General features: G+C 32.4%; 92 protein-coding genes (2 of these 92 cut by a window edge). 44 read left to right on the top strand and 48 right to left on the bottom strand.

All coding sequences use genetic code 11. The features are described from left to right. Nucleotides 1-731, bottom strand: the 5' portion of a protein-coding gene (locus ACKGJY_RS05545) for a hypothetical protein (protein ID WP_413972864.1). 7 nt of this gene lie to the left of the window's left edge; only the first 731 of its 738 coding nucleotides appear in the window; the start codon lies at nucleotides 729-731; its stop codon lies off the left edge, out of view. Nucleotides 732-911: 180 nt separating this feature from the next. Here ACKGJY_RS05545 and ACKGJY_RS05540 point away from each other — a divergent pair, with 180 nt between their 5' ends. Then, on the top strand, nucleotides 912-3401 hold the full coding sequence (locus ACKGJY_RS05540; protein WP_413972863.1) for a protein-disulfide reductase DsbD family protein: 2490 nt from the start codon (nucleotides 912-914) through the stop codon (nucleotides 3399-3401). Here the strand turns inward: ACKGJY_RS05540 and ACKGJY_RS05535 are convergent. The 3 genes from ACKGJY_RS05535 to ACKGJY_RS05525 all read right to left on the bottom strand — a co-directional run bounded on the left by ACKGJY_RS05535 (nucleotide 3394) and on the right by ACKGJY_RS05525 (nucleotide 7612). Then, on the bottom strand, nucleotides 3394-4392 hold the full coding sequence (locus tag ACKGJY_RS05535; RefSeq protein WP_413972862.1) for an App1 family protein: 999 nt from the start codon (nucleotides 4390-4392) through the stop codon (nucleotides 3394-3396). The two genes, ACKGJY_RS05540 and ACKGJY_RS05535, sit on opposite strands and share 8 nt — an antisense overlap. A gap of 99 nt (nucleotides 4393-4491) precedes the next feature. Further along, on the bottom strand, nucleotides 4492-6864 hold the full coding sequence (locus ACKGJY_RS05530) for a sodium-translocating pyrophosphatase (protein ID WP_413972861.1): 2373 nt from the start codon (nucleotides 6862-6864) through the stop codon (nucleotides 4492-4494). Between the two features lie 220 nt (nucleotides 6865-7084). After that, nucleotides 7085-7612: an inorganic diphosphatase gene (locus ACKGJY_RS05525; protein WP_413972860.1), complete on the bottom strand. Its 528-nt coding sequence runs from the start codon at nucleotides 7610-7612 to the stop codon at nucleotides 7085-7087. Between the two features lie 180 nt (nucleotides 7613-7792). Between ACKGJY_RS05525 and ACKGJY_RS05520 the strand changes: the two genes are divergently transcribed. Continuing rightward, nucleotides 7793-10009 (top strand): M1 family metallopeptidase, encoded by a 2217-nt coding sequence (locus ACKGJY_RS05520; RefSeq protein ID WP_413972859.1) that lies wholly within the window; start codon nucleotides 7793-7795, stop codon nucleotides 10007-10009. Between the two features lie 300 nt (nucleotides 10010-10309). Here the strand turns inward: ACKGJY_RS05520 and ACKGJY_RS05515 are convergent, their stop codons facing one another. Further along, on the bottom strand, nucleotides 10310-11824 hold the full coding sequence (locus ACKGJY_RS05515; protein ID WP_413972858.1) for an NADP-dependent isocitrate dehydrogenase: 1515 nt from the start codon (nucleotides 11822-11824) through the stop codon (nucleotides 10310-10312). A 188-nt stretch (nucleotides 11825-12012) separates the two neighbouring features. On the opposite strand from ACKGJY_RS05515, the gene ACKGJY_RS05510 reads away from it, so the two are divergent. Then, the gene (locus ACKGJY_RS05510) at nucleotides 12013-12534 is read left to right on the top strand and encodes a DUF421 domain-containing protein (protein ID WP_413972857.1); all 522 of its coding nucleotides are present in this window, start codon (nucleotides 12013-12015) and stop codon (nucleotides 12532-12534) included. Nucleotides 12535-12586: 52 nt separating this feature from the next. On the opposite strand, the gene ACKGJY_RS05505 is transcribed toward ACKGJY_RS05510, so the two are convergent. Together ACKGJY_RS05505 and ACKGJY_RS05500 are read right to left on the bottom strand one after the other, a co-directional pair. Further along, entirely contained in the window at nucleotides 12587-15094 is a 2508-nt protein-coding gene (locus ACKGJY_RS05505; protein ID WP_413972856.1) for a DUF5686 family protein, read from the bottom strand. A gap of 147 nt (nucleotides 15095-15241) precedes the next feature. Beyond that, nucleotides 15242-16219 (bottom strand): pyruvate dehydrogenase complex E1 component subunit beta, encoded by a 978-nt coding sequence (locus ACKGJY_RS05500; RefSeq protein WP_413972855.1) that lies wholly within the window; start codon nucleotides 16217-16219, stop codon nucleotides 15242-15244. A 155-nt stretch (nucleotides 16220-16374) separates the two neighbouring features. Here ACKGJY_RS05500 and ACKGJY_RS05495 point away from each other — a divergent pair, with 155 nt between their 5' ends. The 11 genes from ACKGJY_RS05495 to ACKGJY_RS05445 all read left to right on the top strand — a co-directional run bounded on the left by ACKGJY_RS05495 (nucleotide 16375) and on the right by ACKGJY_RS05445 (nucleotide 25363). Further along, a complete protein-coding gene (locus ACKGJY_RS05495) occupies nucleotides 16375-17121 on the top strand; it encodes an electron transfer flavoprotein subunit beta/FixA family protein (RefSeq protein WP_413972854.1) in 747 nt (248 codons plus the stop codon). Nucleotides 17122-17222: 101 nt separating this feature from the next. Beyond that, a complete protein-coding gene (locus tag ACKGJY_RS05490; RefSeq protein ID WP_413972853.1) occupies nucleotides 17223-18182 on the top strand; it encodes an electron transfer flavoprotein subunit alpha/FixB family protein in 960 nt (319 codons plus the stop codon). Nucleotides 18183-18305: 123 nt separating this feature from the next. After that, nucleotides 18306-18923, top strand: a complete 618-nt coding sequence (locus ACKGJY_RS05485; RefSeq protein WP_413972852.1) for a bifunctional nuclease domain-containing protein — start codon at nucleotides 18306-18308, stop codon at nucleotides 18921-18923. Nucleotides 18924-18934: 11 nt separating this feature from the next. After that, nucleotides 18935-20458, top strand: a complete 1524-nt coding sequence (locus ACKGJY_RS05480) for a NupC/NupG family nucleoside CNT transporter (protein WP_413972851.1) — start codon at nucleotides 18935-18937, stop codon at nucleotides 20456-20458. 292 nt (nucleotides 20459-20750) lie between these two features. Continuing rightward, a complete protein-coding gene (locus ACKGJY_RS05475) occupies nucleotides 20751-21086 on the top strand; it encodes a hypothetical protein (protein WP_413972850.1) in 336 nt (111 codons plus the stop codon). Nucleotides 21087-21313: 227 nt separating this feature from the next. After that, on the top strand, nucleotides 21314-22138 hold the full coding sequence (locus ACKGJY_RS05470) for a thymidylate synthase (RefSeq protein WP_413972849.1): 825 nt from the start codon (nucleotides 21314-21316) through the stop codon (nucleotides 22136-22138). A gap of 216 nt (nucleotides 22139-22354) precedes the next feature. Then, nucleotides 22355-23119: a sulfite exporter TauE/SafE family protein gene (locus tag ACKGJY_RS05465; RefSeq protein ID WP_413972848.1), complete on the top strand. Its 765-nt coding sequence runs from the start codon at nucleotides 22355-22357 to the stop codon at nucleotides 23117-23119. Between the two features lie 99 nt (nucleotides 23120-23218). Then, nucleotides 23219-23695 carry a YtxH domain-containing protein gene (locus ACKGJY_RS05460; RefSeq protein WP_413972847.1) on the top strand — a complete coding sequence of 159 codons (477 nt, stop codon included), beginning with the start codon at nucleotides 23219-23221 and terminating at the stop codon, nucleotides 23693-23695. Between the two features lie 112 nt (nucleotides 23696-23807). After that, complete coding sequence (locus ACKGJY_RS05455) at nucleotides 23808-24131, top strand: ArsR/SmtB family transcription factor (RefSeq protein WP_413972846.1); 324 nt, start codon at nucleotides 23808-23810, stop codon at nucleotides 24129-24131. A 35-nt stretch (nucleotides 24132-24166) separates the two neighbouring features. Then, on the top strand, nucleotides 24167-24652 hold the full coding sequence (locus ACKGJY_RS05450) for a DUF6428 family protein (RefSeq protein ID WP_413972845.1): 486 nt from the start codon (nucleotides 24167-24169) through the stop codon (nucleotides 24650-24652). Between the two features lie 75 nt (nucleotides 24653-24727). After that, nucleotides 24728-25363, top strand: coding sequence for a low molecular weight phosphatase family protein (locus tag ACKGJY_RS05445; RefSeq protein WP_413972844.1), 636 nt, complete (start codon nucleotides 24728-24730; stop codon nucleotides 25361-25363). Here the strand turns inward: ACKGJY_RS05445 and ACKGJY_RS05440 are convergent. Genes ACKGJY_RS05440 through ACKGJY_RS05425 form a run of 4 tightly spaced genes read right to left on the bottom strand, consistent with a single transcriptional unit; the run spans nucleotide 25340 to nucleotide 29921 of the window. Continuing rightward, on the bottom strand, nucleotides 25340-26350 hold the full coding sequence (locus tag ACKGJY_RS05440) for a carboxypeptidase-like regulatory domain-containing protein (RefSeq protein ID WP_413972843.1): 1011 nt from the start codon (nucleotides 26348-26350) through the stop codon (nucleotides 25340-25342). The genes ACKGJY_RS05445 and ACKGJY_RS05440 overlap by 24 nt on opposite strands. Beyond that, entirely contained in the window at nucleotides 26337-28166 is a 1830-nt protein-coding gene (locus ACKGJY_RS05435) for a GNAT family N-acyltransferase (RefSeq protein WP_413972842.1), read from the bottom strand. Before ACKGJY_RS05435 ends, ACKGJY_RS05440 begins: the two co-directional genes overlap by 14 nt. A 23-nt stretch (nucleotides 28167-28189) precedes the next feature. Further along, nucleotides 28190-29440 (bottom strand): aspartate kinase, encoded by a 1251-nt coding sequence (locus tag ACKGJY_RS05430; RefSeq protein ID WP_413972841.1) that lies wholly within the window; start codon nucleotides 29438-29440, stop codon nucleotides 28190-28192. A gap of 1 nt (nucleotide 29441) precedes the next feature. Then, nucleotides 29442-29921, bottom strand: coding sequence for an N-acetyltransferase family protein (locus ACKGJY_RS05425; RefSeq protein WP_413972840.1), 480 nt, complete (start codon nucleotides 29919-29921; stop codon nucleotides 29442-29444). A 113-nt stretch (nucleotides 29922-30034) separates the two neighbouring features. On the opposite strand from ACKGJY_RS05425, the gene fbp reads away from it, so the two are divergent. Further along, nucleotides 30035-31039, top strand: coding sequence for a class 1 fructose-bisphosphatase (gene fbp / locus ACKGJY_RS05420; RefSeq protein WP_413972839.1), 1005 nt, complete (start codon nucleotides 30035-30037; stop codon nucleotides 31037-31039). Nucleotides 31040-31115: 76 nt separating this feature from the next. On the opposite strand, the gene ACKGJY_RS05415 is transcribed toward fbp, so the two are convergent. Together ACKGJY_RS05415 and gltB are read right to left on the bottom strand one after the other, a co-directional pair. Beyond that, nucleotides 31116-32582, bottom strand: coding sequence for a glutamate synthase subunit beta (locus tag ACKGJY_RS05415; RefSeq protein WP_413972838.1), 1467 nt, complete (start codon nucleotides 32580-32582; stop codon nucleotides 31116-31118). 4 nt (nucleotides 32583-32586) lie between these two features. Then, a complete protein-coding gene (gene gltB, locus ACKGJY_RS05410; protein ID WP_413972837.1) occupies nucleotides 32587-37098 on the bottom strand; it encodes a glutamate synthase large subunit in 4512 nt (1503 codons plus the stop codon). Nucleotides 37099-37560: 462 nt separating this feature from the next. On the opposite strand from gltB, the gene ACKGJY_RS05405 reads away from it, so the two are divergent. The 4 genes from ACKGJY_RS05405 (at nucleotide 37561) to ACKGJY_RS05390 (ending at nucleotide 41798) form a co-directional block, all read left to right on the top strand. Continuing rightward, entirely contained in the window at nucleotides 37561-38577 is a 1017-nt protein-coding gene (locus ACKGJY_RS05405) for an outer membrane beta-barrel protein (protein WP_413972836.1), read from the top strand. Nucleotides 38578-38680: 103 nt separating this feature from the next. Further along, nucleotides 38681-39964 carry an ammonium transporter gene (locus tag ACKGJY_RS05400; RefSeq protein ID WP_413972835.1) on the top strand — a complete coding sequence of 428 codons (1284 nt, stop codon included), beginning with the start codon at nucleotides 38681-38683 and terminating at the stop codon, nucleotides 39962-39964. Between the two features lie 226 nt (nucleotides 39965-40190). Further along, nucleotides 40191-40541: a P-II family nitrogen regulator gene (locus ACKGJY_RS05395; protein ID WP_413972834.1), complete on the top strand. Its 351-nt coding sequence runs from the start codon at nucleotides 40191-40193 to the stop codon at nucleotides 40539-40541. Nucleotides 40542-40565: 24 nt separating this feature from the next. Further along, entirely contained in the window at nucleotides 40566-41798 is a 1233-nt protein-coding gene (locus ACKGJY_RS05390; protein ID WP_413972833.1) for an ammonium transporter, read from the top strand. 321 nt (nucleotides 41799-42119) lie between these two features. Here ACKGJY_RS05390 and ACKGJY_RS05385 read toward each other — a convergent pair whose 3' ends face one another. After that, a complete protein-coding gene (locus tag ACKGJY_RS05385) occupies nucleotides 42120-44711 on the bottom strand; it encodes a phosphoenolpyruvate carboxylase (protein WP_413972832.1) in 2592 nt (863 codons plus the stop codon). 277 nt (nucleotides 44712-44988) lie between these two features. Between ACKGJY_RS05385 and ACKGJY_RS05380 the strand changes: the two genes are divergently transcribed. From ACKGJY_RS05380 to nadB, 3 genes are all read left to right on the top strand, one after another. After that, entirely contained in the window at nucleotides 44989-46797 is a 1809-nt protein-coding gene (locus ACKGJY_RS05380) for a hypothetical protein (protein ID WP_413972831.1), read from the top strand. A gap of 222 nt (nucleotides 46798-47019) precedes the next feature. Then, nucleotides 47020-47946: a quinolinate synthase NadA gene (gene nadA, locus ACKGJY_RS05375; protein WP_413972830.1), complete on the top strand. Its 927-nt coding sequence runs from the start codon at nucleotides 47020-47022 to the stop codon at nucleotides 47944-47946. 3 nt (nucleotides 47947-47949) lie between these two features. Further along, on the top strand, nucleotides 47950-49503 hold the full coding sequence (gene nadB, locus ACKGJY_RS05370; RefSeq protein ID WP_413972829.1) for an L-aspartate oxidase: 1554 nt from the start codon (nucleotides 47950-47952) through the stop codon (nucleotides 49501-49503). A gap of 92 nt (nucleotides 49504-49595) precedes the next feature. Here nadB and ACKGJY_RS05365 read toward each other — a convergent pair whose 3' ends face one another. Next, nucleotides 49596-49928, bottom strand: a complete 333-nt coding sequence (locus ACKGJY_RS05365) for a single-stranded DNA-binding protein (RefSeq protein ID WP_413972828.1) — start codon at nucleotides 49926-49928, stop codon at nucleotides 49596-49598. A gap of 163 nt (nucleotides 49929-50091) precedes the next feature. Between ACKGJY_RS05365 and ACKGJY_RS05360 the strand changes: the two genes are divergently transcribed. The 3 genes from ACKGJY_RS05360 to ACKGJY_RS05350 all read left to right on the top strand — a co-directional run bounded on the left by ACKGJY_RS05360 (nucleotide 50092) and on the right by ACKGJY_RS05350 (nucleotide 51850). Beyond that, entirely contained in the window at nucleotides 50092-50616 is a 525-nt protein-coding gene (locus tag ACKGJY_RS05360; protein WP_413972827.1) for a DinB family protein, read from the top strand. Between the two features lie 149 nt (nucleotides 50617-50765). Next, entirely contained in the window at nucleotides 50766-51116 is a 351-nt protein-coding gene (locus tag ACKGJY_RS05355; protein WP_413972826.1) for a hypothetical protein, read from the top strand. Nucleotides 51117-51169: 53 nt separating this feature from the next. After that, the gene (locus ACKGJY_RS05350) at nucleotides 51170-51850 is read left to right on the top strand and encodes a GIDE domain-containing protein (RefSeq protein WP_413972825.1); all 681 of its coding nucleotides are present in this window, start codon (nucleotides 51170-51172) and stop codon (nucleotides 51848-51850) included. A 105-nt stretch (nucleotides 51851-51955) separates the two neighbouring features. Here ACKGJY_RS05350 and ACKGJY_RS05345 read toward each other — a convergent pair whose 3' ends face one another. After that, nucleotides 51956-52423, bottom strand: coding sequence for a CBS domain-containing protein (locus ACKGJY_RS05345; RefSeq protein WP_413972824.1), 468 nt, complete (start codon nucleotides 52421-52423; stop codon nucleotides 51956-51958). Nucleotides 52424-52881: 458 nt separating this feature from the next. Here ACKGJY_RS05345 and ACKGJY_RS05340 point away from each other — a divergent pair, with 458 nt between their 5' ends. Continuing rightward, nucleotides 52882-53595, top strand: a complete 714-nt coding sequence (locus ACKGJY_RS05340; RefSeq protein WP_413972823.1) for a hypothetical protein — start codon at nucleotides 52882-52884, stop codon at nucleotides 53593-53595. Between the two features lie 265 nt (nucleotides 53596-53860). On the opposite strand, the gene dgt is transcribed toward ACKGJY_RS05340, so the two are convergent. Next, nucleotides 53861-55201: a dGTP triphosphohydrolase gene (gene dgt, locus ACKGJY_RS05335; protein WP_413972822.1), complete on the bottom strand. Its 1341-nt coding sequence runs from the start codon at nucleotides 55199-55201 to the stop codon at nucleotides 53861-53863. Nucleotides 55202-55359: 158 nt separating this feature from the next. Here dgt and ACKGJY_RS05330 point away from each other — a divergent pair, with 158 nt between their 5' ends. From ACKGJY_RS05330 to ACKGJY_RS05320, 3 genes are all read left to right on the top strand, one after another. Beyond that, on the top strand, nucleotides 55360-55740 hold the full coding sequence (locus tag ACKGJY_RS05330) for a carboxypeptidase-like regulatory domain-containing protein (protein ID WP_413972821.1): 381 nt from the start codon (nucleotides 55360-55362) through the stop codon (nucleotides 55738-55740). A gap of 262 nt (nucleotides 55741-56002) precedes the next feature. Beyond that, the gene (locus ACKGJY_RS05325; protein ID WP_413972820.1) at nucleotides 56003-58852 is read left to right on the top strand and encodes a carboxypeptidase-like regulatory domain-containing protein; all 2850 of its coding nucleotides are present in this window, start codon (nucleotides 56003-56005) and stop codon (nucleotides 58850-58852) included. Between the two features lie 27 nt (nucleotides 58853-58879). After that, nucleotides 58880-60802, top strand: coding sequence for a beta strand repeat-containing protein (locus tag ACKGJY_RS05320; protein WP_413972819.1), 1923 nt, complete (start codon nucleotides 58880-58882; stop codon nucleotides 60800-60802). Between the two features lie 69 nt (nucleotides 60803-60871). Here ACKGJY_RS05320 and ACKGJY_RS05315 read toward each other — a convergent pair whose 3' ends face one another. Beyond that, the gene (locus tag ACKGJY_RS05315; RefSeq protein WP_413972818.1) at nucleotides 60872-61192 is read right to left on the bottom strand and encodes a nicotinic acid mononucleotide adenyltransferase; all 321 of its coding nucleotides are present in this window, start codon (nucleotides 61190-61192) and stop codon (nucleotides 60872-60874) included. Between the two features lie 287 nt (nucleotides 61193-61479). On the opposite strand from ACKGJY_RS05315, the gene ACKGJY_RS05310 reads away from it, so the two are divergent. Further along, entirely contained in the window at nucleotides 61480-63777 is a 2298-nt protein-coding gene (locus ACKGJY_RS05310; RefSeq protein ID WP_413972817.1) for an anion permease, read from the top strand. A 7-nt stretch (nucleotides 63778-63784) separates the two neighbouring features. Here the strand turns inward: ACKGJY_RS05310 and ACKGJY_RS05305 are convergent, their stop codons facing one another. Next, a complete protein-coding gene (locus tag ACKGJY_RS05305; protein ID WP_413972816.1) occupies nucleotides 63785-66259 on the bottom strand; it encodes a TonB-dependent receptor domain-containing protein in 2475 nt (824 codons plus the stop codon). Nucleotides 66260-66443: 184 nt separating this feature from the next. Here ACKGJY_RS05305 and ACKGJY_RS05300 point away from each other — a divergent pair, with 184 nt between their 5' ends. Beyond that, nucleotides 66444-66725 carry a pyrimidine/purine nucleoside phosphorylase gene (locus tag ACKGJY_RS05300; RefSeq protein ID WP_413972815.1) on the top strand — a complete coding sequence of 94 codons (282 nt, stop codon included), beginning with the start codon at nucleotides 66444-66446 and terminating at the stop codon, nucleotides 66723-66725. Nucleotides 66726-66812: 87 nt separating this feature from the next. After that, nucleotides 66813-67676, top strand: coding sequence for an OmpA family protein (locus tag ACKGJY_RS05295; protein WP_413972814.1), 864 nt, complete (start codon nucleotides 66813-66815; stop codon nucleotides 67674-67676). A 76-nt stretch (nucleotides 67677-67752) separates the two neighbouring features. Here the strand turns inward: ACKGJY_RS05295 and ACKGJY_RS05290 are convergent, their stop codons facing one another. From ACKGJY_RS05290 to ACKGJY_RS05275, 4 genes are all read right to left on the bottom strand, one after another. Beyond that, entirely contained in the window at nucleotides 67753-68265 is a 513-nt protein-coding gene (locus ACKGJY_RS05290) for an RDD family protein (RefSeq protein WP_413972813.1), read from the bottom strand. A 121-nt stretch (nucleotides 68266-68386) separates the two neighbouring features. Then, on the bottom strand, nucleotides 68387-70183 hold the full coding sequence (locus ACKGJY_RS05285) for a ribonucleoside-diphosphate reductase subunit alpha (RefSeq protein WP_413972812.1): 1797 nt from the start codon (nucleotides 70181-70183) through the stop codon (nucleotides 68387-68389). Between the two features lie 3 nt (nucleotides 70184-70186). Next, nucleotides 70187-71461, bottom strand: a complete 1275-nt coding sequence (locus tag ACKGJY_RS05280) for a ribonucleotide-diphosphate reductase subunit beta (RefSeq protein ID WP_413972811.1) — start codon at nucleotides 71459-71461, stop codon at nucleotides 70187-70189. 473 nt (nucleotides 71462-71934) lie between these two features. After that, the gene (locus tag ACKGJY_RS05275) at nucleotides 71935-72498 is read right to left on the bottom strand and encodes a DUF3109 family protein (protein ID WP_413972810.1); all 564 of its coding nucleotides are present in this window, start codon (nucleotides 72496-72498) and stop codon (nucleotides 71935-71937) included. 105 nt (nucleotides 72499-72603) lie between these two features. On the opposite strand from ACKGJY_RS05275, the gene ACKGJY_RS05270 reads away from it, so the two are divergent. Genes ACKGJY_RS05270 through ACKGJY_RS05260 form a run of 3 tightly spaced genes read left to right on the top strand, consistent with a single transcriptional unit; the run spans nucleotide 72604 to nucleotide 74002 of the window. Then, a complete protein-coding gene (locus tag ACKGJY_RS05270) occupies nucleotides 72604-73185 on the top strand; it encodes a MarC family protein (protein WP_413972809.1) in 582 nt (193 codons plus the stop codon). 3 nt (nucleotides 73186-73188) lie between these two features. Next, the gene (locus tag ACKGJY_RS05265; protein WP_413972808.1) at nucleotides 73189-73392 is read left to right on the top strand and encodes a hypothetical protein; all 204 of its coding nucleotides are present in this window, start codon (nucleotides 73189-73191) and stop codon (nucleotides 73390-73392) included. 1 nt (nucleotide 73393) lies between these two features. Further along, nucleotides 73394-74002 (top strand): FAD-dependent oxidoreductase, encoded by a 609-nt coding sequence (locus tag ACKGJY_RS05260; protein WP_413972807.1) that lies wholly within the window; start codon nucleotides 73394-73396, stop codon nucleotides 74000-74002. Here ACKGJY_RS05260 and ACKGJY_RS05255 read toward each other — a convergent pair. From ACKGJY_RS05255 to ACKGJY_RS05235, 5 genes are all read right to left on the bottom strand, one after another. Further along, nucleotides 73999-74301, bottom strand: coding sequence for a type II toxin-antitoxin system RelE/ParE family toxin (locus ACKGJY_RS05255; RefSeq protein ID WP_413972806.1), 303 nt, complete (start codon nucleotides 74299-74301; stop codon nucleotides 73999-74001). The two genes, ACKGJY_RS05260 and ACKGJY_RS05255, sit on opposite strands and share 4 nt — an antisense overlap. Next, the gene (locus tag ACKGJY_RS05250) at nucleotides 74302-74535 is read right to left on the bottom strand and encodes a type II toxin-antitoxin system ParD family antitoxin (RefSeq protein ID WP_413972805.1); all 234 of its coding nucleotides are present in this window, start codon (nucleotides 74533-74535) and stop codon (nucleotides 74302-74304) included. 239 nt (nucleotides 74536-74774) lie between these two features. Next, nucleotides 74775-76361: a S41 family peptidase gene (locus tag ACKGJY_RS05245; protein WP_413972804.1), complete on the bottom strand. Its 1587-nt coding sequence runs from the start codon at nucleotides 76359-76361 to the stop codon at nucleotides 74775-74777. Beyond that, on the bottom strand, nucleotides 76361-76792 hold the full coding sequence (locus ACKGJY_RS05240) for a deoxycytidylate deaminase (RefSeq protein WP_413972803.1): 432 nt from the start codon (nucleotides 76790-76792) through the stop codon (nucleotides 76361-76363). The genes ACKGJY_RS05245 and ACKGJY_RS05240 overlap by 1 nt, the downstream gene beginning before the upstream one ends. A gap of 214 nt (nucleotides 76793-77006) precedes the next feature. Continuing rightward, entirely contained in the window at nucleotides 77007-77597 is a 591-nt protein-coding gene (locus ACKGJY_RS05235; protein WP_413972802.1) for a HupE/UreJ family protein, read from the bottom strand. A gap of 89 nt (nucleotides 77598-77686) precedes the next feature. Between ACKGJY_RS05235 and ACKGJY_RS05230 the strand changes: the two genes are divergently transcribed. Continuing rightward, nucleotides 77687-78208, top strand: a complete 522-nt coding sequence (locus ACKGJY_RS05230) for a hypothetical protein (RefSeq protein ID WP_413972801.1) — start codon at nucleotides 77687-77689, stop codon at nucleotides 78206-78208. Nucleotides 78209-78241: 33 nt separating this feature from the next. Here ACKGJY_RS05230 and dxs read toward each other — a convergent pair whose 3' ends face one another. Beyond that, a complete protein-coding gene (dxs, locus tag ACKGJY_RS05225; protein ID WP_413972999.1) occupies nucleotides 78242-80005 on the bottom strand; it encodes a 1-deoxy-D-xylulose-5-phosphate synthase in 1764 nt (587 codons plus the stop codon). A gap of 190 nt (nucleotides 80006-80195) precedes the next feature. Here dxs and ACKGJY_RS05220 point away from each other — a divergent pair, with 190 nt between their 5' ends. The 3 genes from ACKGJY_RS05220 (at nucleotide 80196) to ACKGJY_RS05210 (ending at nucleotide 86298) form a co-directional block, all read left to right on the top strand. Beyond that, nucleotides 80196-82901, top strand: a complete 2706-nt coding sequence (locus ACKGJY_RS05220) for a T9SS-dependent M36 family metallopeptidase (protein ID WP_413972800.1) — start codon at nucleotides 80196-80198, stop codon at nucleotides 82899-82901. 184 nt (nucleotides 82902-83085) lie between these two features. Beyond that, nucleotides 83086-85815 (top strand): T9SS-dependent M36 family metallopeptidase, encoded by a 2730-nt coding sequence (locus ACKGJY_RS05215; RefSeq protein WP_413972799.1) that lies wholly within the window; start codon nucleotides 83086-83088, stop codon nucleotides 85813-85815. 33 nt (nucleotides 85816-85848) lie between these two features. Next, nucleotides 85849-86298 (top strand): nucleoside deaminase, encoded by a 450-nt coding sequence (locus ACKGJY_RS05210; RefSeq protein ID WP_413972798.1) that lies wholly within the window; start codon nucleotides 85849-85851, stop codon nucleotides 86296-86298. A gap of 28 nt (nucleotides 86299-86326) precedes the next feature. Here ACKGJY_RS05210 and ACKGJY_RS05205 read toward each other — a convergent pair whose 3' ends face one another. The 8 genes from ACKGJY_RS05205 to ACKGJY_RS05170 form a co-directional block, all read right to left on the bottom strand. Beyond that, entirely contained in the window at nucleotides 86327-86563 is a 237-nt protein-coding gene (locus ACKGJY_RS05205) for a hypothetical protein (protein ID WP_413972797.1), read from the bottom strand. Nucleotides 86564-86567: 4 nt separating this feature from the next. Further along, entirely contained in the window at nucleotides 86568-88349 is a 1782-nt protein-coding gene (locus tag ACKGJY_RS05200) for a chloride channel protein (protein ID WP_413972796.1), read from the bottom strand. Beyond that, nucleotides 88349-89068, bottom strand: a complete 720-nt coding sequence (locus ACKGJY_RS05195; protein WP_413972795.1) for a DUF6503 family protein — start codon at nucleotides 89066-89068, stop codon at nucleotides 88349-88351. Before ACKGJY_RS05195 ends, ACKGJY_RS05200 begins: the two co-directional genes overlap by 1 nt. A 43-nt stretch (nucleotides 89069-89111) precedes the next feature. Continuing rightward, the gene (aspS, locus tag ACKGJY_RS05190; protein WP_413972794.1) at nucleotides 89112-90866 is read right to left on the bottom strand and encodes an aspartate--tRNA ligase; all 1755 of its coding nucleotides are present in this window, start codon (nucleotides 90864-90866) and stop codon (nucleotides 89112-89114) included. Nucleotides 90867-91045: 179 nt separating this feature from the next. Next, nucleotides 91046-94591, bottom strand: coding sequence for an efflux RND transporter permease subunit (locus ACKGJY_RS05185; RefSeq protein WP_413972793.1), 3546 nt, complete (start codon nucleotides 94589-94591; stop codon nucleotides 91046-91048). A 103-nt stretch (nucleotides 94592-94694) separates the two neighbouring features. Then, entirely contained in the window at nucleotides 94695-95864 is a 1170-nt protein-coding gene (locus ACKGJY_RS05180) for an efflux RND transporter periplasmic adaptor subunit (protein WP_413972792.1), read from the bottom strand. Nucleotides 95865-95876: 12 nt separating this feature from the next. Continuing rightward, nucleotides 95877-97217 (bottom strand): TolC family protein, encoded by a 1341-nt coding sequence (locus ACKGJY_RS05175; RefSeq protein WP_413972791.1) that lies wholly within the window; start codon nucleotides 97215-97217, stop codon nucleotides 95877-95879. Nucleotides 97218-97219: 2 nt separating this feature from the next. After that, nucleotides 97220-97825 carry a TetR/AcrR family transcriptional regulator gene (locus ACKGJY_RS05170; RefSeq protein ID WP_413972790.1) on the bottom strand — a complete coding sequence of 202 codons (606 nt, stop codon included), beginning with the start codon at nucleotides 97823-97825 and terminating at the stop codon, nucleotides 97220-97222. A 168-nt stretch (nucleotides 97826-97993) separates the two neighbouring features. Here ACKGJY_RS05170 and ACKGJY_RS05165 point away from each other — a divergent pair, with 168 nt between their 5' ends. Both ACKGJY_RS05165 and ACKGJY_RS05160 read left to right on the top strand, forming a co-directional pair. Next, a complete protein-coding gene (locus tag ACKGJY_RS05165) occupies nucleotides 97994-98968 on the top strand; it encodes a polyprenyl synthetase family protein (protein ID WP_413972789.1) in 975 nt (324 codons plus the stop codon). Further along, nucleotides 98968-99318, top strand: a complete 351-nt coding sequence (locus ACKGJY_RS05160; protein ID WP_413972788.1) for a hypothetical protein — start codon at nucleotides 98968-98970, stop codon at nucleotides 99316-99318. Before ACKGJY_RS05165 ends, ACKGJY_RS05160 begins: the two co-directional genes overlap by 1 nt. A gap of 168 nt (nucleotides 99319-99486) precedes the next feature. On the opposite strand, the gene ACKGJY_RS05155 is transcribed toward ACKGJY_RS05160, so the two are convergent. The 3 genes from ACKGJY_RS05155 to ACKGJY_RS05145 form a co-directional block, all read right to left on the bottom strand. After that, nucleotides 99487-100002 carry an alpha-ketoglutarate decarboxylase gene (locus ACKGJY_RS05155; RefSeq protein ID WP_413972787.1) on the bottom strand — a complete coding sequence of 172 codons (516 nt, stop codon included), beginning with the start codon at nucleotides 100000-100002 and terminating at the stop codon, nucleotides 99487-99489. Between the two features lie 251 nt (nucleotides 100003-100253). Continuing rightward, nucleotides 100254-101855 (bottom strand): OmpA family protein, encoded by a 1602-nt coding sequence (locus ACKGJY_RS05150; protein WP_413972786.1) that lies wholly within the window; start codon nucleotides 101853-101855, stop codon nucleotides 100254-100256. Between the two features lie 132 nt (nucleotides 101856-101987). Continuing rightward, nucleotides 101988-103502, bottom strand: coding sequence for a GH3 auxin-responsive promoter family protein (locus tag ACKGJY_RS05145; RefSeq protein ID WP_413972785.1), 1515 nt, complete (start codon nucleotides 103500-103502; stop codon nucleotides 101988-101990). A gap of 44 nt (nucleotides 103503-103546) precedes the next feature. Between ACKGJY_RS05145 and ACKGJY_RS05140 the strand changes: the two genes are divergently transcribed. Further along, nucleotides 103547-104341, top strand: a complete 795-nt coding sequence (locus ACKGJY_RS05140) for a DUF2797 domain-containing protein (RefSeq protein ID WP_413972784.1) — start codon at nucleotides 103547-103549, stop codon at nucleotides 104339-104341. A 37-nt stretch (nucleotides 104342-104378) separates the two neighbouring features. Here ACKGJY_RS05140 and ACKGJY_RS05135 read toward each other — a convergent pair whose 3' ends face one another. The 5 genes from ACKGJY_RS05135 to ACKGJY_RS05115 form a co-directional block, all read right to left on the bottom strand. Beyond that, nucleotides 104379-105002 (bottom strand): LysE family transporter, encoded by a 624-nt coding sequence (locus ACKGJY_RS05135; protein WP_413972783.1) that lies wholly within the window; start codon nucleotides 105000-105002, stop codon nucleotides 104379-104381. Between the two features lie 98 nt (nucleotides 105003-105100). Continuing rightward, nucleotides 105101-105295 (bottom strand): 30S ribosomal protein S21, encoded by a 195-nt coding sequence (rpsU, locus tag ACKGJY_RS05130; protein WP_413972782.1) that lies wholly within the window; start codon nucleotides 105293-105295, stop codon nucleotides 105101-105103. A 100-nt stretch (nucleotides 105296-105395) separates the two neighbouring features. Beyond that, nucleotides 105396-106259, bottom strand: coding sequence for an RNA polymerase sigma factor RpoD/SigA (locus ACKGJY_RS05125; RefSeq protein WP_413972781.1), 864 nt, complete (start codon nucleotides 106257-106259; stop codon nucleotides 105396-105398). Between the two features lie 586 nt (nucleotides 106260-106845). Beyond that, nucleotides 106846-109473, bottom strand: coding sequence for an AsmA-like C-terminal region-containing protein (locus tag ACKGJY_RS05120; RefSeq protein WP_413972780.1), 2628 nt, complete (start codon nucleotides 109471-109473; stop codon nucleotides 106846-106848). A gap of 119 nt (nucleotides 109474-109592) precedes the next feature. After that, complete coding sequence (locus ACKGJY_RS05115) at nucleotides 109593-110297, bottom strand: queuosine precursor transporter (RefSeq protein WP_413972779.1); 705 nt, start codon at nucleotides 110295-110297, stop codon at nucleotides 109593-109595. Between the two features lie 187 nt (nucleotides 110298-110484). Between ACKGJY_RS05115 and folK the strand changes: the two genes are divergently transcribed. Continuing rightward, on the top strand, nucleotides 110485-111615 hold the full coding sequence (gene folK / locus ACKGJY_RS05110) for a 2-amino-4-hydroxy-6-hydroxymethyldihydropteridine diphosphokinase (protein WP_413972778.1): 1131 nt from the start codon (nucleotides 110485-110487) through the stop codon (nucleotides 111613-111615). Nucleotides 111616-112149: 534 nt separating this feature from the next. Then, complete coding sequence (locus ACKGJY_RS05105) at nucleotides 112150-113091, top strand: hypothetical protein (RefSeq protein WP_413972777.1); 942 nt, start codon at nucleotides 112150-112152, stop codon at nucleotides 113089-113091. 108 nt (nucleotides 113092-113199) lie between these two features. Here the strand turns inward: ACKGJY_RS05105 and ACKGJY_RS05100 are convergent, their stop codons facing one another. From ACKGJY_RS05100 to ACKGJY_RS05090, 3 genes are all read right to left on the bottom strand, one after another. Beyond that, complete coding sequence (locus tag ACKGJY_RS05100) at nucleotides 113200-113817, bottom strand: class I SAM-dependent methyltransferase (protein WP_413972776.1); 618 nt, start codon at nucleotides 113815-113817, stop codon at nucleotides 113200-113202. Between the two features lie 51 nt (nucleotides 113818-113868). Next, on the bottom strand, nucleotides 113869-114603 hold the full coding sequence (locus tag ACKGJY_RS05095) for a cupin domain-containing protein (RefSeq protein ID WP_413972775.1): 735 nt from the start codon (nucleotides 114601-114603) through the stop codon (nucleotides 113869-113871). Nucleotides 114604-114828: 225 nt separating this feature from the next. Then, nucleotides 114829-115343 carry the 3' portion of an O-methyltransferase gene (locus ACKGJY_RS05090; protein ID WP_413972774.1) on the bottom strand. It continues 310 nt past the right edge of the window, so the window shows 515 of its 825 coding nt (coding positions 311-825); its start codon lies beyond the right edge, outside the window; its stop codon occupies nucleotides 114829-114831.

The raw sequence follows: 115343 nt of genomic DNA, 5'->3' as shown, positions 1-115343 counted from the left end.
GTATTGTCTTTTTTATTCAATAATCTTAATAAACTACTATAAAATTTACTCTTATTATTTTTTAACAGCAATCTATTATTTTTATAATAGGATGTTATCGCAGTTTCTTTTGAAGGAAAAATTGAAATTAGATGTCTCTTTGTATTTAGTTTATAAAACTGTTTGTCATGCTCGATAAAATAATCAGTAATTATTTTGAAAGCATAAACCACCTTATTTCTTTTTATTTTTGAAATTTTACCTTTTCGGTGTTTAGTATAGAGTTTTGATGTATCATCTTTATGTAAGATTTCAAAAAAACCATTGCCATAAAAAGGTTTTAAAACAGGATTATTTTCTAATCGAACAAATTTACTTTCTAATAATTCAAACTCTTTAACCATGGTTGGGTTAAGGCTTATTATATTTGCTTTTGCATTAAAATATGGTATTAATAAGTAATCATTAAGTAAATCGTATTTAATTTCTATATCGCAATATTCTTGCCCATCATAGGTTAGCTTGCCCTTTTTAAAAGTATAAGATTTAAAAAACTTGTTATTTGTAGTAATAGTTTTCAATACTTCAGGAAAGCGGTCAATATATTCTAAACCATTAAAAACACTATGGTTTTCATACATAAATAGAGCATCAAAAACTTTATAATGTTCGCACTTTTGGTTTTCTTGAGAAAAACTTAGAGATAGAAAACCTATAGAAAAAATTACTAATGTTAGGGTATTGTGGGTCATAGTTTTTATAAAGATATAAATTTTGAATTTTATTTAAAATAAAAACCATTTTTTAACATGACACTTATAAAATTTTAATTTTATAGATTATTTAATTACAATATTTCAAAATATGATTAAAAAATTAAGTAATTATTAATTGGTTGTATTGCTACATTAAAAAAATAACATAAGTTTGACATGAAATTTGCGACAGATATGATAAGTTTAACAAAACTATTAAATACGTTTAGCTTCAAAATGATACGAGCCTCTTTTTTATTATTTTTATTCCTTTTGTTTCAAGGTAATGTAGGATTCTCTCAAGTATACAATCCTGTTAAATGGGAAACCTCAGTTGAAAAAATATCTGATACAGAATATAAGTTAATAAGTAAGGCTGCTATAGAAAAGGGGTGGCACTTATATTCTCAAAATGTTCCTGAAGGCGGGCCAGTACCAACAACGTTTACGTATGGTGAAGAAAATGATAATAATTTTTCAATTATAGAGACTACTACCGAAGGTGAAGGCCATGTTATTGACGATCCCATTTTTAACATGAAAATAAAGTTTTTTTCTGATACAGCTACCTTCGAGCAGCTCGTAAAAGTATCAAATACTACATCTACTATAAATGCCACAGTAGAATTTATGGTGTGTGACGACACAAGATGTTTGCCGCCAAATGAAATTAATTTGACTTTTAATTTACCTAAACCTGTTGTTAAAAAAAAAATAACAGAAAAAAAAAACAACTTTAACCAGTTACAAGGTAACTTCATAAACCCTGTTAAATGGAAAACTTCAGTTGAAAAAGTATCAAAAACCGAATATGATTTAGTTATTAATGCTGAAATAGAGGATGGTTGGCACGTATACTCTCAATATACTGCCGAAGGTGGAGCTTTACCTATAATTATAAAAAAAAATGAGCCCAATTCTAGTTATGAGTTAATCGGTAAAGCTAAAGAGAGCGATACCATCCAGAAATATAACGAAATATTTGAGGTGTCTGAATCATTTTTTGATAAAAAAGCGACATTAAAACAGCGTATAAAGTTAACTGATACTGATGTGTCTAATATAATATTGCGCTTAACAGGACAAGTGTGTAAAAAAGCATGTATTCAAATAGATGAAGTATTTACGTTCTCGTTAAGTGATACTAATACTAGTAATGAAGTAGTTGCCGTTAATACTAACAGCGATACTACAAATTTGATGCTATATGGCATAACTCCAAAAGATGTTAAGCTTATTAAAAATTCATCTGTTGAAAGCAAATCTTTATGGTCTATTTTTGCACTTGGGTTTTTAGGCGGTTTACTGGCACTTTTAACACCGTGTGTATTTCCTATGATTCCTTTAACGGTTAGTTTTTTTACTAAAAAAGGTGATTCTAATAAGGGTTCAGGAATATCGAAAGCTATACTTTATGGCTTTTTTATTTTGATGGTTTATTTAATTCTAAGTATTCCGTTTCATCTTTTAGACTCTGTAAATCCAGATATTTTAAATGAAATATCAACTAATATTTGGTTGAATATTATGTTTTTTGCTGTGTTTGTGTTTTTTGCATTTTCCTTTTTTGGATATTATGAGCTAACATTACCAGCCAGTTGGACTACAAAAACAACACAAGGTGAAAACGCAGGCGGTATTGTTGGTATTTTTTTTATGGCACTTACTTTGGCTATAGTGTCTTTCTCGTGTACAGGGCCTATTTTAGGCTCATTATTGGCAGGTTCTTTATCCTCAGATGGTGGTGCGTGGCAACTTACAGCTGGTATGGCAGGTTTTGGTGTATCACTTGGGCTTCCATTTGCTCTATTTGCTATGTTCCCAAATATGCTTAATGCCTTACCAAAATCTGGCGGATGGCTCAACACCACTAAAGTAATTTTAGGGTTTTTAGAATTAGCTTTAGCATTTAAATTTTTATCAAATGCAGATTTGGTAAAACGCTGGGGAATTCTAAAAATTGAGCCTTTCTTAATTATTTGGATTTTAATTTTTGCAGGGTTAGCATTATATCTTTTTGCAAAACTTAAATTTCCTCATGATTCTCCAATAAAAAAATTATCTTTTTCTAGAATTGCAGGTGGTGTTTTAGTGGCTTCATTTGTAATTTATTTGGTTTCTGGCTTCAGAGTGAATAAAGAAACCAACACATATGTACCCTTAACCTTACTTAGCGGATTAGCTCCTCCTGTGGGATATAGTTGGTTTTACCCAAGTGAGTCTACAAATAATTTAAAAACGTTTAAAGATTTAAAAGAAGGCATTGCTTATGCAAAAGCAGTAAATAAACCTGTGATGTTAGATTTTACAGGATATGCTTGTGTAAACTGTAGAAAGATGGAAGAACACGTATGGCCATTAGAAAAGATAGATAATTATCTTAGAAACGAGTACGTGTTAATTTCGTTATATGTTGATGATAAAAAAGAGTTACCCCAAGAACAAAGGGTAGAAGTAACACGTATTAACGGAGGAAAACGATTACTGAAAAACTATGGACATAAATGGGCGAATTTTCAAACCCAATTTTTTAAATCTAATTCGCAGCCGTACTATGTGTTGTTTAATCCTAAAACCAATGAAGTATTAAACGAGCCTGTAGGTTACACACCTAATGAAGAAGATTATGCTAAATTTTTACAAGAGGGATTAAGCCTGTTTAACTAATAAAACCATTTTTTTTAGCGTGTGTTATAGCTTGCGTACTACTTTCAACTAATAAAACAGGAGTGTTTTTATAGTCTTTATATAAAGCCTTTACGCGTAGCATTTTCTTTTTATGCTTTACGCTTCTTAAATAAATAGCCGAAATTCGATCAGGATAATGTTGTGCAATTTCCTTATAAATATCAGGATCGTGCTCGCCGCTATCTCCAATTAAAATGAAATTTAAATGTGGATAGGTTTGTAATAAATTTAAAATTTCTTTTTGTTTTTGAGGTTTTTCTCCTTCAATTTTCTTTTGAAATGGCGTTGGGAAATTCCTTAAAATAATAGGTCCTTTTGGGAAGTTGTTCTTTTTTAGAAAATAGTCTAAATAACGATACAAATTCCATGGACTATGACTTACATAAAACATAGGATTTGCTTCATCTTTTGATGTGCCTTGGTGTAATAAATGATAAAACTCTGGTGCGCCATCTAAAGGACTTCGTTTTCCGGCTGATTTAAAGATAGTGTTGTAAATAACCCGCCATTTTAAAGTAGATACTAAACCCGTATGCAAAATAGTATCATCAATATCACTTATAACTCCAAATTTACATTTTGGTGATGGTACTAACATTTCACCTGGAAACTTATTATCTAATTTGATGATTCTATTTAAATGTTTTGTTTTAAAAGACCACTGCATGTGTATCCAACCTTCAGAATTCATATAGTTCATGAGGTTTTCAACAGTTTCATCAACTAGAAAATAGCCGCTATCATCTGTTCGTGTATGTAAAATTTTATCGTCTCCAATTTTTACTGTGAGTTCAGTATTTCTAATTTCGTCTGATTCAAAACGTTTCCAAGCGTTAATTACGAGATTAAAAACCCCTTTTTTTTCTAAATTAATAGTTTCATCTTCTAATGCACGTCCTCTTAAATACACACGATTAGTAGTACCATAAGTTTGAAATGGTATAATTTGAAGCGGGTCTTTTTTGAACATGATATTTTTTTGAGAAAAGATAAAATAAAAGCCACGATAAACGTGGCTTTAAAATAAACAATGTGAGCTTATTTAGTTTAGTTGAATGCGTTTTTTTAATTATGATGCAGTTTCTACTTTTTTGATAGCTTTCACTTTTGCATCAACTTCAGTTTTGGTACCTGTAATAGTTTCGTAAGTTGTAGACGCTTCACCATTAATAGTTGTGATAGTAGTTACCACAGCTTTTACAATACCATTATCACTTGATTCTGTAAAATTCACTTTTACTTCTTTTTGAATTTCAACCTGCTCAATGTTATTGTCTTCAGATACATACGCCGTAACAACATCTGCAGACATAGCGATACTTGGCGCAATTACAAGTGCTACAACACTCATTAATTTCAATAAGATATTTAAAGAAGGCCCAGAAGTGTCTTTAAATGGATCTCCTACGGTATCACCAACAACGGCTGCTTTATGAGCATCTGTACCTTTTCTACCTTCTTCTTCAATAGTTTTTTTAGCATTATCCCAAGCGCCTCCAGCATTAGATTGAAAAATTGCCATAAGCACACCACATGTAGTTACACCAGCAAGAAGGCCACCTAACATTTCAGCACCTCCTAAAAAACCAACAGCAACAGGTACAGCTATGGCTAATAACCCTGGTAATACCATTTCTTTAATAGACGCTTTAGTAGAAATATCAATACATTTACCATAATCTGCTACGCCATCTGCAGCATCAAATATTTTTCGTTGTTCTGCAGTTGCTTTTGTCATATCAGAGTCTACTGCTCTCATAACTTCTAAAGCAGCCTTAAGTTTAGGAATATCTCTAAATTGGCGACGCACTTCTTCTATCATTGCCATTGCAGCTCTACCTACAGCATTCATGGACAGTGCAGAAAACACAAATGGTAACATACCACCTATTAGTAATCCCGCCATAATATCTGGTCTAGACACATCAATTGAAGTTACGTTTGCAGTTTTCATAAATGCAGCAAACAATGCCAATGCGGTTAATGCAGCAGATGCAATAGCAAATCCCTTACCAATAGCAGCTGTTGTATTTCCAACGGCATCTAACTTATCAGTACGCTCACGAACTTCACTAGGTAATTCTGCCATTTCTGCAATACCACCTGCATTGTCACAAATAGGGCCGTAAGCATCAACAGCTAGTTGAATACCTGTATTAGCTAACATACCAACGGCAGCAATTGCTATTCCATATAAACCAGCAAAATGGTGTGATACCATAATGGCTGCAGCAATTAATAGAATTGGGATAGCTGTACTCATCATACCAACACCTAATCCTGAAATAATATTTGTAGCAGCACCCGTTTCAGATTGCTTAACAATAGACATTACAGGTGTTTTACCTGTAGCGGTGTAATATTCGGTTATTTTACCAACTGCTAAACCAGCCACTAAACCAGCAATAGTTGCCCAAAACACACCCATAGACGTATATGTTGTTCCTGCATCTACCCAAGATTCTGGTAGCATTTGATTAATTATAAAATAGGATGCTATTAACATTAATCCCGCTGAACCAAATTCTCCAATGTTTAATGCGGTTTGGGGGTTTCCACCATCTTTTACACGTACAAAAAATGTTCCTAAAATAGACATTACAATACCTACAGCAGCAAGTACTAATGGTAAATATACCGCACCTAAACCATCAAAAGCACCTTGAAATTCTGGTAGTGTTGCATAAATAGCACCTAAAACCATGGTACCTATAATAGAACCAACGTAAGATTCAAATAAATCAGCTCCCATTCCAGCAACATCTCCAACGTTATCTCCAACATTATCTGCAATAGTAGCAGGATTTAATGGATGATCTTCTGGTATACCAGCTTCTACTTTACCAACTAAATCTGCACCAACATCGGCTGCTTTTGTATAAATACCACCACCTACACGTGCAAATAATGCAATAGATGAAGCACCAAGGGAAAATCCAGAAAGAACATTAAGTACTTCGCCTAGTGCCCAACCTTGTCCACTATATATCATAAATAGCCCACTAAGACCTAACACTCCAAGTCCTACAACACCCAAACCCATAACAGCACCACCTGCGAAGGCTACTTCTAAAGCTCTTCCTAATGAATGACGTGCAGCTTGTGTTGTTCTAACATTAGCTTTAGTAGCTACTTTCATTCCTATAAATCCTGCCAATGCAGAACAGATTGCTCCAACTATAAATGATACAGCTACCATTCCATTAGATCCATCTTCAGAGCTTCCTTTAAAAAATAATAGTACTGCAACTGCAGCAACAAAAATTGCTAAAACTTTGTATTCAGCTTTTAGAAATGCCATTGCACCATCTGAAATATTTTTTGCAATTCGAGACATTTTGGCTTCTCCAGCATCTTGCTTAGATACCCAAACATTTTTAATAAATACAAACGCTAAGGCTAAAACACCAAACAGCGGTAAAAAATTCACTATATATTCCATATTCTAAATCGGTTAGTTAAATGATTATTTTAATAACGGAGTTAAAAATAGGAAAATAAAAGTGATAAAAAAAAGACTATTTAAATAAAGATTTAATAACATAATGCCCTATAAATTATATTATTCATAAAACAATGATTATTGTCATCTAATTTAAATTTGTAAACAAAAAATGCTCGCTTTTGCGAGCATTTTAAAGTATTTGAATAAATAATTTTTATTAAATAGTAAATGTTCTTTTTTTCTTGTGTTCGCTGTCGTCATAGCGTTTTACACATTCGGCGTAAATTTTTCGTGCCTCTTCTGCATTACCCCAGCCACCAACATCTACTTTTTTCTTCTCTAAATCTTTATAAACCTGAAAGAAGTGTTCTATTTCTTTTAAACGGTGTGGGTTAAGGTCTTTTATATCGCTTCGTTTGCTCCAAACAGGATCAGAAACTGGGACACATATAATTTTTTCATCAGGGCCTTTTTCATCGGTCATATGAAATACACCTATTGGTCTTACTTCCATAACAACCATAGGGTAAGAGGGTTCTGTTGATAACACTAAAACATCAAGAGGATCTTTGTCTAGTGCTAAAGTTTCTGGTATAAACCCATAATCTCCAGGATACATCATTGATGAGAACAATGTTCTATCAAATCTTATTTTATGTAAAGTGAAGTCGTATTCGTATTTATTTCTACTTCCTTTAGGTATTTCAATTAAAACGTCAAACGTTAATTTTGTTTTATTACTCATACATTATAATTTGGGCAGTAAAAATACTTAACCCTTAAGGTTAAAACAACTATTATGCTTTGTATTTACTTTAATTTACGAAACCTTAATGTTATTTTAATGAAAATGTCTAATTGACAGAATAATAGGTCAATATTTACTAACTTGCTAATCTTATTTTAACCTTACTAATTTAATAATATGAGATACTTAACGACTATTATTTTTATACTATTTGTTATTCAAATTCAAAGCCAAAACCAACCTTGGAAAGGCAAATTTGAACCTATTGATAATTTGCTGTCTCCTGTAAATTCCTACAGAACAGCAAGTGGTGCACCAGGTAATGCTTATTGGCAACAACGTGCAGACTATAAAATTAAAGCCACAATAAATGAAAAGGACAACACACTTTCAGGTGAAGAAACGATTACATACTATAATAATTCTCCAGATGATTTAAATTACCTGTGGATTCAATTAGAACAAAATGTAAACAAAAAAGAAAATGAAGATTTTGGTACTATTAATAATAGTCTAAAAGATGGTATTAATACTAGGCAAATGCAGTTTTTAACTAGAGCTGTAGATTTTCCTGCGGGTTACACTATTAAATATATTAAAGGATCAAATGGAAAACCCATTAAATCTTTAGTAAATAATACGATGATGAAAGTGTTACTGGACATACCCTTAAAATCTGGAACTAGTTTAACGTTTTCGATAGGATGGTCTTATCCAATTACAGATAGAAGTTTATATAGACTATCTCGTGAAGGTTATGAGTATTTTCCTAAAGACGATAATACGGTTTTCCTTATTGCACATTGGTTTCCTAGAATGGCGGTATATAATGATACTGAAGGTTGGCAAAATCAGCAATTTCAAAAATTAGGCGAATTTGCTTTAGAGTTTGGAGATTATGATGTTGAAATCACAGTTCCTTCCGATCATATTGTAGCATCTACTGGAGAACTTCAAAATCCAGACAACGTATTAACAAAACAACAACGTAAACGCTTAAACGAAGCTAAAAAATCGTTTGATAAGCCTGTAATTATTATTTCAAAAGAAGAAGCAGAAGAAAATGAGCAGGAGAAATCTAAAACAATCAAAACATGGCACTATACTGCTAAAAATGTTAGAGATTTTGCTTTTGCGTCCTCAAGAAAATTTATGTGGGATGCGCAAGCGGTTAAATTACCAACAAATACTGTTATGGCAATGTCTTATTACCCTAAAGAAGGGCTTCCAGTATGGCAAGAAGAATCAACAAAATCAATTATGCATGCTCTAGAAGTATATTCTGAAGCTACGTTTGATTATCCCTATCCTGTTTGTATTTCGGTTAATACATCTAATATTGGTATGGAATTTCCTATGATTAGTTTTAATGGTGGAAGACCTAAAAATGGGAAAATGAGTAAAAGTGCTAAAGCTAGTATGATAGGAACAATTATTCATGAGGTTGGGCATAATTGGTTTCCTATGATTGTAAGTTCAGATGAACGCAAATGGATGTGGATGGACGAAGGCTTGAATACTTTTTTACATCAACGTACCGTTGCAGAACGTTACCCAGAATTTAGCAGTGTAACACCAAAAAGTATTGTGCCTTTTATGAGTGGCGATAAAAATATATTGCGACCAATAATGACGACTTCGGATAATGAATTATTCAATCAATTTGGGTCAAATTTCTACATTAAGCCAACAGTTGGCTTACAAATGTTACGACATTCAATAATTGGTGAAGAATTATTCGATGCCGCTTTTAAAGAATATGCAAACCGTTGGAAATATAAACATCCAAACCCTTCGGATTTATTTAGAACTTTGGAAGATGCTACTGCCACAGATTTGGATTGGTTTTATAGAGGTTGGTTTTTTACAACTGATAATGTAGATATGGAACTCTCAAACGTAAAATGGTTTAAGGTTTATGAGGAAGATAAAAATATTGAAGATCAAACAAAAAGCTCGCAAGTAGCAGCAGAAGGGAACAACACGTCTGAAGCTTCAAAAGATTTTTCGGATGGTCCAGAGGTGATAACCATGGCTAAAACTCCAGATAATTCATACGGTCAATTTTTATCACGACTAGATGAAAATACAATAAGAAAACAGTTGTCTGGTAAAAACCTTTATGAAGTTACTATTAAAAATGTTGGTGGTTTAGTAATGCCAGTAACTATAGAATGGATTTTTACAGATGGTTCATCAGAAATAGATAAGTTGCCTGCACAAATTTGGCGAAGAAATGAGTATGAGGTTAAAGAAGTGTTTATAAAAGATAAAGAAGTAAAAACAGTTAATCTGGATCCTAATTTTGAGTTTTCTGATACTGATATGTCTAATAATGTTTTTCCAAAATCAACCACTATTTCAGAATTTAATACCTTCAAAAATAAAAAATAATACACTAAAACATACTATAAAACAAAAATCCATGAACTTATCATGGATTTTTTGTTTCGATTTTTTGCCCAAAAATCGTACGCTTAAACTAACTCAAACTAAACTAATCTACTATATGAAAAAACTCTTTCAAGCAATTTATTTCCCTTTTCTCATACAAAGATAATACTAGATTTTGATATATTTTTATATATCTTTTTTATATAATAGATAAATTAATTTTATGCAAAAAAAGAAAAACCCATGATTTCTCATGGGCTTTCCGTGACAATTTCAAACTATTAACCAAACTAAATTTTGTTATTCGCCTTGTCCTAAAGAAAATGCTCTTTTTCCATTAAACTCATAAAGGTTTTCTGTTTTTATCACATCCATTCCTTCATTATGTAGTTTTGATAGTAGTGCGATTACTTGCTCAAACTCTACTGGCTTATATACTGGCTCACTATTATTAATATCTGCATCTATAGCTACAAATCTACATCGCCAATGATCTGTACAATAGGTTTCTTTTAACCCTTTTGGGTAAACTTTTACGCCTCTGTTAGTAATCATTTTTAACTTCAACTTAAATGCACTAATATTAGAAAGTATTTTACCTATTTCTTCTGGGTTAGACCCTTTCCAATCAATAAACACATCAACACCTAACAATTGTTTATCTGCTTCCTTACGCTTATACTCTGGAATAGTAATTTTTCCAGTACCATTAGCCAACGTGCTTTCGGGTAGCTTTTTGGGCTTTTCTCCAAGCCTTTCAATTACCGCATCAGCAAATTCTGAGGTAGATACTTTTTTGATGCTAAACTTATTGTTGTATATATCTGCAGTATGGTAACCCTCTTCTAAAGTAGTTAACCACGCATTTTTAATAGTATCAGCTATTTCTGTTTGACCAATGTATGCTAGCATATTAATAGCTGCATTTAATAACCCTGAAGGGTTTGCTTTATTTTTGCCAGCGATATCTGGTGCAGAACCATGAATAGCCTCAAACATTGCTATGTTTTTTCCGATGTTTGCCGAACCTGCCAAACCTACTGAACCACCAATTTCTGCAGCAATATCAGAAATAATATCTCCATATAAATTTGAAGTTACAATCACATCATAACGCTCTGGATGCGCTGCTAAATGTGCAGCTCCTATATCGATAATTTGAGATTCGTTAATGATGTTTGGGTATTCTGCAGCAATTTCAACGAATATTTTATGGAACAGACCATCGGTCAATTTCATAATATTATCCTTTATCATGCAGGTTACTTTTTTTCTGCCGTATGCTTTGGCATATTCAAACGCATAACGAATAATTCTTTCACAGCCTGGTCTGGTAATTAATTTTAAACATTGTACTACGTCGTTTGTCTGTTGGTGTTCAATACCAGCATATAAATCCTCTTCATTTTCACGAACAATAACTACATCCATATTTGGAAAATTCGTTTTAACATACGGATGTAAAGCAGTAACTGGACGCACATTTGCAAATAACCCAAGTGATTTTCTCAATGTAACATTTAAACTTTTATAGCCTTTTCCTTGAGGTGTAGTTACTGGAGCTTTTAAAATTATTTTAGCATCACTTATCGTTTTCCAAGCATTTTTTTCTATACCTGATGTATTACCAGACAAATACACTTGTTCTCCAAGTTCTATAAAACTTGGTTCTATATTAGCGCCTGCTGCTTTAAGAATTTTTAATGTTGCACCCATTATTTCAGGACCAATACCATCGCCTTGTGCAACTGCAATTTTTACTTTTTTTGCTGTTTTATTCTTTTTTGAACTTCCGTTTAATAATTCTGCTTCCATGTCTTAATTATTGATTACAGTACAAAACTAAAAGAAACTTTTGATATATTTTTATATATACTTTTTATAAAATACATAAATATTTTTTATGTGTTAAATAAAATTGCGATAAGATACATTGGGTCACGAAAGAAGCAATAATTTTATGAAACTAAAATGTCAACTATTACTAATGCTATACTATTACTATGGAATGGATTTATAATTTAAAGGACCCTTTATGGGAAACAGTAGTGGGAAGTTTTTTAATTTTTATCACCGTAATAACACTAACTCGAATTATTGGGCTAAGAACTTTTGCTAAATTTACTGCATATGATTTTGCATTTACAATTGCTATTGGAAGTATCATTTCATCAATTTTAACTTCAAGTACAAGTATTATTCACGGTGCGGTTGCAATTGCTAGCCTATTGGTGTTGTCGTATGTGTTTTCATATTTACAAAGGCTGTTTCCATCATTAAAGGCTCTAATATCAAATAAGCCCATGCTCTTAATGAAAGAGGATAAAATTTTATATGAGAATTTGAAACAGGCTAGAATTGAAAAATCTCAACTAATAGCGAAGCTTAGAGAGGCCAACGTTTTAGATTTTAATCAAGTAGAAGCTGTTGTTTTAGAGTCAACTGGAGATATTTCTGTTTTACATAAAACCAACAAAGAGGTATCTTTGAATTCTGATCTATTGGAGGGTGTCAGGGATTCTTAAATTAAGTCAATTATTTTACAAGAAATATAGTGTTTTAATACAACAAAATCTCTTAAAAATAAAACCCAAAACTACCCGTAACCCCAAACTTTCTGGCATTAGGATATAATATATCATCTTTATAATTGCCACGGAAATTAAAATCAATTCTAAACACCTTAAAAATGTTACCTATACCTAAACTGTATTCGTAATACGGTTCCGTATTTGGTGCTACCAATTCAAAATTTGCAGGACTACTTGGTACATTATTAAGCGCAAAATTTTCATTTGAAATACTTGCCATAACACCGCGTACACTTATAATTTCTCGTAAATTAAGTTTGCGTAAAAATGGTATTCTTGAAAATAAGCGTCCGTTGAAATTATGTTCGAAATGAAACGATGCATATTGATCGGATACAAACTCATAAAAATCTAATTGCGAAAAGGTATTATATATAGAAAAATAAGTTTGATTTCCAGGGATTACGTTGAGCAAGCCTAGGGGTACTTGTCCATAGGTTTTTCCTATTTCAATTGAGGTAACTAATCTTCCAAAACCACCAACTTGCCAGGGTTGTAAATAAGATAATTGTACTTTTGTATAATCAAAATCACTATTTAATATACCTCTATCACCTCGACTAACTTGAGTAAATAATCTTGCAAAATTATCGTTGGCTGTTTTGCGTTCTACACCAAAACCTGTCATTTTTCGCCCAGGAAAAAACGCAGCAGAAAACGTAGTTTCGTATTGTTTAATCTCGGAGGCTATACCTGTAGGCGTGTTATAGTCTAAACTAAAGGTTGGGGAAGCAGACTCTAATGTACGGTAGTTGCCGCCAAGGCGTAATATCAAATTTCTAAAAGGCTCCGCCTCAACAGCAAAACTTGTAAGATTGATTGTTGTTAACTTATCATTGGCACCTGCTGTTACCACTGCTGAAGATGCTAAACTTCGGCCTAAAACATCAGTTGAATTCGTTAAACTAGCCCCCATTTGTTCCACATCGCGTCGGTTTCCTCCAGAAATAATTAGTCGACTTTTCTTATCGAGCAACCATTTTCCTGAAATACCATATTTAAATTTATCATCTCTAAATCCGTAGGCTAAAAAACCTTCTAGCCGCCATAAATCATTTCTTCCAAAATAGGTTCTTCCACCCGTTCTTAAACGCAGTCCTTCAACATCGTTAAATCCAAAGGTTGAAAAAATAGGGCCATAATCTAAAGGCAACGTATTAAACTCAATATAACCAGAAGCTAAAATGCTTCCCAAGTTATATAAACGCTTAAATTTTTTGACCGTTTTAAGCGTATCTAACATTTTGTAAACTCCTTTCTCGTCTTTGTTTAATGCTTCTAAACGATTTTCTTCCCAAAAAGCATCGTCTCTGTCGTAAACATCCTTATCATAGTTATAAACCTCTTTATCGTAAAACTTTTCATCTTTAGGAATATCAAATTTATAATCATCATAAAGCGTGGTTCGCTTTCCATAAATACCCCGTGATTTTTCTTTTTTATTAAAGGCAAAGTCACTTAGCATATAGTCTCGTTTTACGAGAAATAACGAGTCATTTAAAACTTCAAACTCTTGTTCGATATAAATATCTTTTACCCAATTGATGTTGGCACTTTTTGAAGCCTGAAGATTTATTTCTTTAACGGCATATGTAGTATCTGCAACCCAAAAATCACCTTTAAAAGTCAATTCGTTTTTGCGTCTAGGATAGTAAATAATATTGTAACACCACTTATTGTCTATGTATGAACTATCAGATAATACGTAATTGTATGTGCTTATCCCTGTTTTTGAAAGCGGACTTACAAAGCTTTTATCAAAAAACTTTAAGTAATTTTCGTAAACATCAAAATCGGCATACAAATCGTCAACAAAATCTATAATAACTTGGTTGTCGCTAAATCCAGAGTTTTTATTGCCTTGTAAATCTTCCTTTTCCTTATTTATAATGTTATCGCCATATATTTTTGATACCGCTTCGTTAATAAACATTGGTAAATAGGTTTTACCAGTAACACGAGAGGTGTCTACTTCGTTAAAAACAAATTCCATACCTCTAAATAACTTGCTTTTAATTAGCGCGCTATCTATTGTGTTTATATCAAATTCTACTTTTTCGTACTTGTTATATTCGTATTGATTAAATTGTTTTAAACCGTTACTTCGCTTATTTTCCCATATTTTTTTAAGAATATCAATTGCAGGATTATTTTTTTTAGGTTGTTTGCCAGAAACAATAAGTACTTCATTTAATTGAGCAGCTGCTTCTTTTAAAGTAAATTTTAAATTATAATTAACTTTTTTATTTAGAGTAATATTTAAAGTTTCGTAACCAATAAAAGAGACTGTTAATGCAGTGCGTGTTTCTTCAGATTCTAGATAAAATTTTCCGTTTTCGTCTGTTATGGTGCCTTCTGTAGTTCCTGAAAATATAATATTGGCGAAAGATACTGGCAAATTCATGTCATCAATCACGTAACCACTTACTTTGGTTTGCGCAAAAATAGTAGAGATATTTAATAGAAAAAGGGCAAAAAATAGTTTTAACTTCATCTAATCATTTTCATTTTTAATATACCAATAAATAAAAAATAAAAATAGTTGTATCTATTTCAAAAACAATTCGTTATTCATTAAAATAAAAAACTTCATCAGCAAGAATCGTGCTAATGAAGTTTGTATAACGTTAAAAAAACCGTTTTATTTATAAAGTACTTTTTTTACAGCTTTTATAACATCTTCATAATCTGGTAACCATTCTTTTAACAGAACCGGAGAATAAGGTGCAGGTGTATCTGCTGTATTAATTTTTACAATTGGCGCGTCTAGATAATCAAAAGCTTCACTTTGCACTAAGTACGTAATTTCTGTAGCTACATTCCCAAAAGGCCATGCTTCTTCTAGCACAACTAAGCGATTTGTTTTCTTTACAGACTCTATAATGGCTTTTCTGTCCATTGGGCGCACTGTGCGCAAATCTATAATTTCACAAGAAATACCTTCTTTTTCTAACTCGTCAGCAGCTTTGTAAGCTTCTTTTATTATTTTTCCGAAGGATACAATAGTTACATCTTCACCCTTTCTTTTTATTTCTGCAACACCAATAGGTAAAATATATTCTCCTTCTGGCACTTCACCTTTATCACCGTACATTTGCTCACTTTCCATGAAAATTACAGGATCGTCATCACGAATAGCAGCTTTTAGTAAACCTTTTGCATCGTAAGGATTAGAAGGTACAACTACTTTTAAACCTGGTGTATTAGCAAACCAATTTTCAAAAGCTTGTGAGTGTGTAGCACCCAACTGACCCGCAGAAGCTGTTGGCCCACGAAATACAATAGGACATTTAAATTGCCCACCAGACATTTGTCTGATTTTTGCAGCGTTGTTTATAATTTGATCAATACCAACTAAAGAGAAATTAAACGTCATATATTCTACAATTGGTCTGTTGCCCGTCATTGTAGAACCTACAGCGATACCCGCAAAACCAAGCTCAGCAATTGGTGTATCTATAACACGCTTTTCACCAAACTCATCCAGCATGCCTTTAGATGCCTTGTATGCACCGTTGTATTCAGCTACTTCTTCGCCCATTAAGTATACGCTTTCGTCTCTGCGCATTTCCTCACTCATCGCTTCGCAAATCGCTTCTCTAAATTGAATAGTCTTCATTTGATTGATTTTAAATCGAGTTGCAAAAATAGTAATAAACACTTACTTGACTAAAAGAATCTTTTAAAAATTTATTATGCACGCATAGTAAATTTGAAATAAAATACCTAACTTCGTATCCATAAAAAATAAGACATTTTAATACGATTTAAGTTATGAATATATTGGTTTGTATAAGTCATGTTCCTGACACTACATCAAAGATTAATTTTACTGATGGTGATACAAAATTTGATACAAATGGAGTGCAATTTGTAATTAATCCTAATGACGAATTTGGATTAACACGTGCCATGTGGTTTAAAGAAAAGCAAGGTGCAAAAGTTACCGTTGCAAATGTTGGTGGTGCAGAGACAGAACCTACGTTACGTAAGGCCTTAGCTATTGGTGCAGATGCAGCAATTAGAGTTAATACTGTTGCAACTGATGGTTTTTCGGTTGCTAAACAATTAACTAAAATTGTAGAAGACGGTGGTTACGATTTAATAATTGCTGGCCGTGAGTCTATAGACTATAACGGAGGAATGGTTCCAGGTATGTTGGCAGGTTTGTTAGGTGCAAATTTTGTAAACAACTGTATTGGTTTAGAAATTGATGGTACATCTGTAACAGCTATGAGAGAAATTGATGGTGGTAAAGAAACCGTTGCTACTAGTTTGCCTTTAGTTATTGGTGGGCAAAAAGGTTTGGTTGAAGAAAGTGATTTAAAAATACCAAACATGCGCGGCATTATGATGGCACGAAAAAAACCATTAACAGTAGCTGATCCAGTTGATGTTGCAGCGGGTACAAACTCTGTGAGTTTTGAGAAACCTGCCCCAAAAGGTGCAGTAAAGTTGGTTTCTGCAGATAATCTTGATGAGTTGGTTAATTTACTTCATAATGAAGCTAAAGTGATTTAGAAGACTAAATTATTCCGAATGTATTTCGGTATTTTTTTTAAACACAAGAAATAAAAGTAATGAGATCCTGAAACAAGTTTAGGATTACAAAAACAAATTTTATGTCAGTTTTAGTATATACAGAATCAGAACAAAATAAATTTAAGAAAGCTGCTTTTGAAGTAGCATCTTATGCAAAAGCTGTGGCAGATCAATTAGGAACTACAGTTACAGCAGTAACTATAAATGCAGATGATGTGTCAGAATTAGGAAATTATGGTGTAGATAAAGTATTGAAAATTTCAAATACAGATTTAAATAATTTTAATGCAAATGCCTATGCGAGTGCACTACAACAAGCATCTACCGCAGAAAATGCTCAAGTAGTTATTTTAAGCTCTAGTGCCGATAGTAAGTACGTAGCGCCGCTTTTAGTTGTTGGGTTAAATGCAGGGTATGCTTCTAATGTTGTTAAGGTGCCATTAAGCACAAGTCCATTTACAGTAAAACGCACCGCTTTTACAAATAAAGCATTTGAAATTACTGAAATAAAGTCGGATATTAAAATTGTTGGTGTTTCTAACAACGCCTTCGGATTGGTTGAAAATAGCGCCAGTGCTTCAGCAGAAGACTTTTCTCCTTCAATCCCAGAACTAGGTGTTACTGTGTCTTCGGTAGATAAAGCTTCTGATAAAGTAACTATTGCAGATGCTGAAATTGTGGTATCGGCAGGAAGAGGGTTAAAAGGTCCAGAAAACTGGGGTATGGTTGAGGAATTAGCAGATGTGCTAGGTGCAGCAACAGCCTGTTCTAAACCAGTTTCAGATTTAGGTTGGAGACCTCACGGCGAGCATGTTGGTCAAACAGGTAAACCTGTAGCTTCTAACCTTTATATAGCTATTGGTATTTCTGGTGCTATCCAACATTTAGCTGGAATTAGCGCTTCAAAAGTAAAAGTAGTTGTTAATACTGATCCTGAAGCACCATTTTTTAAAGCTGCAGATTATGGCGTTGTTGGTGATGCTTTTGAAGTAGTACCGCAACTCATCGAAAAATTAAAAGCTTTTAAAGCACAACAATAATAAATTTATTTTTATAAATTGTGTAGTACTTTATAACTGCTTAAATTAGCATTTTATACCAAAAACTGTTTTTGCAGTTGGTAATGTTCTAATTTAAGCAGTTCTTTGCATTTTAATAGATTTATGAGCTTAGTAAGACTAAATATAAAAGGTATATCGTACAGCCAAACACAAAATGGTGCTTATGCCTTGATATTAAATGAAATTGAGGGTGATCGCAAACTTCCCATCGTTATTGGTGCTTTTGAAGCGCAATCTATAGCTATTGCTTTAGAGAAAGAAATTAGACCACCAAGACCGCTAACTCACGATTTATTTAAAAATTTTGCAGATCGATTTGATATTGTAGTAAAACAAGTGATTATCCACAAATTAGTAGATGGTGTGTTTTATTCTAGTTTAATTTGCGAACGTGATAAAATTGAAGAAATTATTGATGCTAGAACTAGTGACGCTATTGCATTAGCCTTACGCTTTGATGCACCAATTTTTACCTATAAAAATATTTTAGATAAAGCGGGTATTTATTTAAAGGTTGACCCTAATAAAGATGATGAAGACACTGAAGAAGATAGTGTTTTGGTTGATGATATTTTGGCAGGAGAATTAGAGCCTGCTGTATCTAAAGAAGATTATTCTTCTAAATCTCTAAAAGAATTGCATAGCCTTTTAGAAGAAGCTGTAAACAATGAAGACTACGAAAAAGCAGCAAGTATTCGTGATGAAATTTCTAAACGTTAAGGGTTTAATTTATGAAGCAATTTTTAAGTGTTATTGTTTTCATATTGTGTTTATTTAGCACACCTTCTTTTGCTCAAGATACACTTAATACTATAGAAGAGATTACTGCCGAGGTTGTAACCCAATCAGAACATAAAGGCGATACCATATTTACAATTGAAACTATTGAAACTGATATTGCAATTAATAATTCTTCAAAAATAACAAATACAGCAGCTATAATTCCAAGTCAAGGGTTTTCATTTACAAGCTTATGGCGTGGTGTATTAGGTATGATAGCTCTGGTGTTTATTTCTTTTTTATGTAGCAGTAATAGAAAAGCGATTAATTGGAGAGTTGTAGGTATAGGGCTTGCGTTTCAATTAGTGATCGCTATTGGCGTATTAAAAGTAAATTTTATCAAACGTATTTTTGAATTAGTTGGTGGTCTTTTTGTACAGATTCTTGAATTTACAAAAGCAGGTAGTAAATTCTTGTTTGAAGGTTTGGTTGTAGACATGGATACTTTTGGCTTTATTTTTGCTTTTCAAGTACTGCCAACAATCATTTTCTTTTCTGCATTAACATCTGTACTTTACTATTTGGGAGTTATTCAAATTGTTGTAAAGGGTTTTGGTTGGTTGCTATCTAAGCTACTTAAAATTTCTGGAGCAGAAAGCCTAAGTGTTGCCGGAAATATATTTTTAGGACAAACAGAAGCACCACTTTTGATAAAGGCATATTTAGAGAAAATGAATAAATCTGAAATGCTATTAGTTATGATTGGTGGGATGGCTACCGTAGCTGGGGCTGTTTTAGCAGCTTATATTGGGTTTCTTGGAGGTAATGACCCTGCTTTACGCTTATTTTATGCTAAGCACCTTCTAGCAGCATCAGTTATGGCGGCACCTGGTGCTATAGTTATTTCAAAAATTTTATACCCACAAACTGAATCTATAGATACAGACGTAAAAGTATCTCAAGACAAAATAGGGTCTAACTTTTTAGATGCCATTGCTAACGGAACTACCGAAGGCTTAAAATTAGCAGTTAATGTAGGTGCAATGCTTTTAGTTTTTGTAGCATTTATTGCGATGTTCAATTATGGTTTTGGAAAAATAGGACATTATTCTGGGGTAAATAATTGGATTATAGAGCATACGGGATACAATAGTTTATCATTAGAGTTTGTTTTAGGTTACGCCTTCGCACCTTTAATGTGGCTTATAGGTGTTGCTAAAGAAGACATGGCTTTAATGGGGCAACTCCTTGGTATTAAACTTGCTGCAAGTGAGTTTATTGGCTATATACAATTGGCTGATTTAAAAGACATAACAAGCGCCACGCATTTAAAATATGAAAAGTCTGTTATTATGGCAACCTATATGTTGTGTGGGTTTGCAAATTTTGCATCTATTGGCATACAAATTGGCGGTATTGGCTCATTAGCTCCTGGACAACGTAAAACACTTTCTAAATTTGGAATGAAGGCCTTACTTGGTGGTACAATTGCTTCTTTAATTTCGGCTACTATTGCAGGTATGATTATTGGTTAATATATAGCTCTTAACTTTATTCTTAAAATGCCATTTAGTATTAATCAGAGAATTCTCCTAAATATCTAATCTTTATAAAAAGTATTTTTAACATTTATATTATATTTATAAGCATATCTTATTAATTTATATAATTTATTATATTATTAATAATAATTTAACCTTTTAATAAAAAAATTAATATATTTAAGCTATGTATATTTAATCAAGTCTGTTTTTGTGTATTAGAAAGAAATTATAAATACGTAATAAAAAGATTTTTAAAATTTAGAAACCTATAAAACTAAAGATTATGAATGGTTATACTATTTTGACGATTATAGCATTATTATTTTTGGCAATTTATGCTTATTCTTATGGCTCAGTATATTTAGATTTACAGGCAAAACAGCGAAACGCAAAAGAACACAGGGAACGTGAAGAAGCTATGCAGAGGTTAAAAATGCGTAAGCAAAGACACCGAGAAGAAAATCTACAAAAAATTTTTAAAAGGAGGAGAGAGATTAATAAACGTATGAAAGAATTAGAAAGAGATAATATTTTGATGGCACAAAAATTTAAGAATACAATAAAGATAGAATTCCTAAAAAATAATTTAAAAGATACAACTCAACAGCAAACAGGTTAAATAAACCTTTAGCAAAAAAATGATAACCGTTTAAATAGAAATTTAAACGGTTTTTTTATAATGTGTAATATGGTTTTTCTTAAAAAGAATTCGTTAATAACTTTTAATATTATCATCTTTAAACATAAAAATTTAACCTCTCTTTTTTTTTAAATTCGTAACTGCTAAATTTTAGTTTTGGCAAACGTATAACCTAAAAGAAATTACTGCATTTGTAGGAAGTTATTATGAAGCAATATCACGATTTAGTTAAGCATGTTTTACAAAACGGTAACGATAAAGGAGATCGAACAGGTACTGGTACAAAAAGTGTTTTTGGCTACCAAATGCGATTCGACTTAAGTGAAGGTTTTCCCATGGTTACCACTAAAAAATTGCATTTAAAATCTATTATTTATGAATTACTTTGGTTTTTAAAAGGTGATACCAATATTAAGTACCTTACTGAAAACGGTGTACGTATTTGGAATGAATGGGCAGATGATAATGGTGATTTAGGTCCTGTTTATGGCCGCCAATGGCGCAACTGGAATAGTGATGAGATAGACCAAATAAAAGAAGTAATACACGCACTAAAAAACAACCCAAATAGCCGTCGTATGTTAGTTTCTGCTTGGAATCCTTCAGTATTACCTGATACTTCAAAAAGTTTTAGTGAGAATGTAGCAAATGGTAAAGCAGCGCTTCCACCGTGTCATGCGTTTTTTCAATTTTATGTTGCAAATGGCAAATTATCGTGCCAATTATATCAACGTAGTGCAGATATTTTTTTAGGAGTACCTTTCAACATTGCATCTTATGCATTATTTACTATGATGATGGCTCAAGTATGTGGTTATGAGGCTGGAGAATTCATACACACTTTTGGAGATGCACATATTTATAGTAATCATTTAGAACAGCTAGAATTACAATTATCAAGAGATATTCGTCCGTTACCAAAAATGATTTTAAATCCTGATATTAAAGATATTTTTGACTTCGATTTTAAAGATTTTACGCTACAAGATTATAATCCGCATCCTCATATTAAAGGTGCTGTTGCTGTTTAGCATATCAAAAATGTTTACCACGTTTGTGTCATAATCATAAAACGATATTTAAATCTTCTAAAAGTACTTTCAGACCAGCGAAAAACTTTAGTTTAAAACTATTAGCTCCTAATTATGGAAATTATGATTATAACTTGAATAGCATCTTAATAAAATGAAGTGTTTTACGCTAATAAATACCCATTTATTTAGTCTTCTAATCTTAAAGAGTAAAGATTGACTTATCTAGAAATTTTACAAGCTTATAACTTTTCAGTATTACAATGGATAGCTGTGTTTTTAGCTGCTTTTGTTTTAGGCTTTTCTAAATCTGGAATAAAAGGCATAGGTATCATTATTGTTATAACTTTAGCATTTGTTTTCGGAGAAAAAGCATCAACAGGCGTATTATTGCCAATGCTTATTGCAGCAGACATAATTGCTGTTACATACTACAATAGACATACCCAATGGAGGTTTATAAAAAAATTGCTACCCTCTATGATTATTGGAGTTTTGGTTGGTGTTTGGGTTGGAGACGTAATTTCAGAAGTTGTTTTTAAAAAGGTTATGGCTCTAATTATTATTGGCTCTATAGGTATCATGTTGTTTTTTGAAAAGCGAAATTCTAAAAATGTGCCTAATAACCAATGGTTTTCTAGAGCTACAGGGTTTTTAGCTGGATTTACTACTATGATAGGAAATTTGGCTGGCCCAATATCAAACATTTATTTTCTAGCAGTACGATTACCAAAAAATGAATTTATTGGTACTGCAGCATGGTTGTTTTTTATTATTAATGTATTTAAACTGCCTTTTCACTTTTTTGTATGGCACACTGTAAATAAAGAAAGCTTAGTGTTAAATGCAACATTAATCCCTTTGATTATTTTAGGTTTTTTTATTGGAGTTGCTTTAGTAAAAAAAATATCAAATTTAAATTATAGAAAATTTATAATTGCGGTTACTGCCTTAGGAGGAATTCTTTTATTATTTAGATAAAAGTAGCAGATGTAACATTTTTATTTAACACTGTACTTATTCATAGAGTTAACTATTTTTTTTATTACTTTTAAATCCTAATCAAAACATTAAATTAATATGTCAGACGAAAAAAATTTAAGCGACGATCTAAACGATATGCTAGACGACGCCAAAGATGGTGCAAAAAATGCAGCAGATAAAGCAGGAGATATGGCTGATGATGCAAAAGATAAAGCGAAGGAGTTTGCAAATGATGCCAAAGCAACAGCTTCAGAGTTTGCAAATGATGCAAAAGAAGTATTTAGCGATGGTAAAAACATTGCAATTATAGCTCACATAACTATAATAGGTTGGGTTATTGCTTTAGTAATGAATAGTAGTAACAAAACAGAATTAGGATCTTTTTATATCCGTCAAATGTTAGGTTTAATCATAATATCATTTATAGGTAGTTTTATTCCTGTTTTAAATTTAGTAATTTGGATTTTAATGCTTGTATTGTGGATAATGAGTTTGATAGGAGCACTAAGTGGAGAAAAGAAACCTACACCTTTGCTGGGAGAGCATTTTCAAAATTGGTTTAAAGCTTTATAGAATATACAGGCCAAAGGACTCAATTGAACTCTTTTGGCTTTTTTTTATTTTATCATATCGTAATATTGCAATATTACATATTATTACTATATTTGTGTAATAATTTTATAGTATGGGCGCATCAAAATTGAGTATTTATTCAGAACATATTAATGAAATGGCTAGTATAGCTAAGGTTTTTGCGCATCCTGCTCGTATTGCTATTTTGCAATATATAAGTAGGCAAAATTCCTGTATTTGTAATGATATTGTAGATGAGATTGGGTTATCTCAACCTACAATTTCTCAACATTTAAAAGTAATTAAACAAGCAGGGTTATTAAAGGGTAATTTTGAAGGTAAAAGTATCTGTTATTGTTTAAATGTTGAACGCTTTCAAGAATTTCAATCACAATTAAATAACTTTTTTAATACAACATCATCAAACTGTTGTTAATATATGTTAATATTTAACAATCAAACATTAAGACTATGAAAACACAAGAATTATTTTCAATTTTAGAAACCAATAAAAATAAGACACTACTTTTTGAATATGCTGAAGGTGTATTTGTAAACGCCAATTATCATATTACAGAAGTAAAACACGTTACTATTGATGCTGTAGATTGTGGTGCACAAACGGATGCTTGGAAAGAAACCATTATTCAATTATGGGAAAGCCCTAATGAAATTGGTAAAACAGAATACATGTCGGTTTTAAAAGCTTTAGGTATTTTAAATAAAGTAGGACAAATAAAGCCATATATTTTAGATGCTGAGGTTAAGTTTGAGTATAGTAATAGTATGTTTCATACAGCACAGTTATTTGTTAACGATTTTGAAATACGAGGCAATAATTTGGTATTTAAATTAGCTATTGAAAAAACCGATTGTAAAGCTAAAGAGCTTTGTGGTGTTGTTGAAGAATTACAAGCCAATACCTCGAGTTGTGCTCCTGGTAGTGGATGCTGTTAAAGTTTCTTTAGTAAGACGAGAATTATAAAAATAAAATTTAGTGAAACCCCTGCTTTTGTAGGAACAACAAAATAAATGAACGATAAAGTTTATAATGATATTGCAAATATCATAAAATCATTAGATGTTAGTTTAGTTTCAGAAACTAGGCAAAACACACTTCAACCCTTAATAGAGTATATAAAAGATAAGATTGCATCAAAAACTTCAATACGATTGAATTTTATTTGTACACATAATTCTCGTAGAAGTCATTTATCGCAAATATGGGCACAAACTATGGCAGCTTACTTTAATATAGGTAATGTGTCATGCTATTCTGGAGGTACAGAGGCTACTGCGATGTTTCCTAAAGTAGAGGAAACATTGAGAAATCAAGGTTTTCAAAATCAGAAATTATCTGAAGGTGATAACCCTGTTTACAGTGTTAAATTTTCAGATAATCAACCTTCTATAATTGCATTTTCAAAAGAATTTAGTGCCAGTTTTAATCCGTCTTCGGACTTTGCAGCTATAATGACGTGTTCTTCTGCAGATGAAGCTTGCCCGATGGTATTGGGCTGTGATGCTCGTATTGCAGTAACTTACGAAGATCCAAAAAAATCTGACGGTACACCACAACAAACTGAAACCTATATAAACCGAAGTTTACAAATTGCTACAGAAATGAAGTTTGTGTTTTCTAAATTACAATCCATAATCAAAAGGTAATAATTCTCCAACACGTTGGTCTCCCATGACTCCTGAGAAAAGCACCTTATCTACATCGGTATAGTTTCCGTAAAAATCAAGTGAAATTGTAGGTATAATAAATGTAATTCTTGATTTCTCCCAGTTGTTGAATATAATATTTAAGGGTTGAGATAGGGAAACTCGTTTTATCTCGGTGTTGGTTTTAGGCTCTATATCAATACTCTCCCAAGGATCTACTTTAGTGTTTTTAAAATATATTTCATATTTATGTTCCTTAAATTTCTGAGTGTAAAGCGCACGCATAAATTCGAGTCTAGATCCAGCGTAAGCCTTACGTCTATTTCTAATTGCTTTGTCTTTATTAAAAACCTTAAAATTCTTGTAATATGAATTGCCTCTGAAACCTACGGATTTTGTGTTGAAGATGCTTTCGTTGGGATTTGGAGGCATAAAGTGTAATATAAATGAATTAAGATCGTAAGTGATATTGTATTGTAACGCTTTGTTTGTAATACGTAAAGGAACTTTAGAATATGCTGTTAAAACGCTTTCCTTTTTATTGTAATTAATAATAAGTGCGTCCTCGTTTAGTATTTTACAAGATTTTCCAAAACGTGAAGATCCTAAAAATTCTCTTCTAAAAATTCTTAGTTTCTCTTTACGTGTTAATCCGTCATTGGCATTTACAGTAACCTCACCTAAGGCTTCATTATTTTCTTCAAGTAAAATGGTTAACCTGTTGTTTTTTCTATAATTGGTTATTAGTTGTTTTTTATAACCTAAAAATGATATGATTAAGGGAGATTGTATAGCCTTTGTATATTCTATAGTAAATTCCCCTTTATTATTAGTGATTACACCAAAAGTAGTATTGTTAAAATAAATAGCAGCAGTTTCTACAGGAGCTTTTGTTTTAGCGTCTAAAACAACACCACGTATAATTTGTGAATTTCCAAAAAAACCGATTAGTAAAAATAATATAAAGCATAATTTAAGTTTCATCATTTTCCATAAACTTTCGTTCTAACTCTACTTGGAATTCCTCCATAACAGGGCGTACGGTGCTTTCTGGTAAATCAGCAATTTTAATATACATCAAACCGTCTACAGCGTTATTAAATAGAGGGTCTACGTTAAAGGCTACTAATTTTGCATTCTGCTTTATATATTTTTTGAGTAATACAGGTAAACGCAGCGCACCTGGTTCTATTTCATCAATAAACTTATCAAATTTGTTTAAATCGGCTTCTGTTTCATCAAAAACAAAATCTTTATCAGCATCTTTAAGTTTTACTTTAAACTCTTTTTTAGGGCGAACATATTGAGCTATGTAGGGATCGTAGTAATGCGATTTCATAAACTCTATCATTAACGATTTTGAAAAGTTTGAAAACTGATTACTGATACTTACTCCGCCAATTAAATAATTGTGTTCTGGGTAACGCAGTGTAGTATGTACAATGCCTTTCCAAAGTAAAAATAAAGGCATAGGTTTTTGTTGGTGTTGTTTAATGATAAATGCGCGCCCCATTTCGATAGATTCACTCATCATTTTGTGGAGTTCAGGTTCAAAACGAAATAAATCTTGTAAATAAAACCCATTTATACCATAACGCTCAAAAATTTTAGAACCTAATCCCATTCTGTAAGCACCTGCGATTACCTTTTGCTCTCTATCCCATAAAAACATATGGTGGTAATAGTTATCAAATACATCTAAATCTATGGCTTCATTTGTACCTTCACCTATTGCTCTAAATGTTATTTCTCTTAGTCTTCCGATTTCACGTAAAATATTAGGTATTTTTTTGGCATCTGCTAGAAAAACTTCATAGTTTTTACTTTCTAAAAGCCGTGAGTTGTCATGTCGTAAAGCTTCAACTTCACTAATCATTACATTATTATCAACTGGTGTGACAATATTTTTGGGTGATTTTGGTACTTTTAAAGATGATGAAATGTTATCGAGGATTTTAGATTTATTTTCAAAAGCATTAGACAGCATGTATGTCTTTTTTCGTATAAATTCTGAAAATTCCTCTAACGATTCGTGTTCTTTTTGATCCTTAATACAAATTGGTTTTCCTATGCGTACTTTTATGGTACGTCTTTTTTGTGTTAAAAGTTCTGATGGTAATTTAGCAGTTCTAAACGTATCACTAATCTTAGATAATTTATAAAAAAGCTTACTATTTTTTGCATGAAAATAAATGGGTACTATTGGTACTTCTGCTTTCTTAATTAATTTCATTGCTGCCTCTTCCCATGGTTTGTCTACAACGAGTTTTCCATCTCGATAGGTAGAAACTTCACCCGCTGGAAAAATACCTAGTGGATGCCCTTCTCTTAAATGTAAAATGGCATTTTTAAACCCTGCAAGGCTAGATTTCACATCTTTTCTATCCTCAAAAGGGTTTACAGGCATTATGAAAGGTTTTAGAGGAATAATGCGATGAAGTAAGAAATTAGCAATAATTTTAAAGTCCTTACGCTGTTCTAGCATGAGTTTTAGCAACAATATACCGTCTATACCACCAAGTGGATGGTTAGATACTGTAATGTAAGCACCGTCTTTAGGTAAACGTTTTAAATCCTCTTCAGGAATTTCAAACTTAATTTGAAAATCTTCTAAAACACCATTTAAAAAATCAACGTCTTTAAGATGTTTATTACGATTATAAACCTTATTTAGCGTAGATATTTTTAAAATTTTCATTAATAACCAGCCTATAAAAGTGCCTATAAAACCATATTTATCTAACTGTATGGCTTTTGCAACTTCTTTTGCGGTTACTAACCCTATATCTTGCTGTTTGCCCATTAGTGTAAAAGTAATAAATAAAACTATGTTGTTACTATTTGCACTGTTTCTTGTGTTAATTGCTTTAGTAACACATTTTTATTGTCTTCTAACTTTTTTAAAACATCATTGTTGTAATGGCGAATGGTGTATAAAGACACATTTTTATGACAGGTAACACTAAATTTAGCTTTAAAATGCTGTAATAATTCTTCTAAATTATTGAAAATATTATCAACACAAACTGAAAAGCTAATAGCGGAATTCTGAATAACAACAACCTTCATTTTATAAGTGTGCAACAGTTTGAAAATTTCACTTATATTGTCTTCAACGATATATGAAAAATCAAGAGCTGATAGAGAAATTAAAACTTGGTTCTTTTTTAAAATAAAGCATGGTAAATTTGGCTCTAATGTTATGCCTTTTCCAACTTTAGTACCACTGTTTTTTGGATTTAAAAACGATTTTATATAAAGCGGAATCTCTTTACGTTGCAACGGTTGTAATGTTTTTGGGTGAATTACAGATGCGCCATAAAATGCTAATTCTATTGCTTCCTCATAAGATATTTTATGTAATAACTGTGCATTTTCAAAATATCTAGGATCTGCATTTAAAACTCCTGGTACGTCTTTCCAAATCGTAACACTTTCTGCATTTAGGCAATAGGCGTATATAGCAGCAGTGTAGTCGCTTCCTTCTCGCCCAAGTGTAGTGGTAAAGTTATTAGCATCGCTACTTATAAACCCTTGCGTAATATTTAGTGTTTTTTTGTTAAAAGATGTTGTGATGTTGTGTTGCGTTGCTTCCCAGTCTACATTAGCTCTTCTGTAATAGTTGTCGCTTTTTATGTGTGTTCTCGCATCTAGCCAATTATTTTGAATGTCTATAGTATTTAAATAAGCACTTATTATGGTTGTAGATACTAATTCGCCATAGCTAACAGTTTGGTCGTAAACATAGTTGTAATCTGGCGATTTATTTGTTTTAAAAAAATCGTCAAGTTCTTTAAACAAATAGATGATTTTTTTAAAAATTGGGTGCGATTCGTCTTCAAATAAATCTAACAAAATAGTATTGTGATATTTAATAACATCTTGTATAGCACTACTTAGTTCAGCTTTATTTTCGAAATAATTTTTTAAAACAACTTCTAGAGCATTAGTGGTTTTTCCCATAGCAGAAACTACAATAAGTACGTTTTTGTAGCCTACAGCGTGTAGTACCCTAGCTAAATTTTTAATGCCATGAGCATCTTTTACAGATGCACCACCAAACTTATATATTTGCATCTTATAATTTAGAAATATAGTTAATTATAGCTTTTTCATTTAATTGTACTACATTCCAATCTCGCATTACATTAGCACCATTTTTTTCATAAAATGTTATTGCAGGCTCGTTCCAATCCAATACTTCCCAGCTAATACGTTTTACACCTAATTCATACCCGTATTTAACTACTTTATCTAGAAGTTTAGAGCCAATACCTTTTCCGCGCATAGCGTCGCTTACAATTAAATCCTCAAGATGAATAGCTCTTCCTTTCCAAGTAGAATAGCGGTTATAAACTAAGGCTAAACCTACTATTTTAGAATCGATTTCAGCCACAAAACAATGAAATTGTGGTATTTTACCAAAACCGTCATCTTCTAAATCTTTTATAGTAATTATAACAGCGTCTGGTTCTTTTTCAAAAATTGCAAGTTCATTAATTAATTTATATACCTGGGGCATATCTTCTTTTCTTGAATTTCGTATTGTAATTTGCATTTCTTATAATTTACATTCAAATATAGCTTAAAGTAGATATTAATTTAAAGTTTTTAATGTCAGATTAACAGAGTTCATTATATTTAATGTCTACTAAAACAAACTTATAAACTATGTCTCAAAAAAAGCAAACACTTGGGGAATTTATTATTGAAAATCAATCATCATTTAAATATTCTTCAGGAGAATTATCAAGTCTCTTAAACTCTATACGGTTAGCTGCTAAAGTTGTAAACCATGAAGTGAATAAAGCAGGCTTGGTTGACATTATAGGCGCTGTAGGGGATACAAATATTCAAGGTGAAGACCAGCAAAAACTTGATGTATACGCTAATGATAAATTTATTCAAACATTAACTAAACGAAATATTGTTTGTGGTATTGCAAGTGAAGAAGAGGACGATTTTATAACAATAAATAGTCAAGATGAAAACCATCAAAACAAATATGTAGTTTTAATAGATCCATTAGATGGGTCCTCTAATATTGATGTAAATGTATCTGTTGGTACTATTTTCTCAATATATAGGCGTGTTACACCAGTTGGTACACCCGTACAATTAGAAGATTTTCTTCAAAAGGGAGTAGAGCAAGTAGCTGCTGGTTACGTGGTATATGGCACATCTACAATGCTGGTATATACTACAGGTGATGGCGTAAATGGCTTTACTTTAAACCCTGCAATAGGTTCATTTTATTTATCACACCCAAGTATGGAATTTCCAGAAGATGGAAACATATATTCTGTAAATGAAGGGAATTACTTTGATTTTCCTAAGGGTATTAAAAACTATATTAAATATTGTCAAGCAGAAGAAGGAGATAGGCCTTATACATCGCGATATATAGGATCTTTAGTGTCAGATTTTCATAGAAACATGATAAAAGGTGGCGTGTATTTATACCCCCAAGGTTCTAGAAATCCTAATGGTAAATTACGTTTGCTCTATGAGTGTAACCCTATGGCATATTTAGCAGAACAAGCTAATGGTAAAGCTAGTGATGGTTTTACAAGAATTATGGAAATAGAGCCTACCGAGCTACACCAACGTGTACCATTTGTTTGTGGCAGTATAAATATGGTAGATAAAGTTGAGGAGTTTATGCGAGAGGCATAGAAAAAAAGTACATGATAAAAAATAAAATGCGAACTATGGGGTTCGCATTTTATTTTTTAATTAAAATATAATGTTATTAGTGCATACCTACTAAATCTCCACTTACGTCTTTTGATGGTAAATCTGATTTCCCCATCAAATACAAATCTACTTGACGTGCAGCTTCTCTACCTTCAGAAATAGCCCAAACAATTAACGACTGTCCGCGGCGCATATCACCAGCGGCAAATACGTTAGATACATTAGTTTGGTATTTTCCATATTCAGCTTTATAATTAGAACGGGCATCAGTATTTAGTCCTAATTTATCAGCAAGCGTACTCTCAGGTCCTGTAAAACCTAAAGCTAATAACGCTAAATCACATGGCCAAGTTTTTTCAGTACCTTCAACTTCTACTAATTGTGGACGTTGTCCTGGTACCATTTTCCATTCAACATTAACAGTTTTTAAAGCTGTAAGTTTTCCGTTATCATCAGTAATAAACTCTTTTGTATTTATTAACCAATTACGAGTTACACCTTCTTTATGAGAAGACGATGTTTTTAACTGTAAAGGCCAATAAGGCCAAGGTGTTGTGGGTGAACGATGTCCAGGAGGTTTCGGCATAATTTCAAAATTAACTACCGATTTAGCGCCTTGACGGTTTGAGGTTCCTATACAATCAGAACCTGTATCACCACCACCGATAACAATCACATCTTTACCAGTTGCCAATACTTGATTCTCAACTTTTTTTCCAAATAATACTTTAGTCTGCTGTGTTAAGAAATCCATAGCTTGTACCACACCATCAGCGTCGATACCAGGTGTTGGTAAACTACGTCTATCTGTAGCACCTCCACAAAGCACAACGGCATCAAAAGCCTTTAAATCTTCAACACTGTAATTTACGCCAACATTCACGTTAGTTTTAAATACAATACCCTCAGCTTCTAATATTTTTAAACGGCGATCGATAATTCCTTTTTCCATTTTGAAGTTAGGAATCCCGTAGCGAAGTAGTCCACCAATTTCATCATCACGTTCAAAAACAGTAACAGTATGTCCAGCTCTATTTAGTTGTTGTGCTGCAGCTAAACCAGCTGGTCCAGAACCTACAATAGCAATAGTTTTACTCGTTCTTGTTTTTGGTGGTTGTGGTTTTATCCAACCTTCTTTAAATGCACGTTCAACAATGTTTTTTTCAATATTTTCAATAGAAACAGGATCTTCTATAATACCTAACACACATGATTGCTCGCAGGGTGCAGGACATAGACGACCTGTAAACTCTGGGAAATTATTTGTTGAATGTAGTATCCAAGAGGCTTTTTGCCATTCACCTTGGTGTACCATATGGTTAAAATCAGGAATTAAATTTCCTAATGGGCAACCACTATGACAAAATGGAATCCCACAGTCCATACAACGCGATCCTTGTTTTGTTAATTCAGGTTCACTTAATTCAACGGTGAATTCTTTATAATGTTTTACACGTTCCTCTACAGGTTTGTATGACTCATCCTGTCTTTCAAATTCTTTAAATCCAGTTACTTTCCCCATGATTCTAAGCTGTTAATTCTTCTACCATTTGTTCTTCAGTCTCTAAACGCTTTAATGCACGTTTGTATTCTATTGGCATAACTTTTACAAAATTACCTAATGTAGTATCCCAGTTTGCTAATAATGTTTTAGCAATTTCACTATTTGTATATAGTTGGTGTTTGTCAATGCAAGCTTTTAATTCGTTTGCATCTTCACTAGAAATATCTTCAAATTCGATAGTTTCTGTATTACACAACCCATTTACAAATTTATTATCAGGGTCGTATACATATGCAATACCACCACTCATACCAGCAGCAAAGTTTCGTCCTGTTTCACCAAGCACGATAACTCGACCTCCAGTCATGTATTCACAACAGTGATCTCCAACGCCTTCAACAACAGTTGTAGCGCCTGAGTTTCTTACAGCAAAACGCTCGCCTGCAATACCATTTATATAAGCTTCGCCATTAACGGCTCCAAATAAACAAACGTTACCTGCAATTATATTTTCATTCGCTTTAAAATCTGCTGTTTTAGGCTTTTTTATGATAAGTTTAGCGCCAGATAGTGCTTTACCTAAATAATCATTAGTATTTCCTTCTAAAGTAAAAGTTAATCCAAATGCACCAAATGCTCCAAAACTTTGTCCTGCAGACCCTGTAAAGTTAATATTGAGCGTGTCTTCAGGTAAGCCTAAATGCCCATATATTTTAGAAATTTCATTACTTACAATAGCGCCAACAGTTCTATTCAAATTATTAATTGGGTATTCTAAGGTCATCTGTTCTTTTCGGTATAACGCGCGATGAGAATCTCTTAAGATTGTAAAATCTAATACGTTATCAAGGTTATGATCTTGAGTTTCAGTATTTCTAACAACTAGCTCATTATATGCTGCTGGTCTATGCAAAATACTAGATAAATCTAAACCTTTAGCTTTATAATGGTCTATGGCTTTATTGGCATTAATTTTATGCGTTTGCCCTACCATTTCTTCTAAGGTTCTAAAGCCTAATTGCGCCATTATACCACGTAATTCTTCAGCTACATAATAGAAAAAGTTAATAACATGTTCTGGTGTGCCTTTAAAGTTTTTACGTAACTCTTTATCTTGAGTGGCAATACCTACCGGACATGTATTTAAATGACATTTACGCATCATAATACAACCAGAGGCTACTAATGGTGCAGTTGCAAAACCAAATTCTTCTGCACCTAGTAATGCAGCAATGGCAACGTCGCGTCCAGTTTTTAACTGTCCGTCACACTCTACTACAATTCTACTTCTTAAGTTATTTAATACTAATGTTTGTTGTGCTTCAGATAGTCCTAACTCCCACGGTAAACCTGCATGTTTTAATGAAGTTAAAGGTGATGCTCCTGTACCACCATCGTATCCTGAAATTAGTACAACATCAGCTTTAGCTTTTGCAACACCTGCAGCAATAGTACCAACACCAACTTCAGACACTAATTTTACGTTAATTCTAGCTTCTCGATTGGCATTTTTTAAATCGAAAATAAGTTGTGCTAAATCCTCAATAGAATAAATATCATGGTGAGGAGGTGGTGAAATTAAGCCCACAAATGGTGTGGAGTTACGTGCACTAGCAATCCAAGGGAGTACTTTTTCACCAGGCAATTGTCCGCCTTCTCCAGGTTTAGCACCCTGAGCCATTTTTATTTGAATCTCTCTAGCGTTTGTTAAGTAATGTGAGGTTACACCAAAACGGCCAGAAGCAACTTGTTTAATTGCTGAGTTTCTACTGTCTCCATTAATATCTGGATGAAAACGATTTCTATCTTCTCCACCTTCTCCAGAATTAGATTTTCCACCAATTCGGTTCATAGCAATCGCTAAGTTTTCGTGCGCTTCACGAGAAATGGAACCGTAAGACATGGCGCCAGTTTTAAAACGCTTAACAATATCTGTCCATGGTTCTACTTCGTCTAAAGGAATTGGGTCTAAGTTATCAAACTCAAATAATCCACGAATTGTCATTAAATTTTGAGACTGTTCGTTAATTACTTTAGAGTAAGTATCATAACTTGCTTGATCGCTCAACCTAACTGCTTGTTGCAATTTAGCGACAGTAGTAGGGTTAAACATGTGGCGCTCTCCATTTCGTCTCCAACGGTAATCTCCTCCAATATTTAAACCTAAGTTTTTATCAATTGATTTGTCTGGATAGGCTTGTTTGTAGCGTTGGTCTATTTCTTTTTCTATTTCATATAAACCTATACCTTCAATTCTAGAGGCGGTATACGGGAAATATTTTTTTACAAATGTTGAATTAAATCCAACAATCTCGAAAATTTGAGACCCTCTGTAAGAATGCAGTGTAGAAATACCAATCTTATTCATGATTTTAAGTATGCCTTTACCGATAGCTTTGTTAAAGTTATCTACTGCTTTTTGTTCATCTATATCAGTAATGAAGCCGTCTTTAACTTGCATTCTGATGATTTCATTCACCATATATGGATTTATAGCACTTGCGCCATAACCAAATAAAGTAGCAAAATGATGCGGCTCTCGAGGTTCTGCAGATTCAATGATAATATCAAAGTAAGAACGTTTACGTAAACGATTCATTTGATGATTAACGTATGAACATGCTAACAATGCAGGAATTGGTGCAAATTCTTCATTAACACCTCTATCTGATAATATGATGATGTTTGTTTTGCGCTCTAATGCTTTTTCAATTTGGTTAATTATATCATCTAAAGCATTTTCCAAGCCATTCATACCCTGTGCTTTTGGGTAAAGTATTTGAATGGTTTCAGCTTTAAAACTTTCAATTTGAATCGATCTAATTTTTTCTAAATCAGCATTTGAAATTACTGGATTTTGAATTCTTAGCTTTCTACATTGTCTGTCTGTAATACTAAAAATATTACGGTCTTTCCCGAGATTCAAACTTATATCTGTAACAATTTCTTCTCTAATCCCATCTAACGGTGGGTTTGTAACTTGTGCAAATAATTGTTTGAAGTAATTTGAAATTAATTGTGGTCTATCAGATAATACAGCCAATGGTGTGTCAATCCCCATAGAACCCAAAGCTTCTTTAGCCTTTTGCGCCATAGGTGTAATAACCTCTTGTATATCTTCAAATGTGTAGTTAAATAAACGTTGCCTTGTTTTTATATCAATAGTTTCTATCGGGCAAGTTTCATTTGTGTAAGGTACATCTCTTAAATGTAAGCGGGTTTTATCTAACCACTCTTTATAAGGGCGCTGATTTACAACCTTAGTTTTTATTTCTTCATCATCTATAATACGACCTTCGTTCATATCTACCAAGAACATTTTTCCTGGTTCTAATCTACCATGAGATTCAACATCTTCTGGCTCAATATCAACCACACCAACTTCAGAAGCCATGATTAATTTTCCACTTTTAGTAACGGTATATCTTGATGGTCTTAATCCATTTCTATCTAACAGCGCACCAATGTAATCTCCGTCTGTAAATGGTACAGAAGCAGGACCATCCCATGGTTCCATAATACAACCATTATATTCGTAGAACGATTTTTTATCTTCGCTCATAGTGGCATGTTTTTCCCAAGCTTCAGGAATCATCATCATCATAATTTCAGGCAAAGAGCGGTCGGTATGTGTTAATAGTTCAACCACCATATCCATAGAAGCAGAATCTGACTTTCCTGGTAAAATTATAGGAAATAGTTTCTCTATTTGAGGTCCAAACACATCACTTCTCATAATCTCTTCGCGAACGCGCATGCGGCTTACGTTACCACGAAGTGTGTTAATCTCTCCATTTTGGCACATAAATCGGAAGGGTTGTGCTAACTCCCAAGTTGGCATTGTGTTAGTTGAGAAACGTTGGTGTACTAGTGCTAAACGCGTTACAAGATCTACTTGTTGTAAATCGGTATAATATGGCCCAATATCTTCAGGCATAATGATACCTTTATATATTAAGGTAGTAGTTGATAAACTTGGAACATAGAAATAAGAATTCTCAGATATTTTTGATGTTCTTATTGTGTGTTCTGTAATTTTACGAGCAGCGTAAAGCTTAGCTTTAAATGTAGCTTCATCTATAGCTTCTGATTTACCAATAAATAATTGTTCTATGCTAGGTTCTGATGCTAAAGCTATTTGACCTAATTGTGTAGAATCTACAGGAACTTTTCGCCACCCTAGTACAGTAAGTCCTTGCGCAATGGCTTCACGTTCAAAAATATCTTTACAGTATTTATATTGGTTTTCTACTTTAGGTAAAAACACCATACCTACGGCATACTCTCGTTGCTCTGGTATTTTAAAATCGCAAACCCGTTTAAAATAATCGTGCGGTATATCTATAAGTAAGCCAGCGCCATCACCTGTTCGTCCATCAGCACTTACACCACCACGGTGCTCTAATTTTACAAGAATTTCTAAAGCGTCGTGTATAATTTGATTTGTTCTCTCTCCTTTAAGATTACAAATAAAGCCCGCTCCACAGTTTTCATGCTCAAATTCGGGGGAATATAAACCTTGTTTCTTTAACATAGTCAACGGTATATTTTAGATTAAAAAAGCGTCGAATTGCAAAGATAATCATTGAATTTATATTTCTAATAAATGCTATTTCATTATTTCGTTTTTTTAATCGAACTAAACCTTTAAATAGGTTTATAACAATAATAATGACATATATTATCAAATATTCAATACATATAATATAAGTGATAATGAGAATTTGTGAATTATAGTTTAAAATATTGGGATTTGTTTAAAAAAATCACACCAAAACGAAACAAAGTGTGTTAATATTCTAAAAAACAACTTTAAGAATATTTCATAAAATATTGTTAAAACAAGAATACCTCTAATAAAAAGGGGTAAAAATTTAAATAATCGCAAAATTTAACCAAATACCCCTATTTTTTTAGGGGGGTAATTCTTTTTTAAATAGTTTAGCCCCGTCTTAAGGAAATAAATTAAACATTAATAACCAAAATTTAAACAATTATGAAAAAATTAATTACACTTTCAATGCTTCTTGTAGCTACAGCTTTATTTGCTCAGGAAGATGAAAAACCAGCATTATCTATTTCTGGTAGTGTTGATGCCTATTATCAAACTTACTTAACAGCTTCAGATAATGATACTCCTACTTTTGGGACTGCTTTTGCAGGTCAGTCAGGTTTTGCTTTAGGTATGGCAAATGTAATACTTAGCTACGAAGGTGCTAAAGCAGGTGCTGTTATAGATTTAGTAACTGGACCAAGAGGAGCAGGTGCTACTTTTAATAGCGATATTGTTGATGGTATAGTAAATCAAGCTTACGTATACTGGAATGTATCAGAAAGTACTACACTTACATTTGGTAGATGGAATACTTTTTTAGGATATGAAGTTATCGCTCCAGCAGCTAATTTTAACTATAGTACATCTTATTTATTCTCAAGCGGTCCTTTTTCGCATATGGGTTTAAAAGCTGATTTTGCTTTATCTGATGATTTTAGCTTAATGTTAGCAATTACTAATCCATGGGATACTAATGATATTTCAACTACTGGAGAATATGCTTTAGGTGCTCAGTTAGGGTATAAAGGTCAGTTCTTAAATTTATACTACGATAGTGGTAATAGTGGTGGGTTAGGTTTTGAAATCGACTATACTGGTGGTTTCGATGTATCTGATTCTTTTTTCTTAGGTATCAATGCTGCTTATAACGATAATGATGGATCAGGTTTCTACGGTGCTGCACTATATCCTCAAATCGCTACATCTGATAGTTTCTCTATCGGGTTAAGAGGTGAGTTGTTTGGATTACATGGAGAAGGTGACGATTTACCTTCAGTATTTGCTACTACTTTAACAGGGAGCTATACTGTAGACAACTTAATCATTAAGCCAGAAATTAGATTGGATGCTTTAACTAATCAAGATGATGGTCAGTTTTACGGAAATTTTGTAGATAGTGATGGTGTAGGGACTGATAGTTTAGCTGCATTCACTTTAGCTGCAATCTACTCTTTCTAATTTTAGAAAATTAAATAAATAAAAATAAAGAATAAAGCGAATTCTTTATCATAAAGAATTCGCTTTATTCATTTTAATTACTAACCATTAAAAATAAATAATTATGTCGTTATTAAACATGCCCCTTATAATGCAAGATACCGCCGCAATTGAAGGCGATATGGGAATGTTATGGATGCTTATTTCTGGTATTCTAGTATTCTTAATGCAAGCAGGATTCACCTTAGTAGAATCTGGTATGACACGTTCTAAAAACGTGGTAAATATTGCTATGAAAAACCTTTTGGATATAGCAGTAGGTTCTTTAGTATTCTGGTTTATAGGATACTCTTTAATGTACGGAGCGTCTGATAGTGGATGGATAGGATGGAGTGGTTTTATGTTTAATCAAGGGCCAGCCGATTTATTCTTTCAAACTGTATTTTGTGCTACTGCTGCTACTATTGTTTCTGGAGCTATCGCTGGTAGAACAAAATATTCAACTTACATCATTTTTTCAGTAATATTAACTGCTTTTATCTACCCAATAGCTGGTGGATGGGAATGGAATGGTGGATGGTTAAACGATACTGATGGTATTATGCCAGCTGAGTTTATCGATTTTGCAGGATCTTCTGTGGTTCACGCTGTAGGTGGTTGGGCTGCTTTAATTGCTGCGGCATTAGTAGGTCCAAGACTTGGTAAGTATGTTGATGGTAAAGCAGTGAGTATCCCTGGTCATAACAAATTATTAGCAACTTTAGGTGTGTTTATTCTTTGGTTTGGATGGTTTGGTTTTAACGGTGGTTCTCAATTAGCTTGGGGTGGCGACGATGCTGTTGGTGCTTCTATGGTAGTGCTTGTAACTAATTTAGCTGCTTCTGCAGGTGCTTTAGGTGCGTTATTCTTATCTTGGATTAAATACAAGAAACCAAATTTAGATATGACACTTAATGGTGCTTTAGCTGGTTTGGTAAGTATTACTGCTGGTTGTGGTAACATGACAGAAGGTGGTGCTATTATAGCAGGTTTTATTGGAGGTATTATAGTAGTATTTGCAATGGAATTTGTGGAGCAAAAACTTAAAATTGATGACGCTGTAGGTGCATTTTCTGTACACGGTGTAGCTGGTGCTTGGGGTACTTTAGTTATTGGCCTTTGGGGAGTTGATGGTGATGCTGGTATTGGTTTATTTAATGGTGGTGGAGCTGATCAGTTCTTGGCACAATTAATAGGTACACTTGCTTATGCAATATGGGCAGTTGTTACATCTTTAATCTTCTTAACTATTCTTAAGAAAACATTAGGACTAAGAGTTAGCGAAAAAGTAGAGATTGAAGGATTAGACCTTTCTGAGCACGGTGCTTTAGCTTACCCAGGAAAGAGACAAAGAGAAATGGAAGACTAATTATTTTCAATAATAATTAGTGTTTATAAACAAATAGAGAATTTTTTATTACAAAGTTCTATATTAGTTAGTTTAGTGAAAAAGGATGCTTTTGATATAAAAAAAGCATCCTTTTTCTATTTTTATTAATAAAATAATAATAGTTCTTCATTATTAGAGTAATATTCTCAGTCACCTGAATATTTTTCTATTTTTGAAATCTTACTAATTAAATTAAAGGCACATTATGAAGAAAATTGAAGCAATTATTAGAAAATCTAAATTTGGCGCCGTAAAAGAAGCGTTACATCAAGTAGATGTGAATTTCTTCTCTTATTGGGATGTAACCGGTTTAGGTAACGAAAAAGAAGCGCACGTTTACAGAGGTGTAAGTTATAGCACAAGTGATATACAACGCAGATACCTATCTATAGTAGTAAATGATGATTTTGAGGAGGTAACTATTAATGCGCTTTTAAAATCTGCAGAAACTGGTGAAGTTGGAGATGGTAAAATTTTCGTATCAGACATTACAGAAGTTTATAGAATAAGAACTGGAGAAAAAGGAGGAGCTACTTTAAAGAAAGTATCTAAATAAAAATATTAAAAAACTTTTATAATTATGGAACAAGGATTATTTACAGCAAATAACGTATGGATGATGATCTGTACAGCATTAGTGTTTTTCATGCATACAGGATTTGCTTTTTTAGAAATAGGATTAACAAGACAAAAAAATACAATTAATATATTATTTAAAAACATATTTATAATTACAGTAGGTTTACTATTGTATTATATAGCAGGATTTAACCTAATGTATCCAGGCTTTGAAGAAGGATCAGCAGGGTTTATTGATTTTGCAGGTTTTGGTATAGCACCACCAGACGACGGTATGACACCAGGTTACGCAGATGGCGGCTACACATGGTGGACAGATTTCTTATTCCAAGGTATGTTTGCGGCAACCGCAGCAACAATTGTTTCTGGAGCAGTTGCAGAGCGTATGAAGATAGGGCCATTTATGATGTTTACTGTATTTTACGTAGGTTTAGTATACCCTATAGCTGGCTCATGGAAATGGGGTGGCGGATTTTTAGACCAAATGGGATTCTATGATTTTGCTGGTTCTACTTTAGTACACTCAGTAGGTGGTTGGGCAGCTCTAGTAGCTGTTTGGTTACTTGGTGCACGTATTGGCAAGTTTAAAGACGGAAAACCTCAAGCAATACCAGGCCACAGCATACCATTAGCAACAGCCGGTGTATTAATACTTTGGTTAGGTTGGTTTGGGTTTAATGGTGGTTCTGTATTATCTGCAGATCCAGAATTAACATCTTTAACTTTAGTAACAACATGTTTAGCTGCTGCTGCAGGTGGTGTAGTTGCTGCTTTTGTGTCTTTTTTAAAGTATAAAAATTTAGACTTAACTATGTTTTTAAATGGTATTTTAGGAGGCCTTGTAGGTATTACTGCTGGGGCTGATGTAATGACGCCAGAAAGTGCCATTATCATTGGTGCTATTGCTGGTGCGTTAATCGTTTTTGCTGTCGCTTTTATAGATGCTATAAAGTTAGACGATCCTGTTGGGGCTATTGCTGTACATTTAGCATGTGGTATTTGGGGTACTTTAGCTGTTGGTATTTTTTCAACAAACGAAGAGCATACATTTTTAATACAATTAACAGGTGTGGCATGTTATGCTGCTTTTTGTTTAGTAACATCATTCTTAATTATTTTTACACTTAAGAAAACCGTAGGTATTAGAGTATCAGAACGTGAAGAATTAGAAGGTCTTGATGCGCACGAACATGGTATGGATGCTTATGCAGATTTTAGATTGAATGAGCATTAATTAAAATATACAAAATACTAGAAAAGAGATGTCTTTAATATAAGGCATCTTTTTTTTGTTTAATGGCGTTACCCAAAAGGGTCGGGCTTTCACTAGTCGCTCTCTGCGAGGAGCTCCAACATACCGTTCAATCCCTAACGCAAGTGTTTGCTAGGGTCGTTTAATTATTCAATGTTTTTAGTTTTTTTATTAGCTTGTTTAATGCTTTAGCATATAAAAAAGTAAGTAACGCGGTTTTACCTTTACTGCAACTAAAATAAAACACATAAAAAAGCCTTCATTTTTTAATGAAGGCTTTTTTTAAAGGTATATTGAAAATAATTATGCCGAATTTCTACTCGCATTAATATTACCAAAAAGAGATCGTGTTACTATTTTTTCATAGATTACTTTCTCAGGATTATCTTTAGCTACACCTTGTTTTTCAAGCTCTTGAATTTTCTTTAGTGCATATTGCTGAATAGTCAATAATGGTAATACTATAGATTCTCTAACCTGAATAGACGCTTTACCAGCAGGCTCATTTTCCATCAATTCATCGTAGCCAGTAATTTTAAGCAGCAAACGCTTTGTTTCAAGATATTCGTTGTAAATAATCTCCCAAAACTGCCCAAACTCATCATCTTTAGACATGTATTTTGTTAAATCAAAAAATGACTTGGTTAAAGACATCATACTGTTTTCTAAAAGCGTTTTAAAGAATTTAGAATTGTTGTACAGCTGTTGTACTTTTTCCCATTCACCTCTATCTTCATATAGTTTTAAAGCAGTACCAACGCCATAAAAACCGGGTACATTCTGCTTTAATTGACTCCATGAGCCTACAAAAGGTATAGCTCTTAAATCAGAAAATACAAGCTTATCAGATTTACCACGTTTAGATGGTCTACTACCAATATTGGTTTTAGCATAATACTTTAATGTACTCATGCGTTCTAAATACGGAATAAACATTGGGTGACTTTTAAAGTCCTTATAGGTTTGGTAACTCGTCTCTGCAAGATCATCCATTACAGCCCTATCATCATCGGCTAGTTTGTTCTTTTCGCCATCAATTCTATTTTTAATACCAGAACTAATTAATTGTTCTAAGTTGTATTGTGAGGAATCTGAAGTTCCAAAGTTAGAACTTACCGTTTGGCCTTGTATGGTTATTTGTACTTCTTTATCCTCAATAGTTGGACCTAAGGATGAGTAAAAATTATGTGTTTTTCCGCCACCACGTGCTGGTGGACCACCACGTCCATCAAAAAATATTGCAGTAATATCATATTTTCTAGACATCTCTGTTAGTAATTCTTTAGCCTTATAAATTCCCCAGTTGGCCATTAAATATCCACCATCTTTTGTGCCGTCAGAAAAACCAAGCATTATGTGTTGCTTGTTGCCTCTAGCTCTTAAATGCGCTATATATTCTGGGTTTTTATAAAGTTGCTCCATTACACCAGGGGCATTTTCTAAATCTGGTATAGTTTCAAATAAAGGCGCAACATCAACCGTTAATTCATCTTTAAAACCAACTATTTTTAACATAGCAAACAGTTGCATTACATTAAGTGCTGTTTGGTTGTTACTAATAATGTATCGGTTTGCTCCACGCTCACCATTACTTTCTTGAATCCCTTTTATAATTGCAATGGTTTTCAATGTGTTTCTAACCATTTCGTCTTCAAAAATATCTAAATCTTCAACAGTATCATCAGCTTTAGATAATATTTCTATTTGTTCAGCTTCAGATAAATCATGATAATTTTTAGGAAATGATGTACTACCTTTTTCAATTAAATGGTCTATTACCGTTGTAAACACAGAATGATGAATTCTACTATCTTGTCTTATATCTAAAGTTGCAAATCTGTATCCAAACAAATGTACTCTGTTAATTAGATTGTTTATTTCATTAACGTAAAGTGATTGATGATCTTCAACAACAATATTTCTAATCTCAAAAAGTTCTTGTATAAAATCCTCTAAGCGTATTGCGTTTTTAGATTTTAAATCTATACTATAATCATACATTATAGTTTCTAACTTAATAACTCTTTCTTCAACTCCTCTAAATGTAAGTTTCTTTCTTAAATCTCTTAAGTCTTCGTAATATTTTTTAAGTATAGAACGCTTAAGTTTATTAGCAACCTTTAATGTGGTTTTAGGTTTTACAAAAGGGTTGCCATCTCTATCGCCACCAGGCCAAAAACCTATGTTTATAATGTCGTTATGCTTTTTACCATCAGCATATATGTTATTTTGGATGTAGCTATATATGTCTCCAAACGTTTTATAAAATACGTTCTCTAAATACCACATTAAGCTTTTTGCTTCTTGGTAAGGTGTTGGTTTTTTATGTTTAAAAAAAGGTGTTTTACCTAATTGCCCAAATAAATTATTGATTTCAGATAGGTCATTCTCCTTTATGGCCTTAGTTAAAGAGGTGATAATACCTAAAACAGAACCTGGGTAAAATTGTGTTGGGTGTGCTGTTAGTACAATACGAACTTTAAATTCTTCTAAATAAGCTTTTAAATCCTCAATGTTTCCCTCAGAGATAGCAGAACCTTTAAGGTTTCTTAAAGTACCCACACCCTCCATATTATTTACCGTAGGAAAAGCGGCGTCTTCAATGGCATCAAACAAAACCACTTGTCTTTCTATATATTGGATAAACCTGAATAATAGATTGATTTGACTCTCTTTATTGCGACGTCCCTGATACTTTTCAAAAAAAGTTTCTACAATAGTCGTTGGATTGTCTCCGTTTTTAAATCCTTTTTCACAGGTTTCATGAAATAGAGGCAATAATACCCCTGTTTTTGTAACTGCATCAAAGGGTAGTGTCATAAATATACTGTTGTATATATTGTATTTTGACAATACAGTTTGGTTAAATCTCGTTAACTTTGGTTCTACAGACATAATTCGGCTTTAGTAAAATGAGCAGTAAAAATACTAAAGCTTAAGCGAAACAACCTTGCGTATTTAAAGATTTATTGATTTTTTTTGTTTCTAGAATTCTTATTGTGAATAATTAAAAAACTTTAGCTTAATATCAATTTATTTTAATTCTATAAAATTAAATTTTAGCTAAGGCTTATGTATTAAAATCTTTTTTTGGTTTTGTAGTTATTATGATTTATGTCATGTTCTTCATTAGTATTTAACAATACATTAGCCAATTAAAAATCTAACTTGTATGCATAGAACACATTCATTTCATATTCCAGTAATGGGTATTGGCTTTACAGCTGATACACCAATTAAAGTTGCTCATTTTGGGATAGACTCCGTAATTTCTTTAGTTGATGACATTTTATTAGAAAAGTTAAGAAAAATGTATAGCAAAAAATTTAGAGTGCCTTATAAAGAGATTACAGATAAAATAGATGATTTTAGAGCAAAACGAATTACTGCATATTTAAATTTAATACGTACTTGTGTTGAACAAAAATTTGAGCATATAAAATCGATACCTTGGGAAAAAAATAAGGAGTTATTGGATTATATTAACATGCTTCCTAATACCTCTAAGCTTAAGATTGAATTTAATAATCACACAGTTAATGATAAGCAATTTTCTAACATAAAGCAAAAGATTTTAGATACGCTAACTTTAGGGCATATCGATGTTAACATAATGACTAAAGTAGATAAAGAGAATTATAAGGAGAATAAAAAATTACCTGCAGAATATAACGATGCGCATGCTGCTTTAAGAGGGTTTGCTAATAGTAAATTAAATGCATCTGTTGTACTTTCTGCGGGGCTTAATCCAAGACTGTTTTCTTATATGGCCAAGTTTAATGATTTTTTTCCAGATGCAAATGGCGACTTCAAAAAACAAATAATTCTTAAAGTTAGTGATTATAGATCGGCTTTAATTCAAGGTAAGTTTTTGGCTAAAAAAGGATTGTGGGTGTCAGAGTATAGAATTGAGTCTGGACTTAATTGTGGAGGACACGCCTTTGCTACCGAAGGTTATTTACTTGGGCCTGTTTTAGCAGAATTTAAAGAAAAACGAAATGATTTACAGCAGCTAACACAAAAACTATTATTTCAGGAACTTGAATTACAAAATAAAACATTACCAAATACTTCTTTGTCTTTTAAAATAACTGCCCAAGGAGGTATTGGAACAAGGGAAGAGCATAATTTTTTATTAGAACATTATAAGCTTGATTCTATAGGTTGGGGTAGTCCTTTTTTGTTGGTGCCAGAAGCCACAACTGTTGATGATAAAACATTAGCACAATTGGTAAAAGCGAAAGAAGAAGATTTATATTTAAGTGATATTTCTCCATTAGGCGTGCCTTTTAATAATCTTAAAAACAATACAAAAGACAAAGAAAAACAAGAGTTTATTGATAAGGGCAGACCAGGGAGTTCGTGCCCAAAAAAGTTTGTTGCATTAAATAAAGAATTTAAAGAAAAAGGGATCTGTACTGCATCTAGAGAATACCAGTATTTAAAAATAAAAGAGTTGGATGGCTTAGGATTATCCGAGAAACACTATAAGAATGCGTTTGAAAAAATTATTGAAAAATCGTGTACATGTGTAGGCTTAGGTACATCGGCATTATTAGCATATAACCTAGATACTAAGGTTGAGGGCAAAGGTGTATCAATATGCCCAGGCCCAAATATGGCATATTACTCAAGCGTTATGAGTTTGAAAAATATTACCGATCATATTTACGGAAGAACAAACATCATAACAAGAAAAGATCGTCCTAATGTTTTTATTAAAGAGTTACAGATATATGTTGATTATTTGAAAAATAAAATTACTGAAACCAAAATACCCATGCATAAAAAAGATGAAAAGTATTTGATGAATTTTACATTAAATATGAAGTCTGGTATTTTATACTACAAATCATTATTTAATGATAGAAAAGGGTTTTTTGATGAGCTAAAATCAAATATCTTTAAAGAGTTAGTAAAGTATGACGATGTTTTAGATCATATATACAGAGATATAAAAAAGGCAAAAATTGCCATTTAATTAAGCTGCTGATATTTTTTGTGCTTTTATTATTTATAGCCTATAAAGTATTTACTTATTAAAAAGATTGATTTTTTTGTAAAAAGATAAAAAGTATTCAATTTCAATAATTTTTTTAGTGTAATTCTAATTCCTTCTTTATTATATTAAGATATTTGTGCTTTAGAGTAAAGATTAGTGTCTCACAATCTGTATTACTAGTAAACGTTATTTTAATTAAAAATGGACTTAGTAAAAGAAATAAACCGCCTTAAAAAAGAAAAGAATGCTGTAATTTTAGCGCATTATTATCAAATTGGAGAAATACAAGATGTTGCAGATTATGTTGGTGACAGTTTAGGGTTGTCTCAAAAAGCTGCGGAAACCGATGCAGATATGATTGTATTTGCGGGTGTGCATTTTATGGCTGAAACTGCTAAAATTTTAAGTCCTACCAAAAAAGTAGTATTGCCAGATGTAAATGCAGGTTGCTCTTTGGCAGATTCTTGTCCGCCAGAAGCTTTTGAGAAATTTACTAAAGCGCATCCAAATCACGTGGTAATAACTTACGTTAATTGTTCTGCCGAAATTAAGGCATTAAGCGATATTGTATGTACATCGTCAAACGCACTAAAAATAGTAGAATCCATTCCGAAGGAAACTCCTATTATTTTTGCGCCAGATAAAAATTTAGGTAAATATATTATTAGTGAAACAGGTCGAGATATGTTGCTTTGGGATGGAAGCTGTATAGTACACGAAGCCTTCTCTATGGACAAGTTAATTGAGCTCCATAAAAAACATCCGGATTATAAAATTATTGCGCATCCTGAATCTGAAACACATATATTAGATACTGCCACCTATATTGGTTCTACATCTGGTATGATAAATTATGTAAAAGAACACCAAGACCAAAAGTTTATTGTGGCTACAGAAGCTGGTATTTTACACAAAATGCAACAAGAAATGCCTAATACAGCATTAGTGCCAGCGCCCGCTAAGGATGATAATACTTGTGCTTGTAGTGAGTGTCATTTTATGAAAATGAATACCATGCAAAAATTGTACGATTGTATGTTGAATGAATCTCCAGAAATTCATGTAGATCCTGCAATTATAGATCGTGCTTTATTACCTATTGCAAGAATGTTAGAGCTTTCAAAATAAATTATGATTATTACTAATTATTTGGTGATTGGTTCTGGAATAGCAGGATTAACTTTTGCCGTTAAAATAGCCGAAGCATTTCCAGATAGAAAAATAGTTATTGTTACTAAGGATAGTGAAGACGAATCGAACACGAAATATGCACAAGGTGGTGTAGCCATAGTTTTAGATAAAGATCAAGATTCTTTTCAAAAACATATAAAAGATACCCTAACAGCTGGTGATGGACTTTGTGATGAGGCTGTGGTAAAAATGGTTGTTGAAGAAGGCCCTAAACGCTTAAAAGAATTACTGTTTTGGGGCGCAAATTTTGATACAAATGCAGATGGAGAATTTAGCTTAGGAAAAGAAGGTGGACATTCAGAATATAGAATTATACATCATAAAGATATTACAGGCTACGAGATAGAACGTGCGCTTTTGGCTCGCGTAAGCCAATTACAAAATATAGAAATATTACCCTATCATTTTGCTATTGATCTAATTACAAACCATCATATAGATGATGCTAAAGCAGTACCAGAAACATGTTATGGTGCATATGTGCTAAATCAAAAAACGGGACATATAATTACGGTTAAAGCAGATAGTATTTTACTAGCTACAGGAGGTATAGGGCGTGTATACGGTCACACTACAAATCCAATAATAGCCACAGGAGATGGTATAGCCATGGCATACCGAGCAAAAGCTAGGGTAGAAGATATGGAGTTTGTACAGTTTCATCCAACGGCTTTGTACGATGTAGAAGGTGGTTCGTCTTTTTTAATTTCTGAAGCAGTAAGAGGCTTTGGAGCACATTTGAGAACTAAGAAAGGCCACCGCTTTATGCCAGATTATGATGCGCGTGCAGAATTAGCGTCGCGAGATATTGTATCGCAAAGTATTGATAATGAACTAAAAAAATCTGGTGAAACCAATGTGTATTTAGATTGCACACATTTAGATATGGATGCGTTTATGGCGCATTTTCCCAATATTTATAATGAATGTTTAAAACGCCATATTGATATAAAAATAGATTGGATTCCTGTGGTACCAGCATCACATTATTTGTGCGGAGGTATAAAGGTGGATAAAACAGGTAAGGCAACTATTAAAAATCTCTTTGCTTGCGGAGAATGTACAAAAACAGGTTTGCACGGGGCAAATCGTTTGGCGTCTAATTCCTTATTAGAAGCCTTGGTGTACGCACATAACATATATAAACACCATGTTGGGCTAGAGTTAACCCCTGTAAATATTAAAATACCAAGATGGAACGATAAGGGTACAGTGATAACTAAAGAACATGTTTTAATTCAACATAATTTAAAAGAGTTACAAGCTTTAATGAGAGATTACGTTGGTATCGTTAGAAATAACAGACGCCTGAAACAAGCTGTAAAACGTTTAGATATTATTTATAATGAAGTTGAAGATTTATATCGGGAGTCAAAACTTACAACAACGCTTTGCGAATTAAGAAACATGGTAAATGTAGCGCATTTAATAATCCATCAATCTATAGCACGAAAAGAAAATAGAGGAGGTTTTTTTAATAGTGATAATCATTAAAGCAGCTAATAGGTAAGCCTTTTGTATTATAAAGACATAAAAAAAAGGTGCTTCCCTCAAAGCACCTTTTTAATTTTTGGGCAAAAAAAGGTTTATTTACTAAGCATTAGCAGTTCATTACATACAACCTCTGTTACATAACGTTTTTCTCCGCTTGCTGTTTCGTAACTTCTATTAGTTAATTTACCTTCAACGGCTATTTCTTTACCTTTTGTAATGTAGCTTTCAACCACTTTTACAAGGCCACCACGAACTACCACATTGTGCCAGTAAGCGCGTTCTACTTTATTGCCATTTTTGTCTTTGTAGCTATCATCGGTAGCAAGCGAAAATTTCGCCATTTTGTTACCATCGGTAAAGCTAATAATTTCAGGATCTTGTCCTAATCTACCAATCAACTGTACTTTGTTTCTAAGTGCGTTCATAATTTTAAATTTTAATGTTTAACAGTTAATACTATCGAGTTCTTATGTTTCGACACTGCAAAGATGTAACGACTTCAAAACTTTATTCGGTACTTACGCGTTTAATTTCGTTTGTAAATGTTTGTAGTCGTTTGTACTTGGATAAATATTTGTATATTGCCCTATGGATACTGCAACAGAAGAACTTCAGGTGGTTTTTAATCAACTAGAAAATAATACACTAGTTTTTAAAAATCTTTTAAAAGATGTTTCACAACATGACTATTTATGGCGACCTGAATCTATAAAATGGTGTTTACTGGAAATTGTTTGTCACCTTTTAGATGAAGAACTTAATGATTTTAGAGCTAGGGTAAAACATGCTTTAGAAACTCCTCAAAAACCCTTAGTACCTATAGCGCCAGAAGTATGGGTAAAGGAACGACATTATATGTCTAAAGATTATAACGAAATTCTTAAAACATTTTTAATTGAACGTGGTAGTTCTATACAATGGTTAAAACAGCAAGTTAATATGGATTGGAGTAATGTGGTTTTGCATCCCGAATTAGGAAATTTATCAGCTGAATTGTTTTTAAGAAATTGGTTGGCTCATGATTTTTTACATATTAGGCAGATACTTCAATATAAATTTCAACTTTTAAAACAGTCTTCAAAAATAGATTTAGAGTATGCGGGTAATTGGTAATAACTATGATATGTTATCTAGAAATAGAACGCTTAATTTTAAGAGTATTAGGATTGAGATGAAAAGAAAATTTAAGTTAGGTTTTTGGTTGTAAAGTGCTTAAATATTTAGTTGACTTTAAACCGGTATAAAAATTAAATCACATAACTATGGAAAAGCAATGTTTAGAATGTGGAGAGAAAATTATAGGCAGAATTGATAAAAAGTTTTGTAGTGATGGTTGTAGAAACTCGTATAATAACCGCATTAATAAAGATAGTAAAAACTTAATACGTAACACCAATAACAGGTTGCGTAAAAACCATAGAATATTAGAGCGATTAAATCCTGATGGTAAAGTAACACGCTCTAAAGGCACTCTTATAGAAGCTGGTTTCGATTTTAATTACTTTACTAGTATTTACACTACCAAGGCTGGAAAGGTATATTATTTTGTGTACGATCAAGGGTATTTACCTTTAGATGGCGACTACTACGCGTTAGTAAAGCGAAAACGCTAGCTGTGTAACAAAAACATAAAAATTCACTCTTATAATATAAATACCAATTTTTTATGTCTCCACAAATTATCATTCCGTTTATTATTGTTATAGCTATAACAATTGCTATTACAGCATACTATTTCGGGAAGAAACAACGCATATTAAGAGGTTTATCTAAATTAAAAACTAAAGATATCCTTCAATTTAGAACAAACGAACCTACTAAAGTTACTGGCAAGGTACTGCATGTGCATGAGCCTTTTGTGGCGCCATTTAGTAAACGTAAATGTGTGGCGTTTCAGTTTAAAATTCAACAAAAAAAGCGTACAGGTAAAAACTCGTATTGGAAAACACTTTTAGATGAAAACAACATACAAGATTTTTTTGTTAAAGATAAAAAAGAGGAAGTAGTTATGATAAAACCAACAACTACACCACTAAATTTTGTAATGTATTTAGAAGAAGATAAACGAGTAACATCAGGTTTTTTGAATGCTCCAACACCTGAGTTTGAAAATGTTTTATCAGCTTATAAAATTGAAAGTGAAAACTTATTGGGGTTTAATAAAACCTTGCGTTATACAGAGCGTATCTTAGAAGTTGGAGAAACTGTAACTGTTGGCGGTATCGCAAAATGGAAAGCTTTAGATAAAACGATAGACGGCTATAGTTATTCTAAAATTGCAACCTTAGAGAGTAACGAACATCAAAAAATAATTATAACAGATATAGCAGAGGCTAGGGTAAAATAACGATCGTAAATTACGACGTTATACAAATTAACGTTCCTATTTAATCTATTTGAAATAGGAATGTTAATCCATTTAGTTTTGCGGTATTTTTTTTTAAAAAACGATTTATTTCCAAGTTTGTCCTTTTAAAGCCATAGCAGCTTTTAGCACATCTTTTTGGCTAATTTGTCCTACTAGTTTTCCATTCTCAACTATAGGAAACCGTCGGCGTTTAGAATCTAAGAATTTTTTTGCGGCATCAAAAATATTCATATTACCATCAATGGTTTCTACATTATTTACCATGTGTTTTTCAATAGTTTGTTCTTGTAGTGGCATATTGTAATAGCGGCTTTCACTAATTTGCTTAATACAATCACCCTCAGAAATAATACCAACTAATTCTTGTTTTTCATTTACTACAGGACCTCCAGAAATTCTATTTTTTACTAGTGCTTCCATAACACTCTCAATACTTTGAGTAGTAGAGAAGGTTACCAAATTTCTCGTCATATAATCACTCACTTTAAGTGGTGTGGTATCAGCTGCTGTAGATTGTTGTCTTCTCGACCCTTGAAAACTCTTTATTCCCATAATATTTAATATTTTAGTAATTCTAAATATAGCTAAAAAAAAGGAGTTTTCCTAAAAATGTATTTAGGTAAAAAACTGCAATTATAAATTTGTGTATTTTTATAACTACTAAATTATAATTATGATGAAAAAGCCAAACGTATAAGCTTGCTTTTTTATGTTGTTCTGCATTATTTGTTTCTAAAAAAAACTAACTTTTAGAACTACAAATTACTATTCCTATAAATTAAGACACAGAATTTTTACTTTATGAAGCCTCTTACGATTTGCTAGAAAATAAAGTATTAAACCTTCCAGAGCGGTATGCGTATATGATACCTAAACCTTTTGTATTGAATGATGTTGTAATGGTAAAGCAAATTATAAAAATTAATTTGGCATTGAACAATTAATAAACTTTTAAGAGATTACATCACAAATTTTTATAGTTTTGGGCGTTAAACTAAAATAAACAGAAGATGAGACAAATTATACTGTTGGTGGTATCTGTGATAACCCTGCAAATAGGTGCGCAAAGTAATACTGAATTAATACAACATTTTGAAGCCTATGGCAAACAAATGAGAGCACAAGGTGATGTACAAGGTATGATTAATGCTATGACGCATTTAAATATTTTAGCACCATCAGAAGCAAGAAAAGATACTTTGGCTTATATATACATGAGCGAAGGCAAATACATGCAAGCACTAAATACTATTGGTATTGATACAAAGGTAGATGACTCTAATATTGCTGTTGAGGTAAAAGCTATGTCGCTTAAGGCCGTAAAACAGCCAGAGCGTGCTTTGGTACATTTTAATGAATTATTTAAAAGATCGCCTAGTGCTAGTTTAGCTTACGAGTTGGCAGAACTTAATATGCAATTACAAAAGTTAGATGAAGCTTTAATACACATTAACTATGGTTTAGCCAATGCAACACCAGATATGAAACATGCGTATTATGAGCAACAACAACCTTACCAAGTAGAATTAAAAAGTGCATTTATGTACTTAAAGGCACTACAATTATTTCAACAGGATAGAAAAAATAATATAGATGCTGCAGTTGATATTTTAGATGATACGTTAAAAGCATCACCTAACTTTAATTTGGTAAACCTTAGTAAAAATGAATTGCTAAGGCAAAAACAAATCATGCAGGCCCAAGCAGCAGAAACAAAACAGTAGTTTGATTAAACATAAAATCTAAAAAAAGAGTATCGCTTAAAAACGATACTCTTTTTTTGTATAAATATTCAAGATAAGTTTAATGGTAAGCTAAGATTTATTGCTATGCGAATGAAAATACAGTATTAAGTTAAGGCATAAAAAAATATGCTTAACATGACTAATTTTTGCGTTAGGGATTGTAGCGGCATCCTTTTTTGAGGCACGAGAAAAAGATATAGCGTAAAGCCCGACCCCTTGTGGGTAACGCCCTAATTATTATAACCTAAAAGGTAATTCCCTCAATCTTTTTAAAGTTTTGTATCGCTTTACTATCTGATAATAATGAAACGTAATGGCATACTGCTAGTAACCTTTCATACAAACTACTATGGCTAAAGTTTATAGTTTTTGGCAAGCTTTGTAAAATGAGTTCGTCATAATTTGAAGCGGTATCACTAAAACTGTTGTTTACGGCGTTAGTATATATGGTAAGTAGCTTATTGATAATTTGGTAGCCAGCAATTTCCTTGTCTATAACTTCTTCAGACTGGTAAACATTTTCAATACTTATTTTGATGATATCTCGTATTTGTGGGTCGTATTTACTTTTGTCGAGTAGTGCGCTATCAAAGGTGCCGTTTAAAATAGCATCTTCATGTTTCATAAATATAGCCACGGCATCGTTAATGAGTGCGCCAATGGCAAGAGCACGTAGGTAACCTATGCGATCTTGTTTATTAGATAGGGCATAATAATTTTCTGGTTTTATGTTGTCTCTAATTACTTTTGAAAGGTATTCTAAAGCGTATTCCTCTGGAATGAGTCCTAGATTTATACCATCTTCAAAATCGATAATAGTATAGCAAATATCGTCGGCGGCTTCAACTAAATATGCCAATGGATGGCGCGAGAAACTTAGGTGCTTTTCACTACGTTTTGTAAGTCCCAATTCGTTAGCAACATCAGCAAAAGCCTCTTTTTCAGATTGAAACACGCCATATTTTTTATCTGCGATATGTGGTGTTGGTTTTTTTGGTAAGGATTCTTTGGAGTATTTGGTAAATGCACCTAGAGTAGCATAGCTTAAACGGAGTCCACCTTCGCGTCCAGCTCTATTTTGGGTTAATATTTTAAAGCCATTGGCGTTACCTTCAAAATCACAGAGGTCTTGGTATTCTTTATCGGTTAATTGGTCTTTATATGTTTTACCTTTGCCTGTTTTAAAAAATTCACCTATAGATTTTTCGCCAGAATGCCCAAAGGGCGGGTTACCAATATCATGCGCCAAGGCTGCTGTTGCTACTATAGCTCCAAAATCGTTGGCTTGATACCCATGCACATTCTGTAGATGCGGATGCTTTTCTAGTATTTTTTTCCCTACTTGTCGCCCTAACGAGCGCCCTACGACGCTTACCTCTAAACTGTGTGTTAAGCGCGTGTGTACAAAATCGGTTTTAGATAATGGAATAACTTGCGTTTTATCTTGTAAACTTCTAAATTCTTGCGAAAATATAATACGATCGTAATCTACCTCAAAGCCTAAGCGGGTTTCGTCTTGTTCTTTTCGAATACGTTTATTGGTGTCGCCGTAGCGTTTTAAAGAGAGGAGTTGTTCCCAGTTCATGATGTTTAATTAAGCTGAGGCAAGATACTAAATTCATAAAAAAATATATTGTAAAATCGCTTAACATTAGGGTAACGTTTTAATCATGGTTGTTTAATGATTTGGTAACACTAGATCATGGCTTTAGAGTCTATTTTTGCAGTAATTTAGACTAATACATGAAACATATTATTTACATAGCTCTTTTTTTTATTTCTGCATTAACCCATGCGCAAGAAACGGGTTCTATAAGAGGTAAGTTATTAGACGTAGAATCTAATAATGCGCCCTTAGTGTTTGCTAATGTTGCAATTAAAGAAACAGGAGCTAAAGTAATGACAAACGAACAAGGTGTTTTTACGTTTGAAAATATGGCAAGCGGTACGTATACTTTAGTTTTTAGTTTTACAGGATACGATTCTAAAGAAATAATTACTGAAGTTACCCAAATACCTAAAGAGATTAAAATGGCTTTAAGCGCTAGCAGTGTATCACTAGATGACTTTGCTATGGTATTTACCACTTCTGAAACTAAAGATAATGCGGTAAAAAATAATTAAAGCATATTTTAAAACATACTAAAAAGTCCTTTTTGAGTTAACAAAAAGGACTTTTTGCTTTAATACCTTTTTGTAAAATAGTTGTATCCCGTTGAATTAAAATAGCTTCTATCTCTAATGTTAAGTAATGGTAAACAAGTTATAAAAAAAAGTGTTTTAGTTAATGTTAAGTTAACACTTTTATTACAGTTCTTTAATTTTCTGGTAATAGGTTTTTTATAAAACAGTAGTTTCTTTGCAGGACAAAAAATTAATTAAACTAATGAAATATTTATTACTATTATTTTGCTCAATAACAGTGTTTAGTTACTCTCAAAACACTGGTTCTGTAGTTGGAAAACTTACGGATAAAGAGTATAATAATGAACCTCTCGCTTTTGCTAACATTTTAGTAAAAGGAACAACCAAGGGTACTACATCAGATTTTGATGGATTATATGAAATAGCTAACCTAGACCCAGGGAATTATACACTTATATATAGTTTTGTAGGTTACGAAACACAAGAAATTCCTGTTATAATAGTTGCGGGGAAAGTTATAGAGGTAAATGTACCTATGGGTGCAAGTGCAGCTGCTCTTGATGAAATTATTATTAAAGCTCCTGTAGCGCAACGCGAAAGTGAAACAGCGCTTTTATTACAACAAAAAAAAGCAGTAGAAATTAAAGAAAGTATAGGTGCTCAACAATTATCAAGACTCGGCGTTTCTAACGCCTCGGCAGCAACATCTAAAATCTCTGGAGTTTCAAAATCAGATGGTACAGGTCAAGTGTACGTTAGAGGTCTTGGTGATAGATATTTAACAACTACGCTTAACGGCTTACCAATTCCTTCGGATAATATTGATAAGAAAAATATCGATTTAGCACTCTTTCCTACAAGATTTGTGCAAAATGTATCCATAAGTAAAACATTTTCTCCAAATAATTCGGCAGATCAAGCTTCTGGTAATGTTAATATTGAGTCAAAAATAGTATCTAAAAATAAAGATATTGGTTTAAGTTTTACTGGTGGCGTAAATAGTAATGTTGGTGATGGCGAAATTTTTAATGATTTTAAAGTAACTGCAAATAATGAAGATTTAAATCTTGGAGTGTATTCTAGAGCCTACAGCCAAGACGAACTTTCTAATGCTATTACAGAGCAGGGTTGGGATACTAGAACAACATCTTTACCTTTAGATTATTCGTTTGGTTTTAATGTTGGAGGAAAACTTGGCGAAAGCAAAAAAGTAAATCTGTATTTAAGCGGTGGACAATCTGTTTCTCACGAATATAGAGAAGGCGAATTCTTTGAATACGACCAAGGTAATTTAAGAGATTCTGTTCCAGACAATGACAATAGAAGGTGGTTACGTACAATTAACACTACTGGAATGTTTCACAGTCAGTTTAAAATAAACGATGATAACCGCATAAAGTTAAATACTTTTTTAGTGAACAAAGTAGTCGAGGAAACTTATGAAGCTGGTAGACAGCGTTCTACAATTGTTTTTGAGGAGTTAGATCCACCGTCAAGAGGTAATCAATTTGTTAGAGACCAAAATATTAAAAATACAATACTATCTATAACACAACTTATTGGTAACCATAGATTTTCTGATAAAAATGTGTTAGATTGGGGAGCAGGTTTCAATTATGTAATTGCTAATGAGCCAAATCGTATAAGAAATGAATTTAATATACTTAATGATGATGCTAATACTGCTGAGAATGAAGATGGTATAGTTCAATTTGGTTTTACAGGAGGAACACAGCAGCGTAAATCTGTTCAAGAAATTACAGATCAAGAGCTAAATGCTAGACTACAAGATAAAATTATATTAAAGGAAAGCGAAGATGGAGATGATATTTACAAGCTTACTTTTGGTGGAGATTTTAGAAATAAACAACGTGATTTTACGTCTCAATTTATTGGAGTAACAGAAGCCTCCAGAGGTCTATTTACTATACCTAGTTTAGATCAAGTATCAGAAATATTTACACAACGTAATTTTGATATTGGTGCACTTAGGCTCCAAGAATTACCAATAGATACCTACCAAGGCGAATTAACCTCTTTTGCTGGTTTTATAGATTTTATTGGTGTTTTTCACAAATTTACTGCTCAATTGGGGTTGCGCTACCAAAATGATGAAATTGATGTGAATTTTGATGTTGGAAACTTTGTGAACCAACAAACTGGTCAGTCGCGTATTGGAAATTCACTTCAAAATTACGAAAGGCTTTATCCTTCATTTAATTTAAAATATGATATAAACGACAAAATGGCCTTGAGAATGGCAGGTAGTTTAAGTCAAACTTTACCCGAATTTAAAGAGATTGCTCCTTTTCAATATGTATCACCAGAAAATCAAGTCACACAAGGTAATCCAGATGTAGAGGCCTCTAAAAACCTTAATATAGATTTAAAGTTTGAGTTTTTTCCAAGTGATGACGAACTTTTATCTGTTACAGCATTTTACAAAAGAATTGAAGACCCAATTAACAGAGGCTTACAACGCGGTGGAGAAGATATATTTTCTTATTTCAATACTGGTAACGAGGCAAGAGTTATAGGTGGAGAAATAGAAGGAAGAATATATCTTATAAAAAAAGGCGATTCTTTGCCTAACCTAAAGCTGTCTGGTAATGTTGCATACCTCAACCATACACAAGATTTGAAAGAAATAAGAGATGATAATGGTAATCTAATACAAACTTTTAGATATGGTGGTATGGATGAAATAGGTTTAGAAGGTGCATCAGATTGGATTACTAATTTAGCACTTACATATAGTTCTGGAGGTAAATATCCTTTTGAGATAACCTTTTCTGGTAATTATGCATCTGATAGAATTTTTTCACTAGGAGCACCTAGAAACCAAAACCAACCTGATGTGTTTTTAAATGGAGAAATTATTGAACAAGGCGTAGTAACTCTAGACTTTATTTTAAATAAAGAGATAAACGAACATTTAAGCTTAGGTTTATCTGCTAAGAACTTAATTAACCCAACGGTTAGGAGATTTCAGAGAAACCAAAGCTCGGTAACAGGAATTCCTTCCAAAGACACAATACTTACTTATAATAGAGGTACAAATTCATCTCTATCTATAAGATATAAATTTTAAACAACAAATAATTAAATTTAAATTACAATGAAAACTCTTAAAAAACTATTTTATTTATCTATTCTAACTGGATTGTTTTTTACATCCTGTAGTAATGATGACGATAATACAGTTGGTCCAACTCCTGGTCCTTTAAATGGAACTGTATTATCTTCTGGTACAATAACAGAAAGCGTTACTCTTGATGCTTCACAATCTTATACTATTGATGGAAGTTTTTTAGTTGGAAATGGTGCAACATTAACTATTCCTGCTGGAACTATAATCACTTCAGAAGTTGGAGTATCTAACTACATAGCGGTACTTAAAGGTGGAAGTATCGATATTCAAGGAACTCCTACCAACCCTGTTATCATGCAATCTAATGGTACTGCTGGATCTTGGGGTGGTCTTGTTATTTGTGGTGATGCTACTACAACCGAAGGTACAAATGCCATAGCAGAAGTTGGTGGTTTACTTTATGGTGGTAGTAATGATGCAGATGATTCTGGAGACATTGACTATTTAATTATTAGAGACGCTGGCGCACAAATTAATTCAGATTCACAATTCAACGGTTTAACGCTATACGCCGTTGGTTCTGGAACAAACATATCTAACGTTGCAATTATCAACGGAACTGATGATGGTGTTGAATTCTTTGGAGGTTCAGTTAATGCTACTAACATGTATTTAGAAAATAATGAAGATGATGCTGTAGATTGGACTGAAGGATGGAACGGTACATTAACAAATGCCTATGTTATCAATAATATTGCTGGTTTTTCTACAGCTATAGAAGCTGATGGTGTAAACAATAACCCAACTTTAGTTAATTTTACTGCAATTTCTTCTACTGGTGGAACAGCAATACAAATTAAAAATAACTCTGGCGCTACAATAAACGGCTTATCATTAACCGGTTTCGAGACTTCTTTCGATTTTAGAGATGCTGCTCCAGTATCAAATCTTCAAATTGACGGTTCTGATGCAGATATTGCAGACGATGCAGTTTTTGTAACATCGTCTACTAACGCAAGTTTATTTGCATGGGTAACTGCTGCCAGCACTATTTCTGGAAATGTATTACCAGCAAACATATCAGGAAACGTAACTTTAGATGCTTCTATAGAGTATTCAGTTAGTGGTCCTGTTTTAATAAATAATAATGCTACATTAACTATACCAGCCGGAACTGTAATTGTTTCTCAATCTGGTACTGCTAATTATATAGCTGTATTAAAAGGTGGTAACATAAACATTGAAGGTACTGCCAATAACCCAGTAGAAATGAGATCTGTTGACGGTGAAGCTTGGGGTGGTCTTCTTATTTGTGGAGATGCAACTACTACAGAAGGTATTAATGCTATAGCAGAAGTTGGCGGATTAGTTTATGGTGGTAGCAACGATGCTGATGACTCTGGAAATATTGACTATTTAATACTTAGAAATACTGGTGCACAAATTAATGCAGATTCTCAATTTAACGGTTTATCTTTATATGCAGTTGGTTCTATGACTACAATTGATAACGTAGCAGTAATAGAAGGTGCTGATGATGGTGTTGAATTTTATGGAGGTACAGTGAGTGTGACTAACTTTTATGCTGAAAATATAGAAGATGACTCTATAGATTGGACTGAAGGTTGGAACGGTACCCTAACAAATACATTCGTGAAATTAACTATAAGTGGTTTCTCAACAGCTATTGAAGCAGACGGTGTTAATAATAACCCTACGTTGGTAAATTTTACTGCTGTGTCTTCAGGAGGCGGTACTGGTATTCAGATAAAAAACAATTCTGGAGCTACAATCAACGGTCTTAGCTTATCAGGTTTTAGTTCACAATTTGATTTTAGAGACAATGCTCCTGCTTCTAATTTAGTAGTAGATAGCGTTAATGCTGCAGAAGCAACAACGTACTCTTCTTCTACAACAGTAGAGAGTGATTTTTCTTGGATTAACAACTAAAAGATTAATTTTTAAAATAAAAAAAGACCATCTAAAGTATACTTTAGATGGTCTTTTTTTTAACTTAGTTTAGATATTAGTAACTATATTCTTAGAATAATCCACTTCTTTTATCTTTCCATCAATTACATAAATCCATTTTCCTACTTTTTTTCCATCTTTATAATAAGCAGTTACGGTTTTTTCTCCTTCTTTATTAAAACTTAACCATTGTCCTTCTAATTTACCATCTGCAGTGTATGATCCTGTTTGACTAACATCACCATTATCGTGATAATAAACAACATCTATTAAATTAGTTTCTTTATTTAATGTTAGTGTTCTTTCTTTTTGTGCAAATACTGTTGCGCTTATCATTAAAGCTGCTAAAATTGTGATATATTTTTTCATGTCTGTGGGGTTTTAATTAATAATTACTTTACAAATATAGTTTTAATTTTACTTTTAGGCAACATTTATATAACATTAAATTAACATTAAACCTGCAAAGTACTGATTTTAAATTAGTTATGTTTTACAAAAAAATGAATTCTTAACATTGGAGTTGTAGTAGGCTAATTAAACAATGGCTATTTCAGCACTTATTTAAACTATTTTAAAATAGAACATAACATTCCGTTAACATTGAGTTCGTTTTAAAATAAGACATTTGTTTATATATAATTTTCATCTACTTAATGGATAATTTTTACTCTTACATGTTAATTGCTTTAGCTATTTTGGCAATTGCAGATTTGGTTGTTGGTGTTAGTAATGATGCTGTAAACTTTCTTAATTCGGCCATAGGCTCTAAAGCAGTCTCTTTTAGAACACTAATGATAGTTGCAAGTATTGGTATTGCATTTGGTGCCGTATCTTCTAGTGGTATGATGGAAATTGCCAGAAAAGGTATTTTTGTGCCTGGTGAATTTATGTTTGATGAAATTATGATCATTTTTATGGCGGTAATGATAACCGACATATTACTACTAGATTTCTTTAACACACTAGGCTTGCCAACATCTACAACCGTTTCTATTGTTTTTGAGTTATTGGGTGCATCCGTATGTATTGCTATTTTAAAAATTACTGCAGATGGTAGCGGACAAACCCTACTAGATTTGGGGAATTATATTAATAATGAAAAAGCTATCGAGATTATTCTAGGTATCTTATTATCAGTATTTGTAGCCTTTACCATTGGTGCGTTAATACAATTTGTGTCTCGTTTATTACTTTCGTTTAATTTTAATAATAAGCCGAAATTTTACGGTGCTATTTTTAGTGGTTTTGCTACTACATCTATCTTATACTTCATTCTTATAAAAGGTATTAAAAATGCAACGTTTATGAGTGCTGATTTTAAAACACTAATTGCTACTAATAATTTTGCATTATTAGGTATTAGTTTTTTAGTATTAACAGGACTGTCCTTTATAGTTGTTTCATTTTTTAAAACTAATATTTATAAAATAATTATTGTAATAGGTACTTTTGCGCTTGCTGTAGCCTTTGCTGGTAACGATTTGGTAAACTTTATTGGGCCTACAACAGGAGCATATCAAGCTTTTTTAGATTTTTCTAACCCTGCGGTAAATACTTTAGGACTTTCAGCTTCTGAATTTAGTATGGAAAGCTTAGGTCAAAAAATATATACACCCACATATATTTTATTAGCAGCAGGTGTTATCATGGTGCTTACATTATGGTTTTCAAGTAAAGCTAAAGCTGTTGTGAAAACATCAGTAGATTTATCGCGTCAAGATGATGTTAATGAGCGTTTTCAACCTAATTTTCTGTCAAGAAATATTGTGCGTTTTAGTATTGGAGCATCCGAAAGTTTTAATAATTTACTGCCAGTACCACTTAAACAATATATAGACAAACAGTTTAAGCATACCAGAATTCCTCCATCGGTAAAAACTAAAGATTTACCAGCTTTTGATTTGGTAAGAGCTTCTGTTAATTTAATGGTTGCTAGTGTGTTAATATCTATAGCAACATCAATGAAACTACCTTTATCTACAACATATGTTACATTTATGGTGGCCATGGGTACATCTTTAGCAGATAGAGCTTGGGGAAGCGAAAGTGCTGTATATAGAGTGGCAGGTGTGTTAAACGTTATTGGAGGTTGGTTTTTTACAGCCTTAAGTGCCTTTGTTGCAGCAGCTGTTATGGCGCTTATTTTATTTTATGGAGGGGCGTATGCGCTTATTGCGCTTTTAATTTTTACTGTAATAGTGCTTTTTAAAAACTATCTAATACACAGAAAACAATCTAAAGAGCAAAAGGTGGAAGATAAACTTGAAAAGGCAGAAAGTAGCTCTACTCAAGGTGTAATTATGGAAAGTGCTAAAAACATTGCCAATGTAATTAAAAGAGGAAATAAAGTATATACTGGTGCTGTAAATGGTTTAGCTACACATAATTTAAAGCTCCTTAAAAAGAATAAAAACCAAATTGAGAAGCTTTCTAATGAGATTGAAGACCTTCGTGATAACATTTATTATTTTATTAAAAACTTAGAAGACCCAAGTGTTAATGCTAGTAATTTTTACATCAGTATTTTAAGTTACTTGCAAGATATGGCACAGTCTTTAACATATATTTCAAATGCGAGTTTTAAGCATGTTAACAACAATCATAAAAAATTAAAGTTTACTCAGATAAAAGAATTAAAAGATTTAGATACACATTTAGAGCAATTATTCAATACTACTAAAATAGCATTCGATTCTAGTTCTTTTGAACAAATAGGTTTTATTCTGAATGAAAAGAAAAAGATTTTTGATGTTGTAACTGATAAAATCCAAAAACAAGTAGAGCGCACAAGATCTGAAGAATCTAGCCCTAAAAACACAACACTATACTTTAGTTTATTACTTGAAACCAAAGATTTACTAAAAGCAACAATGAGTTTGCTTGAAGAGTATCACAATGCGCACGATGCTTCGGTTATACCTGCCCAAGTACCAGGACCTGAAGAAGAATAAATACTTTTTAAAACTCTCGTTTACCAAACTCACTATCAATAAATTTTGATGTATTAGTGCCTTTTTTAAAGGTATATGATAGATTGATACTAACAATATCTACTTCGTAAATATAGTTGGTAGTAGTAAAAAACTCGTTTTGTCTAAATGTAGTTATACGCTGCTCATTGGTATTTAAAAACCCTAAATCTATATTTTGCCATTGTAGTGTCGCCTTTAACCTATCATTCATAAATGCTTTTTGAAATGTTAAGTTTGGAGCATAAAATCGAGAATCTTCACCTTGAGCTGTATTTCTGTCCGATAGGTAATTGAAGGTAAATTGTAAGGATGCATTATCCCAAAAGCGCCAAGTTGAATTTAAGTTAACAGTATAAATGGTAGCATCAGTATTTACTGGCCTGTTATCAAAACTACCGTTTATGGTATAATTATAAACATTTATACCAATAAAATTATTCCATTTTTTAGTGGGTTTAATTTCTGCTCCAACTTCTAAACCAATAGTTTTTGCGTTACCAACGTTAGAATATATTCTATTTAAAATAGTGTCATTAAATACTGTATTTACACGATTTACTAGATTGTCAACATGCCTAAAATAGCCAGTTGCAAAAATAGAATTCCCTTTTTTTAAATCTTTAGTAACTCCAATTTCAACTAAATCTATAAATTCGGGTTTTAAATTTTTATCACCTTGTTCTAACGTTTCAGAATGTTCACGTTCTGCAAACGGATTCATTTTAAATGTTGAATTGCGTTCTACACGTTTACTATAAGCTGCTTTTATGGATGTTGTTTCATTAATTTCGTATTGTACAGATGCTGAAGGATATAACTTAACAAAATCGAAAAAAAGGGTTTCGTCAATAGTGTTTGTTTTGTCTTTTAATCTAAAAGATCTATCCATAACTTCTAGTCTAGATCCTGCTGCATACTGCCATTTTCCTGTTTTACCTGAAAGCTGAACGTATCCCGAATGAATAGTTCGCTTTAAATCCACTTCACTTGAAAACTCAGGTACTAATTCAAAATCATCATTAAAATCTGTGCGTCTTTCATAAATAAAGTCGCCTGTATGGGTTAAATCTCGAAATTGATATCCAGTTTCTATAACACCAAAATTAAAAGGTTTTAATTTATAATCGAGCTGAAAACGTACACCATTTAAAGGATTGTCATTAGTATTAAACTCATCTTGAAATAATATAGTTCTATCGGGTTCACCTAAATTCTGGTTTACCGTTGGCCCGCCTAAAAGCGTATATTCATATAAAAATGACGCAGATAATTCTGAAGTATTATTAAAACTATGCGTCCAATCTAAACTTCCTAGCACAAAATCGCCTCTACGCTCTCTTAAATTATGATTAAAGTATTGAAATGTATATAAACGATTGTCACTATCTGCAGGCCTTACCGCATGATTGTCAAAATACACTATATCTGCCAAACGTGCTTTATTGCGTTTTCCGGCAAAAAAACCAAGAGCGTAGCTATCGGTTTTATTAGGTGTAAAATCTACGGTAAAACGACCACTTAAATTAGTTTCGTCAAAACTTCGTTCTCCAGTTGATGGAAATTGTGTTTTAGTATCATTTATAATGGTGAATACATCTCCTTCACGTCTGCCTCCTAAATCATTTCTTTGGTAATTTGCCCCTAAAGAAATATTCCAAGCATCAGTTCTAACGTTATATGTGGCATCAATACCGTGACGTTTATGAGACACATCATTACCATAGGTTTCTATAGAAGGTAAACCAGCTTTAATATTTACCTGCCCAAAAGCGCCGTTTACAGCGCCTTTAGTAGTTAAAATATTAATGATTCCAGCTTTACCTTCAGGGTCGTACTTTGCAGATGGCGCTGTAATAACTTCTACCTTTTGAATGGCATTTGCAGGTATTTGCGCTATTAGATTACTTGCATTTCCCTGAATAGGTTTTCCATTTAATAACACCACAAAACCTGAGCTACCACGAACACTTATCTCGCCCTGGCTATCGATACTTATTGATGGCAAATTTTTAATTACATCGATACCAGAACCACCTTGTGCATTTTTAAACTTTGAGGCTTCAAATATCTGTTTATCAATTTTATTCACAACCGTACTACGCTCTGCTTGCACTACAACTTCATTTAACTGTGTACCTAATGCTAATTGGATAGTTCCTAAATTTATACTTTGCCCTTTAGTAGTAACATGAATATTATCTATACGTTTTTTTTCATACCCTAAAAAAGAAGCTTCTAGATAATAGGTGCCTTTTTTTATAGCTTCAATTTTAAACACACCATTTTCGTTAGATATTACACCTGTTATTAAGGTGCTATCTTTACTGTTAAATAGTGCAGCGGTAGCATATTCTAACGGCGTGTTTTGGGCGTCAACTATTGTAGCCTGTATTTGTGCACTACTTGTGTTTCCAAAACATATACAAGTAAAAATGACAACAAAATATTTTAAAATCTTCATATTTATTTTAGATAAAAAAGAGGTTTCAAACATTATTCAAAAATAGGCAAACAAACGTTTATTATTAATAATATCTGTTGTATAATTTAACCTCATTTAATAGTAAAGTTGTATATCGCTAAAGCTTTTAAAATGGATTATATTTGCGAACTTAATTGTTAATTTAACTACTAAAACTAGAGATATGATTTCTACAAACGAATATTTTGATGGTAACGTAAAATCATTAGGTTACACCTCAAAAGAAGGTAATTCTACAATTGGTGTCATGGAAATTGGCGAATATGAGTTTGGTACAAGTACGCATGAAACAATGATTGTTGTTGAAGGTGAAATGCATGTAAAACTTCCAAATTCAAACAGTTGGAAACTATTTAAAGCAGGTGAGCGTTACGAAATTGAAGCTAAACAGAAATTTAATGTAAAAGTCTCTAAACAAACATCTTACCTATGCAAGTACGCGTAGTATTTTATTTTTAATTAAATAAAAGTCATTTTTAGACGTCCAAGCTTTCTCTTTCATCGTAATTACAATAAACTTAAAGTTATTATTATGAAGAAAGTTTCAGTTTTGCTATTACTGGTAGCAACTACGTTTTCATGTGTTTCAAAGAAAAAATTCTTGGCACTACAACAAGAGAACGGAGAAATTAAAAGCGAATTACAAAAAACAAGAGTTGCTAAAGAAGATCTTGAGTCAAAGTTTGATAAAATTCAATCTAGAGTTGATGCTTACAATTCTAAAATTGCCACTTTAAAACAAGAAAATAACACAAAGCTTGATGTTGTTGGAAACATTGCTGTGATATCTAAGGCTACCAAAGATAAAATGCGTGAAACGCTAAAACATGTAAATGCTGAAAAATTAGCTAATGCCAAAACACTTAAAGACTCAATGAATTTGGCTGTGGCATATAATTTAGAAAAAACTATTAGTGAAAGTAATATAAATGAAGACGAGGATTTTGCTGTAAATATTAATGAAACAGTTGTTATGATTTCGATTGCTGACAATATGTTGTTTAATACAGGAAGTTATAGGTTAAGTTCTAAAGCAGACAATGTATTGAAGAAATTAGCAGACGTTATTAATTCTGAACCTAGTTTAGATGTAATGGTTGAAGGCCATACAGATGCTAGGACAATAAATACTAAATTTTTAGCCGATAATTGGGATTTGAGTGTGATGAGATCAACTTCGGTAGTGCGTAAATTACAAGAAAAATATAATGTTGCTCCAGAAAAATTAATAGCAGCAGGAAGAAGTAGTTATCAGCCTATTGCTGAAAATGATTCAAGTGAAAACAGAGCCAAAAACAGACGTACAAGAATTATTATTCTACCAAATATTAATAAGTTTTTTGCTTTAATGTCAGAAAACAATACTACCGTTGCTGAAAATAATTTATCAGATTAGTTAGTCCATTTTCAGTAATTGAAAAAGCATCACGCCCTTACGTGATGCTTTTTGTTTTTATTATTTAAAAGATATATTACTTGTCTTTAATAAGATGTGCTCCAATTTGTTCCAGTTCATCGTAAGATTTTTTTATAGCTTCAAATTTAGCGATATCTACTACATAAGTATTTGATATTACGTCGTGCCACCCCTTGCCATTAGTGCCTAGAAATGACAAGGCATCAAAGGGAATCATTCTACTTAGGCTTCGTTTAGCTATATCTTTATGTGTTGGTTTTTGTCCATTAGTCATAACCACCATTGTTTTTGTAGCATATTTTCCTAAAGTTCTATGTGTTGTACTCTCCATAATAAAATAATATAAAAACAGTAAGAGGTAGGAATAAAAATAATCCTCAACCGTCGATATTTCTGCCCAATAATCGTTTAAAGCGTAATTTCCTGTAAACTCACCAATATAAAAAAATGAGTAGGATATGGCATACATTATAGCATATTGAGGAATTAAGTCTATAAGGTTATTTACAAAACGCATATTTTTACTAGCTAGCACATCTTCTGTGATATAAAACGTATTTTCTTCCATAGATTTTTACCTTTTGAAGTTTAAATATAAAAATATTAGTACAAAAAAGACATCTCGAGTTGAGATGTCTTTTATAAATTTGGGTTCCCCTTTGGAGGGAACCAAATTAAAAGTTTATGTTTTAGCCTTCACAGCTAGCACACTCTTTTTTCTGTTTGAATTTTTGAGCTGCATTCATACTGTGTTGGTAGTACAATGATTTTAAACCTAATTTCCACGCGGTAACATATATTTTATTGATGTCTTTCACAGGCATATCAGGATGTACAATAATATTCAAAGACTGTCCCTGGTCGATATGGTTTTGTCTGTTAGCTGCTTGATATACAATAGCTAGCTGGTCTATTTCAGAATAGGTTTTAAACACATCACGCTCTTCTTCGGTTAAAAATTCTAAATGTTGAACAGAACCATCATGATCGCGAATACTACGCCATACATCAGGTGTGTTTTGTCCTTTTTCTTCTAAAAGATGTAATAGGTATGGGTTTTTAATTGTAGTCTTAATTTTTGCAATATCCTTTACATAGATATTAGACCAAATTGGCTCAATACCCTGAGATACTTGTCCTAAAATAAATGCCGAAGATGTTGTTGGTGCAATAGCGTTTAATGTAGTATTTCGTCTACCATAGCCTTTTAAAACTTCTGGCTCGCCAAACATATCTGCTAATTCTTTTGATGCTTTATAAGACTTCTCTTCTATGGTTTTAAATATCTTACTATTTAATTCATAAGCTTCTGCACTATCAAAAGCCAACATTTTTGATTGTAATAAAGAGTGCCAACCTAAAGCACCTAAACCTAATGCTCTGTTTTCTTTTGCAAAATTGTAGGCACGTTCCATAAACATAAACGTTTGTCTGTCTTCTAAATTATTAGAATCTCTAAACTCTTCAAGTTTTTCAGTAAATTCAGTAATTACAGCGTCTAAGAAATAGACCATAGTTTCTACAGCATCCGTATCTTTCCACTTGTCATAATGCAGTAAGTTTACGGATGATAATACGCATACAAACGACCATTTATCATTAGATGGCAACATAATTTCTGTACATAAATTACTAGCCACAATTTTGTGGTTATTTTCTTTGTACACATCAGCTGCTTGGTTGTTTGCTTTATCTTTAAAGAAAATATAAGGATAACCTATCTCGCCTCTACGTTGAATTACTTTTGCCCAAATAGAACGTTTATCAACATCACCAGCAATCATCTCTTCCATCCATTTATCAGTAACACTAACACCGTGTGTTAACTCTTGGATAGAATTACCTTCTGTACCAATTTCTAAAAACTCATTAATATCTGGGTGCTCTACTGGTAAATATGGTGAGAAACGCCCTCTTCTTACAGAACCTTGACTAACAACATCCACCATTTTCTCAAAAAGTTGCATAATATGAACAGCTCCAGAAGACGATCCATTATTTTTTACTGGCGCCCCTCTATGTCTTAAATTTCCAAAATACCCAGATGTTCCTCCACCTAACTTAGACATCATTCCTACTTCAGATTGTGTGTATAAAATATTACCCATATCATCAGCAATATTAGAACCAAAACAACTAATTGGTAATCCTCTCTTTTTTCCGAAGTTAGACCAAACTGGAGATGCTAAAGAGTAAAACCCTGCAGACATATATTTGTAGAACTTATCGGCATAACCATCTATTTTTAAAATTTGTTCTGCACGTTCTGCTATTTCTCGTATTCTTACCTCTGGTGTAGCATCATCAGTTAAATATCCTGAGGCTAAAAATTTGCGACTATTTTCAGTTAACCATTCAAAACCTTCTTCAGATGTAGATTGATTAGCATTTTTAATCTGTTCTTTTCTTGCGTTAACAAGTTGGTCGTAATTAGATTCCTTTTGAGAGGTTTCGTTGTTTTGAGGGATGCTTGTTTTTACTTTCATAATTTAAAATAGGTCGTCGCTAGTTATACTTTTTGTTCTTTTGCTATAGTTAATGGATCTTTTTACAAAGAAATCGCCATGTTTTGTACCAATAATTTCATCATCAAACCATTCAGTTTGTGCTAATAAATTATCATCAACTTCAAAAACTTTTTCTATGCCAATACTCTCTAAAGAGTCGTTAAAACGTTTTTTAATAAACTCATTTACAACTGCTTTAGGTAGAAAATCTAATTCTCCTGCTTCAAAAATCCATTCTACAACATCACTTTCGGCTTTATAAGCTTCTTTACATATAGTTTGAATTTTAGCATTATACTCAGCTCCAAACCAATCTGGATTTTCCTTTTTTATAATTTTTATAACATCAATACCAAAATCTCCATGTATTTGCTCTTCTTTTGAAGTGGCTTCAACAACATTAGATATGCCTTTTAGCATATTTTTATGCTTATTGAATGCCATAATTATTAGAAACTGGGAGAATAACGATACGTGTTCTATAAATAGAGAAAACAATAAGATTGATTCTGAATATTCTTGAATATTATCACTCTTAGAATTCTTTAGGGCAGTTTCTAAGTAATGCACACGACGCATAATAACTGGCTTCTTTTTAAGTGCTTTAAATTCTTCATTTAAACCTAACACCTCTAAAAGGTGAGAATACGCATCGTGATGCCGCACTTCACTCTCAGAAAACGTGGCACCAACTGAGCCTATTTCTGGTTTTGGCATTTTTTGATAAATATCGCCCCAAAATGATTTAACCGCTACTTCTATCTGAGAAATTGCCAACATGGTATTTTTAATAGCCGATTTCTCTACAGGATTAAGTTGCGCCTTAAAATCCTGAACATCACTTGTGAAATTAAATTCAGTATGAATCCAATACGAATGTCTAATCGCGCTTACATATTCATATAAATCTGGATATTCATAAGGTTTTAAATTAATACGTTTTTCAAAAATATTAGTCTGTCTCTTTCTTGCTTGTTCGTCTCTGTAAAGAATAAAAGCTTTAGCTGCATTATGAAATGCACTGCTCATCAATTTTTCTTCAACAATATCTTGTACTTGCTCTACATTAGGTACATATCTTGAATCTAATGCTTTTCTTGCCAATAGAGACTCAAAAACTCTATCAGAAATATCTTTTGCATCTTCCTTAGTACCATGATTTACTGAAAGCATTGCTTTCTCTATGGCGCTAGTAATTTTTTCTAAAACGAAAGGTGTTGTTTCGTAGTCTCTTTTGATGATGTGTGTTATTTCCATGCGTTGGTATTGGTTAAATATTGACATAAAAAGGCTTGCAGGATTTTCCTGGAAAAACAAAAGCAAACAGCCAGTGTTTCTTTTAAAACTTTATTGAAAATGTTTTTAAATAAAACTGACTTCAACAAAGATTGTAAATTGTTAAATGTATTTTAGATAATCTTCTAATACATTTTAACACGTTTATTAACAAGCTAAAATTGTGTTTTTACTCTGGTTTGAGTTATACAAAGATTGCAAAATGATTGATACGTTTTTAAAAGAATACAAAAACGTTTTCAACAAGTTTTTAACAAAGAAATAACTACCTGTTAATCAATAAGTTTACAAAAAAAAATAACTATAATACTGATTTTCAGATTTTTAGTTATTTTGATAATTCCAAAAGTTTACAAAAAAATAAAAAGTTTAAAATATGCTGTCTCCCTGTTTTCGGGGTGTTTTAAGGTGTTTTATTTAAGAATTTTGAAGTGTTAAAAAGTTTCAGCAACCTTTTCTAATTCTGCATACCAATCTTCACCAAATTTGCGTATAAGCGCTTCTTTTACAAATTTGTAAATAGGTACTTGTAACTCAGCACCAAAAGCACAAGCATCATCACATATTTGCCATTTATGATAATTTACTCCAGAGAACTCAGTATAATCTCTAACACGTATTGGGTATAAATGGCAAGAAATTGGTTTCTTAAAGGAAATTTCTCCTTGGTTATATGCTTCTTCTATACCACACAATGCTACTTGTTTGTCATTAAAAATTACATAAGCACAATCTGCACCTTTTATTAATGGGGTTTCTAACTCTCCATCTTCTGTAATTACAGATGTGCCTTGTTTCTCAATAGCTTCTATACCTTCTTTACGTAAATAGGGTTTTACTTTAGGGTATATTTCCTCTAGAATTGCTACTTCGTCTTTGTCTAAAGGGGCGCCAGCATCACCATCTACACAACATGCACCTTTACAAGCACTTAGGTTACATAAGAAATCTTTTTTTATAATATCTTCGGAAATAATGGTTTTTCCTAACTGAAACATATATTTTATGAATTAAATAACAAAAGTAGTTAAACTTTCAATTTTTCTGGTATTGCGGTTTCATAATAAATACAGACCTTTGCAAAAAGTTAATTATTGAAACTAATGCAGCTTAATTTTAAAGAAATATTTACTGCTTTTATGATTTTGTTTGCCGTAATTGATATTATTGGCAATATACCTATTGTAATTGATTTGCGAAAAAAAGTAGGCCATATAGAAAGTGGTAAAGCTTCTTTTATTGCTGGGTGTATTATGGTATTTTTTTTATTTTTAGGAAAAAGTATCTTAAATCTTATTGGTATTGATGTAAATTCTTTTGCGGTTGCGGGTTCTTTTATTCTCTTTTTTATTGCTTTGGAAATGATTTTAGGTATTACACTCTACAAGCAAGAAGAAACAAATCCCTTAACGGCTTCAATTTTTCCATTAGCGTTTCCTTTAATGGCTGGTCCTGGTAGTTTAACAACATTGTTATCGCTTCGTGCAGAATTTAGGGTTGAAAACATAATTGTTGCAATTATTTTAAACGTTATTTTTATCTTTATTGTACTTAAAACATCATCTAGAATTGAACGTTTTTTAGGTGTTAACGGTATCAATATTGTTAGAAAGGTATTTGGTGTTATATTATTAGCTATAGCCGTAAAACTATTTACTCAGAATATTAAAGCTTTATTTATATAAATTATGAAATATCTAGCTTACATTATAATACTTATCGCATTCGCTTTAGGTGTTTTTAACGCTACAAAACTAAACTTTAACTCGCTTTTTGAAGGCGAAAGCATCACTGGGCTTATTACAGTTTTGGCATCGCTATGCGCTATTGTATTAATGTTAATTTTACTTACTGTAAAGCGTATAGAAGCTAAGGTAAAAAATAAAAAATAACATGTACGATGTTTTAATTGTTGGTGGTGGTGCAGCTGGAATGTCTTGCGCCTTGGTTTTAGGGTCTTCAAAGCCAAAAGCTTTTGCTAAAGATAAAACCGTTGGCATTTTCACTCACCAAAAAACATCACATCTGCAAACAGCATTATTTAATAATGTTTTAGGATTACTACCAGGTACAACTGGAGCGTCTATTTTAGAAAGTGGTAAACAACAACTTACCGAACAATACCCTCATGTAGAACAAATAGATAAAGAGAAAGTTCTAAAAATTTTAAAGCATAAAGAAGGTTTTAAAATTACAACTAATAAAAGTAATTATAAGGCTAAAATTGTGGTTATTGCTGTTGGTTATACTAATTTAATACAGATAAAAGGTTTAGAGCATTACATTGAACCACACCCTAGAGCAGCTATTAAAAAAAATAGAATATGGTTAAGAAACAATGATCATTTGTTAGAAGATGACCTTTATGTTGCAGGAACTTTAGCCGGATGGCGCAGTCAATTTGCTATTGCTTCTGGAAGTGGGGCACAAGTAGCCACAGATATTTTAACGCTTTGGAATGGTGGAAAACATACTAAGGTGCATGATAAGGTTGAATATTAAAAGTTTCTATGTAAATCTTTACTTCCGTGTAGCACTCTAACGATTCTAATATGATTCTTTTTAATTCTATAAAAAATAGTATGTTCTTGCTCTGAAATACTATACAACCCTAATTTCAACTCATTTCGTTTCCTACCAATTTCAGGATTACTAACTAACTGTTTAAAAACAAAATCTAAATCACTAAGATATTTTACTGCTTGATTAAATCCATGACGATGATCTGTATAATCAAAAATATCTTCAAGGTCAAAATCTGCTTCCTCAGATAATTTGTAGAACTTTATTTTATTTAACATTTAGCCTACTCTATCGTGACGCTTACTATTAATAATATCCACGACACTTCTATTGCTCGTAGCACCAGACCAACCTTTTTCAATTTCAGCCTTTAAATCACTTATCACACGGTTTCTATATACTTCATGTAATCGTAAAGCGTCTCTAACCAATTCGCTTGCATTTTGAAAATCACCGGATTCAATTTGTTTTGCTATGTATTCTTCTTGTCTCTTTGTTAAACTTACGTTCATGATTCTGGATTTGGATTATACTCAAATATAATTAAAATATCTATATTTGATAAATATAGCCATTAAGCATTTGGTTTAAGTAATTGTTGCGCAAGTAACCACAGATATTTTAACGCTTTGGAATGGTGGAAAACATACTAAGGTGCATGATAAGGTAATTTAGTATATCGTAAAATCACAGATACTTAAATACATAACAGCTAAAAAAATCATCTTAATAGATACAGTTAAACTAAAAACTATTCTTTTTTACTCAACTGTATCACCTCGTCAATCATAATATCACGTTGGTTAATTACTTCCTCAAAGGCACCTTCACCAAAAAGTTGGTCGGCTAGTGTGGCTTTTAAATATTGTTTTACCTCTTCGTGATAGGCTACAAAAGTAATGTTAGAACCTGTTCTAACGTTTAAATACTCTTGAAATGCTATTACAATATCATCAGTAACTTTAAAATTATCTATAAAATCCTGCCTTCTATAGTCTTTATAAGTAGCACGCTCTTTGTCTAAGGTTTCAAACACAAAATAGCCAATAACACCTCTGCGTCTCAAATAGTTTAGAGTTTCATTATTCATAGATTTGTCTACGGGTACAAATACATCTGGAATTATACCACCACCGCCATAAACTATTTTACCATTAGGTGTTGTAAACTTTAAAGAATCTGCGACTTCTATTTTAGCACCGTCCGATAGTTCTCCATTTTCTAAACGTGTGTAATAATCTTCATAATATGCTTTATTTCCTTTCTCGTAAGGTCTTTGAATAGAGCGACCTGTAGGCGTGTAATACCGCGATACGGTTAAGCGTACGGCACTCCCATCGCCCAAATCCATTTCACGTTGTACTAGCCCTTTCCCGTAAGAGCGTCTCCCCACAATAGTACCTTTATCATTATCTTGAAGCGCTCCCGCAACAATCTCACTTGCAGAGGCAGAGTTTTCGTCAATAAGTACAAATACATCACCATCTTCAAACTCACCTTTACTGGTAGCAAAACTCTTTTCAATATCACCACGTTTATTTTTAGTAAATAAAATAAGCTTATCGTCTTCTAAAAACTCATCTAGTATTTTTTCAGTAATATCTAAACGTCCACCAGGATTGTCTCTTAAATCTAAAGCAATTTGTAATGCTCCAGCCTCCATTAATTTATCTAATTCTTTTTTAAATTCTTTATACGTAGATTCTGCAAACTTGTTAATTTTTATATACCCCAAAGTTTCAGTCAACATATACGCAGCATCAACACTTTTAATAGGTATTTTACCGCGTTTTACTTTAAAGGTTAATAAATCAGGTTCGCCTTTGCGAAACACTTTTAGCTCTACCGTAGAGTTTAAAGGGCCTTTTAATTTCTTTACTAACTCTTTATCCTGTGTATCACCATATAATGTATCACCATCTGCCATTACAATTCGGTCTCCACCTTTAATACCAACTTTGGCACTTGGTCCGTTTTCAATAGGTCTAATTACAGTAATAGTATCCTTATAGGTATAAAAACTAACACCAATACCTACAAAATTTCCACGCATTTCATCAGCAACACGCTCCATATCATCTCGTGGGATATATACAGAATGCGGATCTAGGTTTTCTAAAATACCATTTACCGTTACATCAACAATACTATCTGTATTTACATCATCAACATAGTCGTATTCAATATAATCAATCAGTCTGTTTAGCTTATCTTTCTTACTATTAGAGGTAAATAACCGGTCTGGTGCATCACTAAAATTAAGTTTCCCACCAACAAAAATACCAGCAGCAATAGCTACTCCCAGTATTAAAGGCAAATATTTTTTATCAAATCGCATTATGCTTTCAAATCTTCTATTAATTGTAAATCTATACCGGCACGTTTTAAAAATTTTAAACCAGCATCATCCTTATATGCTTTGTGGTATACCACCTTAACAATACCAGCTTGGTGTATTAACTTGCTGCACTCCTTACAAGGCGATAGCGTTATATACAAGGTAGCACCTTTACAAGATTGGGTAGAGGCAGCAACTTTTAATATGGCATTAGCTTCGGCATGTAATACATACCATTTGGTATAACCATCGTCATCCTCACAAAAATTCTCAAACCCTGTTGGTGTACCATTATACCCATCAGAAATTATCATTCTATCTTTAACAATAATAGCGCCTACTTGCTTTCGTTTGCAGTAAGACAGCTTACCCCATTCCTGCGCAATTCGTAAATAAGCCTTATCGTATTTTAATTGTTTCTTGTTTTGCATTAATTTTATTTGGGCGTTACCCGCGATGATTGTTTAGAAAGGTGTTATATAAATCCGTACTCGGGTCGGGCTTTCACGAGTCGCTCTCTGCGAGGAGCTCCAACAATCGCTCAATCCCTAACGCAAAACACCATAACGAAAATAATAGGTTCATGTTGTAATTACAATCAATTACGCGTTAAAGTTTTATAAAATTGATGTATATGTTTTTGCTTTACGATAAAAAGTCACTATTTAATAGCATTGGGATTACCAATCCAACTACAATAGCCGAAATTACCATAACCCAATCTCGCTTAGAAAATCTAAAAATTGTTTGCACTAAATACCCTAAAAACAATACTACAAAAACAATAATTATTTGGGCAAACTCAATACCTATTGCAAACTCTAAGAGTAATAATAATTTATTGTCTGTTTCTCCTAAAAGCATGTGAAATTCTCTAGCAAATCCCAGTCCGTGTACTAAGCCAAAAAACAATGTGCTTAAAAATAATATTCCCACACGTTCCTTCTGTGCGCCTCTTCCTGCGGTAAACACATTATACACCGCAACAATTAATATCGTTACAGGAATAAGAAATTCAACTAAAGCACCACTAACAGTTACAACATTATACGCTGCCAAAACTAAAGATATGGTGTGGCCAAGTGTAAATAAAGACACTAATAATAAAACTCGCTTCCAGTTTCTAAACAAATACGGAATGGTAAGCACTATTAAAAATAAAACATGATCGTAAGCGTTAATATCTAGCACATGTTTAATGCCGTACTCTACATTGAAAAGAAAATTATCCAACATTTTTAATTAGATTTTAGGGTTTACCAAATATACAATTAATCAAAACATAAAATATATATTTGCATTGAGTAATATAACTTAAACAACCTATGATACTAAGGCTTTTTAAAATTATATGTTTTTGTGTTGTAATTACAGCATGCAATGGTAAAAAACAGCAGGAAATAGATAAAACAACAAAAACCAATACAACTAATAGTTTAATAGAGGCTGATGTTGCAAAACTTAAATACCTTGAATTTGATTTAGATCCAAAAGTTGAAGTTTTAGCAGAACCCTGGCAACCTTACACAAGATTAAAAACAACTACAGAACTTGTAAAAAAAGCAGATTTTTCGTTTTTTGAAGAAGACGATCAAGCTGTTTTTGAATTAATTAAAGACCTAAAAAGAACTATCCCCGATACGCTAAAAACACAATCGGTATTATCAAGAATTACTATTGTAGAAAATATGCTTTACAAATTAGATGAAAATTATAAATTAAGTACTACCACAAAGCCAGAACTGTTATCGTCTGTTAAGTCATTTTTAGTTTCTTATTCAAATTTAAATTTTCAACTCAATAAAAAATTAGAAAAGGATAATCAGAATATAATTCGACCTAATTAAAATATGAATTAAGTTTTTTTTACAAAAAACGGTTTAAGTATTTGGTAAGAGTAATTTAATTTTTTTAGATAAACTTAAAACATCCAGTCCAATTAAAGCGTGTAATTCTGTTACACTACCATGCTCAATAAAGCCATCAGGAATTCCAAAAGTTTTAATAGTATTTTTATAGTCATGGGTTGCAGCAAATTCTAAAATTGCAGATCCAAAACCACCTTTAATTGTGTTGTCCTCAACTGTAATAATAGTTTTATAAGTTTTAAAAATAGTATGTAACAAAGTTGTGTCTAAAGGTTTTATAAAACACATATCATAATGTGATACTTTTAAGTCTGTTATAGCTTTAGTAATAGTTTTAGCAATAGCACCTATACTTAAAACAGCTAACTTTTCTCCTTGTTTTAGCTGCTCACCTTTGCCAATTTTTAATTTAGTAAATGGTTGTTTCCAATCTAAAATAACGCCTCTGCCTCTAGGGTAGCGAATTGCAATAGGCTGCTCTAAACCTAATTGCGCAGTGTACATAATGTTGCGCAACGCTACTTCGTTTCGTGGCGCAAAAATAATAAGATTGGGTATGCAACGTAAATACGATATATCAAAAACACCATGATGTGTAGCACCATCTGCACCAACCAAACCTGCACGGTCTAAACAAAAGATAACAGGTAAATTTTGTATAGCCACGTCATGAATTATTTGATCGTAAGCACGTTGTAAAAACGTGGAATAGATATTGCAAAAAGGTATCAAACCTTGAGTAGCCATTCCTGCAGCTAAGGTAACCGCGTGCTGTTCGGCAATGCCAACATCGAAAGCACGATCTGGAATTTCATCCATCATGTATTTTAGAGAACTTCCTGTGGGCATTGCAGGGGTAATACCTACAATATTTTTGTTTGCTTTGGCAAGTTCTACTATAGTATGCCCAAATACATCTTGGTATTTTGGTGGCTGTTTTATATTAGGTTTTACTGCCAAATCTCCAGTTTTTGCATCAAACTTTCCAGGAGCATGGTATTTCACTTGGTCTACCTCTGCTTGTTTTAAGCCTTTACCTTTTGTAGTAATAATGTGCAATAACTTTGGGCCTTTTACTTTTTTTAGGCGTTGTAACTCAGAAATAACAGTATTTAAATTATGCCCATCGATGGGGCCAGAATAATCAAAATTTAAGGCTTCTATAATATTATTACGCTTATTTGTACCCTTTTTCACATTGGTTAAATATTGTTTTAAAGCACCAACACTCGGGTCTATACCAATAGCATTATCATTTAAAATAACGAGTAAATTTACATCTGTTACTCCGGCATGATTTAAACCTTCAAAAGCCATTCCACTAGCAATAGATGCATCACCAATAACCGCAATATGGTGTTTGTCTTCACCTTTTAATTGTGAAGCAATAGCCATTCCTAAAGCTGCCGAGATAGAGGTTGAAGAATGCCCTACACCAAATGCATCATAAATACTTTCATTTCGTTTTGGGAAACCGCTAATACCTTTTAGCTGCCTATTGGTATGAAATATATCTTTTCTGCCTGTTAAAATTTTATGTCCGTAAGCTTGGTGGCCTACATCCCAAAGTAATAAATCTTCTGGCGTGTTAAATACATAATGGAGTGCAATAGTTAATTCTATAACACCTAAACTCGCTCCTAAGTGGCCTTCTTTTGTGGCTACTACATTAATAATAAAGTGTCTTAGTTCTTTAGCTAGTATGGGTAAGTCTTTTTGATGTAAAAGACGGAGCTCGGTAGGTGAATTGATGTTATCTAAAATAGAATTTCGCACATAGCAAAAATACGAGATTTTATTTTTTTTCAAATGGTTATTTAGCGGTATAAAATAAGTAAGCAAGCATATTGTAAGAATAAACAGTGATTAATACTTTTTATTTCAATAACAAGAGGTGATACGTCGAAAAACCAATGGATTAAATTTTGGTTGTTAAATATTTCTTAAATTCACAAAAACTACAATTATGAAAATTTTCGTTAAAAAAATTACACTAGTAATTTTTGTGCTAAATATAACTTGTTACGTTAATGCTCAATCAGAATTAAATAAGTCTAAATACGGAGGTGTAATTTTAAATTATCTGAAAAGTAACTCTAGTGTTTCTAAAGCTTCAAATGAAGATATAAAAGATGTCTATGTAAACAGAGAAAATTTTTCTAAAAAAACAGGAATAGCCAACGTGTACTTAAACCAAAGATATAAAGGTGTTAAAATATTTAATGCCATTACAACTGTAGGGATAAAAGAGGGTAAGGTGTTTCATTATGCAGATAATTTTAAAACTAATTTAGAAAAAAGAATAACATCCTCCACAGTAACTATTAACGAAGTACAAGCCATACAAAAAGCTGCAACATTTTTTAATGCGGGTAATCTTGGGCAGATTAGATTTTTAAAAAATAAAGGAAGTAAAAAAGTATATTCTAAAGGGGCCTTATCCCAAGAACCTATTCCCGTTGAGTTAGTATACGCTGAAACTAAAAACGGAGATTTAGTATTATCATACGATTTAAGTTTTTTTACTATTGATAGTTCGCATTGGTGGAGTGTACGCGTAAATGCTAAAACAGGTGAGATTATTAATCATAACGATTGGGTTACATATTGTAATTTTGGTGATACCTCTAAGCATTCTAAAAATCATAATACACACACCAGTACTAAAACTAGCGTTAATCTATTCAAAAATAATAGTTTATATACGCCTTCAGATGGTTCGCAATATAATGTGTTCGCCTTACCTGTAGAAAGTCCATCTCATGGTTCTAGATCTATTGTTACCGAGCCTGCTAGCGCAACAGCTTCTCCTTTTGGATGGCATGATACAGATGGAGCTATAGGACCAGAATTTACTATTACTAGAGGTAATAATGTATGGTCTTTAGATGACATTGATACAAGTTCTCCAACCAATGGTTTTTCTGCTGAAGGCGGCAGTAGCTTGAATTTTAATTTTCCGTTGGATTTTAATGATGATCCACATACATATTTAGATGTATCAACAACTAATCTATTTTACCTTAATAATATGTTGCACGATATTTTATATCAACATGGATTTGATGAGGTAAGTGGTAACTATCAAGAAAATAATTATGATAAAGGCGGATTAGGAGAAGATTATGTGCTTGCTCAAACACAAGATGGCTCAAGCCTTAACAATGCCAAGTTTAGTACGCCACCAGATGGCGGAAGACCGAGACTAGAAATGTATTTATTTGATGCTACAGGAGCCGCTGGTAACTCTCTAACTATTAATAATGGACCTTTAGCTGGAGATTATACAGGTTTTGTGGCACAGTTTGGAGAATTTGCTGTTCAACCATTAACCTCAGATTTAGTTTTAGTTGTTGACGATGATAGTAATGCACCAGAACTTTTTGAGAACCCTTACGATGCCTGTGATATTATTACCAATGCAGCTGAAATAAATGGTAAAATAGCTGTAGTTGAGGAAGGACTTTGTTTTGAAGATGAAAAGATTAAAGCAATTCAAGATGCTGGCGCAATAGGGGTAATAGTAGTTGCTGATAATGGTAGGGACGCAGAACTAATGACATCTACATTATATGGAGATATTATCACCATACCCTCCATAATGATAGAAAATGCAATAGGTACATCAATAATCGACGCACTTAAAAATGGAGAAAATATTAATGTTTCTATGGTAGATGCTGGACCTTATCCTGTAGATGGTACTTTTGATAATGTTGTTGCTACTCACGAATATGTGCATGGTGTATCATTTAGGCTAACAGGTGGTGCAGATACCGTTAATTGTCTTAGAAGTAAACTTCAAATGGGAGAAGGTTGGTCTGATTGGTTTGGTCTTATGGTAACGATGAAAGCGACTGATAATGGAGAAGACGGACGAGGTATTGCTACGTTTTCTTTGGGTGAACCAACCGATGGCAGAGGATTTAGAGGTAGAAGATACTCTACAGACTTTAATGTAAATGAATATACCTACGGGTCTACAAATAATCATCGTTCAGTTTCACCTAATACAGGAGAACCTTTAGTAAGTGTGCATTATATTGGAAGCATTTGGTGTACTATGCTTTGGGATTTAACATGGGCTTACATTGATAAGTATGGTTTTGATCCAGATATGTTTAACGGTAATGGAGGAAACAATAAGGTTATGAGACTTGTTATTGAAGGTATGAAATTACAGCCTTGTAATCCAGAATTTATAGAAGGAAGAGATGCCATATTAGCAGCAGATGTCGCTTTAACAGGTGGTGAAAACCAATGTTTAATATGGGATGTTTTTGCTAACAGAGGTTTGGGGATTAATGCTACTGGTGGGAGTAAAGAAGATGTTGAAGACCAAGTTGAAAATTTTGAAGCACCACCATCGTCTGATCCTTCTTTAGCTAATTGCTCAAATGCAACTTTAAGCACAAATAATCTTGATAATAATAATTTTATAATACATCCAAACCCAGCATCTAGTGTGATAACTATAACAACTTCGATGCCTTTACAAAATGCTACTATAACCTTAGTTGATGTTAACGGACGTAAAGTTTTAACTAAAGAAGTATCACTTCTAGAAACCATTACTTTACCACTTAATAATATACATAATGGGTTGTATTTTATTAATATTAAAGGAGATACTGTTGAGGTTAATCAGAAAATAATTATTAGTAGGTTTTAATTATATAATACCAAACCTTAGTAAGGTATTGTAGTTTTGAGAGACGAAATTATAAGATTTAGCCGTTTATTCAATTAAAAGTTAAACAATCTTAAATTTTGTTTACTTAGGTTAATAGTATGTTTTTATACTTAAGAAATAATATATTATGTAATTACGGTTTATCTCATAAAAAAAATAAAGAATGAAAAATATTCAACACTATATATTCGCTGCACTACTAAGTTTTGCTTTTTTAAGTTCAGTCAGCGCTCAAAATAAATTAACTGATACACCATTAGGCTTACAGGTTTTAAATTATATTAAAAATAGTGACGATTTAGGGTATTTGTCGGTAGATGAGATTGCAGATATTCATATAGATAAGCAGAGTTTTTCTAAAAATTCAGGCGTAACACACGTGTATTTATATCAAACATACAAAGGTGTTAAAATACACAATGCCATTTCTAACGTGGCTTTAAAAGATAACAAGGTATTTTATTTTAAAGATAACTTTGTGTCTAATATAAAAAGCAAGATCAATGCCTTAGCACCTGCCTTAAAACCTGAGCAAGCATTACAAAAAACAGCTTCTCATTTTAATATAACTCTTAGTGAGTCATCAAAATCTATTCAAACTAGTAAAAACAAAAATGTATTTTCTAATAGAAGTATGTCTCAGGAAAAAATTCCTGTAGAACTTATGTATTGTAAAGATGATGCTGGAAATTTAGCACTAGTTTGGGATTTAAATATTTTTACACCAGATAGCAAACACTGGTGGAGTGTGAGGATTGATGCAGTTACAGGAACCGTTTTAGAGCAAGACGATTGGGTGGTTAATTGCAGTTTTGAAGGGGAGCACATACATGTAAATGAAACTATAAGTTCTGTTTTGAAACAAGAACATAAAGGATTTAATTTTGAAACGGAAGCATTCTTTGTAGATAACTCTCAGTATAATGTACTACCCTTACCAGCAGAAAGCCCAAATCATGGTAGTTTTCAAGTAGTAACTGAGCCAGCAGATAATGTAGCCTCTCCTTTTGGATGGCATGATACTGATGGTGTTTCAGGTCCAGAATTTACAATTACTAGAGGTAATAATGTTTGGGCGCAAGACGATTTAAATGCAAACAATGGAGAAGGCGCATCACCAGACGGGACATCAAGTTTAAATTTTAATTTTCCACTTACAACTTTAGAGCAACCTGCAACAAATTATATTGATGTTGCTGCAACAAATTTATTTTATCATAATAATGTAGTACACGATATCTTTTATCAATATGGATTTGATGAGGTTAGTGGTAATTTTCAGATTAATAATTATGGAAATGGCGGTAATGATGATGATGCTGTTTTTGCTGATGTACAAGACGGTGCAGATACCAATAATGCTAATTTTGCAACACCACCTGATGGGTTTAACCCCAGAATGCAAATGTTTTTGTGGACAAGAAATCAATTACCAACCGATAATTTAACTGTTACTGGCGGTTCCATTGCTGGAACTTATGTTTCTGCAAACCCATCAACAGGTAATGGTCCTAACGGTTTAGGGAATATTACTGGCCCATCAACAACACCAGTTACTGGAGATTTAGTTGTTGTAGACGATGGTACTGCTATACCAGAAGAAGGTTGTGTAGCGTTAGTTAATGCGGTAGATGTAGCTGGAAAAATTGCAGTAATTAGGCGCGGTAATTGTGCATTTACAGAAAAAATTCAAAATGCTCAAGATGCTGGTGCCATAGGGGTTATTGTAGCTAATCATAACAATCCAGATAACGATCCTAATTATAGAGAATATATTAATATGTATGGTGTTACAGATCCTGTAATCACTATTCCTTCACTTTTTATAAATTTTGAAGATGGAGAAACTATAATTAATGCAATAAATGCAGGCGAAAATGTATCGGCAACTATTGTAGAAAATGGTTCATTTCCAACAGATTCTAGTTTTGATAATGGTATTATTATTCATGAGTATGGTCATGGTATTTCAACACGATTAACAGGAGGTGCTAATAATTCTGGATGTCTAAATAATAATTTTCAAATGGGTGAAGGCTGGTCTGATTGGTTTGCTCTAATGCTTACTATGAAGGCTACAGATTTACCAACAGATGGTAGAGGTATCGGAACGTTTGTAATTGGGCAAAATATTGACGGACTCGGTATTAGAACTCGTCAATATAGTACAGATTTTTCTATTAATGAATATACCTTTGCCGCAACAAATGATGATAGAATACTAGGACAAGATGAAGATGGAGATGATGTTATACTTAACCAACAGGTACACTATGTTGGTTCATTATGGGCAACAATGTTATGGGACTTAACATGGGCTTATGTTGAAAAATTTGGTTTTGATCCTGATTTATATAACGGTACTGGTGGAAATAATAGAGTACTTGATTTAGTTGTAGAAGGGTTGAAATTACAAGGTTGTAATCCTGATTTTATTGATGGTAGAGATGGTTTGTTGGCTGCGGATGTTGCTTTAACAGGTGGAGAAAATCAATGTTTAATTTGGGACGTATTTGCCAATAGAGGTTTAGGTGTTAATGCATCAAGTGGAGATAGAGCTGTGTTTACAGATCAAGTTGAAGATTTTGATACACCAGATCCTTCAGACATTAGTTTAGCTAATTGCTCAACGTTAGATGCAGCATCATTTGAAGATACTATTTTTAAAGTATTTCCTAATCCGGCTAACACTTCTGTTACTATTACTATGGAAGGAGAAATGGAGCCTGTTACCTTTAACTTGGTAGATATTAATGGAAGACGTGTGCTATCGCAAACAACTACAACCCCTAGAAGAACAACGTTAAATATTAGTGCTTTACAAGCAGGAATTTATATTTTACAAATTGAGAGTAGCACAGTCAATATGACGCGAAAATTAATAAAAAATTAAGTTTGAAAAAGGTAAAATTGTATTTTTGAAATTATGATTGAGCCTTTTGATGATTTGTATTTTATGAAAAAAGCCTTTCAGGAAGCAGAAATGGCTTTTGAAAAGGGAGAAATTCCTGTTGGTGCTGTAATTGTTATCGATAATAAAATTATTGCTAGAGGACATAATCTTACTGAGACCTTAACCGATGTTACAGCACATGCTGAAATGCAAGCTATAACGGCAGCTGCTAATTTTTTGGGTGGTAAATACTTAAAAGGGTGTACACTTTATGTTACTCTAGAACCTTGCCAAATGTGTGCGGGTGCTTTGTATTGGAGTCAGATAGAACGAATCGTATATGGCGCTAGAGATGCAGAACGTGGTTGTATCAATCTAAATACCAAATTACATCCTAAAACTAAAATAGAAGGTGGAATTATGGCAGATGAAGCCAGTAGTTTGTTAAAACGTTTTTTTATTATGAAGCGTAATTTAAATTAACTTTTACGTTTGCATATACTACAAAAAATTAATATTTATCACCTTTTTGACTTTTTCTCATTTTGTCCAGATTTTCTTGTGTAAGCATGTAGTCTTTCAAGTTTTTACCCTTCCATCTATAATAAGAGAATAAAGGAAATACGACTAAAAAGAGTAGTACTACACCAGAACCAATGAGTTTTTGTGAGTTTTCAAATTCTAAAATAAATCCAATAATAATAAGTCCGAAAGCGACGAGCGTTAGTAATAAGATGAGATACTTCATAATATTAATGTGTTACGTTAATTAACTGTCTCCTGTAGGCGGTTAATAACTTAGATTTTGAGATATAACCATAATATTTACCTTGTTTTATAACAGGTAAATTCCATGCACCACTGGTTTTAAATTTATCCATAATGTGTCTCATCGTATCTTTTTCATAGTTGATAATACCAGCATCAGCATGCATTAAACTTTCTACATCTACCTTATCGTAAAGTTCTGTATTAAACATCATGTGTCTAACATCGTCTAAACGAATAACACCTAAAAATTCGTGTTTTTCATTTACAACGGGAAAATGGTTTCTAGAGGATTTTGCTACTGCATTTTCTAATACTTCACGTAGTTTCATTTCTGGTTTTAGAATAATAAAATTGGTTTCAATCACCTTATCTATTTCTAACATCATCAATACGTTTTTGTCTTTATCGTGAGTGATAAGTTCTCCTCGTTTAGCTAATTTTAAAGTATATATAGAATGTGAAATATAATATTTTGTGATGGAAAACGATATGGCAGCAACAAGCATTAATGGTACAAAAAGCTCATATCCGCCTGTGATTTCAGCAATCAAAAATATAGCTGTAAGAGGTGCATGTAGTACACCTGCCATTAACCCCGTCATACCAATTAATGTAAAATTAGATTCAGATACATGAAAATCTAAGCCTAAATTATTGATGATTTTTGCAAATGCATTTCCAAGTGCGCTACCCATTACTAAAGTTGGAATAAATACGCCGCCAACACCACCAGCACCAAATGTAGTAGTCATGGCTATGGCTTTAAAAACGGCAATTCCTAGGAGTAAACCTATAACTATCCAAATATTTTCTAAATTTAAATTAAACGGAGTGTTGCCTATTGCTGCAATGTGATCACCTTTTAATAAGTTGTTCATTACACCATAACCTTCACCATAAAGCGGTGGTATGATATACAACATTGTGCCTATAGCTAAACCGCCTATAACGAGGCGTTTTGCACGACTATCAAACTGTTTAAAAAAGTTGGTAATACCAAAAAACACTTTAGAGTAGTATACAGACATTAAACCTGTTACAACCCCCAAAAGTGCGTAAAACCCAATATCGTTAATTTGAAATGTATCGGTAAGTTCAAAGCGCAATAATACGTCGGTTCCTAAGAAAAAATAGGAGGTAACCACAGCAGAAACAGATGCTAAAAGTAGTGGCACTAAAGATGCAAATGCAATATCTAAACTAAAAATTTCTATAGCAAAAATAATAGCTGCAATTGGGGCTTTAAACATAGATGCCATAGCACCAGCAGCAGCACAAGCAATAAGTAGTAAACGCGTTTTTCTATTCATATGAAATAAACGCGCTGCGTTGGAACCTAATGCAGAACCTACGCTAACTGCAGGTCCTTGTAGCCCAACAGAACCACCAAAACCAGCGGTTAGTGGAGCTGTAATTAATGCAGCATAAATATTATATCTTGGGATGATACCGTTTAATTTAGAAATGGCATGTAATGTGGTTGAAATGCCATGGCCAATATGTTTTTTTAACCAAGTTTGTTTAATAATATAGACTAAAAGTAAGCCAATTATTGGAAGTATAAAATAGAGTGTGCTTTGGTAATCTTTAAATACATAAGAGTTGAATAGGTGTCTGATAGTATGAGTTAAGTTTTTTAAAACCACAGTACCCATTCCTGCAAGAAACCCTACTAAAATGCTTAAAATGTAAATAAATTGAGCTTCAGAAATATGTTTATATTTCCAAATTAAGAACTTTCGTAAAAGACCTTTAAAACTCATTATTCTTCAGCGGGTTTTAAAATATCTGTTCCTAAAAGTGTGTCATCTTTATTAATGTACCAAGCTCTAATTTTTGGCATTTTTATACCTTTGATGGTCTCCTCTTCTGAAAGTAAAATATATTCTCCATCATTTTTAGTTTCATCATGATAAAATTGATAAATCTCCATAGCATAAGTGGTTTTGTTAAAATAAAAATACCAAGTGTCCTTACCTATTTTTTCATCATATGTAACTTTTAATACCCAATAGGTTTTACCTTTAAAAGTTTTATTTTCTACATGGTTATGTATTACAGTTCCAGTATCTTTTAACTTCATTGGTAAACCATACAAATACGTATAATAGTTTTGATACAGTTTTGCCCTTTCTTTACTTAAGCGATGTGTTTTTAGAATATCTTTTGAAGGGTTTTTGTTGCCGTTAAATAGTATTGTGATATTATCTTTATCAATTATATATTCTGAAAGGTTATTGTTTGTTTTAGCTTTTACTGAAAAATATTGCTGAGGCAAATCTATGGTTATATGGCTTTCTCGTTTAGCTTTTTCAGGAATTTCCATTGTAATGTTAAAATCGCCTTTAAAGGTTTTCCAGTTACCACTAGGGTCATGATACTGTATGGCGTTTTCTAAAAGTTGTGCGCCAGTGAGTTCTTGCGAGTATACAAAACCAGCAACAAGCATTATAAACAGAGGAACAAAACATTTTATTTGCATGACTAAAATTAACAAAAAATCCCGCAAAAGCGGGATTAAAAAGTTATGATTTTAAATTAAGTTTTAAACTCAATTCTTCAAGTTGTTCATCATCAATTGGCGCAGGTGCATCTATCATCACATCTCTACCAGAATTGTTTTTTGGGAATGCAATAAAATCTCGAATGGTTTCTTGTCCGCCTAAAATGGCAACCAATCTGTCTAGCCCAAAGGCTAAACCACCGTGTGGCGGTGCTCCATATTGAAACGCATCCATTAAAAAGCCAAATTGTGCTTTAGCTTCTTCGGGTGTAAACCCTAAATAATCAAACATCAAAGCTTGTGTTGCTGCATCATGAATTCTTATGGAGCCACCACCAATTTCATTACCATTCAATACTAAATCGTAAGCATTAGCTTTTACTGCTCCAGGATCTGTTTTTAATAAGTCTAGTTGTCCTGGTTTTGGTGATGTAAATGGATGATGCATGGCGTGGTAGCGCTCTGTGTCTTCATCCCATTCTAATAATGGAAAATCCATCACCCAAAGCGGTGCAAATTCATCTGGTTTGCGTAAGCCTAAGCGTTCTGCTAATTCCATACGAAGTGCGCTTAATTGTGCTCTTACTTTATTAGTATCTCCTGAAAGTATACAAATTAAATCACCAGATGTTGCACCAGTAACTTCTGCCCATTTTGCTAAATCGTCTTGATCGTAAAATTTATCTACAGACGATTTGAAAGAGCCATCTTCATTACAACGACAATACACCATGCCTAAAGCACCAACTTGTGGGCGTTTTACCCAAGAAATTAATTTATCAATTTCTTTTCTGGTGTATGTGTTTCCGCCAGGAACTGCAATACCTACAACTAATTCTGCTGATTTAAATACATTAAATTCTTTATGTTGCGCTACTTCGTTTAGCTCGCCAAATTCCATACCAAAGCGAATATCTGGTTTGTCGTTTCCATATAAACGCATCGCATCATCGTAAAGCATTCTCGGAAATTTGTCTACCTCAACACCATTAATTTCTTTTAATAAATGGCGTGTTAACCCTTCAAAAGCATTTAAAATATCTTCTTGCTCAATAAACGCCATTTCACAATCAATTTGTGTGAATTCTGGTTGTCTATCGGCACGTAAATCTTCATCTCTAAAACATTTCACAATCTGAAAATACTTATCCATACCACCAACCATCAACAATTGTTTAAAGGTTTGTGGCGATTGTGGTAAGGCGTAAAACTGACCTTCATTCATTCTAGACGGCACCACAAAATCGCGCGCACCTTCTGGTGTAGACTTGATTAAATAAGGAGTTTCAACCTCAATAAATCCATCATTAGATAAATAATTACGTACCTCTTGGGTAACTTTATGTCTAAAAATTAAGCTGTTTTTTACTGGGTTACGACGAATATCTAAATAGCGGTATTTCATGCGTAAATCTTCACCACCATCGGTGTTATCTTCAATAGTAAACGGCGGCAATTCAGCTTCATTTAAAATAGTTAATTCAGCTACTAAAATCTCAATATCACCTGTTGGAATATTGGAGTTTTTAGAAGCGCGCTCTACCACAGTTCCTTTTGCTTGAATTACAAATTCGCGCCCTAAATTATTTGCTTGTTCTAAAAGTGTTTTTGATGTGCGTTCTTCATCAAAAACCAATTGTGTTATACCGTAGCGGTCGCGTAAATCTACCCAAACTATAAACCCTTTATCTCTAGATTTTTGTACCCAACCTGCTAAGGTTACTTCTGTATTAATATGTGCCGCTCTTAATTCGCCGCAATTATGACTTCTGTACATTGTGTGAAAATTGATGTGCAAATTTACATAAGTTCTAGGATTTTATGTGTATTTGTGAGTTGAATTTGCTTTTACGTTAATAAGATTAAAAAGTACGTGAAAGTAGTGCTAAAAATAAAAAAGCGCCACAAAACAATTTACGGCGCTTTCTTAATCTGTATATTAAAAATTAAAACATTTTATGCGTTTTCAATTCGTTTATCCATATTAAAAACTTCCAGTTCTTTCTGTTTTAGAGATACTTGAGCAATTCTATTTTTATAGAGCCACATTTTAAATAGCGTGACTAAATAGAACAGAATTGGCACAACAATTAAGGTTAAAAATGTTGCGATAAATAAACCGTAAATCACTGTCCACGCTAATGGTCCCCAGAAAATTACATTATCACCACCAATATAAATGTTTGCATCAAACTCACTAAATAAGGTAAAGAAGTTGATGTTTAATCCTGTTGCCAGAGGAATTAAGCCCAAAATGGTTGTAATAGCAGTTAATAATACAGGACGTAAACGTGCCTTTCCGCCTTTTACAATGGCTTCTATTAAATCATCGGTTTGTAAATATTGGTCGTTTTCTAAATCTAGCTTTACTTTTTTTCTATCTATTAAAAGTTGGGTATAATCTAGTAATACTACACCATTATTTACTACGATACCAGCTAGAGAAATAATACCCATCATAGTCATCATAATTACAAAAGCACTACCTGTAATTACTAAACCTCCAAATACACCAATTAAACTTAAAAAGATAGCCAACATAATAATTGCTGGTTTTGACACAGAGTTAAATTGGAATATTAAAATGAAGAAAATTAAACCCAAACCTGCAAAAAATGCACCCATTAAAAATGCCATTTGTTTGTTTTGTTCTTCAATCTGTCCGGTATAATCCACCTTTACACCATCTGGTTTTTCTGTAAAGCCTTGCATCTCGTTTTGAATTATTGATACAATGGCACCTGCATCTGTAAATCCTGGGGCTAAAGCAGAATATAATGTTACTACACGTTTTACATCTCTATGCTTTATGGCGCTAAACCCAGAATTATTATTTTGTTTGGCTACGGTGGATACAGGGATTTCTTTAATTTGCCCCGTGGCCATATCTCTAAATGTTATTTTTTGATTAAAAATAGCACTAGTATTGTATCGGTTTTCTTCATTAAAACGCACATAAATATCGTAATCTTCACCCTCATTTTTATAAATACCAGCTTTAGCTCCAAAAATAGAATTACGTAATTGTTGCCCAACTTGTCCTGCAGTTACACCCAACTCGCCTGCTTTTTTTCTATCAACAAGTACTTGCATTGAAGGTTTGGATTTATTCACATCAATTTTTAATTCATCAATACCTTGTATATTTTTAGAATTGATATAATCACGCATTTTTTCGGCAGTGTTAATTAATTCCGCATAATCTTCACCTTCTAATTCTAAATTAATAGGATAACCAGCAGGAGGACCAACGGCATCTTTTTCAACAGAAATTGCAACTCCAGGATATATCCCTTGTAATGCTTTTTGAACTTTTTTAAGTAATACGTTACTATCTGCACCATCTCTAAATTTATACTCTCGCATGGTAGCCGTGATTTTACCACGATGTGGCATTTCGGCAGCAGAACCACCATCGGTTTGTGGGTTTCCAGCACCTTCCCCAACTTGCGATACGGCACTTTCGGTAAGAAAGTTAAAATCGCCTTTCATATAAGATTCTTCGTTTATAATCTTGTAAACGCGCTGCTCAATATCCTTGGTAATAGCATTGGTTTTTTTAATGTCTGTGCCTTCAGGATATTCTATATACACTATAATTTGATTAGGTGTATTATCTGGAAAAAACTCTACTTTTGTACGTTGGCTTCCTATAGATGCACCAAAACCCATAAATGCTATAATTAACAAAATAAAGGTACCCACAGCTATAAATTGCGGTTTTTTACCACCTAATGCCGCTCGTAAAGATTTTTCATAAAAACGTTCCCATTTTGGTAGTATTTTATTTTGAAACCCGTTAGACCACGATCTTAAAAACAACCTGTAAGCCCATAATAAAACAACGACCACAATCATTAAAGTACCTAAACCTCTATAAGCACCACCAAAAAGAGTAATAAGTAACCCAATACCACCTACTATTGCAGATATTTTAATAATATTTTGAAGTGGCATGTCTTTATCTTCTGTCGTCATAAATTGTGATACTAATACCGAGTTGAAAAATATAGCAACGAACAATGAAGAGCCTAAAACAACCGATAAGGTAATTGGGAAATATATCATGAACTGCCCCATAACTCCTGGCCATAAACCTAAAGGTATAAACGCCGCTACTGTTGTTGCTGTTGATATAATAATAGGAAATGCAATTTCCCCAATGCCTTTTTTTGCAGCTTCAATACGGCTCATGCCTTCTTCACTCATCAAACGATACACATTTTCAACAACCACGATACCGTTGTCTACTAACATTCCTAATCCCATGATTAATCCAAAGAGAATCATGGTATTCATAGTATAACCTAATAGATTTAAAATCATCAGCGACATAAACATAGACATGGGAATAGCAAACCCAACAAATAGTGCGTTTTTAAACCCTAAAAAGAACATTAATACGGTTACTACCAGTATGATACCGAAGATGATGTTGTTTACCAAATCGTCTACCTGACCAATGGTTTTAGCAGATTGATCATTTGCTATAGTTACTTGTAAATCTGGTGGAAATATATTTTCTACGGCGTCTTCTTTTATCTTTTGAATTTGTTCTGCAGCAGCCACCATGTTTTTACCGGCACGTTTTTTAACATCTAGCATTACTACAGGATGCCCAAACTCTCTAGCATAGGTTGTTTTGTCTTCATCTTTAAAATTTACTTTTGCGATGTCTCGCAGGTAAATAGGATTGTTTCTTTCGGATTTTACAACAAAACTTTCAAGTTCGCTAGGATTTTCAATTTCTCCAATAATTCGAATAGTTCTGCGTTGCCCGCTAGTAATTAAATTTCCGGCAGACATCGTCATGTTCTCTCTACTAATGGTATTAATAATATCATCAAAACTTACTTTTGCTGCCATCATCTTATAAATATCTACAGCAACTTCTACTTCTTTATCTTGTGCGCCACGAATATCTACTTGTTTAATTTCTTGAAGACTTTCAATTTCATCTTCCAAATATTCTCCAAATTCTTTTAATTTATCCACTGGATAATCTCCAGAAATATTAATATTTAGGATAGGTATTTCTTCAGACATGCTTAAATCGAACACGTTAGGTTCTACCTTAGCACCATTAAATGTTGGCCAATCTTCGCTCGCTGTTTCAGAATCTACTTCATCTTTTACCTTTTGTTTTGCGGCTTCAACAGAAATACTTTCATCAAACTCAACTATAACAATAGAGTAATCTTCTTGTGATGTTGAGGTGATTTCTACCACATTACTCACAGTTTTTAGTTTATCCTCAATAGGATCGGTTATAAGTTTTTCAATATCCTCAGCCGTATTTCCAGGATAAATAGAACTGATGTAAATTTTGGTTTCTTTTATCTCTGGAAAATTTTCTCTAGGCATACTAAAATAAGCACTAGTACCAAGAAATAATATTAAGGCAATCAACACATACATGGTTGTTTTGTTGTTGATGGCCCACGAAGAGAGTCCGAACTCTTTGTCTACGTTTTTTTTCTTTTTCTTTTTATCTTTTGCCATAATGGATTAGTTTTTTTGTTACCCAAAATAAATTCTAAGGGCTTTTATACTATTAAACTAGATAATTTTTTAGTGGATTTTTGCTATTAAAAGAATGACAATTTTATTCTACTACAAGAATTTTTACATCCTGTCCGTCTTTAACACTACGTGCACCTTCATCAATAATTTCTTCTCCATTTTCAATACCAGAAAGTATTTCGATATAATCACCTTGCGTCCTTCCAGTTTCTATAAACTCTCGTTTTACCTTAGCTTTATTTTCAACTTTATCTGTAATAGTATATACATATTGTTGGCCTTCAGCATTTTCAGAAATAATACTTTGAGGAATTAGAATAGCATTCTCATTAGTATAATCGTTAATCTTAAGTTTTGCAGAAAGATTTGGTTTTATAGAAATATCTTTATTCGGCAATGCTATTTCAACCTTAAATGTTCTGTTGGCAGGATTTATAAAATTACCAGCTTGTCGTACTTTAGCGTCTACTTCTTTACCTAAAACAGGAAAGTCTACTTTTACGTTTTTACCTTTTACAATATCTGAAACGTAGCGTTCTGGTACATCGGTTTCAATATACATATCATCAAGGTTTACAATTCTAAATAACATAGACTGCCCAGGAGCAACTACGCTACCTTGTTCTGTAATAACATCATCTATAGAACCAGAGAATGGTGCGCGAACTACTGTTTTACCAACCTGTTGTTGCAATTGTTTAGTAGCTTCAAGTTGTGCTTCATAGGTTGCTTTGGCTTGTAAAAACTGAATTTCACTACCTATTTTCTGCTTCCATAGGCGTTGTTGACGCTCAAATGTTGTTTTTGCTAAATCTGACTGAATTTTTAATTGCGCGAGTTGTTGGCTTAAACCACCGTCATCAATCTTAGCCAAAATTTGACCTTTAGATACTTTTTGCCCCTCTTTAACATAAACACGCGATAAAACACCAGAGAATTCTGGGTAAATCACTAAATTTTGTTTTGTGTTTACATTGCCTTGTAATTCTACAAAGTGATTGAATATCGTCTCTTTAGCAGCAAATGTGGTGATTAAAGGAATTTTTTCTTGCGGATCTAATTCTTTAATTGATGTTTCTAAGGCTTTTAATTGCTTAGAAATTTCTTGAGCAGAAGCATCTAGTTCTGTTTTCTTTTTTCTGAGGAGTTCTAAATCATTACTGGCAATGATATCTTCAAGAGATGCTTTTTTATCACCTCCGCATGAGGTTAAAAGGATACTAATAAATACGAGTGAATATATATATTTCATTTTTGATTGATTTTAATTGTTGATAGTGTTTAAAACAGTTTCTAGTTCAGCTTTTTTGTTAATTACATTGAGCATAGCTTGCAGAAATTCTTGTTGCGAACTGTAAAGTTGTGTTTGCGCTTGCCTTAAATCAAAACTAGAAGCAATACCTTCAAAAAATTTAGTTTGATTTTTTTTCTCAATACGTTCAGCAAGATTTAAATTTTCCTTTTTGTTATTATAGTCTTCAATTGTAAATTGGTAATCACTTTTAGCAGCTGCGACTTCTAATTTTATACGTTGTTCAGTTTCAGTAAGATCATCAATAGATTTTTCTAAATTTATTCTCGCACGTTGAGTTCTTGCATTTTTTTGCCCCGATCCAAAAATGGGAATTTGCATACTTACACCAAATAGCCCATACCCAAAATACTCTTGGTCGCTATTTAAAAAGTCAAAATCATTGCTAAAAGATAAATACCCGCCAGAAACAAAGGCACTTAAACTTGGTAAAGCTCTACTTTGCTCTAACTTTAATAATAGTTCTTTTGATACTTTATCGTTTTCAGCTATTTGGTAATCTATCGTATTATCTACCGTAAATGTTTTGTTAAGCAACTGTAAATCAATATTTTGATTTGTAAGTATTTCTAAATTATCAGTAAGAACTGTATTAGAATTAATATCTGTACCCAACGTAATATTTAACATTTGGTAAGCTACTTTTTTTAGTCTTATCGTGTTGTTAAGGTTACTTTTTACACCAGAGAGTGTTATTTTTAACTGTTCAACACTTTCCTCTTCCTCTAATCCGTTTTCATATATTTTTGTAATATCATCAAGATTTTTTTGAAGTGTAACTTTATTTTTCTCTAAAATGTTAATACTTTCTTCTATTAGTAAAACGTTGCCATAAGCATTAATTACTGCTTTTCTAACCTCTAAATCGGTTTTTATTTTAGCATTTTTTGAAATTTCTAAAAACACCTTTGCAGATTGCAGTCCTACAATGTAAGTGCCATCAAAAATTAATTGTGATAGTGTTGCTGATGCGTTAACATTTTGAGTAGTTCCAAAAATAACGGGTACTAACTCTGAATTTGGATCGCTAAAATCACTAGGTATGACTGTTACCTGTTGTTGTAAAAAGTTTTGATAATCTATGCTACCGTTAATTTGTGGTAATCCTGTTGAAATAGTTTCCCATTTTTGTTTTTTGGCAGCCTCAATATCACGTCCAGCATTTTTGGCGGTTCTATTATGCTCTAGAGCATAATCTATAGCTTCCTGTAGTGTAAAGTTATTAGTGTTTTCTTGAGAAAATATACTAACGCAATACAATAAGCTAAAAACTAAAATTAGTTTTTTCTTCATTTTTATGATTGATTTGATGTTATAAATTTATTTAATGTTTCTAAGCCTTTCTCTGTAACAATGGCTCTTAGATGGTATTCTAAATAACTTTCCATTAAGTAGTTCATGTTGTAAATATTCTGCGGAAAAATAGAGTTATCCTTTATTCCTGTCATACCATTAAAGTACATTCTAGATATAAAATCTATGTTGATATTAGACCTAAACAACCCTGTATCTACTCCATTTTTTAAACTATCTTTTACAGAATCGTGCATCTTTTCAAACTGCTTAAGTTTAAGTACTTCGTATATTTTTGGGTAGTATTTTTTGAGTTGAAATTGGGGAGACGATTTTTCATCCTTTAAATGATGCATTACAAACATTTTTATATCATAAAGTTCTTCTATAGGATTGTTTGATGCCTCACAAATACCATCAATACCATCGCAAATGATTTCGAAAAGCTCGAAAGTAACCGCCTCAACTAGTTTTGTTTTATTCGCAAAGTGTACATAAATGGTTTTTTTAGATATGCCCATTTCTTGGGCTATATCGTCCATTGTTACGCTTTTAAACCCCAAGTTTAGAAATAATTCAGCAGCTTTTCTTACAATGTTTTCTCTCATAATCGGTTGCAAATATACTTAAGGAAACTTTAGAAACAATAAAAGTTTCCATGGTTTTAATGTTTTTTTAACAAATGGTTTACATTCAAAGTGTTTTGAAATTGGAACATGGAGACATCTTTTTAAAATGAATTTTACTTATAGTTTTAATTGCCCTATTTTTGTACAATGCTTTCTATAGAAAAATATCAAGAAGAATTTACAGCTTACCTTAAAGCGTATTCACCCGAAAAAGAACCTAAAAATTTATATCAACCAGTTGCTTATATTTTAGGTTTAGGTGGTAAACGATTACGCCCTGTTTTAACCTTAATGGCAACAGATATTTTTAATGGTAATTATAAAATTGCCCTAAATGCTGCTTTAAGTATAGAGGTGTTTCATAACTTTTCTTTAGTGCATGACGATATTATGGATGATGCGCCATTACGAAGAGGTGAAGTAACAGTACATGAAAAATGGGATATAAATACGGGAATTCTTTCTGGAGATGCGATGCTAATTATGGCATATCAATTGTTTGAGAATTATGGTGCTGCTAAATTTCAAAATTTAGCAAAATTATTTAGTAAAACGGCTTTAGAGGTTTGTGAAGGCCAACAATATGATGTAGATTTTGAGACTAGAACTGATGTTACTATCCCTGAGTATTTAAAAATGATTGAATACAAAACGGCAGTTTTAGTTGGTGCAGCTATGAAAATGGGCGCTATTGTTGCAGATGCTTCAAATGACGACCAACATAATATTTATGAATTTGGACGTAATTTGGGTATTGCGTTTCAATTACAAGACGATTATTTAGATGCCTTTGGTGATCCAAAAACGTTTGGTAAACAAGTTGGCGGTGATATTATTGAGAATAAAAAAACGTATTTGTATTTAAAAGCTTTAGAGTTTTCTTCTGAAGATGAAGCTGATATGTTAGTGCAATTATTTTCATCACAACCCGATGATGTTTCAAAAAAAATAGAAGCAACAAAACAATTATTTTTAAATTCTGGAGCTGCTGATGCTACAAAAGCAGCTATTGAAAGTTACACGAATACGGCATTTTCGGTATTACAACATCTAGATATTTCTGAAAACAAAAAAATGTTGCTTAAAACGTTTGGTACTAATTTGATGAATAGAACTGTGTAATGCAACTGCCAAAAACTTTTGAACGTTTAATTGAAGACGCTACCCAATTAAATTTATACAAGAAATTGATAGTACAGCTTAATAAAGATTTTTTATTAGCTAATATTGATTTAGATTTTCATGAAGATGTTCTCCCTTCTAGTTTGAAGTTGATACTACATGAAACAGTTTTTAAACTTATACAAGAGAAATTTACAGAATACCTTAATTTACTTTATATCATTGATGTTGCTGAAAATAAAGTAAAAGCCTTAAATGGTGATGATACTTTAAAATTATCAGAAGACGTTATGTTTTTAATTTTGCAACGCGAATGGCAAAAGGTTTGGTTTAAGCATACTTATTCTTAAAACATTTAAAAGTATCTAGCGTTAACAAAAGTGCTATTAGTTACTAGCTTAAAATAGCGCGAGCAGATACCTGCAAAAGCGATAGTAACGGTTAGCTTTTGGCGAGGCGCGCATCGAGCCAAAACTAGTAGTGGATAGCGCGGTGGCTTGCCATTTGCCCAAAAACTATTAAAAGAAAAAGCGAACAAAGGGTATCCAAGGGTCTATATAAATACTTTTTTCACTATCGTGTAATACATTATACCTTACGCCAAAAACTACATTTCCGCTGCGGTATCCAGCACCTAAGAGTAATGCTGTAGACCAAAAATTATCGTCTTGTAAGTTTGTTCTAATATCAAACCGCCTACTTACATTAACTTGCTCTAACTCGGTAGATAGTTGTATTTGTGGAATTACATTGTAAAGCCCTATAACACTACCACCTAAAATTGTAGTTTTAAACACATCTCTTTGATTATTAAATGTAGCGTTTAGCCCTACACCTAATCCAAATTGATTATTAAATTGATAAATTGCGCTTGGTGCAATAGTTGCCCCAAAAAAACCATTACCAATATTTAAACCTAAGCCTCCGCCAAATCTTACGTTTTTCCAAAAATCATTTTGGGTTTCTTGTGTATATCCTTTTAAGCTAAAACATAAAACCGTTAAAAGTAAAATAGTAGTGATTTTGAATTTCATGATATTAATTTTTAATAAAGATACTAGATTTTGAACAAAAAAAACCACGCCTATTGGCGCGGTATATTTTAATGGACATTAATTAATATATAATTTTTTTGGTATAGTTTTTATATTTACACTTCAAAAGTAGGCGTACTCTAAGGTTTCAGCAAACCGATGTTTAGTTTTTTAGACCATAAGACGAATTACTCGTTAAAACTCCAAAAGCGTATGCGCTTTATCTATTCGTCGAGTTTTATCAACTAGCATTAATTTAAAATAATAAATTCTACACGTCTGTTTTCTTGTAAATCTTGGTCTGTACAATTTGATTTACAATCTATTTTTGGTTCTAGTTCGCCAAAGCCTTTAAATTCTAGTCTATTTTTATTAATTCCATTTTCAACTAGAAACTGTAAAGCAGATGCAGCACGTTTTTTTGATAAATTCATGTTATAAGACGCTCTACCTTTATTATCAGTATGAGCGTTTATAGATAATTTTATTTCTGGGTGTTTAGTTAAAACACTAACAATTTTATCTAGTGAAATATGAGATTCCTGTTTAAGACTCCATTTTGCAGAATCAAAATAGATGTTTTCTATAACTATTGCTAGGTTATTATTAACCTTTTCAATTTTTGGTGCAGTGGTATCTAGTTCTAAATTTTTAGAGTAGGTAGTTTCAAAACCTTTACTAGCACTAAAATTAGAGGTTTTATTTACATAACCGTCTTTTTCTGTACTTATCGTATATTCTTCAAAAGGTAAAACATCAAAAACAAAACCACCATTTTTATCTGTAAGTTGTTTAGCAACTTCATTGCCGTCTTCGTCTTTTAAAATAACTGTTGTATTGGGTAAGTTTATTTTACTTTTAGAATGCGAAACGACTCCTTTTAAAGATTGTTTTATTTCGTTATTTATAGCAGCATACAAGTCGTAACTCCCTTTTCCGCTTGGTCTATCAGATGATAAATAAGCTTTGTTTCTAGCGGCTAAAAAATATGCTACTTCATTATAAGGGGTGTTTATAGTGTTACCCATATTACGGGGTGCTTTTACACCTTTTTCAAGAATTCTACTTACAAAAATATCATAACCACCTATGTTTTGGTGTCCGTTTGAAGAAAAATATAAATATATCCCATCTAAAGAAAGAGATGGATACTTTTCATCTAAAGGCGTGTTTACGTTAGGGCCTAAATTAGTTACTGGTCCTAAAGTGCCATCATTATTTATATCAGCAACATAAATATCGTAACCACCATACGAGTCGCTTCTATTTGAAGAGAAATAAATTTTTTCACCCTTAGGATCAACAAACGGATTTTCTATTGAAGCACCATTTGTATTAATTGGTAATAACTTATGATTTATCCAATTGCCATGAGAACCTTCTTCCAAATTGGCCTTGTATAATTTGTATACCAAAGCGTTATTTTTGTCACTTCTCGTAAAAAAAACGGTTTTTTGATCAGGAGTAAACGTTAATTGGTCTTCATTATTACTCGTATTTAATATTCTTGAGAATAATAAAGGAGAACTTAAGCTTCCGTTTTTATTGATATCTAAGCAAAATAAATCTTTGTAAGCTTCATTTGTATTTGGATCAACTCTAGCAAGTGCACCAATTTTTTTTGAGGATACCATTATAAGTTTATCCATAAAAAAACCTGAACCAAATTCTGAGTATTTGGAATTAATACCAGTGTCTAGAATTTCGAAATTAAAGCCGTTGTTATCTATTTCAATAGATATAGTTGAGTAGTCCAAATTATTAATATCGTTTTCAACGATTAAATTTGATGATTCTTGACTATAAAGAAAATAGAAGGATAACAGGGATAATATGAATACATTAATCTTCATATTTTGAGGGTTTTAAGGTTTAGTTGAAGTTAAATGTATTGATTAGTTAAGTTCTACAAATATTTTTAGATAAATAGTCTCTAAAAATCGTTAAGGCACTGTTTTAGAGGCTATTCTGACAATAAAAAACGCTTAGTAATTTAATTTTAGTAAATCGTCAAGGTAGTCTCTCGTGTTGGAAAGTCTTGGTACTTTATGTTGTCCACCTAATTTGTCATTTTGTTTTAACCAATCATGGAATAATTGAGGTCTTGCAATATTTATGGTAGGTTTGTTTAGTGTGATGTTATTATAACGTTTAGCTTCATAATCAGAGTTTAAAGATTTTAAGGCATTATCAAATAACTCATTAAAGTAATTGATGTCTTTTGGTGGTGTTTTAAACTCTATTAACCATTCGTGAGCGCCTTTTTCCTTGCCTTCCATAAAAATTGGTGCAGCTGTAAAATCTATAATTTCGGCTTTAGTACGTTTACACACTTTTTTTAAAGCGGTCTCTGCGTTTTCAATAATTAACTCTTCTCCAAAAACGTTAATATGATGTTTAGTTCTACCTGTAATTTTAAGACGATAAGGATCTAATGAGGTAAACCTAACAGTATCACCAATTTTATAACGCCACAACCCTGCATTAGTAGTGATGATAACAGCGTAGTTTTTTTTCAATTCAACATCACTTAAAGGAATTGCTTTTTCTTTTGAAGTAGCGTAGATATCAATAGGTATAAACTCATAAAAAATACCATAATCTAGCATAAGCAATAATTCATCAGAATTGTTTTGATCTTGAATAGCAAAAAAACCTTCGGAAGCATTGTATATTTCGTAATATTTAAAACTCTTTTTAGGTAGTATTTTTTTATACTGATCTTTATAAGGTACAAAACTAACACCACCATGAAAATAGACTTCTAAATTTGGCCAAATGTCGTGTAGACTTTCTTTACCTGTGGTTTCTAAAACGTTATTTAGAAGTACTAACATCCATGATGGTACACCTGCTAAACTGGTAACATTTTCATTTATAGTTTCATTTACAATAGCTTGCATTTTATGTTCCCAATCGCTCATTAAAGATACCTTATTGCTTGGTGTACTGCTGTACTCTGCCCAAAAGGGCATATTATCAATAAGTATGGCAGATAAATCTCCAAATACGGTTCCATTCTCCTTGTATAGTTCTTTACTACCACCAAGCCTTAAGCTTTTACCTGTAAAAAGTTGTGAGTGTTCGTTGTTATTTAAGTACATGCACAACAAATCTTTGCTAGCTGCATAATGGCATTTTTCTAAAGATTCTTCGCTTACAGGTATAAATTTACTCTTAGCTCTTGTAGTACCACTAGATTTTGCAAACCATTTAATAGGCGTAGGCCAAAAAATATTGTTTTCGCCTCGTCTTGAGCGTTCTATACAATCTTGCCAACCATCATAATTTTTAATAGGTACACGTTCGGCAAAGGTGTTGTAATCTTTAATAGAAGCAAAATCATGTTGTTTGCCAATTTGAGTGTTTTTTGCAAAACTAATTAAATTTAGCAGTAGCTCATTTTGTACTTCGTTAGGGTATTTTAGAAATAATTCTATTTGATGAAATCGTTTCTTAAGAAACCATGACGCAATGGAATTAACTAAAGGGATTGGCATATTTACACTATCTTTATTTTTTTAAAAATAATACTTTTTTTAATATGACCTACCAAGGTGTTTTAAGGAAAATGGAAACTGAATTTTCAAACCCTATTCAATATTATTTAGTGTTTGATAATGACTTCATTAACATCAACCAATTGCTAAATAAATTTTTAAAATTAGAATTTGTAAAGTTTCAATGCTTGAATTGTGGTTTGGATAAACCAATTTATCGACAAGGTTTTGATAAACAGTGTTTTTTTGATACAGCCAGAGCTGGCGATTGGATTATGCGCCCAGAATTAAGTACAGCACATTTGGATAAAGAAGATCGTGATTTAGAATACGAAAAAAGAGTACAATTACAACCACACATTGTGTATTTGGCAAATTCTAGTAACGTAAAAGTAGGTGTAACCCGAAAAACACAAGTGCCCACTAGGTGGATAGACCAAGGAGCGCATGAAGCTATTGAAATTGTTGAAGTGCCAAACCGATATTTAGCAGGTATTACAGAGGTAGCTTTAAAAAATCATGTGGGCGATAAAACCAATTGGCGAAAAATGTTAAAGAATGATATTGAAGACGAAAATCTATTAGAATGGCGAGAACGCTTAAAATCATTTATTCCAGATGAAGCCAAAGCGTATTTTATAGCGCATAATAGTGAAACAAATTTAGAATTTCCTGTACATAAATATCCAGAAAAGCCCAAAAGTTTAAATATTAAAAAGGAATTGTCTTATCAAGGTAAATTAGTTGGTGTAAAAGGACAATACCTTATTTTTGAAGATGATACTGTATTTAATGTGCGGGCTAATGAAGGCTTAGTAGTAAATATTTCAGTACTTTAATTAGTGTTGTTTTGGTAATGCCAACTGTTGTTATAAATTACAGAAGGTAAAGTTGTGTGCTTTGTATAAGTCCGATAATTATTAATAATACACCTGTAACTCTATTTAATGTTTGCGTAATATTAGTCACTTTATGTTTAATAATAACGCTCATTTTACTGTAAGCATAAAGCGTTACCAACTTGCCTATATACACACCAGCAAAAAACAAGAACAATACGAGAATCGACGACTGTAAAGACAGCATAAAGTCGTTATTATTTAATACTCCAAAGGCAATTACCCAATAAATTAAAACAGGAGGATTTATAATACCCAATAAAAAACCAGTAGCGTATTTAGATTGTGCTAGTTTACTTTTTTTTGCTGTTTTATTTGTTTGCTTCTTAAAAAACAAATAGCTACCGGCAGTAAAAAGTAACAATACTACAGTAGTTTGTACCCATAAGTTATCATCAAAAAAAAGTGTAATAGCTTTATTGCAGTCTAATGCATAATATGAAAGTAGTACCTCTGCTATACCAGCAGTAATTGCAATTTTAAAAGCTTGTTTAGCATTTTCTTTAAGTGTTGTGTTTATAACAGCAATGTTTGATGCTCCAAGGGGTAGTGCACTTAAAATCGCAGCGATAATTCCTATAAATAAATAAACAAGTATCATAGGGTATTTGTAGCTATAAATTCTAAAAGCTTACAAACTATAAAACCCATTTACTAAAAAAAGTAAATGGGTTTTCAATATTATGTAGAGATTAAGACCTATATATCTTCTTGATCTCTTAAATTTTGTATATAAGCCGCTTTCTGTACTTCACGACGTCTTTTAATAGATGGCTTAGTAAAATACTGTCCTTCTCTTAAATTTTGCATTACTTTAATATTTCTATGCTTACGCTTGTAACGTTTTAAAGCGCGCTCTATATTTTCACCGTCTTTTACTATAATCTTTAACATGAATATATTTATTTTATTTTTTAAGCTTTCCTAAAAAAGGTTTGCAAATTTCACACTTTAAATTATAAAAACCTAATATATTAGATTTTTTGTTTTAAATCTAACCCAAATATGTTCGTAAAACCATACTCTTGTTAGTATTTCTAAGCCTTCTAATGCCTTTTTCTTTTATTTGTCGTACGCGTTCTCTAGTTAAACCTATTTTATCCCCAATCTCTTGTAAGGTCTCAGGTTGCTTAATATTAATACCAAAAAAGTGTTTAATAACATGCGCCTCATTTTCAGATAATGTGTTTAAGGCACGATTAACCTCAATATTTAGCGATTTTTTTATCAAATTAGCATCAGGTCTTGGAGATTCATCAGACTGTATAACGTTGTATAAATTAGAATTTTCTCCCTCTTGAAAAGGTGCATCCATTGATAAATGTCTGCCCGAAACACTCATAGATTGTTGCACATCACTAACGCTTAAATCTAAATTTTTAGCAATTTCATGCGCATCAGGTTCGCGTTCATGTGTTTGTTCTAGGTAAGAGTACGCTTTTCTAATTTTATTAATAGATCCAATTTTATTTAAAGGTAAGCGTATTATTCTAGCCTGTTGTGCAATAGCTTGTAAAATAGCTTGACGTATCCACCATACCGCATAACTTATAAATTTAAAACCACGGGTTTCATCAAAACGCTTTGCTGCTTTTACCAATCCTGCATTACCTTCGTTAATTAAATCAGATAGTGTCAAGCCTTGGTTTTGGTATTGTTTAGCAACCGAAACCACAAATCTTAAATTAGCCGTTACCAATTTATCTAACGCTTTTTGATCGCCTTCCCTTATCCGTTGCGCCAATTCCACTTCTTCCTCGGCGGTAACCATGGATAGCTTACTAATGTCTTGTAGGTATTTGTCTAACGATTTAGATGCTCTGTTGGTAATTTGTTTCGTGATTTTTAATTGCCTCATATATTATCCTGAATTATAATTTATAATTAAACATAAATATAACTTAAACTTATAATCGAGATTTCCTAAGAAATGAACGTTTTTTGTCAAAAAAGTATCAAAATCGATAAAAAACGACGTTTTTTTTGCGATTTTAGACTGTTTTTGATCATTTTTGAGTTAAATTAAGTTATCGTATTTATAGTTCTGCCAATACAAAAAAAGCATATTGTATCAAGAAATTTGGTACCTGCCTACAGGCGGTATCACAGTTAGATGCCCCTTCTAAAAGTAGACGTATTTTCTAAGTCAATAAGAAGGGATGCCGCTTCAATCTTTAATTGAGGGCAGTGTGTTATTTAAGTTTGTATGGGAATTTTTTTGGGGTTATTGGAGAGGTTCGTTTAACGATCTAATGGATATACGTCGTTCTAACAACTTATATCCAATGTTAAACGAAGTTCGATGATTTTTTTTAGAATGTCAAGAAATACTAGATATTGATTTTAAAAAAATGTAATGTTTAATTTAAATAACTAAACTTAATTTACAGTATCCTTAACTTTCTTTTTTTTCCCTCCTAATAAACCGCCTAATACATTTTTTATCACTTTTTTTCGGTAGATTTTGTTTCTGTTTCTGTTTCTGTTTCTGTGGTGTCTTGTGGTTTTTTAGATTTTAAAATATCAGTAAGCACATCGCTAACGGTGTTATTTTGCTCTTTTTTAATGGAATCAGTCTTAGTTTTATTACCACCAATAACGTCTCCAATTAAATCTTTAACCTTGTCTTTGCCTTGATTTAATAATTTTTGTTTCTGAATTTCAATAAGTTGATTGGTTAAGTTTTTTACACCACTTGTTAAGTCTGTTTTAACCGTTGGATTTGTAAAAATTCCAGAAATATTAGCCGTTACTGGTACAGTAATATTATTTACTTCCGCATCATTTATTTTTCCTATTAATCGGTTTACTTCACTTCCCAAATATTTTGCAGGTACATTAAATACGGCGTTATAGTTTAGTGTTTTATCAAAACCATGAGCGCCAGAAACCTCAATGTTTATATCTTTATATTTAAAATCAAAAGGTTTTACTGCTACTTTTCCGTCGGCAAAATCTAGTTTTGTTTTCACATCTTTTAAATCTAATTTATCAAAATCTATAAAGTTTAAAGAACTTTCTAGTTTACTCAGTAACCCATCTTGGGTATTAATTTGCGTAGTTAATAATTCTGCCAAGGCATCACCAGATACAGAACTCATTATAGGCGAAAACTCGTTATCTAAAGCTCCCGAAAGGCTTAAAGTTGTATTAAGTTTACCTTGTAATAATTTTGCAATTGGGGCTAAGTTTTGCAGTAATTCCATGCCTTTAAACGACTGGGCAATATCAAAATCTTGTGCGCCTAATTTTAAATCGAAAACAGGGGTTTCGTCTTTTGTAGAGACTGCACCACTAATGGCTAATTTACCATCAAAAAGTGATGAGGTCATATTTTGTAATGCTGCCTTTTGCTCTTTTATAAATAGTGTTCCTGTAACGTTTTTAAGATTTAAATTGTCATAAACTACGTTTTTCGCATTTGCATTTATGGTACAATCCAAAAACTTTGGTATTTTAAGAGACGCTTCGTCTGTTGTGGTTTTATTGTCTTCTGAGACAGTTTCATCTTCAGACATAAAATCACTGACTTTAAATAGGTTTGAATTTACGTTAAAATTCCCCTTCAAGGTATTGTCGCTCAACAGGAATCCTAATAAATTATTAATAGTACCAGAGGCATTTAAATCGCTATCTCCAGTTTTTGCTTTAAAGTTATAAAGCGATACTTTTCCAGGATTAAAGGACATATTAGCTTCAGAAATATGAATAGGGTTCACAATATCTTCCGAAGAAAACACAAAATCTGTAATACTTGCAGTACCATTATTTTTAATTCGTTGGTAAGCATTAGTTTCTATAGCATTCATATCAAAAGTTGTGTTAATTTTACCTTTTAAAATACCAGTGAGTGTATTATCTAATGCTACAGGATATACCTTTGAAATGTTACCTAAGTTTAAAACACCATCTAAATTAGCATTAACCAACATGTTTTTGGTTAAATTTTTTAAAGTAATTGACGATTTAAATACATCTTCATCTATTTTGAAATTTAAAGTTTTAATATCTATATAGGTATCATCTAAGTTACCAGTTTCATTTTTTATTTGAGTGTTAATTGAAATATTGTTCACTTGTTTTGGTAAATCAGGATATTTAAATGAAGCATTATTAGAGGTGATACTTATATTTAAATTAGGAATAGTTGTTTCTGAGCTTAATCCCTTTATTAAACCTTTTACTTTAAAATCGCCAGTAGTTTCTACGTTTTCAATATTTTTCGAATACGTTTTGGGAATTACCGCTAAGAAATTTTTAAAGTCTGATTCTGGGTTTTCGAATGAAATGTTAATGTTTTGTCCGTTTTCAACAAGTTGTACAAACCCGTCAAACTCTAAAGGTAAATCGTTAATAAATCCTGTATTATCTTTAAAAGAGTATTTAGAGTTTTCTAGGTCTAAGCCTATTAAGGCATCAAGTTTTACGGGGTTATTGATTAAATAGCTTGTACTACCTAAGGTTATACTTACGTTGGCTTTACTTTGAGTATCTAGTTCTGATACTTCTGTAGAAAATGTACCATGACCTTCATGATTTAACTCTGTAACATCTATTAAAATTTCTGAGCCTTCATCAATATATCTAAACGCACTGTTTAGTATTTGGTAATCTTCAATATCAAAGCCAAAACTATTATTGTTTGTAGAAGGTGTATCATTTTTATTTTCCTTGGTAATGTCGTAATTATTATTACCTAATTTATCGGTTTTTAGGGTTAATAGTGCTTCTTCAACAGTAATAGAGTTTACTACTATTGCGCCTTCATCTGTAGATTTAAACAGCTCTTTGATAGACATGGTGAAGGCTATATCTTTTGCTGTAGCAAAGGTTTCGTCTTTAAAGGGTTCAAAATTAGTAATTACTAAATCGTTAACACTAACATATGCCTGCGGAAAACTGCGAATAAAACTTAAGTTTACATCACTAAACTCTACCTTGGCATTTACATTTTGGTTAACAAAACGTTTTACCATATCTTTAATTTGCCCTTGGAAAGCAAAAGGAATAGCTATTAAAAGCGCGATAATAATTAAAAGTGAAATACCTGCAATCTTTAAGACTTTCTTCATGAGTGTAACTTTATAGTAATATACGTAAGACACGTATTTTTTGACGAAGTAACTAAAAAGTTTAATAAAAATTTAACCTATGCGGTGTGATTGTTAACGGATATGGATGTTACGGTTACTTACAGTAAATCTAGTTCTTCATTTACTTTAAGATTAAAGCGATTTTTAAACAAATATACCCCAAGATAAAGTAGTGGCGTGTCTAAAACAGCAACAAAAACCTTAAATAGAAATCCGCTTACGAGCAAGCCTTTAAAATTTACCCAATCTATGATGCCAAAAGTACAAAGTAAGAATACAATAGTAAATGTGTCTACAAATTGAGAAAACCAAGTGGAGAAATTATTTCTAATCCACAAATGTTTGCCTTTGGTAAGGCGTTTCCAAAAATGATAAATTTGAATGTCTACAAATTGTGCAAATAAGTAGGTAAGCATGCTAGCAAATACTGCAATAACCGAGTTACCAAAAACAATTCTAAACGTATTATTATCCACAGGAGCCCACGGTGTTGCCGGAACTACATCAGCAGCGTAAATGATTAAAAGGGAAAATAAAGAGGCAAAAATGCCAACCACTACCACATCGTTAGCACGTTTTTTACCATAAATTTCACTGATTAAATCAGTAATTAAAAATGTAATAGGGTAGGGTAATATACCTACTGAAATTTCGAATAACTTGCTTCCAAAAATTTCAACATCAAAAGGATACCAATAAAAAAATTTTTGAAAAATAAGATTAGAAACTACTAGAGATGTTATGAATAGTCCTCCTAAAAGTATATAAATACGTTGCGCAGTCAGTTTGTCTTTACGTGTCATTAATTACCTGTTTGTCAGTTCTAATCTCTTGTGCTAGCAAGATGAATCGAGATTTTTTTAACAAAGATAAGGACTATATATTTTGATTTAGATGAATAAATGCATCTCAATACGATGTTTCACGCCTTAAAATCACAACAATAAATATAACCCAAATCCATTTAGTTTTTATTATTTTGCTTTCTCAATGGAAAAACCCAAAATATTTTATATAGCATTAGGTAGTAACAAAGGCGATAAGTTTAAAAACTTACAAACTGCTGTTACTGCTATTTACGAGCGCATTGGGAATATCAAGTTAATTTCTAAAGTTTATAAGTCGCCAGCTTTTGGGTTTGAAAGTGAAGATTTTTTTAATTGCTGCTTGGTGTTGGATAGTTATTTAAAACCTCAAGAGGTTTTAGGTGGTTTATTAAAAATTGAAACTGATTTAGGTCGCACACGAAGCGGTATTAAAGGTTACGAAGCTCGCATTATAGATTTAGATATTATTTTTGCTGAAGATGCTATAATTGATACTGAAACCCTGAAAGTACCACATCCTGAAATGGAAAAACGCAGGTTTGTATTATTACCTTTAAATGATATAGCTTCAAAAGTAATACATCCAAAATTAGAGACCTCTGTATCAGTTTTGTTGGATGAATGTGAAGACGATTCTGTTTTAGAGCCCATTAAAATTTGGTTAAAAAATCCGAGTAAACAATATGATTTTTCAAAGTTTAACTACATTGCTATTGAGGGAAATATTGGTGCAGGAAAAACAAGTTTAGCAACTAAAATGGCGTATGATTTTAATGCAAAACTCATCTTAGAGCGTTTTGCTGACAATCCGTTTTTACCAAAATTTTACGAAGATGCTAATCGGTATGCTTTTTCTTTAGAAATGTCTTTTTTAGCAGATAGATACCAACAAATTTCGGACGATTTATCCCAACTCGATTTGTTTAAAGACGTAATTATTAGTGATTATTATGTTATTAAATCATTGATTTTTTCTAAAATAACACTTGGTGGAGACGAATTTAGCTTGTACCGAAAATTATTTTATTTGATGTATAAAGATATTAAAAAGCCAGAGTTATATATTTATTTATATCAAAATACTGAGCGTTTACAGCAAAATATAAGAAAACGTGGGAGAACGTATGAGCAAAATATTGCAGATGATTACTTAGAAAAAATTAATGCAGGATATTTGGACTTCTTAAAAACTCAAAATGATTTTGATGTAAAAATTATCGATGTTTCTAATCGAGATTTTGTAGAAAACAGGGAGGATTATTTGTGGGTTTTAAAAAAGCTTTGTGAAAGTTAATTTAATAAGTATTAGCATTTTTTTAAGAAAATTTTATTTTCAAACTCTAGGAATTTTATTAATTTTATAAATGCTATACCAATTAAATATTATTGGTTTTATCAATAAATATAGGTGTTAAATAGTTTTGTTTTGGTAAGGTTTTATTATTTCTACGTCTAACTTATTTATAATAAATGGTGTTTTATAATTTTTATACCCTAGGAGTTCTATTTTGTTTTAAAAAGATAGACGATTAATTTATTTTTAAAGAAATCATAAATTGAAATCAAAATTAAAATTATGTATACACGGATAGATTTTTCTTGTGTTCTTTAAAAATAAATACAACTTTTAAGTAAGTCTATCGTTATCATATTTAGTGTTACGTTTATTAAAATTGTAATCTTATTATATAAATAAGAAATTTTGTTTAAACGTAATTTAATTAAAATAGCGATCCTTTGTTTATTTATACAGTAGCGTGGAGCAGTATAGGGCAGGATAGTTTGGTACACTTTGTTTATTATATTTGAAATAAAAAAAACAATATATATGAAAGACTTAAAATTAAGATTAAAAATTATGCCATTTTTGGCAATCCTAGTTATTTTTGGAAACTTGTTTTCATGTAGTAGTGATGGAGACACTATTGTTGATCCATTAGAAGTTGTTATTCCAGAAGAACCAGATGTTCCTGAGGAAACCGATGTAGAAGTTGCAAGTGATGAAGATACACGAGAAATTACAACTTGCACACCTGAAGGTGAAAATACTACTAGAACTTCTAGTGATATAGCAAATGCTGCCAATGTTGGAACTATTGATGATAGAAGTTGTTATGCAAACTATCAAGAAAGCGTTATTGATGGCACTACTTGGGGCATTTATAACATAACAGCAGACTCTAATAATCAAGATGCTGCAAACACTTTGCAACCAAGAATTGAGCGTGCATTACCTGTTGCAAGAAGTACTAATGTAGGTACATTTGTTAAATTTACTGGAGATTTCAGAATCCTTGAAACTGCAGATGCAGGTGTTTTTAGTAGAAATGGCTCTTACATAGCACAAGCCAAAGGCCAACATACTGGTGGCGGTGGTTCAGCAGATCCTGCTATTTGTTTGTATAGAGCGCATCCTGTTTACGGTACCGGTAGTAATGCTGACAAGCAAGTTGCTTTTGATATTTATGCAGAACGTATATTAGTTCGTGGAGGATCAGGTAGTGGTAGAGAAGTAGTATTTCTAAAGCGAGTAAATAAAAACGAGATTACTTCTTTTGAGTTAGAGGTAGGTTTTAAAGTAGATCCAACAGATACTACTAAAAAAATACATTATTGTAATGCTATAATTGGTGGTGAAGCCTTTAATTGGAATATTCCTGAACCAGATAGAGGGACGCAATCAAAAATTAGATATGGCGCATACCGTGTTCCAGGAGGTAGAGCACAAATAAGATGGGCGAATACTGCGCATGAAAAAGTGGAAATGTAATATTGTGCTCTAACAAATAGTAATAGATATTTTTGTTATAAAACAAAGGTTGCCATCAGAGGGCAGCCTTTTTATTTTAAACAAAGGCTTCTGTAGGTTTTAAACCTATCAGAATAACTGATACAACGTAGTAATTATTTGGCCTTTTTGGTTCTCTAGTATAGATTCTGCAAACTGCTTTGTTGCTTTAACTTTTAAATTAAATGGTGATTCTAATAAGTTTACGCCACTATTTTTCTTTAACCGAATACCTTGCCCTGAGATAATATCTGTATTGGCAGTAAACTTACCTGAGGGGATGTGTTCTGTAAGAATTATATATTTGTAATTCCCTAGTTTTTTTATGATTTTTTGTATTTCGGCGTTTGATAAATGTTGTAGCACGTTTCTTAGAATAGCGCAATCGGCGTATGGTAATTCGTCTTTTGAAATATCAATACATAAAAACTTTAAGCCATCTATATTAAATTTTTTTCTGTTCCTATCAATAAGATTGTCAACAATATCCACAGCAATATAACTTTTACAATACGGCGCTAAGTGCTTTCCAATATTAAAATCGCCACATCCCAAATCGCAAACTGTAATAAGGTTTGGTAATGACTCTAGAAACTTAATTACAACTTCTATATACGGTACTATAATTTCATGACGGTGTGAACCTTCGCCAGAATAAAAATCATAATTATTTCCACCCCAAAGATGTTGATTGTAAATTTGATTCATTACAGCCTTTGTAGGCCAAGGTGTCTTTTTCTTTTTGATAGCTATGTGGTATTATTCGTCTTTTGTATTATGAGTTTTAAGCCATGCTTCTCCATCCTTATCAACAAAAAAGTCCATCCAAACATAGTACATTTCTTTGTTTTCGTTTACGCTTACAGAATGACTAGAACCACGAGGAATGTGCAGCAACGTATATTCAGGAAAATTAATTTGTGCTTCATCTGCATATACAATAGTACTATTGTCTTTTAAACCCAAAAACAACTGCTCTAACATTCCGTGTTCGTGAGCGCCTACTTTATCTGGCCCAATAGTTTTAACAGTTCCCATCGCTACTCTTGGTATTATTTTATTAGGTAAAATAGTCCTGCTTGTGGTTTGCGGACTTTTAATAGGCTCAGTATATGACTTGCAATCTGTAAATTTTTTAAAATAGATGGTATTAATATTTTCCTTTGGAAATGTTTGTAGGTCTTTTACATCTAGTTTTGTTTGAAACACAGATACTTTAAGGTAATGTAATGACTCGTTTTTAAGAGGTTTAAAAGAAATATTATTTACATTATTTGGTAGCATAATGGTTTCTGGTACAATTTTATAAATTGAGTCACCAGACGTTAAGTTTCCATAGCCACTTATAAAAAGGTAAATAGTTTTGTAACCTTCTTTAAGTGTTACATGTTTAGTAATATCATCGGTAATTGTAACATGCTCTGTGGTTACACCATCAATTTCATTGGCTAAAATAGTTAGGGTGCGCTCCTTTTGGTTGGGTTGCAATTCCATTGAAAGAAATGCAATAGGTATATCTTGTTTTTTTTACATCCTGTAGTAAATAATGTAATTACAAAAAGATAGAGAACATAGTTTAGTTTCATAATTTATTACGTTTGGTATCGTAATTTAATAAATAGATAATAAAGTGTAATATTATTAAAAATCAAAACATACGAAATCTTTAAATTAAATTTCACTTTATAAGGCTTGCCTAAACTATTATTTTTTAAACTTTTAATAAGAAAGGTGTAAGCTGAAATGCTTGTTTTTGATGTTTTCGTTGGTATCAATTATTACAATACCTTGTTCGTATAAATCAATAGTAAAGTTAACTGATGGATCGTTTTTTATAATGCTCCAAGCGTCTTTCATGGCATCACTCCAATAAATATCGTCAAACACAAAAATAGCTGGAGATTTTATATTCAATTTTATAACATTAAAATATTGAAGTGTAGGTTCTTTTTTATGATTACCATCTATAAAAATTAAGTTGTATTTCCGCTCATTTTTCATGACTTCTGGAAATGTTATATCATATAAACCTTGCACTACTTTAAAATTATCAGGAGTTGTTATAGTTTCAAATTGTTTAGACGCAATCTCACATAGTTGTGGTAGGCCTTCCATTGTTGTAAAAAAACTATTTTTACCTTTAATGGCCTCTAATAAATACGTGCCAGAAATTCCTAAATTAGTACCTATTTCTAGAACGGTTGCTTTGGTTAGTTCTTTTGCGATATTGTATA

This window comes from Hyunsoonleella sp. 2307UL5-6, from assembly GCF_047345485.1.
In the GTDB taxonomy this organism is placed as follows: Bacteria; Bacteroidota; Bacteroidia; order Flavobacteriales; family Flavobacteriaceae; genus Jejuia.
Note: the sequence above shows the minus strand (reverse complement) of the source record. Positions and strands in the feature narration are given on the sequence as shown.

Excerpts from the sequence above, each read along its gene's own strand:
- ACKGJY_RS05245 (WP_413972804.1), bottom strand. The coding sequence starts at position 76,361 with ATGCGATTTGATAAAAAATATTTGCCTTTAATACTGGGAGTAGCTATT.
- ACKGJY_RS05170 (WP_413972790.1), bottom strand. The coding sequence starts at position 97,825 with ATGAGAGAAAACATTGTAAGAAAAGCTGCTGAATTATTTCTAAACTTG.
- nadA (WP_413972830.1), top strand. The coding sequence starts at position 47,020 with ATGGACTTAGTAAAAGAAATAAACCGCCTTAAAAAAGAAAAGAATGCT.
- ACKGJY_RS05320 (WP_413972819.1), top strand. The coding sequence starts at position 58,880 with ATGAAAACTCTTAAAAAACTATTTTATTTATCTATTCTAACTGGATTG.
- ACKGJY_RS05540 (WP_413972863.1), top strand. The coding sequence starts at position 912 with ATGAAATTTGCGACAGATATGATAAGTTTAACAAAACTATTAAATACG.
- ACKGJY_RS05260 (WP_413972807.1), top strand. The coding sequence starts at position 73,394 with ATGTACGATGTTTTAATTGTTGGTGGTGGTGCAGCTGGAATGTCTTGC.
- ACKGJY_RS05495 (WP_413972854.1), top strand. The coding sequence starts at position 16,375 with ATGAATATATTGGTTTGTATAAGTCATGTTCCTGACACTACATCAAAG.
- ACKGJY_RS05290 (WP_413972813.1), bottom strand. The coding sequence starts at position 68,265 with ATGGAAGAAAATACGTTTTATATCACAGAAGATGTGCTAGCTAGTAAA.
- ACKGJY_RS05145 (WP_413972785.1), bottom strand. The coding sequence starts at position 103,502 with ATGCCAATCCCTTTAGTTAATTCCATTGCGTCATGGTTTCTTAAGAAA.
- ACKGJY_RS05425 (WP_413972840.1), bottom strand. The coding sequence starts at position 29,921 with ATGCAAATTACAATACGAAATTCAAGAAAAGAAGATATGCCCCAGGTA.
- ACKGJY_RS05205 (WP_413972797.1), bottom strand. The coding sequence starts at position 86,563 with ATGAAGTATCTCATCTTATTACTAACGCTCGTCGCTTTCGGACTTATT.
- ACKGJY_RS05350 (WP_413972825.1), top strand. The coding sequence starts at position 51,170 with ATGTCTCCACAAATTATCATTCCGTTTATTATTGTTATAGCTATAACA.
- ACKGJY_RS05355 (WP_413972826.1), top strand. The coding sequence starts at position 50,766 with ATGGAAAAGCAATGTTTAGAATGTGGAGAGAAAATTATAGGCAGAATT.
- ACKGJY_RS05405 (WP_413972836.1), top strand. The coding sequence starts at position 37,561 with ATGAAAAAATTAATTACACTTTCAATGCTTCTTGTAGCTACAGCTTTA.
- ACKGJY_RS05280 (WP_413972811.1), bottom strand. The coding sequence starts at position 71,461 with ATGGAAATAACACACATCATCAAAAGAGACTACGAAACAACACCTTTC.
- ACKGJY_RS05180 (WP_413972792.1), bottom strand. The coding sequence starts at position 95,864 with ATGAAATATATATATTCACTCGTATTTATTAGTATCCTTTTAACCTCA.
- fbp (WP_413972839.1), top strand. The coding sequence starts at position 30,035 with ATGTCTCAAAAAAAGCAAACACTTGGGGAATTTATTATTGAAAATCAA.
- ACKGJY_RS05525 (WP_413972860.1), bottom strand. The coding sequence starts at position 7,612 with ATGAGTAATAAAACAAAATTAACGTTTGACGTTTTAATTGAAATACCT.
- ACKGJY_RS05115 (WP_413972779.1), bottom strand. The coding sequence starts at position 110,297 with ATGACACGTAAAGACAAACTGACTGCGCAACGTATTTATATACTTTTA.
- ACKGJY_RS05295 (WP_413972814.1), top strand. The coding sequence starts at position 66,813 with ATGAAGAAAGTTTCAGTTTTGCTATTACTGGTAGCAACTACGTTTTCA.
- ACKGJY_RS05440 (WP_413972843.1), bottom strand. The coding sequence starts at position 26,350 with ATGATGAAACTTAAATTATGCTTTATATTATTTTTACTAATCGGTTTT.
- ACKGJY_RS05515 (WP_413972858.1), bottom strand. The coding sequence starts at position 11,824 with ATGGAAGCAGAATTATTAAACGGAAGTTCAAAAAAGAATAAAACAGCA.
- ACKGJY_RS05475 (WP_413972850.1), top strand. The coding sequence starts at position 20,751 with ATGAATGGTTATACTATTTTGACGATTATAGCATTATTATTTTTGGCA.
- ACKGJY_RS05455 (WP_413972846.1), top strand. The coding sequence starts at position 23,808 with ATGGGCGCATCAAAATTGAGTATTTATTCAGAACATATTAATGAAATG.
- ACKGJY_RS05345 (WP_413972824.1), bottom strand. The coding sequence starts at position 52,423 with ATGGGAATAAAGAGTTTTCAAGGGTCGAGAAGACAACAATCTACAGCA.
- ACKGJY_RS05485 (WP_413972852.1), top strand. The coding sequence starts at position 18,306 with ATGAGCTTAGTAAGACTAAATATAAAAGGTATATCGTACAGCCAAACA.
- ACKGJY_RS05220 (WP_413972800.1), top strand. The coding sequence starts at position 80,196 with ATGAAAATTTTCGTTAAAAAAATTACACTAGTAATTTTTGTGCTAAAT.
- ACKGJY_RS05315 (WP_413972818.1), bottom strand. The coding sequence starts at position 61,192 with ATGAAAAAATATATCACAATTTTAGCAGCTTTAATGATAAGCGCAACA.
- ACKGJY_RS05415 (WP_413972838.1), bottom strand. The coding sequence starts at position 32,582 with ATGGGGAAAGTAACTGGATTTAAAGAATTTGAAAGACAGGATGAGTCA.
- aspS (WP_413972794.1), bottom strand. The coding sequence starts at position 90,866 with ATGTACAGAAGTCATAATTGCGGCGAATTAAGAGCGGCACATATTAAT.
- ACKGJY_RS05195 (WP_413972795.1), bottom strand. The coding sequence starts at position 89,068 with ATGCAAATAAAATGTTTTGTTCCTCTGTTTATAATGCTTGTTGCTGGT.
- ACKGJY_RS05175 (WP_413972791.1), bottom strand. The coding sequence starts at position 97,217 with ATGAAGAAAAAACTAATTTTAGTTTTTAGCTTATTGTATTGCGTTAGT.
- ACKGJY_RS05450 (WP_413972845.1), top strand. The coding sequence starts at position 24,167 with ATGAAAACACAAGAATTATTTTCAATTTTAGAAACCAATAAAAATAAG.
- ACKGJY_RS05185 (WP_413972793.1), bottom strand. The coding sequence starts at position 94,591 with ATGGCAAAAGATAAAAAGAAAAAGAAAAAAAACGTAGACAAAGAGTTC.
- nadB (WP_413972829.1), top strand. The coding sequence starts at position 47,950 with ATGATTATTACTAATTATTTGGTGATTGGTTCTGGAATAGCAGGATTA.
- ACKGJY_RS05395 (WP_413972834.1), top strand. The coding sequence starts at position 40,191 with ATGAAGAAAATTGAAGCAATTATTAGAAAATCTAAATTTGGCGCCGTA.
- dgt (WP_413972822.1), bottom strand. The coding sequence starts at position 55,201 with ATGAACTGGGAACAACTCCTCTCTTTAAAACGCTACGGCGACACCAAT.
- ACKGJY_RS05240 (WP_413972803.1), bottom strand. The coding sequence starts at position 76,792 with ATGCAAAACAAGAAACAATTAAAATACGATAAGGCTTATTTACGAATT.
- ACKGJY_RS05120 (WP_413972780.1), bottom strand. The coding sequence starts at position 109,473 with ATGAAGAAAGTCTTAAAGATTGCAGGTATTTCACTTTTAATTATTATC.
- ACKGJY_RS05460 (WP_413972847.1), top strand. The coding sequence starts at position 23,219 with ATGTCAGACGAAAAAAATTTAAGCGACGATCTAAACGATATGCTAGAC.
- ACKGJY_RS05360 (WP_413972827.1), top strand. The coding sequence starts at position 50,092 with ATGGATACTGCAACAGAAGAACTTCAGGTGGTTTTTAATCAACTAGAA.
- ACKGJY_RS05275 (WP_413972810.1), bottom strand. The coding sequence starts at position 72,498 with ATGTTTCAGTTAGGAAAAACCATTATTTCCGAAGATATTATAAAAAAA.
- ACKGJY_RS05490 (WP_413972853.1), top strand. The coding sequence starts at position 17,223 with ATGTCAGTTTTAGTATATACAGAATCAGAACAAAATAAATTTAAGAAA.
- ACKGJY_RS05100 (WP_413972776.1), bottom strand. The coding sequence starts at position 113,817 with ATGAATCAAATTTACAATCAACATCTTTGGGGTGGAAATAATTATGAT.
- ACKGJY_RS05150 (WP_413972786.1), bottom strand. The coding sequence starts at position 101,855 with ATGAAGATTAATGTATTCATATTATCCCTGTTATCCTTCTATTTTCTT.
- ACKGJY_RS05230 (WP_413972801.1), top strand. The coding sequence starts at position 77,687 with ATGATACTAAGGCTTTTTAAAATTATATGTTTTTGTGTTGTAATTACA.
- gltB (WP_413972837.1), bottom strand. The coding sequence starts at position 37,098 with ATGTTAAAGAAACAAGGTTTATATTCCCCCGAATTTGAGCATGAAAAC.
- ACKGJY_RS05285 (WP_413972812.1), bottom strand. The coding sequence starts at position 70,183 with ATGAAAGTAAAAACAAGCATCCCTCAAAACAACGAAACCTCTCAAAAG.
- ACKGJY_RS05200 (WP_413972796.1), bottom strand. The coding sequence starts at position 88,349 with ATGAGTTTTAAAGGTCTTTTACGAAAGTTCTTAATTTGGAAATATAAA.
- ACKGJY_RS05400 (WP_413972835.1), top strand. The coding sequence starts at position 38,681 with ATGTCGTTATTAAACATGCCCCTTATAATGCAAGATACCGCCGCAATT.
- ACKGJY_RS05160 (WP_413972788.1), top strand. The coding sequence starts at position 98,968 with ATGCAACTGCCAAAAACTTTTGAACGTTTAATTGAAGACGCTACCCAA.
- ACKGJY_RS05530 (WP_413972861.1), bottom strand. The coding sequence starts at position 6,864 with ATGGAATATATAGTGAATTTTTTACCGCTGTTTGGTGTTTTAGCCTTA.
- ACKGJY_RS05105 (WP_413972777.1), top strand. The coding sequence starts at position 112,150 with ATGAAAGACTTAAAATTAAGATTAAAAATTATGCCATTTTTGGCAATC.
- ACKGJY_RS05140 (WP_413972784.1), top strand. The coding sequence starts at position 103,547 with ATGACCTACCAAGGTGTTTTAAGGAAAATGGAAACTGAATTTTCAAAC.
- ACKGJY_RS05330 (WP_413972821.1), top strand. The coding sequence starts at position 55,360 with ATGAAACATATTATTTACATAGCTCTTTTTTTTATTTCTGCATTAACC.
- ACKGJY_RS05255 (WP_413972806.1), bottom strand. The coding sequence starts at position 74,301 with ATGTTAAATAAAATAAAGTTCTACAAATTATCTGAGGAAGCAGATTTT.
- ACKGJY_RS05095 (WP_413972775.1), bottom strand. The coding sequence starts at position 114,603 with ATGGAATTGCAACCCAACCAAAAGGAGCGCACCCTAACTATTTTAGCC.
- ACKGJY_RS05445 (WP_413972844.1), top strand. The coding sequence starts at position 24,728 with ATGAACGATAAAGTTTATAATGATATTGCAAATATCATAAAATCATTA.
- ACKGJY_RS05325 (WP_413972820.1), top strand. The coding sequence starts at position 56,003 with ATGAAATATTTATTACTATTATTTTGCTCAATAACAGTGTTTAGTTAC.
- folK (WP_413972778.1), top strand. The coding sequence starts at position 110,485 with ATGGAAAAACCCAAAATATTTTATATAGCATTAGGTAGTAACAAAGGC.
- ACKGJY_RS05535 (WP_413972862.1), bottom strand. The coding sequence starts at position 4,392 with ATGTTCAAAAAAGACCCGCTTCAAATTATACCATTTCAAACTTATGGT.
- ACKGJY_RS05430 (WP_413972841.1), bottom strand. The coding sequence starts at position 29,440 with ATGCAAATATATAAGTTTGGTGGTGCATCTGTAAAAGATGCTCATGGC.
- ACKGJY_RS05310 (WP_413972817.1), top strand. The coding sequence starts at position 61,480 with ATGGATAATTTTTACTCTTACATGTTAATTGCTTTAGCTATTTTGGCA.
- ACKGJY_RS05480 (WP_413972851.1), top strand. The coding sequence starts at position 18,935 with ATGAAGCAATTTTTAAGTGTTATTGTTTTCATATTGTGTTTATTTAGC.
- ACKGJY_RS05340 (WP_413972823.1), top strand. The coding sequence starts at position 52,882 with ATGAGACAAATTATACTGTTGGTGGTATCTGTGATAACCCTGCAAATA.
- ACKGJY_RS05385 (WP_413972832.1), bottom strand. The coding sequence starts at position 44,711 with ATGTCTGTAGAACCAAAGTTAACGAGATTTAACCAAACTGTATTGTCA.
- ACKGJY_RS05365 (WP_413972828.1), bottom strand. The coding sequence starts at position 49,928 with ATGAACGCACTTAGAAACAAAGTACAGTTGATTGGTAGATTAGGACAA.
- ACKGJY_RS05155 (WP_413972787.1), bottom strand. The coding sequence starts at position 100,002 with ATGAAATTCAAAATCACTACTATTTTACTTTTAACGGTTTTATGTTTT.
- ACKGJY_RS05250 (WP_413972805.1), bottom strand. The coding sequence starts at position 74,535 with ATGAACGTAAGTTTAACAAAGAGACAAGAAGAATACATAGCAAAACAA.
- ACKGJY_RS05380 (WP_413972831.1), top strand. The coding sequence starts at position 44,989 with ATGCATAGAACACATTCATTTCATATTCCAGTAATGGGTATTGGCTTT.
- ACKGJY_RS05390 (WP_413972833.1), top strand. The coding sequence starts at position 40,566 with ATGGAACAAGGATTATTTACAGCAAATAACGTATGGATGATGATCTGT.
- ACKGJY_RS05215 (WP_413972799.1), top strand. The coding sequence starts at position 83,086 with ATGAAAAATATTCAACACTATATATTCGCTGCACTACTAAGTTTTGCT.
- ACKGJY_RS05470 (WP_413972849.1), top strand. The coding sequence starts at position 21,314 with ATGAAGCAATATCACGATTTAGTTAAGCATGTTTTACAAAACGGTAAC.
- ACKGJY_RS05520 (WP_413972859.1), top strand. The coding sequence starts at position 7,793 with ATGAGATACTTAACGACTATTATTTTTATACTATTTGTTATTCAAATT.
- ACKGJY_RS05305 (WP_413972816.1), bottom strand. The coding sequence starts at position 66,259 with ATGAAGATTTTAAAATATTTTGTTGTCATTTTTACTTGTATATGTTTT.
- rpsU (WP_413972782.1), bottom strand. The coding sequence starts at position 105,295 with ATGTTAAAGATTATAGTAAAAGACGGTGAAAATATAGAGCGCGCTTTA.
- ACKGJY_RS05505 (WP_413972856.1), bottom strand. The coding sequence starts at position 15,094 with ATGAAGTTAAAACTATTTTTTGCCCTTTTTCTATTAAATATCTCTACT.
- ACKGJY_RS05300 (WP_413972815.1), top strand. The coding sequence starts at position 66,444 with ATGATTTCTACAAACGAATATTTTGATGGTAACGTAAAATCATTAGGT.
- ACKGJY_RS05125 (WP_413972781.1), bottom strand. The coding sequence starts at position 106,259 with ATGAGGCAATTAAAAATCACGAAACAAATTACCAACAGAGCATCTAAA.
- ACKGJY_RS05135 (WP_413972783.1), bottom strand. The coding sequence starts at position 105,002 with ATGATACTTGTTTATTTATTTATAGGAATTATCGCTGCGATTTTAAGT.
- ACKGJY_RS05500 (WP_413972855.1), bottom strand. The coding sequence starts at position 16,219 with ATGAAGACTATTCAATTTAGAGAAGCGATTTGCGAAGCGATGAGTGAG.
- ACKGJY_RS05435 (WP_413972842.1), bottom strand. The coding sequence starts at position 28,166 with ATGGGCAAACAGCAAGATATAGGGTTAGTAACCGCAAAAGAAGTTGCA.
- ACKGJY_RS05235 (WP_413972802.1), bottom strand. The coding sequence starts at position 77,597 with ATGTTGGATAATTTTCTTTTCAATGTAGAGTACGGCATTAAACATGTG.
- ACKGJY_RS05210 (WP_413972798.1), top strand. The coding sequence starts at position 85,849 with ATGATTGAGCCTTTTGATGATTTGTATTTTATGAAAAAAGCCTTTCAG.
- ACKGJY_RS05510 (WP_413972857.1), top strand. The coding sequence starts at position 12,013 with ATGGAATGGATTTATAATTTAAAGGACCCTTTATGGGAAACAGTAGTG.
- ACKGJY_RS05165 (WP_413972789.1), top strand. The coding sequence starts at position 97,994 with ATGCTTTCTATAGAAAAATATCAAGAAGAATTTACAGCTTACCTTAAA.
- ACKGJY_RS05270 (WP_413972809.1), top strand. The coding sequence starts at position 72,604 with ATGCAGCTTAATTTTAAAGAAATATTTACTGCTTTTATGATTTTGTTT.
- ACKGJY_RS05265 (WP_413972808.1), top strand. The coding sequence starts at position 73,189 with ATGAAATATCTAGCTTACATTATAATACTTATCGCATTCGCTTTAGGT.